The organism is Nocardia sp. NPDC102475, from assembly GCF_055584605.1.
In genome coordinates this window covers 115,344-230,686 of the sequence record NZ_JBVJLS010000003.1, presented here as the reverse complement: position 1 = coordinate 230,686, position 115,343 = coordinate 115,344, and the positions used below count along the sequence as shown (strand labels likewise).

Below are 115,343 nucleotides of genomic sequence, written 5' to 3'. Positions count from 1 at the left end.
CTGTCCGGCGCGCCGCCATGCGCAGTTCCGTTCAGTCGAGACTGTCGCAGTTTATGCCGTCGTCGCTTGTCGCGAGCGATTTGGTTTGGCAATAGGTGAAGGTCGCACCGCTGGGGCCCGCGCAATCGGCGAGCTGCAGGCTGTCGGCCCAGGATGCGGTGAGTTGTTGCAGCGCTTCATCTCCCAGTGCCGCGGAGGGCTCCTCGGCCAGTGTCATCGGCCGGTCGACGAGGTCGATGCGCAGGCGGCGGGTGAAATCGGCGGTGGCGCCGGGACGGATATCCATCAGCACCGGTCGGCCGTCGCGCTCGGTGGTCGCGCTGTCGGTCCAGTCGAGGACTCGAAGTACATCGTCGCGGCGGAAGGTCCAGGTTCCTTCGGTCACTCTGACCGTGAAATCTCGTTCCGACTCGGCCACCAGCAGCCCCTGCAACGCGGGGACGCGGTCACCCGCCGGCCCGGTACCGGGGAGGTGGATTGCGTCGGTCATAGTGAGCTCTCCGATCTGCTCGCGATTTGCCAGGACCCCCGAGCGGGAACTGGATCATATCGCGCAAGGGGTCTCGCACGGTCCGGATCGCGAGATTTCACCGCCGCTGGCAAACCAGATTTCGGCTCGGGATGCACTAGCGCCGAAAGTTTTTCGGTGTGCACCCGAATGGGCTCCGGCAATCGTCGAGCTACTTCCGAACGGTTCCGTGCGATCGATATTGCCCGGGATTGGCGGCTGTGCATCCGTTGGCGCGGATCTGCTCGCCGCGGTTCAGAGTCCGAGCAGATCCGGTTGTTCGGCGATGGCCCGCAAGCGTTCGCCGGGATCGGTGACCAGTTTGCGTGCGGTGAGATCCATGATCCTGAGAACCACCTCGACCTCTGCTGCGACAGTACCGTCGAGCTTGCGCATCTCTTGGCGGATTCGGAAGATCTTGCCGCCGGCTCCTCCGCCTCATCGGGTCTTTTGCCGGTCGTGGGTGCATCGACTGTCTCGTCGCGGACCGGCGGGTCGACTGCTTGGTTGCCCTGTGGGCGTACCCGCCGAGTTACCCATGTGCGTACGAAATCAGTTGTCGCTGCATTGCTTCACGAATCGCGCCGGTTCGCGTTGCGCTCGGCCCACCATTCGGGCGACTCGACGAACCAGTTGTCGTATTCCTCCTGCGATGCCGCCAGTTCTTCGAAGGTGGCCTCGCCCTTGACCAGCCGGTCGAGCAGGCGGAAGTAGCCGAAGCGCTCCACCGCGGGCATCAGGGCGATCAGGATCCGCGCGGAGCTGTCCGGGGCGGCGCCGAAGGCGTGCGGCATGAGCTTGGGGACGACGATCGACCCGCCCGCTCCGACAGTGACGATCTTGTCCCCGGCCAAGACCTGCAGCTCGCCGTCGGCGACGTAGAACAGCTCGTCCGACTTGGTGTGGTAGTGCGGTGCCGCGCCGTCTGCGCCCTTGTCCATATTGACCTCCAGGTGGCTGACCGCGCCGCCCGCTTCGTTCGAATCGATGAGCAGGCGCATGGTGACCGAGGGGGTCACCAGGGTCTCGGCATCCTGCGGCTGGCGGATGGCGAAGGTGCGGTCGGTGGTTGCGTTCACGATGCTCTCCGATTGTTCGGTGGTTGATAATTCGCTACCGAACTATATAGCAGCGAATAGAATCTTGTCCATGGATGAGATCGGACGGGATCCGGTGGATGCGATAGTCGAGCAGTGGCGGCGGGAGCGGCCGGACCTCGAGCTGGAGGCGATGGGCGTGATCGGGCGGCTGGGTCGGCTGCTCGTGGTCGCGCAGCGAGATATCGAGGCGGTCTTCATCGCGCACGGACTGCAGCGCGGCGAGTTCGATGTGCTTGCCGCACTGCGTCGTTCGGGCGAGCCGTTCGAATTGAACCCTTCGGTGCTGGCCGACACGCTGATGCTGTCGCGCGCCGGAATGACCGGTCGGCTCGACCGTCTGGAGTCGGCGGGGTTGGTCCGTCGCATCGCGGATGCGGCGGATCGCCGCGCCATCAGGGTGGCGCTCACCGAGACGGGTCGCACGCTGATCGACAAGGTCGTCACCGCGCATACCGAGAACGAAACCAGGATGCTGTCGGTGCTTTCGGCGAAGGATCGCCGCGACTTGGATCGGATCGCCCGGGTACTGCTCGGCAGCCTCGAGGGTGGCGCGAAATAGGGTAGTTCGCTACTCGGGTGCTGGGCCGGTCATGGGTTCACCATGTGGTGATGATCGACATCATCACCCTCCGCGGCACGGGTGAACCGCGGAATACCAATGGGACGCCCGCCGGCATGCTGCGCGATGTCACGAAACTGCTAGATCCCGGCCGTTTCACCGCCTTCGAGCCGGATTGGCCCGCCTCGGTCGGGCCGAGCCCGGATCTGTGGGGCCCTTCGCTGGATACCTCGATCCGGCTCGGTGTTGCCGCGGGCGTGCGGGCGATTCAGGACTCGCCGAATGTCTGCGGGCTGCTGAGTTATTCGCTCGGAAGTATCTGCGCGAGCAAGATTCTGGAGGGAGTGCGGTCGGGTAAGTACAAGAACACCGACGGCTCGCCCCTGGAAATCGCCTTCGCCGTCAATATCGCGAACCCGCTGCGCAAACGCGGCCACTCGGTCGGCAATCTATGTCCGGCAACGACTTACGGCCTGCACGGGGAACGCGGCGCCTGGCCGGCCCTCGATGTCAAGGAGTATGCGAATCCGGGCGATATCATCACCGCGTCGCCGGGCGACTCGCCGCTGCGGGTCATCGATGTCGGCATCTCGCCGTTCTCGTTCGTCGAAGGTGCCCGCATCGGAAATGTGGCCCCGATGATCTTCGCCGAATTGCTGCGGTTCCTGATGACCGATCCGATCGGCAATCTCGATCGCTATGCGGCCGCGGTCAACGGTGTCATCGGCTATCTGACGCCGTGGCCGGACGGTCAGCACGTTCTCTACTCCGGACACAATATGCCCGGCACGAATGTCCTGTGGACCACCCATGCCGCCGACTATCTGAATGCCAACTACTGACCCGCCCGGGCCGGTTTCCGCCGGGGATGGGGCCACCATCATTCCCACTCTCCCCGGCGGCGTCGCACCAGAGGTGGCGGCTCAATCCCCCTGTGCGGCAGCGGAGATTGGCTGCCACTCGCGCCAGAGCGCCAGGCGGGATTCGTAATCCGCGGTGGCGATGGTCAGCGGGACCTCACCGAGGAAAATGCGCAGCGGCGGCTCGGGCGCATCGACGACCGCGAGGATGGCGGCGCTGGTGGCGGCCGGATCGCCCTGGTGCACCGCCGAGCGTTGGGCGGCTCGGGCGGCCCTGGCCGCATCGTAGGCGGGGAGCGGGGTGGCATGCTGCGCCGAGGGGCCGCCCCAGTCGGTGCCGAATCCGCCCGGTTCGATCAGGGTGACGTGAATGCCGAAGGGTGCGACCTCCTGGGCGAGCGCTTGGGAGAAACCCTCCAGCGCCCACTTCGACGCGTGGTAGGCACCGAGGTTCTGGAAGGCGGAGATGCCGCCGATACTCGATACCTGAACGATGTGGCCGCTGCCCTGGGCCCGCAGGATCGGCAGTGCCGCCTGGGTGACCCACAGTGCGCCGAAGACATTGGTTTCCAATTGGGCGCGGAACTCGTCCTCGCTGAGTTCCTCGATCATGCCGAACTGACCGTAGCCGGCATTGTTGATCACGATATCGAGCCGCCCGAATCGCTCGGCGGCCTGCTGTACCGCGGCGAAATCGCCGTCCCGATCGGTGACGTCCAGGCGCAGTGGCAGGAAGCTATCCGGGTACTTCGCGACGAGATCGTCGAGTGTGCTGGTATCGCGCGCCGTGCCGGCCACTTGATCGCCGCGCTCCAATGCGGCGAGTGCCCATTCACGGCCGAACCCTCGTGAGACTCCGGTGATGAACCAAACTTTGCTCATGTGACCCACGCTAGTGACCTGGAGTGCACTCCAAGCAAGTATTCATCGCGGTCGCAGCGTAACCGGCAGCGCTGAGGGCGACAGGACGAAGTCTCGATTGGAGGCGCGCACCGTATAGTTCGGGTCGGGTGTCGGGCGCCAGCGGGCCAGCAGCGCGGCGGCGGCGAGGCCGATCTCGATCATGGCGAAATGGTCGCCGAGGCAGCGGCGACGACCGACGCCGAACGAGAGGTTGGCCTTCTTGTCGATATCGGCTGCGCGCTCGGGCGACCAGCGATCCGGGTCGAACGCTTCCGGATCGGCGTAGTAGCGCTTGTTGTGCTGAACCAGGTAGGGGGAGAACATGATTGCTGTGCCGTCCGGAACGGTGAGTCCGCCGATGGTGACGTCGCCGTCGGCGGTGCCCGCGCTGATCCACGGCCCCCAGAACCGAAGTGTCTCTGCCACAACCTGTTTCAGGTAGGGAAGTGCGCCGAGATGATCGGCGCGGACCGGGCCCGTTCCCACGACGGAATCGAGTTCGGCATACAACCGCTCGGCGATGTGCGGGCGACGCATGACCTCGTGCCAGAGCCAGCCGGTCAGCGATGCCATCGAGCCGACGCCACCGGCCAGCATGAGGATCGCTTCGTCGATGATGTGCTCATCGGACAGCGTCGCGCCGGTCTCGCTGTCGGTGTGCCGGATGAGCGCCGAGACCACATCGTTGAAATCCTCGTCGCGGCGGCGGTATTCGGCGATGACAGCACCGATGGCCGTGCGCAGGTGGCGAGCCTTGGTGCGCCAGCGCCAGTTCGAGATGAGCCGCAGTCGGCGCACCTGCGGGGGCAGCGCGGTGCGCAGAATGACCTGACTGAGCAGCCATGGGACGCTGTCCCGGATCTCGCGGCGTGCGTGATCGCTGAACTCGGCGGTGAACAGTGTCGAGGAGACCGTGTCGAGGATCAGGCCGTGCGCCTCGTCCATGAGATTCACGCGTCCGCCCGAAGGCAGTCCCGCCGACCAGGTTTCGGCGATATCGGCCGCCGACCGCGTGTATTCGGCGAGCCGGCTCTGCCGCAGCGCGGGCGAGATCATGCGCCGCCGCAGCTTGTGTTCTTCACCGTGCAGAACATTGACGGATCCGCCCGCGACATCCTCGATGGCCTCACGCAGATCGTCCCGATTGAGTTCGGCATCGCCGAGCCCGACCTCGCGGACGAGATCCGGTGTGGTGAGCAGATATCCGGTCTTCTGGCCGAACCGCAGGCGCACGATCGGGCCGAGATCGGCCAGCGAGGTGACGAAGCCCGGAGCGTCGCGCAGGGCCTGCAGACTGTGGCCGACCAGTGGCAATCGACCAGGCGCGGTCGGTACCTCCGAAAGCGATTGCGGCATGACCAGCTCCGGGCTGCGCGCGGACTCGGCCCTGGCCTGTCGATAGATTTCGAGCACGGTCCCGATGTGCTGTGACTGGCGCACCGAGTCGCCGTATTTGCTGAGAATCTGGCGCATTTCCGCGAGCGTGGCGCGATCGGCGTCGAGCTCGGCGATGGTGTCGGCGATCGCTACCGGCGACGGATCGGCGGTGCGAATGCCGCCCCCGGCAGGCACCGACTCGTCGAGATCGGGATCGCAGTAGATGATCGGCAGGCCGGCCGCCACCGCCTCCAATAGGACCATGCCCTGCGTGTCGAAACCGTTGGAGGGGAACAGCAGTGCGTCGCCTTCGGACATGGCAGCAAGGCATTCGGCCTGAGTGGCCCTGCCGTGCAAGCGGATTCGGTCCGCGAGTCGATATTCGGTGATGACGGCGGCCGCCTGGGCCTGCAGGTCACCGTCGCCGTAGACGTCGAGTGCGCAGTCGTCGAGATGCCGCACTGCCTCGATCGCGGCGAGCAGCCGCTTCTCGGCCGACAGCCGCCCACACCAGATCAGCCGCAATGGCGCGTCGATCGTGCGTTCGGCAACCGGTGTGCCGCCGAGGTTTTCGATGAGCTCGTCATCGACACCGTTGGATACCACCCGAAGCGGCCGGGTCAGACCGTGGGCAAGCAGTTGGTCGGCGAAGTGCTGGGTCGGCGCGATGACCCGATCCGCGGCCTGGGCCTGACCGACGATCGGCCACCAGGCATGGCGTGCCGCACGGCTTTCGGCGCGGTGCGGCATATGCGTATCGTGCGGTACGAACCGGCCGTGCAGGGCGCGTAGGGCCAACGCCGCCGGATATGGTGCGGGCGAGGTGTTCTCGATGAACGCGTCGTCGCGGCTCTGGGCCGTGTGGATCAGCGGAATCCGGTGTCGCCGTGCGGCTTTCATCCCGGCGATGGCGACACCGTAGGTGGTGTGGGTGTGCACGAGGTCGATCGGGCCGCGTGCGGCGAAGGCGGCGTCGATGAGTTCGGCATTGTGCTTGGTCGGCAGCACGACCGGGAATCCGTTCACCGCGAAACCGCCGGCGGCGCGCAGCGGCACCACATTCGGGAGCTGGTCGGCGCCCGGCTGCGGCGCGACGAACAGGGTGACGCGGTGACCTGCGCGTTCGAGTCCTCGGCACAGCGAAGCGACCGCGGTCTGGACCCCACCGAGGGTGGCCGGGTGGTAGTCCATGAACATCGCTATGTGCACAATGGCACTGTACTGACACATCGCCGCCGTGCGGAGCCCTCAATTCTGTGGAATATCCGGTCGGCGTCGTCAGGGGACCCGATACCGAAAGAGCCGCCGTGAAAATAGCGATTCCGCTCACCGGAACCCGCGGTGATGTCCAGCCCGTCGTGGCGCTGGGACTCGAGTTGCGCCGTCGCGGCCATGATGTGCTGCTCGGGGCGCCGCCGAATCTGGTCGAATTCGCCACGGCCACCGGACTTGCCGCCCTCGCCTGCGGACCGGATGTGCAGCAGCTCTACAGTTCGGACGCCGGGCAGCGGGCACTGGCCGCAGGAAACACCTTGCGGCTCATGCAATTGGTAGCCCGGCAGATGGCCGATTATGCCCAGCAGATGAATCGAGAAGTCATCGACGTTTGCACGGGTGCGGATCTGATCGTGGCGAGCACCGTCACCGAGGATCGAGCGAGTTCGGTTGCGGAGGCAATGGGGGTTCCACTGGTCAGCCTGCATTATTTCCCCTGCCGCAGTAATGGCGCATATCCGTTTCCGGGTGCCCTGCCGCCGCGGTGGAATCCGCCTGCGGCCGTGAATCGTGCGACATGGGCGGTGGCGGAGAATCTGCGCCGGGTGGTATTCATGCGTTATCTCAACGATCTACGCGCGACGCTCGGGCTGCCGAAATCGCGGGCGAGTACCGCGGCGGTATTGGCGCGTGCGCATGTTCCCGAGGTGCAGATCTACGATCCGGCGTTGGTTCCCGGATTGCCCGAACAATGGGATGAGCGCAGGCCGTTCACCGGATTTCTTACCCTCGATAACGCTGCCCGCGAGGCCGTCGGTGATCTGGCCGGCGACCATGCGGGCATTCTGTCGTGGATCGGGGCGGGGGAGCCACCGGTGTTCTTCGGATTCGGCAGTATGCCCATTCGGGATACGGCCGCGGTGCTGGCGATGGTTACCGAAGTGGCTGCTCGTTCGGGTGTGCGCGCATTGGTCAGTGCGGGGTGGAGTGATCTGGATATTGCCGATGCGCAGGCAGGGCCGAATGTAAAGGTTGTCGGTCCGTTCGCGCACGATCTGGTTTTTCCATATTGCGCCGCGGCGGTGCATCACGGCGGTATCGGGACGCTGTTCGAGAGTCTGCGCGCCGGATTGCCGACGCTGGTGTGCTCGGTGTCGTTCGAACAACCGATGTGGGGCGGGCAGGTCGAGCGCCTCGGGTTGGGGGCACATCTGCCGTTCACGCAACTGACCGAGGCCCGGCTGGAACAAGGCGTCGCTTCGCTGCTGACGCCCGAACGCCGGTCCCGCACAGCGGAATTCGCGAAGACACTGAGCACCGAGGACGCCGCCGCCCGCACCGCCGACATCATCGAAGCCGCCGCCAGGTGACCGACGTCTTCGCCGACACCGTCGTCATGTTCCGCCGCTGTGCCCGGCACACCCTGCGCAGCCGCGACACCCTGATCATTTCGCTGCTCATGCCGATTCTGGTGATGTTGCTGTTCACCTACGTCTTCGGCGGTGCCATCGATGTCGGCGGACCCTATCTCGACTATGTGGTGCCCGGAATCATGTTGCTGTGCACGGGTTTCGGCTCATCGATCACCGCCACCGCCGTCTCCACCGATATGACGAGGGGCAGCATCGACCGCTTCCGCACCCTGCCGATGTTCCGTCAGGCCGTGCTCGCCGGCCACGTCGCCGAGGGCGTTGTCCGTAATCTCGCGGCCATCGCGATCGCGGTCACGGTTGCGCTCGCACTCGGCTACCGTCCCCAGGCGGGACCACTCGGCTGGCTGGCGGCCCTCGCGGTAATCACCCTGTTCGTCACCGCCATCTCCTGGATCGCCGTCGCTCTTGGTCTGGTCGCCAAGAATCCCGAAGCCGCCGGCGGCCTCACCTACGCCATCATGTTCATCCCCTACATCAGCAGCGCCTTCGTCCAAACCACCACCATGCCCCACTGGCTCCGCGGCTTCGCCGACTACCAACCCGCCACCCCCATCATCGAAACCGTGCGCGGCCTCCTGAACTCCCTGGACACCGGCCACAACACGCCCCTCGCCCTCCTCTGGTGCGTCCTATTGGGCACGCTCGGATTCGCCGGCGCCGGCATCGTATTCAGTCGCTTGTCCCATCACTGACCAGCTCGTATGCGCCGCCGACGAAGATCGAGGCGACGGTGTATCGGGGAATGCGTTGCATCCCGTCGTAGGGTTCAGCGCATATTGCGGTGACCAGCGGCTAGTTCGGCCATTACCTTGTCGGCGCCGAAGAGACGCTGGACGCGGCTCGAGAGATTGGGGGCGATCAGGGCCAATGTCGCGCCGAGGCGGACCGGGAGGGGGGCCACGTCGGTTTCGGCGATGTTCCGTTCGATCGCTCGGACCACGGCTTTCGCGACGTCTTCCGGGCTTCGGGTGCCGACGCCGGGTGGTACGGCCGCACCGGATTTGACGAACATGCCCGCGTCCCTGACGAATCCGGGGTAGATCGAGGAGACACCGACACCGCGGCTTTGCAGGTCGGCGCGCAAGGCCAAGGCGAAGCCGCGCAGTCCGAATTTGGTCGCGTTGTACATCGCCGCCTTGCCGGATGCGGCCTTGCCGGACAGGGAGTTGATGAAGACCAGGTGTCCTTTGCCGCGCTCGGCCATCTGCGCACCGGCAAAGCGGGCAAGCACGATGGGGGCGCGCAGATTGACCTCCAGCGCCCGATCGATCTCGGTCAGCGAATAGTCGAGCAGGTCGCCCGAACCGGGCAGTGCGGCATTGGCGATGACGACATCGAGGTCACCGGCTTCCTCGAGCAGCTTCTCGGCACCACCCGGCGCGGCGAGGTCCGCGACCACCGCCCGCGCACCGAACCGGGTCGCGACTTGGTCGAGTGCTTCGGCTCGCCGTCCGGACAGCACTACGTTCGCACCCCGCGCGGTGACCGCGGCGGCGATCGCGACTCCGATCCCGCCCGTCGCGCCGGTGATCAGGACTCGTGCTCCGTTTAGTTCCATGTCGACGATTATTGTCGAGATTCCGCATTCCGTGACGCATCCGTGGTTGCCCGGTGTCGTCGTGACCCGGATGGTCCGCGCGGGGATGCCGCCGCTGACTCACTCCTTGCGGCGGACCGAGGCTTCTACGAGATCCAGTACGGCGGAGAGGTTTTCGTTGGTGTGGCCGGAGGCTATGCGGGCGATCAGGCCGTCCAGCACCAGATCCAGGTAGCCGAGTAGGACGTCGGTGGGGACGTCGTCGCGGAGGGCGCCCGCGGCCTTGCGGCGTTCCAGGCGGGCGAGGGTGGCGGCGGTCAGTTCGGCGGAGCGCTGGGTCCAGCTGGCGCGGAATTCCGGATCGGTGCGCAGGCGGCGCGCGATCTCCAAACGGGTTCCGAGCCAATTGAATTGCTCCGGGTGGGCGAGCATATCGCGCATGACCTGTACCAGACCCTGATTGGCCGCGACATCGGCCATGCGGTCGGCGTCTTCTTGGGCCAGCGCGAGGAACAGGGCGTCCTTGTCCCGGAAGTGGTGGAAGATCGCGCCGCGAGACAGGCCGATGGCCTCTTCCAGGCGGCGCACGGTCGCACCGTCGTACCCGTACTCGGCGAAACAGGCCCGCGCCCCGTCCAGAATCTGACTACGCCGGGCGGCGAGGTGATCATCACTGACTTTGGGCATTTCGGCGGGCTCCTCCGAGCGAAGCGGGCAATGCGATGTGAAGAGGTCCGCGCACCGCGGGTAATGCGGTGCGCGGACCTACTACAGCACAGTCGTTCAGCCGCGAATCATGTTGCGCAGCACGTACTGCAGGATGCCACCGTTGCGGTAGTAGTCGGCCTCACCGGGGGTGTCGATCCGGACCACCGCGTCGAAGGTGACGACATCACCGTTCTCCTTGGTGGCGGTGACCTTCAGGGTCTTCGGAGTCGCACCCTCGTTCAGCTTGGTGATGCCCTCGATATCGAAGGTCTCGGTGCCGTCCAGCTTCAGCGACGCGGCCGACTCACCGGCCGGGAACTGCAGCGGAATGACGCCCATACCGATGAGGTTCGAGCGGTGGATGCGCTCGAAGGACTCGGTGATGACGGCCTTCACACCCAGCAGCGAGGTGCCCTTGGCGGCCCAGTCACGCGAGGAGCCCGAACCGTACTCCTTACCGCCGAGCACGACCAGCGGAATGCCGGCGGCCTGGTAGTTCTGCGAGGCGTCGTAGATGAACGCCTGCGGGCCGCCGTCCTGGGTGAAGTCGCGGGTGTAACCGCCCGAGACATCGTCGAGCAGCTGGTTGCGCAGCCGGATGTTGGCGAAGGTGCCGCGGATCATGACCTCGTGGTTACCGCGACGCGAGCCGTAGGAGTTGTAATCCTTGCGCTCGACGCCGTTGGCTTCCAGGTACTGCGCCGCCGGGGTGCCCGGCTTGATGTTGCCCGCAGGGGAGATGTGGTCGGTGGTGACCGAGTCGCCCAACAGTGCGAGCACACGCGCGCCCTTGATATCGGTGACCGGCTCCGGCGTCTGCGGCATGCCCTCGAAGTACGGAGGCTTGCGGACGTAGGTCGACTCCTCGGCCCAGTCGAAGGTCTTGCCCTCCGGGGTCGGCAGCGAACGCCAGCGCTCGTCGCCCTTGAAGACGTCCTTGTAGTCCTCGAGGAACATATCGCGGGAGATGACCCGGTCGATGGTGTCCTGGATTTCCTGCGGCGCAGGCCAGATGTCCTTCAGGAACACGTCGTTGCCGTCGGTGTCCTTGCCGAGCGCGTCGTTCTCGAAGTCGAAGTCCATGGTGCCCGCGAGCGCGTAGGCGATGACCAGCGGCGGGGAGGCCAGGTAGTTCATCTTCACGTCGGGGGAGATGCGGCCCTCGAAGTTGCGGTTACCGGAAAGCACCGCGGTGGCGGTCAGGTCGTTGTCGTTGACCGCCTTGGAGATCTCCTCCGGCAGCGGACCGGTGTTGCCGATGCAGGTGGCACAGCCGAACGCGACCAGGTTGAAGCCCAGCTTGTCCAGGTACGGCCACAGGCCGGCCTTCTCGTAGTAGCCGTTGACGACCTGCGAACCCGGGGCCATCGAGGTCTTCACCCACGGCTTGCGGGTCAGGCCCTTGTCCACCGCGTTGCGAGCCAGCAGGGCCGCGCCCAGCATGACCGACGGGTTGGAGGTGTTGGTGCAGGAGGTGATCGAGGCGACCACGACCGCGCCGTGGTCCAGCACGAAGTCGCCGTACTCCTCGGTGGAGACCTTGACCGGCTTGGACGGGCGGCCCACCGCACCGTTCGCGGCCGACGGCAGCACCGCGTCGTCCTCGGCGAAGGAAAGCACCGCCGGATCGCTGGCCGGGAAGGACTCCTCGATGGCCTCGTCCAGGTGGGTGTGCGGGGTGGTGGCGGCCGGACCGGTCTCCGCGTCGCTGGTGTAGTTGTGGATGTCCTTGCGGAAGGCGGTCTTGCTCTCCGACAGCAGGATCCGGTCCTGCGGACGCTTCGGACCGGCGATGGACGGCACCACGGTGCTCAGGTCCAGCTCCAGGTACTCCGAGTAGGCGGGCTCCTTGTCGGCGTCGTGCCAGAGGCCCTGCTCCTTGGCGTAGGCCTCGACCAGCGCGACCTGCTCGTCGGAGCGGCCGGTCAGCTTCAGGTAGTCGACGGTCACCTCGTCGATCGGGAAGATCGCTGCGGTGGAACCGAATTCGGGGCTCATATTGCCCAGGGTGGCGCGGTTGGCCAGCGGCACCTCGGAGACGCCCTTGCCGTAGAACTCGACGAACTTGCCGACCACACCGTGCTTGCGCAGCATATCGGTGACAGTGAGCACCACGTCGGTGGCGGTCACGCCCGGGTTGATCTCACCGGTCAGCTTGAAGCCGACGACGCGCGGGATGAGCATGGAGACCGGCTGGCCCAGCATGGCCGCCTCGGCCTCGATACCGCCGACGCCCCAACCCAATACGCCGAGGCCGTTGACCATCGTGGTGTGCGAGTCGGTGCCGACGCAGGTGTCCGGGTAGGCCTGGCCGTTGCGGACCATGACGACGCGCGCCAGGTGCTCGATATTGACCTGGTGCACGATGCCGGTGCTCGGCGGGACGACCTTGAAATCGTCGAAAGCCGTTTGGCCCCAACGCAGGAACTGGTAGCGCTCGCCGTTGCGCTGGTATTCGATGTCGACGTTGCGCTCGAAGGCGTCCGCACGGCCGAATACGTCGATGATGACGGAGTGGTCGATGACCATCTCGGCGGGGGCGAGCGGGTTGACCTTGTCCGGGTCGCCGCCGAGGGTGGCGACGGCCTCGCGCATGGTGGCCAGGTCGACGATGCAGGGCACACCGGTGAAGTCCTGCATGATCACGCGGGCCGGGGTGAACTGGATCTCGGTGTTCGGCTGAGCCGACGGATCCCAGCTCGCGATGGCGCGGATGTGATCGGCGGTGATGTTGGCGCCGTCCTCGGTGCGGAGCAGATTCTCCGCGAGGACCTTCAGTGCGTAGGGGAGTTTTTCGGTACCGGGCACGGCCGAGAGACGGAAGATCTCGTAGGAGTTGCTTCCGACCTCGAGGGTGCCCTTGGCGCCGAAAGTATCGATACTTGTCGTCACGTCAGCTCCACTCGTCTGTGAGGGTGGCCGCGGGCGGGGCTGTGCCCGCGGCTGGTTTTTTCGAGCGACCTGCAGGCAGTCGCTTCGGTTACGTGTTCGGAGGGTCCCAGCGCTGGAACGTACTGGTTCCTCGCGGCTTCGAGCCTAACAGTACGCTTGTCCTGTGAAACGCGCGGGTGCCGTTGAGCGCGACGTCCGAAGGTGATCCGACACTCCGTCGCGTACTGTGCTTTCGAGTTGTTCGGAGTGACTGGTGGGCCCGCACCGGTTCACCCTGCAGTGTTGGATGCCCGTCGCCTCGCGTGCCGATGCGGCTCGACAGACCGGATGGAAGATGACCGTCTCGCACACCTCGGTGTTCACGCCTATGCGCGCCGAACTCCCCCCTGGTATCGACGACAAGACGTTGACCCAGATCAAGGAGGATGTGGTCGACAATCATGTGGCCACGCCGAAGGGTAAGGATCAGGACGCACTCGAGGCGGTCGTCGCCGATGCTCGCGCCCACGGCATCGAGCTCAGCATCGTGGTGATTCCCGGTAATCCAGGCCACGACTCCAATCTACGGGACCTGGCCACCGAGGTCGGCAAGACCGAGCACGGAACCGTGGTGGTGTTCAGCGACGACTGGGTCGGCACCTACAGCGATTCGATCAGCCGGGTGAAGCTGGAGCGGGCCGAGGACCTTTCCAAGAGCACTCAGGGGCATTCGGCGCAGGCGGCGCGGCTTTTCGTTGATCAGCTGGAGCGTCCGGAGACCTTTTCCTGGACCGCGATCACCAGTGTGTTGCTTGTCGGCACGGCGGCGGTGGTCGGCGGACTCTACTGGGTGAAGTCTCGCCGTTCTGCAGGGCGGGCTGTGTCGGTAGGGGTTTCGGGTCCCGGCGACGACAGGGATCTCACCTCGTAACGAGCATTCGCTCAGTTACTTTTCCTATCGGTCGGTTTGTTTTTGCCGGCCGAATCCTCGCGCCTGTGTGGCTATTTCTCGGCAACTACCAAATTACGCGGCTGTAGTTCTGTTGCCGGAGTTTCTTTAGTGAATGATGTGTCGTACGGTTCGAATGGTGACTGATGGGGAAAGAGTGTTCAGAGAGCTATCTGTGCACCACTGAGCGTTATGGTTCGCAGGGGGCTCGTGAGGTTAAGCCTGGTCGGGTCCTTGGGAGGTGCGATGCGCAACAACGGCGTTGCCGGTTCTCGGCGTCCGCTGTGGGTCGCTCTGGGGTTGCTGGTCACTGCCGCTGTGCTCGTCACGGCCGGACCGGTCGCTGCGGTGCCGCCCGCCCCGCCCAACCCGAGCGATAGCCAGATCGTCGACGCCGGAGCACAAGTCGACGCCAGAGTGACCGAGGTCGGCGCGCTGATCAACCAGGTCGCGGTGACGGATCAGAAGCTGCGGGAACTCGACGGCGCGATCGCCCAGAAGCGCGAAGAGGTGAACAAGGCCCTCGTCGATCTGCAGGACGCCCGCGACGCCGCCGACGCGGCCGCGGCCGCGGTGGTGCAGACCCAGCGCGAACTGAGCGACGCCGGAATCCAGGTCGACCAGGCCAGACGCAACTTCGACCAGTTCGCGGTGCAGGCGTACACCCGGCCCGCCGCGACCTCGATGGTCACCTATCTGTCCTCGGCCACCCCGGAGGTCGCCCTCAGCCGTGCCCAGGTGTTCACGCTGGTATCGAAGAATCAGCAGTCGGTGCTCGACTCGCTGCGCCGCGCCCAGATCGAACAGGGCAATAGGAATGCCAGTGCGCGCCAAGCGAAATCGGCCGCCGACGCGGCCGCCGCGGTGGCCGAGCAGAAGAAGACCGACGCCGAGAACGCCGTCGCCGCCGTGCAGGCCGAACAGGATCAGCAGGCGGCGCAGCGAGAGGGCCTACTACGCGAGCGCACGGTGGCGCAGGGTCGCCTCGACCAGGCGCGCGCGAATGTGGCCGGGCTGCAAGGGCAACGTGAGGCATATCTGTCCTGGGACGAACAGCGCAAGGCTGAGGAGGCCGCTATCCGCGCGGCCGCCGCGGCCGCCGCCGCACGTGCGGCCCAGGACCAGGCCGCCAGAGACCGCGCGGCACAGGCGGGCGCGGGTAAGCGGCCGCATATCCAGATGGAGGATTCGCCGCCGCGCCAGACCCGCCCGCGCGTCACCGGGCCGACCATGCCGCCCATCGGCGGCTCCGAGGCGATCGAAACCGTGGTCGATCGGGCCATGTCGCAGCTGGGCGTCATCTATGCCTGGGGCGGTGGCGACGAGGACGGGCCGACCCTCGGCATCCGCGACGGCGGTGTCGCCGACAGCTACGGCGATTACAACAAGGTCGGCTTCGACTGCTCGGGTCTGATGATCTACGCCTTCGCCGGTATCGGCGTCTCACTGCCGCACTACAGCGGCTATCAATACAACGCGGGCGCCAGAGTGCCCGTTGCCGAGCGCAGCCGCGGCGACATGCTGTTCTGGGGGCCGAACGGCAGCGAACATGTTGCGCTCTACCTCGGAAACGGGAAGATGGTCGAGGCGCCGCAATCCGGCGAGGTGGTACGGGTGTCTCCGGTGCGCGAGGGCGGCATCATGCCGTACGCGGTGCGGATCGTCTCGTAACCCCTAGGCTCGTCTGGTAACGCCCAGGCTGGGCCGTCCGCCGCGAACCCGACCGCGAACCTGTTGATTTGCCATTATCTCGGGTCCGGTTGCGGCATATGCGGCCATTACCTGGAATAGTTGTGGCAGCACGCACAGGACCAAAGCGAAAGCGGGGATGTTGGTGACTTCGACGGACGGTGTGAGCGGGGCAAGTTTGGCGAAAGAGGCCGCTGCTCCCGCACCCAGCACCCTGGAGCGTGACGTCCAGACCCTGGAGAAGGCGATATACGAGGTCAAGCGCGTTATCGTCGGCCAGGATCGGCTCGTCGAACGGCTGCTCGTCGGGGTGCTCGCACGCGGCCACGTACTGCTCGAGGGTGTCCCGGGTATCGCCAAAACCCTTGCGGTAGAGACCTTCGCCAAGGTGGTCGGCGGTTCGTTCTCCCGCGTCCAGTTCACCCCCGACTTGGTGCCAACCGACCTCATCGGAACCCGGATCTACCGCCAGGGCCGCGAGCAATTCGATACCGAACTCGGCCCGGTCGTCGCGAACTTCGTCCTCGCCGACGAGATCAACCGCGCGCCCGCCAAGGTGCAGTCCGCACTGCTCGAGGTGATGGCCGAGCGGCATGTGTCGATCGGCGGCAAGACCTACCCGATGCCCGATCCGTTCCTGGTCATGGCGACCCAGAACCCGATCGAGAGCGAGGGCGTGTACCCGCTGCCCGAGGCGCAGCGCGACCGCTTCCTGTTCAAGGTGGTCGTCGACTACCCGTCGGTGGAGGAAGAGCGCGAGATCATCTACCGGATGGGTGTCACTCCGCCGGAAGCCAAGCCGATCCTCGAGCCGTCCGAGCTGATCCGCTTGCAGAAGGTGGCCGCGAATACGTTCGTGCACCATGCACTGGTCGACTACGTGGTCCGGGTGATCGCGGCGACCCGCAAGCCCGGTGACTTCGGCATGCAGGATGTGGCGAGCTGGATCGCCTACGGCGCCTCGCCGCGCGCCAGCCTCGGCATCATCGCCGCGGCCCGCGCCGTCGCGCTGATTCGCGGCCGCGACTATGTGGTGCCGCAGGATGTCGTCGAGGTGATTCCGGATGTGCTGCGCCACCGTCTGGTGCTGTCCTACGACGCGCTCGCCGATGAGATCAGCCCCGACGATGTGATCAAGCGCGTGCTGCAGACCGTCGGCCTGCCGCAGGTCGCGCCGCAGGCGGTCGCGCCGCAAGGAGCCGGGGCGCAGGCCGCACCCGTTCCGGCCGCCTCGCCCGCCATGGGTCCGCACGGCGCGCAGCCGCCGATCCCGCAGCCGGCCGCCCCCCAGGACGCGGTGCCGCAGCCGCCGGTCGCGCAGATGTCTCCGGCCGCCGGCAATAACCAGCCGAAGTGACCTCGGCATCGGCTGTGCCTGATTTTCCACAAGACGGGGTTCCACCAGTGCCGATGTCCCCACATACACCACCGTCTTTCCGATCGGGCGAACTGTCCGACCCCAAGCTGACGGCGGCGCTCAGAACACTGGAACTGACCGTCCGTCGTCGACTCGACGGTGTTCTGCACGGCGATCACCTCGGTTTGATTCCGGGCCCCGGCTCGGAGCCGGGCGAGGCCAGGACCTATCAGCCGGGCGACGATGTGCGCCAGATGGATTGGTCGGTCACCGCCCGCACCACCCATCCGCATGTGCGGCAGATGATCGCGGACCGGGAACTCGAGACCTGGATGGTGGTCGATCTGTCGGCCAGCCTCGACTTCGGCACCGCGCTGTGCCAGAAGCGTGATCTGGCCGTCGCGGCTGCCGCGGCGATCACCCACCTCACCAGCGGCGGCGGTAATCGGATCGGCGCGGTCGTCGCGACCGGTGAGCAGTTGACCCGCATTCCCGCGCGCAGCGGCCGGGTGCACGCGCAGTCGATGCTGCGCGAGATCGCGACGACGCCGCACGCCCGCGACGGTGTGCGCGGCGATCTGCGCGAGGCGATCGAATCGTTGCGCCGCCCGCAGCGCAAGCGCGGACTCGCGGTGGTCATCAGCGACTTCCTCGGTGATATCAACTGGCAGCGCTCACTGCGCGCCATCTCCGCGCGCCACGATCTGCTCGCGGTGGAAGTGCTCGATCCGCGCGATCTGTCGCTGCCCGCCGTGGGTGATGTGGTGCTGCACGATCCCGAGACCGGGCGCACCCGTGAATTCAGCGTGACGCCTTCGCTGCGTGCCGATTTCGCGGCCGCCGCCGAACGCCATCGCGTTCAGGTCGAGCAGGCCCTGCGCAGTTGCGGCGCACCGGTGCTCACCCTGCAGACCGATCGGGACTGGATCTCCGACGTGGTCCGGTTCGTGTCCACCCGGCGCCACGCATTCGGCGCCCCGAGCGGACGGGCGCCGCGCCAGTGAGTATTTCGCATTTCACCGCGCTGGTCTGGCTCGGTTTCCTCGCCGTGGTCGTGCTGATCGCGTTGGGCTACATCCTCGTTCAGCGCAGCCGCCACCGGCACATGCTGCAGTTCACCAATATGGAGCTGCTGGAGAAGGTCGCCCCGTCGCGGCCGAGTCCGATGCGGCATGTGCCGATCGCGCTGATGCTGGTCGGTCTGGTGTTCCTCACCATCGCGGCCGCGGGGCCGACCGCCGTCAAGAAGGTGCCGCGCAATCGCGCGACAGTCGTTCTGGTGATGGACGTTTCGCTGTCCATGGAGGCGACCGATGTGCCGCCCTCGCGACTGAAGGTGGCGCAGAAGGCCGGTAAGGAATTCGTCGACGGGCTGCCCCCAGGTATCAATCTCGGCTTCGTCACCTTCGCGGGCACCGCATCGGTGATGGTGCCGCCGACGACGAACCGCGAGGCCGTCAAGGCGGCCATCGACAACATCAAACTCGCCGAGCGCACCGCCACCGGTGAGGGCATTCTCACCGCGCTGCAGTCGATCGACACTATCGCCACGGTGCTCGGTGGTGCGGAGACGCCGCCGCCCGCGCGCATCGTGCTGATGTCCGACGGTAAGCAGACGGTGCCCGACGACAAGGATGTCGACAACCCACGGCACGGTTTCACCGCGGCCCGCCTCGCCAAGAACAAAGGCGTTCCGGTGTCGACGATTTCGTTCGGCACGTCATGGGGCACGGTGGAGATTCCGGATCAGGACGGCAAGGGCGCCCAGCGCGTCAAGGTGCCTGTCGACGACGATGCGCTGCGCGAGATCGCCAAACTCTCCGGCGGCGATTTCTATACCGCTTCGAGCCTGACCGAGTTGACCGCGGTCTACGACACGCTCGAAGAGCAGATCGGTTACGAGATGACCAGGGGCGATGCCAGCAGGCCTTGGCTTTTGCTCGGCATGCTCGTTGTCGCTGCCGGTGTAGTTACCGGCTTGCTCTATCGTCAACGCCTGCCGTAGTCGTCGTCAATGCCTGCCGTCGCGACGCGCCCGGTTCTACATAGAGCACTATGTGTGGCCCGGGCGTGGCGCACGAACCCGAACAGATAGGTTGGTCCTCATGTCGAACATCACATCCCGGTCGGTCCTGGTGACGGGTGGCAACCGCGGTATCGGACTCGCGGTCGCGCAGCGTCTGCTTGCCGACGGGCACAAGGTGGCCGTCACGCATCGTGGGTCGGGGGTTCCGGACGGTCTGTTCGGTGTGAAATGCGATGTGACGGACAGTGATTCGGTCGATGCCGCCTTCGCCGAGGTGGAGCAGCATCAGGGGCCGGTCGAGGTGCTGGTCGCCAATGCGGGCATCACCGACGACACCCTGCTGATGCGGATGAGCGAGGAGCAGTTCACCAAGGTCATCGATGCGAACCTGACCGGTGCGTTCCGCTGCGCCAAGCGCGCGAACCGCGCCATGCTGCGGGCGCGTTGGGGTCGGATGATCTTCCTCGGCTCGGTCGTCGGCCTCGGCGGCGGGCCCGGCCAGATCAACTATGCCTCGTCGAAGGCCGGTGTCATCGGCCTGGCGCGTTCCATCACCCGTGAGCTCGGCTCGCGCTCGATCACCGCGAATGTGGTCGCGCCGGGCTTCATCGAGACCGATATGACGGCCGAACTGCCCGACGATCTGCGTGACACCGCGAAGAAGTTCATTCCGCTGCAGCGCCTGGGCCAGCCGGAAGACGTCGCCGCCGTGATCAGCTTTCTGGCCTCCGATGATTCGGCCTATGTTTCCGGCGCGGTGATCCCGGTCGACGGCGGCATGGGCATGGGCCACTGACCCAACCGACAGCCGGCATGTTCGGCGGTCGCGTAACCAGTTGAACTTCGACTACAGGAGAACCGAAAACCCATGGGCGGATTGCTCGAAGGCAAGACCATCCTGATCACCGGCATCATCACCGATTCCTCGATCGCGTTCCACGCGGCGGCGGTCGCGCAGGAGCAGGGCGCGAAGGTGATCATCACCGGCATTCCGGAGCGGCTGCGGTTGATCGATCGGATCGCCAAGCGGCTGCCGCAAGAGGTCGCCCCGGCCATCCCGCTCGATGTCACCAACGAGGACGATCTGGTCGCGCTGGCCGATAAGGTCCGTGAGCTCGCACCGGACGGCCTCGACGGTGTGCTGCACTCGATCGCCTTCGCGCCGCGCACACTGATGGGCCCGGAGGCGCGTCCGTTCCTGGACGGTCCCGGTCCGGATGCGGCCAAGGCCTTCGAGATCTCGGCGTGGAGCTACGCCTCGCTGGCCCGCGCCGTGCTGCCGGTGATGAACGAGGGCGGTTCGCTCGTCGGCATGGACTTCGATCCGCGCACCGCGATGCCGTTCTACAACTGGATGGGTGTGGCCAAGGCCGCGCTGGAGTCGGTGAACCGGTATGTGGCGCGCGAGGTCGGCACCGCCAAGCGGATTCGCTCGAATCTGATCGCCGCGGGCCCGATCAAGACCCTCGCGGCCAAGGCCATCGCGGGCACCGCGACCGACGATGCCGCCAAGCTGAACCAGCTCAACACCTACTGGGACGGCGCGTCGCCGATCGGCTGGGATGTCGACGATCCGACCGTGGTGGCGAAGTCGATCGTCACGCTGCTCTCGGACTGGCTGCCGGGCACCACCGGTTCGATCATCTACGTCGACGGTGGAGCCAGCCACAACACCTGGTTCCCGGAGAATATGTCGATCAACTGAGGTAATCCGAAGGGAGACACCGTGGTTCGGGCCGCCGACGCCCTGCTGCTGCTATCGTTCGGCGGTCCCGAGCGGCCCGAGGACGTGATGCCGTTCCTGGAGAACGTCACTCGGGGGCGGGGCGTGCCGCGCGAACGTCTCGAGGAGGTCGCGCAGCATTACCTGCACTTCGGCGGTGTTTCCCCGATCAATGCGCTCAACCGCGACATTATCGCCGCGGTGGAGCGTGAATTGGCCGGTGCCGGAATCGAATTGCCGGTGTACTTCGGTAACCGCAACTGGGATCCCATGGTCGAGGACACCGTCGCGCGCATGGCCGCCGACGGTGTGCGGTCGGCCCTGGTGTTCCCGACCTCGGCGTGGGGTGGATACTCCGGCTGCCTGCAGTACGACGAGGACATCGCAAGAGCGCGTGCGGCTTTCGGGCCGGATGCGCCGGAACTGGTGAAGTTGCGGCAGTACTTCGACCACCCGCTGTTGATCGAGGCATTCGCTGCGGCGATTCGTGCTGCGGTTGGTTCTCTTCCCGCGCAGCGCCAGGAAGGCGCTCGACTGGTGTTCACTGCGCACTCGATACCGGTATCGGCCGATATTTCCGCGGGACCGCCTGCGGATGGTGGCCGTCTGTACAGTCGTCAGGTCGCCGAGGCCGCCCGATTATGTGCCGCCGCAACGGGATTCGCCGATTATGACCTGGTGTGGCAGTCCCGCTCCGGGCCACCGCGGATCCCTTGGCTCGATCCGGATATCGTCGATCATCTCGAGGATCTGTCCGGCAAGGGTGTGGATGCCGTCGTGGTCTGCCCGGTCGGGTTCGTCTCCGATCACCTCGAGGTCATCTGGGATCTGGACAACGAAGCCAGGGAGAAGGCGGAGGAACTCGGCATGGCGTTCGCCAGGGCCGCCACCCCCGGCACCGATCCCCGCTTCGCCCAGTTGGTCGTTGAACTGATCAACGAGCACCTGACCGGCAAATCGCCACGCCGACTCGGCGACATTCCAGGCTACGGCTGCACCGTAAACGGTGCCTCGTGTGCAATCGACTGCTGCACCCCGCCGCGACGCCCCGCCACGGCAACCTAGCTTTCGAGGGGACGTCGATGGCACCAGCCCGACGCGCCGCCGGGTTGCGTCGCTGGTGCGTCAAAGCCTCGCGCGGCGGGCACCGCGCCGCCGTGGCCGCAGCTGATATAGGCGGTACCAGGCCAGCGCGAGGAAGACGGCCCCTAGCCCGGCGACGACTCCCATGTCGAGCAGCCACGTGCCCATGGTGTGTTTCCACAGCGGGTCGGCTGCGCCCGTGTGCGGTGTGAGAGTGTCGAGGTCGAGGGTGGCGGCTCCCGCTCCGAACCCCCAACGGGATGGCGATATGTAGGCCAGTTGCTCTAGGCCGAGTGTGCCGGGCAGCCGCACCAGCCCGCCGGTGAGCACAAGCTGTGCCATCGACAGCACAATAAGCAGCGGCAGTGTCTTCTCCGAGGTGTTCACCGACACCGACACCAGCAAGCCCAATGCCAGCGATGCGATCCCGAGCAGCGCCATCGCCAGGATCAGCTCCAGCTCGACAGAGGTGAAGAGCCCCTTGGACGGCATATCCACATTGATGGTGCCGACCAAGACCAACACCACCGCTTGAAGGGTGGTGATCACGCTCAGGACCAGCAGTTTCGACATCAGATAGACCCCCGCCGACAGGCCTGCCGCGCGTTCTCTGCGGTAGATCGTCTGTTCCTTGACGATCTCGCGAATCGAGTTGCCGGTGCCGACGAAGCATGCCGCGAATGCCAAAATCATGAGTTTGGTCGGGGCATCGACGTTGGATCCGGGCGGCCCGGCGAATCCCTCGCCTGACGGCACTGCGGCGATCAAACCACCGAGAAGCACGGGCATCACGCCGAGCAGCGCCAGATAGCTTCGGTCCGAGGCAATCACCGCCAGATATCGCCGGCACAAGGTACTGAGCTGGGCAAGCTTGGACTGCTGCGCAGGCGGCGGCGCCGGTGTGTGCACTTCCGCTGGGCCGACATCGTCGGTCAATCCGACCGCCACGTAGTTCTCGAAGCGTGGCGAAGTCCGGAACTCACCGGCCCAGTCGCGGTCTTCCTCGCGGTCGAATGCCTGGAACACCTCGGCCCAGCTGCGCTGTGCGAACTGCTGCAGCCCCTCCGCCGGCGGCCCATAATAGGCAAGCTGACCACCAGGCACCAGGACCAGCAGGCGGTCGCAGAAATCAAGATTGGCCACGCTGTGCGTAACGACGATGACGGTCCGCCCGTCGTGCGCGAGTTCGGACAGCATTTCCATGACCGTTTTGTCCAGGCCCGGGTCGAGGCCGGAGGTCGGTTCGTCCAGAAACAACAGGGACGGTTTGGTCAGCAACTCCACTGCGACGCTCACGCGTTTACGCTGTCCGCCGGAGAGCTTATCGATGCGGGTATCGGCGTGCCGCGCCAAACCGAGCTCGTCGAGGACCTCGTCGACTCGCTGTTCGCGCTCCTCGCGGCGCGTATCACCGGGGAAGCGCAATTCGGCCGCGTAGAGCAGCGCGCGCCGCGTCGGAAGCTGGTTGTGCAGGATGTCTTCCTGCGGGACCAGCCCGATTCGGTGCCGGAGTTCGTCGTAATCGGTGTACAGGTCGCGTCCGTCGTAGCGGACCGTCCCCTCCGTCGCGGGCCGCAACCCGGTGACCGCGCCGAGCAGCGTCGACTTGCCCGCTCCGCTGGGCCCGATGACCCCGACAAGTGAGCGCTGCGGGATCGGGAAGCTCACCCCGTCGAGGAGCACCTTGCCCTCGGGGGTCCGCACGGTGAGGCTTTGCACCGAGACCGATACGTCACCGGTGTCGACGAACTCGCGCAGCTCGTCGCCGACCAGCCGGAACGTGGTGTGCCCCATGCCGATCAAATCGGATTCGGACAGGTCCGCGGCATCGATTCGGTGGCCGTTGACGTAGGTGCCGTTGTGGCTGTCGAGGTCGACGATCCGGTATCTGCCGTCGCCGATCGTGCGCAGCTCGGCGTGATGGCGGGAGAGCATGAGGTCGTGGGCGACGATGTCGTTGTCTGCCGCGCGTCCGATCCGAAGCGTGGGCGAGGTGATCCGGACGACCGCGCTGGGTCGGGCCACCGAAGCTGGCGTTCGCGAAACTCGCCTGGACCGACCCGCGTGGAATTTCGTGACCGTTGCTTCATCCGCGAGGTCGTAGCCCGGATCGGAGACGATCATCGTGTCTACCCCGATATCGTCATCGGACTTTTGGCCGGTTTGTCCTTCTTGCCCCTCGATGGAGCAGGCCAACTGCTCGCCGTCCACGGCGTGACCGAGCTGGAACGTCTCGTCATGGTCGATCAGCATCCGCTCGACGCGGTGACCCTCGAAAAAGGTGCCGTTGAGGCTGCCCGCGTCCTCGATTTCCCAACCGTCCGCACCCCGCTCCAGCACGGCGTGCACCGAAGATGCGCGCGGATCGGTCACGATAACGTCGGATGCCGGATCGCGACCGACGTTATATGCCGTCCCAGCGCGTAGCCGATAGACGCGTTCCCGAGTCTGCACCACAAGAACTGGCGTCTCGGGGGATCCGATGGAGGACTGGTCATCCGCCATGACGTGAGTATACGACTGGTCCGCAGTCTCCCGGCAATGTTCGACTACCTCGCAATTCCGGTCGTCGGCAACCCGTCAGCACAAACATCCGATTGGCGTTGGTGTCGACAATGTATCCGGCGCTCCAGGCTGACGTCGGGACCCGCCAGACCAGTTCGGGCAGACTTCGTCGCGGTGTTGTCGATCAGAAGCTGAGGGTCGTGAGGTAGGCGTAGACGCCGGGAAACCCCGGGCGTGCGCTGCCCTTGCCCCAAGAGGTGAGGCCGATCAGTCGGCCCGCGACGAGAAGTGGATCGCCGCTGTCGTATTCGGCGGTATCGGCGTCGGGGGATCCGGCGCAGAGCATGTCGGCGGGGTCGAAGGCGGAGCCATAGGCGGCGGCGCACGTCGGGTCGGTGACGATCGGGACGGGGGCGGATCGCAGGAGCGTATTCGAGGTGTCGCTCTCGGAGGTCGCGCCCCAGCCGACGATGGTGCCGGTGTCGCCGTATGCGCGCGGATCGCCCTGTGGCGCGGCGATTTCCAGGAACGGGCCCGGTCTCGGCTCGTCGAGGATGAGGATCGCGAGATCATTGTGATGCACGGTCTCGCCCTCGAAATCGGATTCCCGGAAATCCGGGTGGATGCGAATCTCCTTGACTCCCACGGTGACTCCGGCGTGCGAGCGCAGGTCGGTGCGGCCGAAGGTGACGGTGATCGCCTGCGGCAGCAGCCGCGCCAGATCGACGCAATGCGCCGCTGTCACTACCCGATCGGGCGCGATGAGCGCACCGCCGCAGAACTGCCCGGATGGTCGGAAGACGTAAAACGGGCTGCCGACGGCGACGAGCCACGGGTAGGCGCTCGCCTCGGTGGTATTTCCACCCACGATCGCTGTGGCGGGAACGGCAGGGGCGCCGAGAGCGACGATGAATGCGGCGGTTACAGCCGCGGCAATGCGAGATATGCGAAACATGCCGCCTCCCGGATGATTCAGGCGATCGCTCGGTCCATTCAACCAGAGGATGCCGGTGTTCTCGCGCCTACGGGACCGGTGGCCGCCTTGCGCCGGTGCTTTACGAATTGCCGCGAGCCGCGGCGTGTACCGCCACCAACCGTGCTGCGCGGATCGCGTCCCACAGTGGGCGTAGGAGGTCTTCCTGCGCGCCGATGGCGGTGGCGGAAGTGGGGGAGGAGGCCGGTTCGCGTTGGGCGACAGTGAGGATGGCGGCGACGTGGTCGGCGCTGTCGAGGATTCGCCTGGCGCGCAACGGGATCGAATCCGGGTAGTCGTGGCGGGAGTAATCCGCGAGCTCGGCCTCGATGAGTTCGCGGGGGTCGGAGTCGACGGTCGCGCCCGCGGCGGTGGTGTGCAGGCGCATCAGGGCGTCGGCGGCATCGCGTACCGCTTCGCGCATCGTGTATTCCGCCTCGCCGAGCGAAATATCCGCGCCCGGCGCGGCCGGAATCGGGGTGCTGTAGACGGTCCACTGCAGCGTGTCGTCATCGGGCCACTGCGGGATCAATCCGGTGCCCTCCTCGCCCGGAACGCCGAACAACATTCCCTCGCCCGCCTCGATCGCATCAGCGGCGAAGGCCGTTCCGGTCGGCAGTCCGCGCACATCGCCGGGCACCGGAAGCACCAAGCGCAGCTGTGCACCGGGTTGTGCCATCGCCTCGCGAATCACCTTGAGTAGCGCCATGACTCCGGTGCCGGACAGGTTGTCGCGAGATGACCACGGCAGGTCGTCGCGGCCGCCGGTCAACGGATCGCCCGCGGCGATGGTGTGCCGCGGCGCCCAAGCGTACAGCGCCTCGAGGATGTCGTCGGGCGCGCTGCAACCGGCCAGCCAGGAGCCGGCCCACACCGTCAGCGTGGCACTTGGAGAGCACATAATTATCGAGCATAAAGGAGGGTTGCGACTCGGGTGCGTCCATGCCGGATACCCCGGTGAGCTGCGCGCATCGATCCGCCGTCCGGTACCGCGAGTACCACAACGGCGGGCGCGCCGCCGCCGTCGGCGTGCGGGCCGAATTCCGCGGAGTGGGACATGATTTCAGCGAATGGACCTGATATGGACGTCACTCCGGTTCGGTGACGAAGTCGATGAGCCGCTCCACCGCGCCGATCAGGGGGGATTCCAGATCGCGGAAGGATTCGACCGCGTTGTAGACCCGCCGCCACCCCTCCTGCGGCGTGCCCCAGCCGAGCCGACGGCAGATGCCGGTCTTCCAATCCTCGCCGCGCGGCACCTCCGGCCACGCCGCGATACCGACCGCCGCAGGACGCACAGCCTGCCAGACATCGACATAGGGATGCCCGGTGACCAGCACAAACTTACCGAGTCCGGTGGTCAGCTGGGTTTCCTTGGAACCGGTGACCAGATGGTCGACCAGCACACCGACCCGCCGGCCCGCTCCGGGCACGAATTCGGTCAGCCGCTCGGCCAGATTGTCCAAACCCTCGAGATGTTCGACGACCACGCCCTCGACCCGCAGATCGTGCCCCCAGACCCGCTCCACCAACGCGGCATCGTGGACGCCCTCCACCCAGATCCGGCTCGTCTTCGCGACCTGCGCGCGCAGCCCCTCGACCCGGGTCGAACCCGATGCCGACCGGGTCGGCTTCTTCGGCGCCGCGGCCTTGGGCCGGACCAGCGTGACGGGCGCACCGTCGATCAGGAATGCGGCCTCGCGCAATGCGAATAGCCGCACGGCACCGCGCGCATCCTCCAACTTGACGAATTCGCCGTCGTAAGTGCGATCGAATCCGACCACGGCACCGCAGAATCCGGTCGCCGCATCCTCCACCACGAGGTCGCGTTCGGCGAGGACCGTCGGCACGGTCCGCTTCTTCGATCGCGAATGCCCGGAGAAGATGTCGCCGCCATACATGTCACGCCCGCTCACCCGCCCGAAACTAGCACCGCCGGTTCGGGTTGCGGCGCAGGCGAGTTGGTGTGCCGGTCACAGACTATTCGCGAACAGCGCGTATTGCGCCGCCACCTTCTGCCGAACGTCGGCTTCGTTATCGCCGTTGACGTTCCCGACATAGCGCTTATAGGTGACATAGCAGCTGTGCTTGAACTGCTTATCGGTATCGCCGCGCCGATTGAGCCGCTGGCAGATCGCGCCGGGCACATCCTTGGGCGCATCGATCGGATCGTATTCGTCACCGGAACGTGCGATGAGCTCGTTGACCAGACGCGGCCCCGAGGCCTCGTCGCGCACCCGATAGACGATGGTGTCGTCCGCGATCGCCCAGGCGTCCAACCCGGTTTCGTCGATCATCCGCTGCGAGGTGGCCTGATTCGTGGCGGTGTGCACGACGATGGCCGGGCCGTACACACTGAATTCGCGCAGGTCGAGCGTGTGGTTTCGGCGGTCGCGGACGACAGCGCGGGCCAGCAGCCCATCCGGATCGACCTTCAACTCGTCGAGCTGGTCCACAGGGGTGGCCCGGAATTTGTCGACGACGGCGAGTTCGGCGTCGAAGGTGTTGCCGAGCCAGCCCAGTAGATCGCGTTCATCGGCCTTGGGCCGCTGGATGAATACCTGCAGGACGAATTCCTTATCGGCGATGAAGGATCCGATATTGGCGACATCGGGCCGCCAGTGGGTGTGGGCATTAGGATATTTGTCCAGCTCGAGCCGCTTGTTCTGATCGGGTGCGACGGCGAAATCGGCAGCTTCGAGTTCGCGTGCTGCCTGTTCGGCCTCGGTCGCGTTCGGGAAGCGCATCACCAGTTGCGAGATGATGGTGACGTCCGGGCCGGGGCCGCGCTGATCGATCTGGAACGGCTCATAGGGGCGGTCCGCACCGACCGCGCCGTAGGCGGCCAGCATTTTGTGGCGGTCGAGCACCGGTATCGACGCGCTGCCGGTGTAATAGTCGGCCGCCTCATGGCTATCGGATACGACACCGCCGAGCACACCGAAGGTCAATTTCGGATCGATACGGCTCGTCGGTACCATCGCCTCGGCCATCCGAATGCTTTCCAGGAGTGCGCCGTTGCCGTGCGCTTCCTGGTCGTAGTGGTATTTGTCGACCGGATAATCGCCGATCTCCAGCTTGCGAACATCGGGTTCGGCCGCGACCGGTATACCGGCGATGCCGCACCCGGCCAGCAGACCGGCTACCGCGATGCAGGCAGCCGAAATGACGGTGCGTGATCTCCGAAACATGCCTGATTCCTCGTCCTTCGTACGCGATGTTGTTGCGATTACGGATGCCGAGCCGGATTGGTTCAGCGGAGTGCTGCAGCGTCGGGGTTTCGATCGAAATCAATAGGCGCACAGTCGTTTCGGATTCGATGGCTCGGTAATGCGGCATGGGACGCCTCGAACGGCCCTCGGTGATCTTGGGTTTGTCGCGCCCCAGAAGTGGCTCGGACCACTACAGTGGGGCTGTGGCCGCAATCGTTTGGCTGGTCGCGGGCCTGCTGCTCGCGGCGGCGGAGATGCTCACCGGGGACCTCACGCTGCTGATGTTGGGCGTCGCCGCGCTCGGCACCGCGGGAGTCGGTGCCGTGGCCGATACCGGGCTGGTCGCCGACGCCGTGATCTTCGCGGTGCTGGCGCTGGTACTGCTGCTCGGGGTGCGGCCAGTTCTGCGGCGCCGCTTCGGAAGTCCGCCGCCGATCCCGACGAATGTCGACGCGCTGCCGGGTAAGCAGGCACTGGTGCTGGAATCGGTCGCCGAACACAGCGGCCTGGTCAAAATCGGCGGCGAAGAGTGGACCGCGCGGCCGTTCGATTCGACGGTCGAGTATCCGAAGGGAACCACGGTGTACGTCATGAAGATCGACGGCGCGACCGCCGTCGTCTGGAAGGAGCCGTAAATGGCTGTGCTCATCGTTGCCGCCGTGCTGGTGCTGTTGGTCGTGGTGGTGGTCTTCAAATCGATCGCCCTGGTGCCACAGGCGGAGGCAGCCGTCATCGAGCGACTAGGCCGATATTCGCGCACAGTCTCGGGCCAGTTGACGTTCCTGGTGCCCTTCGCCGACCGGATCCGGGCGAAGGTCGATCTGCGCGAGCGAGTGGTGTCCTTCCCGCCGCAGCCGGTGATCACCGAGGACAACCTGACCCTGCATATCGACACCGTCGTGTACTTCCAGGTGACGAGCCCGCAGGCGGCGGTGTACGAGATCAGCAACTACATCGCGGCCGTCGAGCAGCTCACCGTGACCACCCTGCGCAATGTGGTCGGCGGCATGACTCTGGAGCAGACGCTGACCTCCCGCGATCAGATCAACGGTCAGCTACGCGGGGTGCTCGACGAGGCCACCGGCCGCTGGGGGCTGCGCGTCGCGCGGGTCGAACTCAAGAGCATCGATCCGCCGCCATCGATCCAGGAGTCGATGGAGAAGCAGATGAAGGCCGACCGCGAGAAGCGCGCCATGATCCTCACCGCGGAGGGCACCCGCGAATCGCAGATCAAGACGGCCGAGGGCGCCAAGCAGGCGCAGATTCTCTCCGCCGAGGGCGCCAAACAGTCCTCGATCCTGGCGGCCGAAGGTGAACGGCAGAGCCGGATTCTGCGCGCCCAGGGTGAACGGGCCGCGTCCTACCTTCAGGCGCAGGGCCAGGCGAAGGCCATCGAAAAGGTTTTCGCCGCAATCAAATCCGGTAAGCCGACGCCGGAACTGCTTGCCTACCAATACATGCAGACCCTGCCGCTGGTCGCCCGCGGTGACGCGAACAAAGTGTGGCTGGTGCCGAGCGATTTCGGCAAAGCGCTCGAGGGCTTCGCCCAGAACTTCGCCACCAAGGGCGAGGACGGTGTATTCCGTTACGAGCCCGCTCCGGTCGACGATGTGGAGAGCAAGCCGGAGGACGACTCGGATGTCGAGGGCTGGTTCGATACGGCCCGGGATCCGGCCATCGAACAGGCGGTACGCGCTGCGGAGGCCGATGCTCGGGCATCGGTGGAGGGTATGTCGACTCCGGTGACTCGGATGCAGCCCTCCCCGCATCAACCGGTCGTGCCACCGCAGCAGGAGATCCCGCCGCAGCAGATTCCGCCGCATCAGCCGCCGTACCGCCCGGATGGACCCCAGGGACAGCCCTGGCAGCCGCCGTCGGAGTAGTCGGTGAACCATAGGCACCCCGGATCTCGTCGAGTTCCGGGGTGCTTTGTTCGATGCCTACGGCGCGAGATCGATGGTCAGCGTTGTCAATTGGAGCGCGACGGCGCAGGGGTCGGGTATTGTTGTGTGGGAATTGTTTTGGACGCGCCAGACGATGGTGCCGTTATCCGCGGCTGCGACCGCGCAGTCACCTGGATCGTGTGGATTGCGGATGTAGAAGCCGGTCGCGGTGACGGTCGCACCGAAGATCTGTTCGGTGATCGTCAGATGTTCGGTCTGGAAACCGTCGTTCTCGGCCCGCTGCCATGTCTGCTGAAGCGATTCGCGGTCGGTGTAGGTGAAAGTCACGTCGGATTCGTCGGCGCCGCGTTGCGCCTGCCAGACGCAGACCGGCGGACGGTGGCGGGTGGTGAGAGTGTCGGCTTGCGCGGCCCGGCTGATCTGCTCTTCGGTCAGCGGTGTGCAGTTCGCCAATGAGCTGGCCGCCGGGGTGGCGGTGGGATGGGCGTCCGGTGTGGCCTTATCTGAACAGCCGGTCAGCAGGCCGGTGGCCGCGAGCACGGCCAGTCCGCTACGCACACGGAATGCGGGCACAGCCGCTCCCTTCCTCGAACACCGAGCCTCGGCCACCCGTCGAGGTTACCGGCCGGTGCGCAGGCAGGGCGGGCTCGGCGCTGTGACCTCGTCAGCGCCGGCCACGGAAAATAGTTCGGCCTGGCATCGGGTGCGCTGCAATACTCACGGTCCACAAGGACAGGAGGGATTGCGCGTGGCTGATTCCGGGGTATTGCCGCTGCTCGATCGGGTTGCCGTGGCCGTAGGCGCGGCGATCGGTCGGGCTCGTCCGGACCTGGTGGGGACGGATCCGGTGGTGCGATGCTCGGAGCGTGCAGATTTCCAGTCGAATGTCGCGCTTGCGGTCGCGAAGCGGGTGGGGGTGCGGCCCGCTGATTTCGCCGCGGAGTTGGTCACGGCGTTGGATACGGACGATGGCCTGTTCGACGCGGTGACGGTTTCGGGTCCGGGATTCCTCAACATCACGGTGTCGGATAATGCTGTGTGGGAACAGGTTTCGGCTCGACTCGCTGATGATCGGTTGGGTGTACCGGATTTCGAGCGTGGGCGGCGAACGGTGGTCGACTACTCGGCGCCCAATATCGCAAAAGAAATGCATGTCGGGCATCTGCGGACAACGATCATCGGCGACTGCATCGCAAGGGTGCTGACCTTTCTCGGTGCCGCGGTGATTCGGCAGAATCACTTGGGGGACTGGGGGACTCAGTTCGGGATGCTGATCCAATATCTGGATGAGCATCCGGGGCTGCGCTGGCGGCACGATGAGCTGAGCGGCGATGTGTCGGTGGTTTCGGCATTGGATGGCTTGTACAAGGCGGCGCGGACGGAATTCGACGGTGATCCGGCGTTCGCGGAGCGGGCCAGGGCTCGGGTGGTGGCGCTGCAATCCGGCGATGCGCCCACCCTGCGGCGGTGGCGGGAGATCGTCGCCGAATCGGAGCGGGTGTTCGGTGAAATCTACGATCGGCTCGGTGTGCTGCTGACCGTCGACGACTATGTCGGCGAGTCGTTCTACAACCCGATGCTCGCCGACACCATCGCCGAGTTGGTCGACAAGGGCATCGCCGTCGAGAGCGACGGCGCCTTGGTCGTCTTCTCCGAAGAGGTCGATGGCCCTGACGGCCAACCGGTCCCGCTGATGGTGCGCAAGCGCGACGGCGGATACGGCTACGACACAACGGATTTGGCTACCATCCGATACCGGGTGCAGACGCTGCGCGCCGAGCGGCTGCTGTACGTCACCGATTCCCGTCAGGCCCTGCACTTTCGGCTCGTCTTCGAAGCCGCACGGCGGGCCGGTTGGTCGACCGATCTCATCGAGGCCGAGCACATCGCCTACGGCACCGTACTCGGCCCGGATGGGCGGCCCTTCAAAACCCGTGCGGGCGGCACGGTCAGACTGACGGACCTACTGAACGATGCCATCGCGAAGGCCAGAGCCGTTGTCGCCGAACGGAATCCGGAGCTTCCTGCCGCCGAACTCGACGCGATCGCCGAACCGACCGGGATCGGTGCGGTCAAATACGCCGACCTGTCCACCTCCCGGGTCAAGGACTACACCTTCGATCTGGACCGCATGGTCGCATTGAACGGCAACACCAGCGTCTATCTGCAATATGCGCACGCCAGAATCCGGTCCATCCTGCGCAAAGCTCGAGATAGCGCCGTACGGATCGATCCGGCAATCACACTCGAACCCGCTGAACGGGCACTGGCACTCGAACTCGACGCCTACGGCACCGTTGTCGCCGAGGTCGCCGCAACCCTCGAACCCCATCGACTGTGCGGCTACCTCTACGACCTTGCCCGCGACTTCACCGCCTTCTACGAGACATGCCCGGTCCTCGCCGCGCCGGACAAGGTGCGGGAAAACCGTCTCGCACTGTGCGATTCGACCGCACGGACGCTCGCGCACGGACTCGGCCTCCTGGGCATTGCCGCACCCGAGCGCATGTAACCGGGCTCAGTCACCCGATATCGCCGATTGCGCATGCTTGCGCACGTGATTGACGGACCGCTGCGGCGGGTTTCTAATGATTGATGGCGCAATTCGTGCGCCGAGATCAACCGATGAAGCGGGGTGCCCCGCCAATGGCGTTCGCCAGTGCATCGTGGCGAGCGCGGCCACTGGACGTACGGAAGCATTGGAGCCTGCCATGGCGACGCTGTTCAACAAGGTCGAATCTCCGCACCGCGCACCGAATCTCGAGCGACAAGCGATCTGGTTCACCATTGGTTTGTACCTGTTGATCAGCGCGGGACTACTGACGATGCACTATGCGCATCCGCAGCAACCGGTCGGTTCGTCGTCGGTGTCGCCGGCGCATTCCTCCTACGGGCAGTAGCCGATGGCCACGGTCACCCCGGCCGAGCGCTTCGATACCGAAGTACTGCAGCAGCACTGGATTCCGCTCGCGACGAGCGACACCGACGCGGCCACGGTGCTGCGCGACCGCCTCGGCGTCGACTTCGCCGCCGCGCGGAATCGGGTCTTCGAGACCGACAGCTTCATCTATCTGCCCGTCGTCCTGACCTACAAACGCGGCGATGCCATCGAACGCGACACCATCGTCTTCGCACTGGGCAGCGATTTCCTCGTCACCCTGCAACCGGATGCGCATTTCACCCCGTTCGACAAGGCCGTCGCGAAGATGCGCCGCAATCCGAGTCTCACCGGATCCTCGCACGGGGTGATGTACGCGCTGCTCTGGGCGTTGAACGAGGCATCGGAGCGAGTCATCCACTGCGCCAGCGACGCGCTGGAGGCGATGAACGACGATATCGAGATGGCCACCAAGGGCTACGACCGCCGCGGCCGCGAAATCGGCGTCGCGGATATGCGCGGCACCATGTCGCGGATGAATTCGGCCGAGGAGATCGTCTCGCGGGTGCAGGAGACCCAACTCCAATTGGCCCGCGCCGCACGACACCTCATGGCAGATACGCCGACCGGCGATCTCGAGGGTTTGATCGCCATCCTGATCGCCGATATCGATGGCGTGAAACAGCATGCGGGCTTCGAACACGACAAGGTGCGATATCTGCAGCAGTCGGTGATGACCTGGCTCGACGTGAAGCAGAACCAGATCGTCAAGGTGTTCACCATCATCACCGCGGTATTCCTGCCCCCGACCCTCATCGCGACCTTCTACGGCATGAACTTCACCTGGATGCCCGAATTGGAATGGGAGCACGGCTTTCTCGCCACCACGCTGATGACCCTGGTGGCGGCGGTGATCCCGCTGGTCTACATCAAACACAAGGGCTGGTTGCGCTGAGGCTGTGATCGCGGTCTCGGTGATGGGTGTCGGTGCCGGGGTGTGAGCAGCCACCGATACGCGCCGGATCGGTACCGAACACCGCCGCGACGGATTACCGTGCGCCCATGACGATTGCCGGAACGGCCGCCCGCCATCTGCGGCCACGGGCTTGGATCGCCCCGATCGCCGTGGTCACCCTGCTCATGTCGCTGCTGGCCACGATGTATCTGGCATACGTGGTCAATCCGACCAAGAACCTGCACGATTTCCCTGTCGCACTGGTCAATCAGGACGATGGCGATACCCTGGGCGGCAAGCCCGCAAATGTCGGCGATCAGATCACCGATGCACTCGTCGCCAGCCTGCCCACCGACAAGATCGACCTGCGGGTCGTCGGATTCGCCGAGGCGCAACGGCAACTGAGCCAGGGCAAGGTCTACGGTGCGATCGTCATCCCCAGTGACTTCACCAAGCGGCTGGCCATTCTCGGCGCGGCCGGTGTGGTGCCGGGCAAGGTCGAACAGCCGATCATCACGGTGCACACGAACCCTCGGGCGGGCAGTTTCGCCACCGGGGTCATGCAGCGCATTGCCGATCAGGCGCTGACTCGCGTCGACGAGACCGTCGGCAAACAACTCACCGACACTGTGCAGACCCAGCTGCAACCCGCCGGGGGTGGCCAGGCGCCACAGCTTGCCGGTGCGAGCCAATTGATGCTCGCCCATCCGATCCAGGTGGTCGTCGATCCGTATCGGCCGCTGCCCGAGGGCACCGGACAGGGTTTGTCCGCGTTCTTCTACACGATCATGGTGCTGCTCGCCGGATTCACCGGTGCGATGATCATTCACGCCATGACCGATTCCGCCCTCGGTTTCGCGCCCACCGAATACGGCCCGTGGTACGTGCACTATCCGGCCGCGCCGATCTCCCGCTTCCGCACCCTGCTGTTGAAATGGGCGATCCTGATTGTCACCGCACCGATCGTCTCCGCGGTATTCCTCGGTGTCGCAGCGGCATTGGATGTGCCGCTCGATCGTCCGCTCGCGCTGTTCCTGTATTGCGTGCTCGCGATCATCGCGGTCGGGGTGACCGCGCTGTCGGTGCTGGCCGCGCTCGGCACCGCGGGTCTGCTGGTCAATCTGATCCTGTTCATCGTGCTCGGCCTGCCCTCCTCGGGCGGTAGCGTGCCGATCGAAGCGACGCCGACGTATTTCGAGTGGCTGGCCACCTTCGAACCCATGCACCAGGTCTTCCTCGGGTTGCGCGCCATCCTCTACTTCAACGCCAACGGTGCCGCCGGACTCGCGCGCGGTAGCTGGATGGCGGTGCTGGGTTTGGGTATCGGCCTGGTCGTCGGTGCCGTGGTGACCCAGTATTACGACCGAAAGGGCCTGCACCGCAAACCCGCCGAGCAGCCGGCCGCAACGGAATGAGCGTTGCGGGCATGCGACTGAGTGATCGAGCCATTGGAACGCTCACGATTCGTTCCTAACGTTGTGCTCATGACCTTCGATATCGGCGTGATCCTCCCGACCTCCACCCCCGATCCGGCACATCCGATCCTCGGCGATGTGCGGGCCGCCGCCCGCCTCGCCGAACAACTCGACCTCGAATCTGTGTGGTCCACCGATCATCTCGTGGCCAGCGCGCCCATGCTGGACAGCACCGTGACGCTCGCGACCGCGGCGGCCGTCACCGACCGGATCCGGATCGGCTACAACGTCATGCTGCTCGCGCTGCGCCCGGTGGCGTGGGCGGCCAAGCAGATCAGCGCACTGCAGTACGTATCGGAGAACCGATTGCTGCTCGGTGTCGGCACCGGAAATCCGGCGCACGGCGATATCGGTTGGCGCGCGGCCGGTACGACATTCGAGAACCGCGGGCGGCGCACCGATGAGGCACTGCGGGTGCTGCCCGATCTCGTCACCGGTTCGACCGCAACGGTCAACGGTGTCGACGTGGCGCTGGCGCCCGGATCGGCGATGCCGCCGGTCCTGGTGGCGGGCAATGGGACTCGGGCGCGGCGGCGGGCGGCCGAATACGCCGACGGCTGGATCACCCTGCAGCCGGGCCTGGACCAGTTGGCCGCCGGCTTCGACGAATTGCGGGCGCTGGCCGCGGAATTCGATCGCCCGGTGCCCGCGGTGACCGTGGTCGCTCCTGCATTGCCCGCTGATCATTCAGCCGCTGTCGAATTGCTCGCCGCCCACCGTGACGCCGGCGTCGAACGCGTCATTCTCGCCCCGACCGGCCCCGAATGGCGGCGCGATTACGAGAATGCCGCGAAATTCCGTGCGGCACTGTAACTACAGCTGCGTCAACCGCAGCTTCAGCGCGTCGGTGATGATGGCTCGGGCGGCTTCGCCGTACCGGGCCTGCCGGTGCAGTGCTGCCCAGGTCTTCTCGTAATACGCGAGTTCGCGTGGCTGGGTAATGGTGAGACCCGCCGAGATGGTCTCGACCTCCGCGATGCGTTTGTCGAGCAGTACGAAACATGTTGTGGTGTAAAGGAAGTCCGCCGTCCGCGGAATGATGCCGAGTGCGAGCCGGGGCAGCGGCATCACATCGATGAGACGTTCGAGCTGACCGGCCATCACCTCGTTGTCGCCGACCGTCGTGTAGAGCGCCTGTTCGGCCAACAGGATGCTGATCCGATGAGTGCCGTGGTGCAGAATCCGTTGGCGCGCGATCCGCGCGGCCACCGCGCGATCGATATCGTCGATGCCGCCGACGAAGTCGATACATGTCTCCAGCACGGCTCTGGCATAGGGTTCGGTCTGCAACAAGCCGGGGACGACCGCGTTCTCGAAATTGCGGATGGTGGTGGCGCGCGCCTCCAACTCGATGCGGCGGCGCTGCTGCTGGGCGTGTCCGGTCGCGGCGATGCGCCGCCACTCCTGCCAGAGCGCCTCGATATTCGCCAGTGCCGCACGCAGATCCGGCAGCAGCAGTTCGGCGCCGCACAGTCGGCACCACTCGGCCAGATCGCTATCGCTCGGCGTCTGTTTACCGTGTTCGATGCGCGACACCTTGGCCGAATGCCAGCCCGCGTCGGCGGCGAGCTGCACGCCGGTCAGATGTGCGGCCTTGCGCAGTTCGCGTAAGCGTGCCCCGAAGGCTTGCCGGGACTGCTCGACACCGGTCATCCACTCCGCCCGCCGGGCATATAGTCGTGGTGCGGAATTGCTTTGTTCCACAGTGTATCTCGTACTGTCGTGCAGCGTGCGACCAGCACGGGGTCGGTGGTCACCGCGGCCCCCGCCAGATCGCCGGTCTTGGTGAAGATCGTAAAGGCGACCGTCTCGTCGAGCAGCCACCATTCGTCGTCGGTGTATTCCGCGGGATCGGCGAGATGCCTTGGCAGCCAGCGGATGTCCTCGCCGTAGCGCTGATTGCGATCGGTGAGCGCGTGCAGGAATCGCACGTAGTCGGTGAGCGGCTCCGAGACCACCCGAACGCGCCGGATCGGCACACCGCGTCCGGCGACCTCGCTGGTGAGCTCCTCCCAGGCCCGCCACGACGGCGGATAGGAATCCTCCTCGAACGGCGGCAGGCCCGCGAGCACGCGGCGCATCGGTTCGGTCTCGTCGGAGACCTGGGAGTGATCATCGGACACCTCGAGATGGAAAGCGTCGCTTCGGGTCTCGCGTATGAGATCGTTGGTTTCCTCGATGGTGAAGAAGAGCATTGCATTACCATTCCCACGGGCTCTGTCCGACCGGGACCGCGACCGCGGTTTCGTGTTCGGGAATCCGCATATGCGCCAAGGCATCCGGATCGGTGATCGGCTGTCCGGCGAGGGTGAAGGAACCGTGCCCGGAGTCGAGCAGCGGGGCGCCGATGTAGGTGCCGGGCTGCAGCCAGCCGAGCAGCATGTGCGGTATTTCGACGCGGTTCGCGTCATGGGCCACCCGGTAGCCCTGCACGAGATACAGATGTCGATCCTCATCGATCCACAGCCGGGGCGAGCCGGTGTTGTTGGTGGGTCCGCCGAGCAGTTGTATACGCATCAGAGTGGCCTCGTCTCGCGTGGGTATTGCGCTGGCTGCACACCATCGTCACCGGTCAGCGTCAAATGGGTCAACAACTTCCGCAAATCCCCGCAAAACCATGGTGCCGCGCCCGGCCGGTTTTCTACCGTTCTCGGTGGGTGCTGGCAGACAGGTTTGGTGACATGAGCGGGTCGGAAGCATGGGAGGTTGTCGGGCGGTTGGCAAGCGAAACGGGGTCACTCGGCAACGGGGTGTCGGCCAAACCGTGGGCGATCGGGTTCGTGCGGTGGGATATTTCGGGATCGATGGTGGATCACGACGTGCGGGTGACCCGCTGCTGCGCGGCTCGGATGGGTTACGGCCTGGTCCCGATGATGGTGGGGCCGCAGGGCGATCCGATCGCGCGGCTGCTCTCGGCCATCGCGCGCTGCGGTGCCCATGCGGTCATCGTGCCGAGCAGAGAGCACATCTGGGCGTCGCGGCGTGCGGTCACCGAGATCTGCGATCTGGTCGTGGTCGCGGGGGACACGGTATGGGAGCGCGGTCATCAGTGGCCGCGGTGGTTCGCGTGCTGATCCTTACCTCGCGCGTAATCGACTCCGTGATCGGCAGCGGGCAAGGTTGAGGTATCCGCCGGAGCTTTCCGGTGGGACCGAAATACCTTCCAGCAGAGGATGATTCGCTATGTCTCAGTACGAGGATGCGGTGCGGCGCTACTTCACGGCATGGAATGCCACCGACGACGAGGTGCGCGCGAAGGCGGTGGCCGCGGCTTGGCGCGAGGACGGTTTCTACACCGATCCGCTGGCCGATGTCGCCGGACACGAGCAACTGACCGCGGCCATCGGGGGCGTGCACAAGCAGTTCCCCGGCTTCGAATTCCGGCAGCTCGGTGCGGTCGACGGACACCACAGCACCGCCCGGTTCTCCTGGGAGCTGTTTTCGCCCGACGGGAACGCACCGGTCGCCGGGACGGATGTGATCACTCTCGCCGAGGACGGCCGGATCATCGGTGTGCACGGCTTCCTGGATCGCGTGCCAGGCGCGTAGTCGAACGAATCTCCACCAACCGCGTGGTTCGCGCGCACCAGCTCGGCTGGGCGATGGCCGGGCAGGTGCTGCGCGGCGGCGGGGGACGACGCTCGGCTGCTCGGGGCAGGTGCGGGCGCGGTGGCATCCTCGGACAGGTGGCGGCGACGACCAACTGGCACCCCGGCTCCGTCGCACCCGGACGCTCGCATCCGATACCGTCTGAGACGGCTCGGGCAATAGTCGTGCGCGGACGCGCTGTCCGACGCTGCCTCGGCGGCCGTTGGTGAACGTCGGATGAATCCGGTTGCGCCTGTGGCGAACACGCTGCAGCGGACGATGCGGCGGAGGATGCTGGAGAGGGCGGCCCCAGATATCGCGGGTGCGCCCGATGAGCAGGATGGTGGTCAGCGTGGACGACGAGTCGGTCCCGTTGCCGGGTCCGGAAGACGCCACACGGCAACAGGATCTGGATGATTCGGCGATGGACGCGTACTCGCGGTCGGTCATCGCCGTCGCGGCGTCGGTCACCCCGCATGTGGCGAGTGTGCGAACCCGGCGGGGGAGCGGATCCGCGGTGGTCTTCACCGATGACGGATTCCTGCTGACCAACGCGCATGTGGTCGGCTCGGCGCGCAGCGGCGATGTGGTGTTCGCGGACGGTGTGGAATCGCGCGTCGACGTCGTCGGCATCGATCCGCTCTCCGATCTCGCGGTGCTGCGCGCCCGCGCCGGTGCGCCGGGCGCGGTGGTGCTCGGCGATGCGGACAAGCTGGTGGTCGGCCAATTGGTGGTGGCGGTCGGGAGTCCGCTGGGGTTGGCGGGTTCCGTCACCGCGGGCGTGGTGAGCGCGCTGGGGCGAGCTGTCCCAGTCGCTTCCCGCCGGGCCGGTCGGGTGATCGAGGACGTGATCCAAACCGATGCCGCCCTTAATCCGGGCAATTCCGGTGGCGCACTTGCGGATTCATCGGGACGGGTGGTCGGTGTCAATACCGCGGTCGCGGGCGTCGGACTCGGCCTCGCCATCCCGATCAACGCCACCACTCGCCGCATCATCAGCACCCTGCTGAAAGACGGCCGGGTGCGCCGCGCCTACCTGGGCCTGGTCGGTGTTCCGGCTCCATTGCCCGCCTCGGTCGCCGCACGGACCGGCCAACATGCCGGTGTCCGCATCGTGGAAGTCGTCCGCGGCGGCCCCGCCGATCACGCGGGGCTGCGCCGCGGCGACCTCGTACTCAGCGTCGCCCGCTCGGAAGTGGCCGACGCCCAGGGCATCCAACGCCAACTCTTCGGCGAGGCGATCGGGGTCTCGATGCCGGTGACGGTATTGCGCAATGGCGCGATGGTCGATGTCTTCGCCATCCCGATCGAGTTGACCGTGGATTAGCTCAGGTTCTCATCGGCCCCACGGTCGGATGACGTCGTCGGCTAGATCTTCGCGGGGGTCTTGATTCCAGTTGTCGTGGTTATTGCCATTCGGCCCTGGTTCGACTGCGTGTACCGCCATCGTTCGTCACCTCCCTTCGAGCGGTCGTTGCTGTTGCGGGTTAGCCGTCCGCGCGCAACCGCAAACCGGAATCGATGCAAGGCGTGCATACGCCGCTCGGGCGTCAGTCGGTCACGGTGACCGGGGTGGTCTCGAGATCCGGCTCGTGGGTTTGCGACCAGCGCGCATCGACGATCAAACCGATGATGCCGATGGCGATGAGCGCGCCGGAGACTACGAGCATGCCGGGGTGGGTACGTCCGGTGAGCGCATCGCCGAGGATGACGGTGCCGATGGTCCCCGGAAGGATGCCGATGACGGTGGCGATCAGGTATGGCCAGAAGCGGATCGAGGAGAGGGCGCAGCAGTAGTTGATCACCGAGAACGGTGCGAAGGCGATCAGGCGCAGCGAGCCGACGGCGAGCCAGCCGCGGCGTTCGAGGCGTTCATCGATGGACCGGACCGCCGGATGGGTGAGGTGGGCGGCCACTCGATCGCGATCCAGCGCGCGGACGAGCAGAATCGCGAGTGCGGCGCTGACCGTGGTCGCCGAGGCGGCCAGGACGATGCCGAGCGCGGGGCCGAACAGGACACCCGCGCTCACCGTCAGCACGGTCCGCGGGATCGGAGCCACCGTGACCAGCGCATGGACCACGAAGAACAGCAGTGGGAAGATCGGGCCGACCGAGGTGGCCCAGTCCTGCATCTGCTGCGGTGTCGGTAGCGGGACCAGCATGGCCGCGATGAACAGCGCCGCGCCACCGACGAGCAGGGCCAGGATGCGTGGGTCGCGGATGAGCCTGAGCACCGCGCAAGGTTACCCGTTGGTAGTGGCGGCCACGGTCAACCGGCTGTGCGGCTGCCGCTAGCATCGAAGGAACGCCGATGAATGCTCGTTAACCGATGTGCTCGCTGAGCTGGGCGAATGCAACGGTTTCGGGCGCACACGAGGGTGTGCGCCGAGGAGAAGAGGAACAGCAGCTATGCCGATTGCTTCAGAGCCGGTGCCCGATTACGCCGCATGGCGCAAGGGCGTGGCGGGGGTACTGGCGAAGGCCCGCAGGGTCGATGTCGCCGAACTTCCGGAGGAGCCAGAAAAGCTGCTCGAGGAACAGACCTACGACGGTCTGACCATCGCCCCGCTGTACACCCGCGGGGATGAGCGGGCCGAACTGCCGCTGCCGGGCGAATATCCGTTCGTCCGTGGCCGCGACGCCACCAGGGACGTGCATCGCGGCTGGTATGTCAGCGCCTTCATCGGCGCGGCCGATGGCGCCGCGGCGAATCGCGAGATCCTGGCCGCACTGGAGAACGGGATCAGTGCACTGTGGCTCGGCGCGGGCGAGCGCGGTGTGCCGGTGGCCGAACTGCCCGCGGCGCTGTCGGGTCTGCTGTTCGAACTGGCGCCGCTGACACTCGCCGCCGGTGACGCGGTTTCGGCAGCGGCACAACAGGTCTTCGCGCAGCTGGACGATTACCAGGTGGCGGACCGGACCGAAATTCGAGTCGCACTGGGTGCGGCCCCACTTACCAGTCGCTTCGCCGCAACCGCCGATATCGAACTGGCGGAGGCCGTCGCCCTGGCCGGTCAGGCGGTCCAGCGTCCGGAGACCGTGCGCGCTATCACCGTGGACGGCACCGTCTTTCACGATGCGGGTGCCTCGGACGCCCAGGAGCTCGGCGCGGCGGTGGCCGCCGGCCTGGCCTACCTGCGTGCACTCGCCGAAGGCGGTCAGGACATCGTGGATGCCTTCGAGCAGTTGGAGTTCCGCTTCGCCGCGACCGACGACCAGTTCGCCACCATCGCGAAATTCCGTGCGGCCCGCCAGCTCTGGGCCCGCGTCGCGCATGTGTGCGGCGCACCCGCATTCGGTGACGCCCCGCAGCATGCGGTGACCTCCGCCGCGATGATGACCCAGCGCGACCCGTGGGTGAATATGCTGCGCACCACCCTCGCGGCCTTCGGCGCGGGAGTCGGTGGCGCGGACACGGTCACGGTGCTGCCCTTCGATTCGGCATTGCCGCCCGGCGAACTCGGCGTCTCGAAGTCGTTCGCCGACCGCATGGCTCGCAATACCCAGCTGCTGCTGCTCGAGGAGTCGCACCTCGGTCATGTGCAGGATCCGGGCGCCGGTTCCTGGTACGTCGAGGATCTCACCGCCGCACTCGCCGCCAAGGCATGGGAGTTCATGCAGGAGCTCGAGGCCGCGGGCGGCTACCTGGCCGCACTGGACTCCGGCCTGCTCGCCGATCGGATCGCCGCGACCAGGTCGGCCCGGGATGCCGATGTGGCACACCGCAAGACGGCGGTCACCGGTGTCAACGAATTCCCGAACCTGGCCGAGCAGCCGCTGTCCGAGGCCGCGCGCCGGCCCGGACAGGTGGTTCGCTACGGCGCCGCCTTCGAGGCGCTGCGCAACCGCTCCGATGCCTACCTCGCCGCCAAGGGTGCGCGACCGCGTGCGATGCTGGTGCCGCTGGGAACAGTGGCCGAGCACAATGTTCGGGTCACCTTCATCGCGAACCTGCTGGCCTCGGGCGGTATCGAGTCGATCAACCCAGGTCCGCTGGATGTGGCCGGAATCGGTACGGCGGCAACCGAATCCGGTGCCACGATCGCCGTATTATGTGGTTCGGACAAGCGTTACGCCGAGCAGGCGGGTCCGGCGGCCGAGCAGTTGCGTGCCGCCGGTATCGAGACGGTGCTGCTGGCCGGTGCGGAAAAGGCCGTCGCCGACCTCAGCGGCGCACAGCGCCCCGACGGTTATCTCGCGGCCCGCATCGATGCGGTGGCCGCACTGTCCGACCTGCTGGAGAAGGTGGGAGCCTGATGACATTGAGTCATATCGACAAGCCGGGCGAAATCGACGAGCCGGGCGGCATCGAGCACCGGATCGGCAGTTTCGCCGAGGTGCCGCTGTCCGAACGTCCGGCCGAACCCGCCGACGTCGACTCCGCACAGGTCGACGCCTATGTGCGCGCCGCCGCCGAGGCGAACAACTACACCGCCGAACAGTTGGTGTGGTCGACGCCCGAAGGTATCGACGTGCCACCGGTTTTCACCAAGGCCGACCGTGATGCCATTGCGGCCGAAGGGTATCCGCTCGACAGCGTGCCCGGTATCGCGCCGTTCCTGCGCGGTCCGTACCCGACGATGTACGTCAACCAGCCGTGGACCATTCGCCAGTACGCGGGCTTCTCCACCGCCGCGGATTCGAATGCCTTCTACCGCCGCAATCTGCAGGCGGGCCAGAAGGGTCTGTCGGTCGCCTTCGACCTGGCCACCCACCGCGGCTACGACTCCGATCACCCGCGCGTCCAGGGTGATGTCGGGATGGCCGGTGTGGCCATCGATTCCATCCTCGACATGCGTCAGCTCTTCGACCACATCCCGCTGGATCAGGTCTCGGTGTCGATGACCATGAACGGTGCGGTGCTGCCGATCCTCGCGCTCTATGTGGTCGCGGCCGAGGAACAGGGCGTCGCACCGGAACAGCTGGCCGGAACCATTCAGAACGACATTCTGAAGGAGTTCATGGTCCGCAATACCTATATCTATCCGCCCAAGCCCTCGATGCGGATCATCTCCGATATCTTCGCCTACACCAGCGCGAAGATGCCGAAGTTCAACTCGATCTCCATCTCCGGCTACCACATCCAGGAGGCCGGAGCCACGGCCGATCTGGAATTGGCCTACACCCTCGCCGACGGTGTCGAGTACATTCGCGCGGGTATCGCCGCGGGCATGGAGGTCGACAAGTTCGCGCCGCGGCTGTCGTTCTTCTGGGCCATCGGCATGAACTTCTTCATGGAGGTCGCCAAACTCCGTGCGGGACGGCTGCTCTGGAGTGAGCTGGTCGCGAAGTTCGAGCCCAAGAGCGCGAAATCGCTTTCGCTGCGGACGCATTCGCAGACGTCGGGTTGGTCGCTGACCGCGCAGGACGCCTACAACAATGTGGCGCGCACCTGCATCGAGGCGATGGCCGCGACCCAGGGTCACACCCAGTCGCTGCACACCAACGCTCTCGACGAGGCGCTGGCCCTGCCGACGGACTTCTCCGCGCGTATCGCCCGCAATACCCAGCTGCTGATTCAGCAGGAGTCCAACACCACGCGCCCGATCGACCCCTGGGGCGGTTCGTACTACGTGGAATGGCTCACCCACCAGCTGGCCAACCGCGCCCGCGCGCATATCGCCGAGGTCGAGGCGCACGGCGGTATGGCGCAGGCGATCGGCGAGGGCATCCCGAAGCTGCGCATCGAGGAGGCGGCAGCTCGCACGCAGGCCCGCATCGATACCGGTCAGCAGCCGGTGATCGGCGTGAACAAGTACCAGGTCGAAGAGGATCAGCAGGTCGAGGTCCTCAAGGTCGAGAATTCGCGGGTGCGCGCCGAACAGATCGAGAAGCTGAACCGGCTTCGCGCCGAACGCGATTCGGCCGAGGTGGAACGGGCGCTGGCCGAATTGTCCCGTGCGGCAGCCTCTTCGGAGGGTGGCATGGAGAACAACCTGCTCGCGCTGGCCATCGACGCCGCGCGCGCCAAGGCCACCGTCGGTGAGATCTCCGATGCGCTGGAAAAGGTGTACGGCCGCCACCAGGCCGAGATCCGTACGCTCTCCGGTGTATACCGCGACGAGGCCGGGAAGGTGACAAATATCAGTAAGGCGATCGAACTCGTCGAGGAATTCGCCGAGGCGGAGGGACGGCGCCCGCGCATCCTGGTCGCCAAGATGGGCCAGGACGGGCACGACCGAGGTCAGAAGGTGATCGCCACGGCCTTCGCCGACCTCGGCTTCGACGTCGATGTGGGCCCGCTGTTCCAGACCCCGGAAGAGGTGGCGCAGCAGGCGGCCGATAACGACGTGCACGTCGTCGGTGTGTCGTCGCTGGCGGCAGGCCACCTCACGCTGGTGCCCGCCCTGCGGCAGGCACTGGCCGATGTCGGGCGACCCGACATCATGGTCATCGTCGGCGGCGTCATCCCGCCCGGTGACTTCGAGGACCTGTACGCGGCGGGTGCGGCGGCGATCTTCCCGCCCGGCACCGTGATCGCCGATGCGGCGATCGATCTGCTGAAGAAGTTGGCGGGCGAACTCGGTCACGAGATCGGCGGCGGCAGCGGCGAATGACTCCAGCATCGCGCAGCGATTCGAGCCGCGGTGGTGGTCGGGCGACGGGTGCGAAGCGCGTCATCGATGTCGACGCACTCGCGCAGGCCGTCCGCTCTCAGGAGCGGGCCGCCCTTGCCCGGGCCATCACCCTGGTCGAGTCGACCAGGGCCGATCATCGGGAGCTCGCGCAGCAACTGCTGCTGCAACTGACCCCGCCGACCGATTCGGTCACCTCGAATCGTGTCGGTATCACCGGTGTTCCCGGCGTCGGCAAGTCGACGTTCATCGATGCGCTCGGTATGGATCTGATCGGCAAGGGGCATCGGGTCGCGGTGCTGGCCGTCGACCCGTCCTCCACCCGCACCGGCGGCTCCATCTTGGGTGACAAGACCCGCATGGCGCGACTGTCGTTGGAGCGCAACGCCTATATCCGGCCCTCACCGACCGCGGGCACCCTCGGCGGCGTCGCGAAGGCGACCCGCGAGACCATCGTGGTGCTCGAGGCCGCAGGCTATGACGTGATCCTGGTGGAGACCGTCGGTGTCGGCCAGTCCGAGGTGACGGTCGCCAATATGGTCGATGTGTTCTGCTTTCTGACCCTGGCCCGCACCGGAGATCAGTTGCAGGGCATCAAGAAAGGTGTCCTCGAACTCGCCGACCTGGTCGCGGTGAACAAGGCGGACGGCAAACACGAGATCGAGGCCAAGGCCGCCGCCCGTGAATTGGCCGGGGCGCTGCGCCTCATCCATCCGCACGACGCGCTCTGGCGTCCGCCGGTGCTCACCATGAGCGGTCTGGAAGGCCATGGGCTGGACAAGTTCTGGGACACGGTCCTCGAACACCGCCGGGTACTCACCGAGGCCGGTGAATTCGCCGAAAAGCGGCGCCGCCAACAGGTCGACTGGACCTGGACCATGGTTCACGACCAACTACTGCGCCGCCTCGCGGAGAACCCGAACGTCAAAGCCATTCGCGCACAAGTGGAGAAGCAGGTGCGCGACGGAACATTGACCGCCGCATTGGCCGCCGAGCAACTCCTCGACGCCTTCGACAGTTGAGGTAGCGACAGCCCCGCCGCCGCAGTGCCGCGGGGTTGTCGGCTAGTGCGTCAGACCGAATCGCCGTGGGCCTCGAGCAGGGTGCGCAGGGCGGTCGCGAGTTGCTTGCGCTGTGCGGGCGTGAGGGGTTCGAGCAGGCGGGCCTCGGTGGCGACGTGGTCGGGGAGTGCCGCATCGATGAGTTCGCGCCCCGCATCGGTGAGGGTGACGTGCACGCCCCGCCCATCGCGTTCGCTGCGTGCGCGGGTGACGAGTCCGCGTTCCTCCAAGCGGTCCAGGCGTTGGGTGACACCGCCGGAGGTGATCATGGCAGAACGCATGAGTTCGGTGGGGGTGAGGCGGTGGGGTGGATCGCTGCGCCGCAAAGTGGCGAGCACATCGAAGGAGGCGGCGTCGAGTCCGTGCGCGGCGAAGGTCTTGCGTAGCTCGGTCCCGACCACCTGGGACAGTCTGGTCAGTCTGCCGAGGACGGCCATCGGCGAGACGTCCAGGTCCGGTCGCTGAACGCGCCATTGATCGAGCACCCGTTCGACATGATCTGTCACGCCCGCAGCCTAGCAATACCTCAGCGGTGAGGTATCTCATAGCGGGAATTGCTTAACGCTAAGCTATGTTCCTTAGGGCTGAGTAATTGATCCAGATCCGGATGGAAGGCGAATCATCATGCGTATCACCGTATTCGGAGCAGCGGGCGATGTGGGCAGCCGAGTGGTGGCCGAGGCACTGGACCGTGGGCACGAAGTCACCGCGGTGGTCCGCGACCTCGCGCGGGCCGGTGCGGTACCCGCCGCGGCGATGTTGCGCACGGGTGATGCGGCGAAGCTCGACGATGTCGTATCCCTGAGCGCCGGACAGGACCTCGTGATCACCGCGACCCGTCCAGCACCCGGTCGCGAGCACGAACTGCCGGCCATCACCTCGGTGCTGTTGTCGGGCTTGGCGCGCACCGGCGTGCGTCTGCTGGTGGTCGGCGGCGCGGCCACGCTGCTCGTACCCGGTGCCGACGCGCTGACATTGCACGAAAGCCCGGATTTCCCGATCGAATTGCGTGCCATCGCCCGCGCCTGCGCCGACCAACTCGCCATCTGCCGTGCCGAAACCGCCGCCGACTGGACGTACCTGAGCCCGCCCGCCGAACTGGTGCCGGGTCGGCGAACCGGCGCCTACCGGCTCGGCACGGACGAACTGCTCACGAATGCCGACGGAGTCTCGGCGATATCCATGGCGGATCTCGCGGTAGCGCTGCTCGACGAGGCCGAGCGGCCCGCGCACCGGCGAACCAGGTTCACCGTCGCATCGGTGTGAGTGTTACGCGATGTCGAACAGCCGTACGGCATTTCGGTAGCAGACCTGCCGCAGCCAGGAATCACCCAGGTCCAGGCGCTCCAGCGCACTGATCGAATGCCCGTAGGAGTAAGGGATATTCGGAAAGTCGCTACCGAACAGAATGCGGTCACTCAGCGAGCGCAGCCTGCCGTGCTCGGCGGTCGGAAAGGGTGCGGTGGCCTCGGTGAAATCGGTCCAAACCATCGTCGTGTCCAGGTGCACACCCGGGTATTCCTCTGCCAGATCCAGGAATTCGGAGTACTCGGGTGTGCCCATATGCGCGATGATCAACTGCAGGCGCGGATAGCGGTGCAGTAGACCGGCAATGGGTTCCGGTCCGGTGTACTCGCCGGGCGCGGGTCCGGAGCCGCAGTGGATCAGCACCGGTATCCCGGCGTCCTCGATCATGCCCCACACCGGATTCAGCAACGGATCACCGGGATGGAAATCGCCGACCTGCACATGCACCTTGAACACCCGGGCACCGCGCTCGATCGCCGCCTCCACATAACTGTCTGCGTAATGTTCGGGATAGAACGTCGCAGTGTGCAGGCAGTCCGGGGTGCGTTCGGCGAAATCGGCGGTCCATTCGTTGAGCCACGCCGCCATATCCGGCTTGTGCGGATACACCAGCGAGGTGAACGCGCGAACACCGAAGCCGCGCAATGTCTTCAAACGGACCTGCTCATCGTCGCGGTAGGCGATCGGCCACTCCCGGCCGACCAGCGGACCGGCCGAATCGAAGTACGCCCACACCTTGGCCATGACCTGCTCCGGCATGAAATGCGTATGGACGTCGATGATTCCCGGCAGTTCCAGCCGGGTGCGGAAATCGGCCAGGTAGGTAGTGTCGTCGCTGTCACCGATCATCGAGCAACCTCCTGCGGGTATACCGACCGGGCGAAGTCACCGACCCTGGTGATCAATCGCTCGAAGAACACCTCGGGGTCGGTGCCGACCACGACGTCGGCGTTGGGTTCTCGGCCCCACATGCCCGCCCAGTCCGCCACCGTGGTGGCCCGGGTGATGGCGCCGACGAGTTCGACATCGACTGTGGCCGGTCGCGTTATGGCGAGCGTCGGATCCAGCGCGACGGCCGCCGCGAACGGATCGTGCATATGCGCGAGATAGCCCTGGTCGTAGAGCTTGTGGAAATCGAAATAGAACCGGACCGCATCGGTGAAGTAACGCACGATCGGATTACTCGTCGCCGACCTGGCCTCCGGCGGATCGGTCTCCGAAACCAGCTCCACGGGCAGACTCCCCGCGCGTTCGGCGAGCTGCGCCACATGCTTGGGCCGCATCTCGATGGTCTCGGTGATATCGAGCGCGCACACGATCGGCCGCCGATCGGCGGGGGCGGCGGAGAAGGCGTCGAAGACCTCCTTGGCCGCCTCCGGATCCACGTGCACATTCCACTCGTTGGTCGGCGTGGTGTTGCCCGGGTGATTGAAGGCTCCGCCCATGATCACCAGCCGCCGCAGCAGCAGCGGGAGCCGTGGTTCGAGGCGAAGGGCGAGCGCCAGATTCGTCAGCGGTCCCGTGCAGAGCCCGACGATCTCGCCGGGGGCCCCGCGCACAAGATCGACCCACATCTCGGCCGCCGACCGGGCCGACATCGGCCGAGCGGAATGCGGCAGTTCCGCATATCCGACACCCTGCGGCCCATGCGTGTCCTCGGTGGTGCGCAGCGGGATCGCGAGCGGTTCCGCGGCACCCAGCGCGACCTCGATATCGGGTGCGCGGCACACATCCAGCCAGGCGAGATTGTTCGCCGCCACCTGCGGTGCGGGCACATTGCCCGCGGTGGCGGCGATTCCCACGATCTCGGCCTCCGGGGAGGCGAGCAGGTAGAGAAGCGCGAGTGAATCATCGATCCCGGTATCGACGTCCATGACGATCTTCTGCCGCACCAGTCGAGCCTAGCGAGCGGACCCGGGCGGCTCAGTAGGTGGGCAGCACGTAGTCGTCGGTATTCGACATCATCCGCAGCATGACCGGGCGCATCACCCGCGAGGTCATCACCTTCATACTCGCGCGCGCCATCCGCGTGCCGAGGCGCGAGGTGGGCAGCATCATCTTGATGCCGCCACCGGGCAGCTCCTTGGCCTTGTCCAGAAACGGTTCGACGATCTCTTCGTAGCGGGTCAGTGCGGTCGCGAGATCATTTGGGGCGGAGGCGATTTCACCGGCCAAGACGTAGGCGCCGACGATGGCCATGGCGGTGCCCATACCGGTCATCGGGGAGCCGCAGAAGCCGGAGTCGCCGAGCAGCGTGACCCGTCCGGTCGACAGCGACGGCATATCGACGCGCGCCAGCATGTCGAAATAGAAGTCCGGGGTGGTGGTCATCGCGTCGAGTACGGCCGGAGCCTCCCATCCGGCCTCGGCCAGCATGTCGTGGATGAGCCGCTGCTGGGCGGCGACATCGCGGCGCAGCGCCGGATCGGCCTCGGTGCGCATGGTGATGATCGCCTTCGAGGTGGCCGGATCGGCATCCGGGCGAATCGCGACCGCGGCGCTGGGCACCGTATGCATCTTGAACCAGCCCGGCTCGGTTCCGGCAGGGGTCGGGATGGTGAAGAACGACATGTAGCCGCCGAGGTAGGTGACGAACTGCTCCTCCGGTCCGAAGGCCAGTTGCCGGGTCGCCGAGTGCACGCCGTCCGCGCCGACGACCAGATCGAACCGCTCGGTGCGCCCCGATGCGAAGCCGACCTCGACACCGGTGTCGTCCTGGCGCAGCGCCGCGATCCACTCGCCGTAGCGATAATCGAGTTCGCCCGCCGTGCTGGCCAGTTCGGTGAGCAGTACCTGATTCAAATCGCCTCGGGTGATCTCGATTTCAGCCACCGGGCCCTTGCCGTCGAACATCTCCGCGGGCATCCGGGCGAACTCCCGGCCGTTTTCGTCGACGTAGGCCATGCCGCCCTCGTCGAGTTGGTACTTGCGAATGCCCGGCATGAGTCCCATCCGCTCGGCGACCTCGCGGCTCGGGCCGCGCAGGTCCACGGCCTGTCCGCCCGGGCGTGGCTTCGGAGCGCGCTCGACGACGGTGGTTCGGATGCCCGCCCGCAGCAATTGCAATGCGAGTGCGTTGCCTGCGATGCCGCCGCCGCTGATGAGGATGTGGAGGGAGTTGATGCTCATGACCGGGCCAATCTCTCGAACGAATGTGTCAGACGTATGTCTAACACGAGGCTGGTACGGATGTCTAGTACAAATGTCTTAGGCGTGTGTAAGCTGAGGTCATGGGAAACCGAGAAGACCTATTGGCGGGAGCGCGTAAGGCCATCATCGAACGTGGCGTGGCGAAGACGACCGCGCGAGATATCGCGGCGGCCGCGGGTGTCAGCCTGGCCGCGATCGGCTATCACTTCGGCTCGAAGGATCGGCTGATAACCGAGGCGCTCGCGGAGGCGCTCGGCAACGATATCGGCGATCGGATGGAAGCTTTGATCCGCGCGGGCGGCGGGCAGCCGCCACTAGAGGCGTTCACGCAGATGTGGAACGCGATGCCGCAGGTCTTCGAGGACAACCGGGACGGCATGCTGGCCAGTCTGGAGAATCTGGTGCGCGTCGCGCGGACGCCGGAATCGCGGACGTTCATGGACGAAAGCCTCAACGGTGCATACGAGGACATCGGTCGAGCGGTCCGGGAATCCCGTCCTGACCTCGATGCGGACACCGCCCAGGCGATAGGTGAGCTGTACTTCGTGCTGACCCAGGGCCTGGGCATCCTGTGGACGATCAGCCAGGGCGAGAACCTGCCCGACGGTGCGCGACTGGCCAAGGCGATTGCGGCCCTGGCCGGCAAGTCCTGAGCGCGTCGAACAGCGTGCGTTCTATCGGGTATGCAGCGGCCACACCGGCCGGTCCGCGCCGTATCTCGGTGCGGGCCACGCGTAATCCGGATACTCGGCGAGCACCGGCGCGGCGGTGGTGACATTGCCGTGGGTGACCGCCGCCATCGGACTCGGCGGCGCGGCCTGCGGATGACGCGGGGTGCGTCCGGGCGCGTCGAGGAGCCAGGATGCGGTGCGCGCCAACGCGACTCGGACATCGCGGCCGATACCGTCATGTGCGCGGGCGACCAGGGCATCGATCACCCCGGCAGCGAGCAGATAGCCGGAGGCGTGGTCGAGTGCCTGCGCGGGCAGCGTGCCCGGCACGGCGGGTGCGCCCTCGACGATCGAAATACCGGCTGCGGCCTGCACGATGCTGTCGAAACCGCGCCGACGACCCCACGGGCCGGATTCGCCCCACGCCGATATCCGACCGTGTACGAGGCCGGGACGACGGGCGCCGGTGAGCCCGGCGTTTTCCAGTACGCCGGGTCGATATCCGGTGATCAGTACGTCGGCCGCGGCGAGCAGCTCGTTGATCAACGGTAGGTGCCGGTGCAGATCCAGCAGCGTGGAGCGCTTGCCTTGGCAGGTGTCGTGGTACTGCCATGAGATCTCGGGTAGGTGCGGCGGGTCGATCCGCAGCACCTCGGCGCCGAGCAGGGCCAGGGTTCTGGTCGCGACGGGTCCGGCGATCACCCGGGTCAGATCGAGCACCCGGACCCCGCGCAACGGCTGCAACGGCGATGCCCCGATCGGCAGGCCGAGTTCGCCACGGTCGATCCGGGTGTCGATCGCCACCAGCGGACCCGATGCGGCGGCCTCACCCTGTGGGCTCTCGGCCCACTCCTGCTCGCTGCGCACTTGGACCGCAATGGCGCCGTGCGCGGCCGCACGTTCCTCGATATCGCGGGCCCGGCTCATCGCCATCTGTGCGACCGCGAGATCGACGGGAGCGTCGTCGGGCAGTCCGAGCGAAGCGAGCAATCGCGAGCGATGATGCGGATAGTTGGCGTGGGTGCGGACCCAGCCGTCGAAGGTGGGAAAGAATCCCGACAGATCGGCGAATACCTTGGCGGGCGCACCGCCGACGCGCAGCAGGCGTTCACTGGAGAAGGCGGCGGTGATCCGGACCGGATCCAGTCGGTGCAGCACCGGATTCAGGTGGTGTGCGTCGCGGATTCGGTTCGCCGCCGCCGTTACCGCGGCCACCGATCCGGCGGCCAGCGCCCAAACCGGCAGCGCCGCAGCCAAACAGCTGCCCGGATCGGCGGCGGGGACGGTGCCGGAGGCCGGTACACCGATTCCGGCCTCATAGTCGCGGACCAGCTGTTCGTGCGCAATCACGAGATCGAGAGTAGTAGTTGTGCCGCAGTAGTAGGGTCGGGGCCATGACGCCGCTGCAGCGTTATATCGCCGAAGAGATAGCCACCGACCATGCCGACGGATTGCTCGGCCGCCGGGAAGCGCTGCGCCGACTAGGAATGCTCGGGGTCGGCGCCACTGCCGCGGTCGCATTGCTCGCCGCCTGCTCCAATAGTGGCGACCAGGCGAATACCGCGTCGACGGGCTCGAAACCCGCGGCGTCGTCGGCCCCGCCGGGTACCAACGGCGCGGTCTCGGCCACTGCGATCACCTTTCCCGGACCGGACGGTCGCCAGCTACAAGCCGCATGGGCGGCCGCGCCACAGCCGCGCGGCAGCGTCCTCGTCATCCATGAGAACAAGGGTCTCACCGACCATATCCGTTCGGTGACAGGACGTTTCGCGGGTGCCGGATATTCCGCACTCGCGGTCGACCTGCTGTCCGAGCTCGGCGGCACCGCCGCCTTCACCGACCCGGCGGCGGCCACCGCCGACCTCGGCAAGATCGCGCCGCAACAGTTCATCGGCGATCTGCAGGCCGGTATCGCCGAGTTGGAACGGCGGGTGCCGGAAAGGAAGATCGGCGCCACCGGATTCTGCTTCGGCGGCGGTCTGGTGTGGATGCTGCTGGCCGCGGGTACGCCGACACTCGCTGCGGCGACACCGTTTTATGGCCCCTTCCCGGAGAACGGGGATCTGTCCGGTTCGAAGGCGGCGGTACTCGGGATATACGCCGCCAAGGACGAGCGGGTGATCGCTTCGCGCCCCACCGCGGAAGCGGCCCTGGACCGGGCCGGTCTCACCCATGAGATCTACGTCGCACCGAATGCGGACCACGCCTTCTTCAACGACACCGGACCTCGCTACAACCCGACGGCCGCCGCCGAGGCGTGGCAGCGGGTCCTGGATTGGTACGGAAAGTATCTCGGGTGAAGGAGGCCGACGTGGGCAAGGCCATTGCGGCGACGGACTGGCTGCGGGTGTTGCGCGCACATCCCGCGCCGAACCATCAACTGCTGTGTTTCCCGCCGGGCGGGGGAGCGGTCACGGCTTATCGGGCACTGGCCGAACGCTTCGACAACGGCATTGCCGTCGCCGCCGTCCAGTACCCGGGTCGGCAAGACCGGCTCGGGGAGCCCACCATCGGCGATATGAACACCCTCGTCGACCGGATCGTGGACGAGGTACTGAATCAGGGCCCGGTGGAACAACTTTCGCTGTTCGGCCACAGCATGGGCGCGACCGTGGCCTTCGAAACCGCACGCCGCCTGGAACGTAAGGGGCAACCGCTCACCGCCCTGTTCGTATCCGGTCGTCCCGCACCGACTTTCGTCGAGCATGGCCGGCTGCATCTTGGCTCCGACGACGATCTGATCGGTGATCTGGAGCGCTTGGCGACCGATCCCGCGTCCATCCAGATCCTGCGCGACGAACCCAGCCTCGCCGAACTGGTCTTGCCCGCGGTGCGCAGCGACTACCAGGCCGTCGAGACCTACCGCTACCGTGAGGGCGCACCACTGTCGTGCGCTGTGTCGGCCCTGGTCAGCACCGAGGATCCGACGATGACGCTGGAGCAGGCCGAGGAATGGCGCGAACATACCACCGGTTCGTTCGACCACACGGTCTTCCCCGGCGGGCACTTCTACCTCGACGACAAGGTCTCCGAGGTCGCCGACCTCATCGTCCGCACCCTCCACGCATAGCCCACCCACGACACCACCACGCACACCGCGACCAGCCCCCGCACCAATCCCAGCGCACTCTGCGGGTAGATCACCCCGGTCAGATAATGGTCGATGAACCCGCTCGGCGGCAGCCCCGCCATCCCGGCCCGATGCCGCGCCCAATTCTCCAAATAGGTGAGCGGACAATCGAATCCGAACAGCACCGTGCTGAATCCCCACCCGAATGTGATCAGATGCAGCCAGATGGTGCGCGGCCACCGCCACGCGACGAACCCGCCGACCACCACATACGCCACGAATACGAAATGCACCGCGGCGGTGGCATCGGCCAGCAGCCGATACACCATATGCCCAGCGTAGCGCTGGATGCTTGCGGGCTCGGCCCGTTGGATCACCAGGGCGAGGGTTGGTAATCCTTGAGGAAGCAGCCGTAGAGGTCGGTACCGGTTTCGCCTTGGACGATCGGGTCGTAGACGCGGGCGGCGCCGTCCACCAGGTCCAGCGGCGCGTGGAAGCCCTCGTCGGCGAGGCGGAGTTTGGTGTAGTGCGGGCGTTCGTCGGTGATCCAGCCGGTGTCCACGGCGGTCATCAGGATGGCGTCCTGTTCGAACATTTCGCGGGCACTGGTGCGGGTCAACATATTCAGCGCGGCCTTGGCCATATTCGTATGGGGGTGGCCAGCACCCTTGTACGCACGGGAGAACTGGCCCTCCATCGCGGAGACGTTCACAACGTATTTGCGGCGGGCCCCGGCAGCGGCCATGACCGGGCGCAGCCGGGAAACCAGAATGAACGGCGCCACCGAATTGCACAGCTGGACCTCGAGCAACTCGGTCGGGTCCACCTCGGCGACGGTCTGCACCCAGCTGTTGGTGTGGGCGAGATCCGGCACCAGACCACCGGCGTCGATGGCGATACCGCGCGAAATGCGTTCCGGTGTGGCCGATCCCGCGACCAGCGCCAGCTCCGCCACATCTGCCGAGGACAGCGTCGGAGTCAGCGATGCGGTGAGTGCGGTGGGGTGCGCCTGCATGGTCTTGCCGAAGGTCACCACATCCGGCAGCGCACCCGCGGGCAGCGGACCGGATTCGGCATCGACCAGCGCGCTGTACGCGCCGGGGGAGCGGCGCACGGTCTGGGCGGCATTGTTGATCAGGATATCCAGCGGTCCCTGTGCCGCGACATCATCGGCGAGCGCGACGACCTGGGCCGGGTCCCGCAGATCGATACCGACGATGCGCAGCCGGTGCAGCCAGTCGGCGCTGTCGTCCATGGCGGCGAAGCGGCGGATCGCATCGTTCGGGAAGCGGGTGGTGATGGTGGTGTGCGCACCGTCGCGCAGTAGCCGCAGCGCGATATACATGCCGATCTTGGCGCGACCGCCGGTCAGCAGGGCGCGCCGTCCGGTGAGATCGGTACGGGCGTCTCGTTTTGCGTGGCTGTCTGCCGCGCAGTCCGGGCAGAGCTGGTGATAGAACGCATCGACCCGGGTGTAGCGTTGCTTGCAGATATAGCAGGGCCGTGGCCGGAGCAGCGTACCCGCGCTCGCGCCCGCCGCATTCGAGGTCAGCGGAATGCCCGCGGTTTCGTCATCGATCCGATTCGGCGATCCGGTCGCGGTCGCCGCGACCACCGCCCGGTCCGCCTCGGCGACCGCATCCCTGGCCACGGTTCGCCTGCGCTGCTTCAACTTCTTGAACATATGACCGACGGCGCGTTGCACCGTGACCGACGCCGGATCATCCTTGTCCAACTGCCCGGCCTGCTCCAGCACCCGCAGGCAGATCGCCAGCTCATCGGGGTCGATGGCGGTGCCGCTCGGCGCTGGTGCGGTAAACGTCGACGCGGTGTTCTCGACCATCGGAATGCGAATTTATCCTTCGTGAACTGGGAGGTTGACCCAGCCATTGTCGCATTCGAATGCGGACCGGTCGGCGCGGGGCGGTCCCGCACCGACCGTACGCCGCCTATTTGCGCAGCTTGCTCATGGTCGAGGTGGCCGTCTTCTTCAGCAGGTCGGTGACCTCGGACGCGCTGAGGATCTTGCTCGAGGACTTCGACGAACTGGACGAATACTGCGACCAGCTGATGTGGTAGGTGGTCCAGCCGTCGCGGACGGCCACCGAGACATCAGCCGTTGGATCGTCCGACTTGTGCTTACCGGTGATCACATACGCCTCGTCGCCGAGTCCGGAGATCTTGTCGACCTTCGCGTCCTTGCCGTATTCGCTCTGGGTCCAGGTCTCGTACGACGCGGTGAACTCCGGTCCCGGATTCGTCTGCTTGTGCACCTGCGCGCTGGTGTAGATGGCGGCGTAGTCGTACTTCTCGGTCGAGCCGGACGGGGTGAAGCGGACATCGCACCCCATCGTATCGACCGCCGTGTGCTTGGAACCCTCGTGCTTCGGGTAGGTATTGCCCGAGGAATCGGTCTTCGACAATGTGAAGCCGGCACTGGTGTAGGGCGAGGTGTCGGTGATATCGCAGAGATTGGCGACGTACTTGTAGCCGCGCAGATCGGCATCCTTGCTGATATCGGCCTTGCCCGCGTCGAATGCGCCGATCGCGAACATCGCCCCCGCCCATACCGCGGAGGTGACGACGACCGCGCCGAGTGCCCAAAGCCAGCCTTTGCCACCGGATTTGGGCGGCTGCTGATATCCGGGTGCCTGTTGCTGGTATCCGGGCTGTTGGAAACCCGGTGCACCCTGCGGGAATCCGAGTGCGGGCTGCTCGAATCCGGGTTGCTGGAACCCGGGCTGCGCGAATCCCGGTGCGGACTGTGGTGATCCGGCTTGTGGGAATCCAGGCGCGGCCTGCGGCGTTCCCGGCTGCGGATATCCCGGCGAGGACTGGTGGTATCCCGGTTGCTGGTATCCGGTCCCGGATTGGTATCCGGCGGGTGCGGCCCCCGGCTGATCGAACGACTGGCGCACCATCGTCGGATCGGCGGGCTGCTGCTCGGCTGGGCCTTGCGGTCCCGCCACCGGAACCGCGGGCTGCGACGGCAGCTGATACCCCGGCTGCCCGACCATCGTCGGATCCGATTGTGAATACTGCGGTCCCTGCTGCTGCGGCGGCTGTTCCTGCGCCCACCATGCGTCGTTGGGCTGGTTCTGTTGTTCCCCCGGTCCGGTCATGCGCGCAAAGTACCACCCCGTCCGATTTCCCGGCCACTCACCGCTGGTGGGATCTGGGCGGTCACTGCGGGATGCTGGCGCTCGCCGCGCGCAGATCCTCGACGAAGTTCGCGATGGCCTCGGCGACGAGCAGCGGCTCGGTCACCGGCAGCCAGTGATCGGCCGGAATCGGGCAGCGCCACAGTCGATCCACCCAACGTGCGCTGCCGTAGTAGAGGAACGGCGGCACCAGTACGTCGGTGGTGTCCACGACGAGTTGCACCGGCACCGCGGTGGTGCGTTCACGCGGCCGCAGCAGATGATGCGCCAGGTTGGCCACGGCGATCCGTGCTCCGGCGGCCAGATCCGCGCGCCAGGTCGGAGCGATCGGCGCGTACATCCGGGTGACGCCGCCGAGCTGTTCGATCAACCAGGTCCGCACCCGCGGCGGATAGGCGATCCGTCGGGCCGCGGTCTGGGCCGTTCCGACCCCGTGCCGCCAGAATTTCCGGTCGGCGATCAGCTCCAGCGCTCGGCGCGGTTGACCGGCCAATTCGCGCAGTGTCATGCCGACGTGATCGAGATTCGGACCCGCGACCGCGGTGAACGAGGCGATCCGGGTATTGGCGCGCGGATCGCAGACCGCCTCCCATACCTGCACCGCACCCCAGCCGTGTCCACAGACGTGCACCGGCCGCTTCGGACTGATCGCATCGATGAGCGCGAAGAAATCCTCGGCCAGGTGATCGAGTCGATAGTCCTGTGGCACACCGGGTTTCGCCGAGCCACCGTGCCCGCGCACGTCGTAGGCGATGACCCGGAAGCCGTCGGCGAGCAGCGTCGCCACCGCGGACCAGACCAGATGGGTATCGGACAGCCCGTGCACCAAGACGAGTGGTTCCGCGCCGCGATCGCCCCATTCGAAGACGGCCAGCTCACCATTCGCGCCGGGCACCGTGGACCGGCGGTGCGGGCGCTGAATGCCGGTCGGGTCGGGGGAGTCGAGCTGTTCGGTCATCTGCTTGCCTCGATCGATGCGCTGGGTGCCGCGTGTACCGCCGGTACGTGATCCGATACTGACAGTACGTATTACCCGAAGCAATGGATTGAAACCACGACCGGCTATGAGGTCGGTCACCCGCAAGCCACCGCACTTCCGGCCCAACTGGGCGTACCGCCGGTACATGTATGCTCCGAACCATGGCCCGTTCGGACAGATCGACCAGATCAGCGCCGCGGACGATCACCCGCGGGGAGATCGTCGACGCCGCCATTCGGGTGATCGACCGGGACGGTCCGCGGCCCAGTATGGACGACATCGCCCGCGAGGCCCGGATCACCAAACCGCGCCTGTACCGCCAGTTCGCCGATAAGGCTGATCTCTACACCGAAATCGGCGACCGGATGGCCGGTTCCGTCGCCGCCGGTGCGGGCAACGATCTGACGCTGATGCTGCAACCGCCCCGGGTCGCGCTGCGCCGCGTGCTCACCGGCTATGCCGACAGTATTCTCCAGCACCCCAACGTCTTTCGGTTCCTCGGCCAGGCGCACCTCGCCCAGCACTCAGACGGTTCGGTACTGCAATTCGATCTCGGCCGGGCGGCCGCGAGCCGCGTCGCCGGCCAAGCACGCGAGATCGCCGAATCCATTCCGATCGATGCCACCGGCATCGACTATCTGGCCCGCGCGGTCGTCGGCGTCGTCGTCGCGATCACTGATCTGTGGCTGGGCGACGCGGATCCCGGCCGTCCCGGCGGCACCGCCGAATTCGTCGACCAGGCAACCGAATTCGTCTGGGGTCTGATCGATGGATTCCTGCGCCGCCAGGGCATCTCGGCCGATCCGGATACCCCGATCTTCACCGCTCTCGCGGCCGCCAACCAGGCCCAGCGGCCGACCGGCTGATCCGCATTCCGCCCTCGTAAACCCACCTCGACCCGCCACATGCGGTCCAGCTCGGCCAGTAGCCGAGGCGCTTCCCAGCCCATATCGCCGAAGTGGTTGCGCAGCAACTGTTTCTGCTGTTCGGTGTCGCGGTAGTGGTAGTCGAGTGGCTTGGGCGGTCGAATATTCCCAGGCCAGGATCCGCCCCGCGTAGGCATCGATCACGAACGCCGTATAGACGAACGATCCCCGTCGCCAACCGGACATTAGGTGAAGTCCGCGACGAGCAGCAGGTTCGGTGCCAACACCCGGAACTGGCGATCCATCAGGTCCGGTGCACGAGACGCGGCCTGGTCCGCTTCGGTGGTGCGGATCTTCTTGCGCCGCACCACACCTCGCCAGCGGTTGGCACGCATCAGCCGCTCGATCGTGCACCGGGCCACCGGGATGCCCTGGCGTTGCAGATGCGCCCAGGTCTTCTCGGCCCCATACAGCGATTCCGGTGCCCGCCGGCCAATGGCGTCGCGTTCGTAGATCCCGGCCAGGATCTCGGTCACCGCTGTGTCCCACAGGGTTCGCTTCGACGGCGGCCGCAAGTGGTTGCGGATGTACCTCAATGTGCCCAACACTGCGAACAATGCGCTGTGCCTAGGGTTCGACGATGACCTCGCGCAGGTGAGCGACCGCCTGTTCGATGCACTGGTCGCCTGGGGTGACGAAGACGCGAACAGTCCCGCTCCTGCCGGGTCTCGTCGTTGATCCAGGCGTGGTCTATTGGTATGGCTAATTTGTTTGTGGTGCAATGGTTTTCGTTTACAGGGGGACTGCGGCGGCTTGGGCTTCGTCGCCCACCAACTGCTCTGACCTCAGGTCGGTGCCTGCAGGCTGTGCAGGACCCAATGCCCCTTTTCGTTGGTTTTCGCGTAGTAGAGGCTGGCGTCGGCGGCGTCGAGCAGGGATTCGGCGTTGGCGCCTGCGATCGGTGTGATCACCGCACCGATGCTGGCCGCTATTTTCAGTTGCTGGCCGTCGATGGTGATGGGGTCCGGAAATACCGACAACAGTTGGTCCGCGATACCTGTTATCTGGTCGGTGGTGGCTGGTGGCGGGATCAGGACGACGAATTCGTCGCCGCCGAGCCGGGAAATGAGGCAGTCGTATCCGCGCAGTTTGTCATGCAAGCGGGTGGCCACCGCGACCAGGACTTTATCGCCGGTTCCGTGGCCGAATCGGTCGTTGACATGTTTGAAGTGATCGAGATCGGCGAAACACAGTCCGGCCCGGGCGTTTTCGTCGGCGGTCGTGATGAGTTCTTCGATCCGCTCGAGTAGGTAGCGTCGGTTCGGGAGGCCGGTGAGGGGATCATGTCGGGCCTGCTTGTGAAGTTCGAGTTGGAGCCGGTGTTCTTCGGTGATGTCGGCTCCGATGGCCAGCAGGTAGTCGGGTTGTCCTTCGGTGCCTTTGACGTAGGAGATGGCGAATGACATCCAACCGACGCTGCCGTCGGCGCGCACCAGTCGACGTTCGAGTCTGACCGTGCCTTCCCCGGCGGGAACAAGGTTGTCGTAGAGCAGGGCGCGGATATCGTCGCGGTCGTCGGGATGGGCGAAGTCGTATACCGATATCCCACGCAGCGCCTCGATCGGTACGCCGATCATGTCGGCCAAGCCCCGATTGGCTTCCAACAGTGTGCCGTTGGTGTCGCCGATGGCGATCGCGACGGCCGTATTGTCGAACAGGATGCGATATCTCGCATCCTGTTCGCTGCGGTCGTCGTGCTCGGTCGAATGAGCACGAGACTGATGGCGGTGTGCCTGATGGCCTTGTCCGAGAGCAGCCAGCAAACCGGCGAGGCGCCCTCGGGCATCGGGCCGATCAGAGTAGTCGGCCAGTCGGTACAACACCTGCGCCGACACCGTGGGCACCCGCTCCTCGGCCAACTGGGCAGCCGATAGCGCCGCCCCGACTCGGGCGCCCACGGTCGCGTCGAAGGGTTCGGCCTCGAGTGCTGCGGAAAGATCGTCGATCAGGCCGGACAAGTGTTGGTATCCGAAGTCGTCGGGCATACGCATGCCGTCGGCGGCGGCAAGTGTTTGCCACCAGGTTCGAGCCAGTGCCGCACACTGGGAGTCGTCCACCACAACCCTTCGATACCTTGCGCCACTCGACACCCCGGCCGAGAGCGGTGTTGCGTTCAACCGAACGATAGACCGTGGCAATACCTTTTCGTGTGGAAATTTCCGCGTTCGTTCACGAGAGACGGTTTTCGCCGAAGATCGACGTCCCTTTATATCTGAGGGTTGTTTTCTGCCATACCCAGGTGGCTTGCACACAGCCGAGCAGGTCCTCTACATGGGCCGATACCGGTACAGCGACAGATCTGTCGGCGATCTGCGCGCACTGGCCGTCGATCCTGGCTCGGATCCTGCGGAATTCGGTCAGACGGTCGCGCACAAGTTGTGCGGCGGCGTGCACGGCGTCGGCAAGGGTGGCGCCAGGGGTGTTCAGCAGGCTGACCGGGATCAGGTTGAAATCAGCGCGGTCGTGGATGCATTCCTTTTCGAAGGAGAACATGTCGTTCATCAGCGCTCCGATCTCTACGGTCGAGCGCCGTAGCTGCCGCAGATCGGCGTCGAGTCCGACGGCGCGAATCCGATCCCACGGCAGATACTCGTCGCGGCCGAACTCGCACAGCGCGATCGCGGGATACATACCCGACACCTGCGCACGCAGGTCGATGTAGTCCGCAACGGTGATCAACTCACCGCGCGCACGAGCGTTCTGGTCCTGGATCGCCGGACGCAGATGGTCGATGGTCGAATCGAGGAACCGATTCAACCAGTCCGGGTCCGACCGAGCCGTCACCCGCTCCAAAAACTCTGCGGTCGCGGCCTCCACTGGAGTGGGATTCGTTGCAGCACAACGGGTATCGAGCAGTCGGCAGAGGTGTTCCACCGTCGCGCGGGCCTGCTGTTTTTCTACATCGGTCAGGTGGGCGAACTTCTCGCGGCCGACAGTATCGTTGAGCCAGAACAGGATCGCGTTGTAGATCCCGATAATCGTCATCCGTTCGGCGGTGACAGCATGTGGATGCAGGTACGGAGTCATGCTGTTGTAGTGCGCGCCACCGGCGTGCAACCAGATCTCGTAGCGGCGGCAGAACTGTTCCACCTGCGCACATGCCTGCTCTCCGAACCGATTCGGCGCAAAACCCGCACAGAAGTCGACGATATCGCAGTCGGGTGTACTGAACAGCTCCCGCAGCGACCACCCCCGCCCCGCGCGGACCAACGTCGCATACTCTGCCTGCATCGTGGCGAGCCGCGCCTCGATCACCGGCGTGTACTCGCCAACCACAAGACTCCCTCCCCGACCACACTGCGCCGCACCTCGACAGAGTGCCGGACCGAATCCAGCACTGGCCGCACCCGGTCATTGAATGATAAACGACCGCAAGCCAGATAGCTCCCGGTCTGCGCCCTGCGGCGGGTTTTGCCGGCGTAGAACGTTGCTTTCTTGTGGGAGTGCGGGTTTCGGACAGTCCGATGCCGGAGCCGGGACCGCCGGTTCGATACCGACCTCCGCGAACACCTCGGAGGCCACGTAGCGGTTACGGCATACCGCTAAGCGCGGTGTCGCCCTTGGCCGGAGGTATTCGATGTTGCCAGTGGGGCGAACTGAACCGTGTCGGCCAAGGGGTCGACGCGCAGGGTCGAGATGAAGTGCTCGATCGAGGTGTATCCGGCGGCGCGGATTCGTGAAAGGAGTGCTGCTGCCGGGCTAACAGATTCGGTCCGGTTCATCCTGGCCCCTCTACCAGTCGAGACACTGCATGGTTGTCGCGCAGATGGTGGCAAGCTCGATCGTCAGTACCGAGCCCGCCTATCCGGTGTCCAGCGATAGCGGTTGCGTGAGATGTACTCCGCTGCAGACGTTCCCTGCGTGCTGCAGCGGTACGAGAGTAGCGAAGAGTTAGCGACCGCGCCACGACATCACGGCGAACGCACAACACGGATGTCGCGGCAACGGCGGACTGTGCCAGATCGAGACGCAATGCATACAGGAAGCGACTTTGGCGACAATGCTGGCGTTCCACCGAGCCCTCGGCGTTCGGTGCGCGTGTGGAGGATCTGCCACACCGTGGTTTCGGGCATGGAGCCGGCCATGAGCGACTGCGATCGACTACCGGGCTCGACCACTGGTACGCCAGCGACGATGTCGCTACCGACAACGGACGCGTTCGCGAGGGCTTGTGGGACGGTCAGGACGTTCGTTCGGCGAGGGGATCCAGGCCACTGGGTATCGTCCAATGCGATTGCGGTTGCGAGCCAACGGGCTTGGGCTAGGTCAACCGGTATTGACAAACCGGGTGAAGCGCAACGGCAATAGGGGCGTATGTCATGATGCCGATTCGATCAGCAGATGCTCCAAGCGGGCCGTATCGTCGGAGTCCTGATCGACACCGACCACTGCGACGAACTCGCGATCACCGGCACGTCGCTGCAAGGGACTCCAGGAGTTGGCGAGATACCAGCTCGCCCCCGTGGTACCACGCGGGCCTAAGCCCGCGCAGAATATCCAGTATCGGTCGGGGTGCAGGTCCGGGCTCGGTCGCACCCGCGCGATGACGCCGATGCTGTGATCTCCGCTCGAGCCATACCGACTACCGTCGGTCAACTCCAACTGCTCTGAACCGGAATCGCCTTCAGCACCGCCGCCTTTGAGAGTGAAAAGCGGACGATCGACGCTGTCGAGGTACATACGTGTACAGTCGTTGCACGTCAGTCCAAAGCTGATATAGGGCCGGTCGCTGTGCGCGACGACGTCCCGGTCGCTCCGGATATCAGTCCACAGACCGGGGTGGCGCTGGAGCGCAGAAAACACGTACAGCAGTCCGCGAACTTCCTTCTCCGGTAAGGCAGCCAGCACATCCGAGCGATGATCAGCCGCAACCGCGCTGAACTTCCCGAATGCGCACCGATAGGGAGCCTCGGCCGCACCGAGTGCTGGCGCGGGCCGCAGTGGTAGCTCGAATGTCGGGTACACGAGAGTAATCCCGCTGGTGATCATCTCAGCCCCGAGAAATGCTTCGAGCTCGATGTCGGTTCCGGGAGAATCGAACTCGTGCCCGCGACCGGCGACTGGTGCGGAATCTGCCATCTGAAACAATCTCTCGATCGTCCAGCCAGGGAACATCCTGACCAGTACCCGGCAATGGTAGTTGCGCGGTAGCCCGACCATCCTGCCCGAAAGCCACTGGTAGAACTGTGTTTTTGCGGGCCCGTAACCAGGAGGGATGGGAGGATCGAGTTGCGCGGCGCACCTATCGTACGCGGCCAGGAAATCCGAATGGCTCTTGAGATGCTGCTCCGCCAGCAGCATCTTCAGAACGGTAGCCAATGGAACCCCCTTACCCCTGAAACCGCCGCCCTGGTGGCGGCGACTCGATTACAACCGCGGCTGGCACGGTCGGCGACGCTGTCCGGTGACCGCCCCGACCGTTCGAACGCCGGTGCAGCAGAGGCTGTTACCGTTCCCACCCGCCGTGGCCACGGTGAGCTGTGCCGTCCCCTCCCTGCTGGGGCGAGTGCAAAGCTGCGTGTCCGGGTCGATGTATAGCCAGGTAGCCGCGAGGCTGCCGACGAAAGCGAGCGCAGTGGCGGTCGACGGGCCGGTCCCGGTGCGGCTGGATCGTAGCGTCGGCTGCGGCAGACCTTCAGATGGTGCTGTTCAAAGCGGGTATAGGAACCTAACAGACACTGTTGCCGGATCTCTCCGAGGGGTGGCAGTGACCAGCACCGTACCGGCAGGCGCGATCGCCGTGACCTGCGTATGCGAGTCGATGGTGAAGGTGGTCGCGGCAGTACCGGATCGCCCGATCAAGGAACGGCGAAGCCGGTACCCATCACGGAACGTTCGTGTCTCCCGACGTGTTCCACAAACTCGGAGAGCGGGAGGTGATGGTAGGCATGACGCGCCTCCTTTGCCGCGATGATGATTCCCCGACTGCAACCGGATGGTTGCTTCCAGTAAGCCCTCTACGCTGTTGCAGAGCAATGAATCTCCGATCCGTTTTCGTCCGTTTTCACACTTAGACCTTGCTTCCCGTCGATGTAACCGACCGACTGCTGCAGATCCCCTCACCGGTAGAGCCGCGACCAGGTTGATTCGGTACCGGCGGTGGCGCGGACGGACCTGCACGGTGATCGCATCAGAGCGTCGCCGGTGAGTCATCGCATCAGTGACGAAAACCGTTGTGGCGCATGTCTTGAGGGTACCGATGCGGCGTTATATCCAACGGCTGCGGCGGTGCTCGCGATCACGGCGATCAGCTCAGGTCCGGCAGGGGGTTGACGACCCGACGGGGAGTCTCCAGATCTTCGACAGGCGGCAGGTATCCGATAACGAACGAAAACGAACCCCTCGGACCGGTCCATCGCCTGATTCAAGGACGTTAATGGAAGTTGCGGGCCGCCACAGCAACTCGGGCGAACGCCCCAGTTGCACTACAGGAGTTACACAGCAACAAAGGAGGCAAGCATCGTGCCTACCATCACGTCGATCTCCCCGACCTCCGGACCCACGACGGGGGGAACCAGCGTCACGATCACGGGTACGGGGTTCACTGGCCCGACTACCGTGCGATTCGGTACTACCGCAACGACTTTCACCCTGGATTCACCGACGCAGATCACGGCAATCGCCCCCGCCGGCTCAGTCGGTACCGTACAGGTCACTGTTACTACCTCGGCGGGCACCAGCAATGGTGTGCCCTACACCTATCTCGCGGTTCCCGCGTTGAGCAGCATCAGCCCCAGCCAGGGGTCCACTGCGGGCGGAACGACAGTCACGCTCACCGGGTCGGGGCTGACCGGAGTCACCGCGGTGAACTTCGGTGGCACACCGGCGACCTCGTTCACGGTCAATTCCGACACGCAGATCACCGCCGTTGCCCCAGCGGGCACCGGGTTCGTGTCTGTCACCGTCACTGGACCGGGCGGCACCAGCAACCCGCTTACCTACATCTATGTCGTCGTTCCGACGATCACCAGCATCTCCCCGACCGCCGGACCCACTGCGGGCCTGAACAACGTGACGATCACCGGCACCGGATTCACCGGCCCGTTGACCGTCCGGTTCGGCACGACCGCAACGACATTCACCGTGAACTCCGCCACCCAGATCACCGCCATTGCCCCAGCCCATGCAACCGGGACGGTGCAGGTCACGGTCACCGGCTCGGGCGGAACCAGTAACGGCGTCGCCTACACCTACGTCTGACAGCGAATGCGGCTGGGCCGCCGGTAGGCAATTGCCTACCGGCGGCCCAGTTGCATGGCGATCGAACCGAAGCCCGCCGCCATCATGGATGGTGTTGCGGGATCGAGACATCGACGGTGCGGATACCGCGTTTGGGACTGGGTTTGCCGAGTTCGAGGCTGCTACCGTCGTCTTTCCACACCTTGTTGATGCGTCCCGCGCCGGTTTCAGGGTCGACCTCGCGAACCAGCAGCGCGTCGACCTGGGCCACGCCATGGACATCAGCCCAAATTCTGCTTGTGGTCGCCACCTTTCGAGCAGCAGATGCTCGAACAGCTCCCATTCGGCGTTGTAGAAAATGTCGATCTCGGCCAGGTCGTGGCACGGCAATCGGACACCGGAGCACGGCTCGAATCGCATCGAGTGCGAGACATAAAAAGGTGATGTCTAGTAGTATTAGCTGGGTGCGGTGCAACGGGTTTCCATATATCGCAGACGCAGGAGGTCCCTACGCGTAGTTCCGGCGCGTGGACGTCTGAGCATCGTGTCTTTTGAAGGGGCAAGACAATGTCCGAAGCGGCAGCCGCCCGGGCAGGGCTCAACTTTGAGGTTGTGATTCCGAACCGAGGAATCAGCCACCTCCGCACTGCGGATCTCATTTCGATACGGACATATCGTGCATAGCTCCGCGTGTCCGGCGAGGTCTCCATAGACCTGCTGTGAGCAGGGGTTTTCTGGACCTCTGCACGCTTGCGGCGGCACATCTTCGTATCGCCGTTACGACGAAATTGTTGCACCGTTGCTCGGCAACGTCGGGGAGAGTCTGTTAGTGAAGTAAATGCGCTTCGGCCGGTGCATGACCGCAGCATTGGATGGACGTTCGCTGCGACGTCGATGAAATGCATATGTAATTGCATCGGTATGGAAAAGCGCCTACGGGAAATTCCGGACACGGACAGGTCTTTGTTGCACGCTGCACCTGTGTCTCGGAATTCGAGGAGGGGTTAGACAATGAGTTCGAATTCAGCGACGCCTGCCGACCGACATCCGGATTTGATTCCACTTTCGAGGGCGCAATACGGAATGTGGCTCGCGGACAACCTGCCCGGCGGTCCGAACGTCAATATCGCACACTACGTCGAGATCGAGGGGCCTATAGACTACGGCGCTTTCACCAAGGCGGTGAACGACGCCGGCCGTGAAACCGAGTCTCTTGTTGTCCGGGTGGTCGAATCCGGCGGTCAGCCGTACCAACTCGTCGACCGCGGCATTGTGTACGACGAGCCGTTGCTGGATCTCAGCGCCGAAGACGATCCGTACGCGGCGGCGATGGAATGGATGCGCCGTGACTACAACACCAAAGCCCTCGACCTAGCTCGGGACCGGCTGGCCGCGACGCGGCTTATCCGGCTCGGCGAAGACCGGTATCTGTGGTACGCGCGCGCCCATCATCTGGTGATCGATGGCTTCGGCGCATTCAACACCGTGAACCGAGTGGCCGAGCACTACAACGCGTTGCTCGAGGGCAGGCCGCCGGCCCGGCTGGCGGCGGCCCGGCTGGCGGACATCATCGCGGCGGAGCGCGAATATCGAATGAGCCGCCGGTTCGACACCGATAAGGCGTACTGGCTCGACAAGGTCGCCGATCTGCCGCCAGCGGCGAGTCTGTCCGGTCGTACCGCCAAGTGGAGCGAAGACGACCGTTTTGCCGGTCGGCCGTTGCCGGCGCGGTTGACCGCCATGCTCGACCGTTTCGCCGACGATCTGCACGCATCGCCCGCGCAAGTGGTGGTGGCCGCGTTCGCCGCGTTTCTCGCCCGCATGACAGACACCGACGACGTCGTCTTGTCGCTGCCGGTGACCGGACGTGTGACGATGCCCTTGCGGAACGCCGCCGCGATGTTGGCGAATATGGTGCCGATCCGATTCGCCGTGGACGCGACGACCACCGTGGACGGGCTGATTCGCACGTCGGTGTCCGAACTCGTCCTGGCAATGCGGCACCAGCTCTATCGGTTCGAGGATCTGCGCCGCGAGTCCAACGCGTTGGACGCGGCCGCGACCTCGTTCGGTCCGATCGTCAATATCTTGTTCTTCGATTCCGGGATTCGGCTCGGTTCGGCGATCGGCCGCTACCGCGCACTGACGTCCGGGGCCCTGGACGACCTGCAGCTCAATATGTACCGCTCCGGGGCAGACGCGCCGCTGCTCATCGAATTGCACGGCAACGCCAACCTCTACAGCCAGGACGAACTCGACGTGCACGCCGGTCGATTCGTCGACTTCCTGCACCGCATGCTGGACTCGCCTGTCGACACCCGCCTGGTCGACATACCGCTTGTCGATCCCGCCGAGGAGCGGCGCATGCTGGGCGAACTCGTCGGCCGCGACGGCATGGCGACCTCTGCGACGCTAGTCGATCTGCTGATGCGACAGGCCACGTCCACCCCGTCGACAGTGGCCGTCACGTCGGGTACGACCGCCCTCACCTACCGCGAGCTCGACGAGCGCTCGAACCGGTTCGCCCGCAAGCTCATCGCCCTCGGCGCTGGGCCGGAATCGCTGGTGGCCATCGCGATGCCACGCGATGCCGATCTGATCATCGTCGCTCTCGCGGTGCTGAAGTCGGGCGCCGGGTATCTGCCGCTGGACCTCGCGCACCCGCTCGATCGACTCGACTACGTGCTGAACGACGCCGATCCGATCGCTGTGGTGACGAACCGGAGCATGCGCGATCAGCTACCCAGTGATGCCGGCCCCGTGGTGCTGTTCGATGACGACCCGGGCGTGGAGACCGCTGGTCCGATCACCGATGCGGAACGCACCCGCCCGCTGCGTGGCGAAAACGTCGCCTACGTCATCTACACCTCAGGCTCGACGGGACGGCCGAAGGGCGTGCCGATCACTCATCGCGCGGTCGCCACCTACCTGACGAATGCGTGTACCGAAACCGGAGTCCGCGCCGGCGATGTGTGGACGTTGTTCCATTCGTTCGCATTCGACTATTCGGTGTGGGAGATCTTCGGTGCACTGGTCAGCGGCGGCCGGGTGGTCGTGGTGGACGGCCCTGCCACACGTTCGCCGGACGACGTCGTGCGCCTGGTGGCGCGCGAGCACGTGAGCATCCTCAGCCAGACCCCCTCGGCGTTCCATCAATTCGCCACCGCGCGACAGCGATATGCGGAGGCAGGGGAACCCGATGGTGAGGTTTGCTTGCGACTGGTCGTCCTCTCGGGCGAAGCTCTCGATCCCGCGGATTTGTCGGACTGGTACGAACATAATCCGAACCTGCCCGTGCTCGCCAACAGCTACGGCATCACCGAAACGACCGTCTTTGTCACCTATCTCCGGTTGACACCCGACATCGCCGTGCCCGGCGCACCCAGCACGATCGGCCCACCGCTGCCCGGCTTGCGCGTGTACATCCTGGACGAACGACTGCGCCCGGTGCCGCTGGGAGCCTGGGGCCAGATCTATGTCGCGGGATCGCAACTTGCCCGCGGCTACCTGGGCCGCCCTGGGTTGACCGCAGGACGCTTTGTCGCCGACCCGTTCGGCGAGCCGGGTCGGCGTCTCTATCGCAGCGGCGACGTCGCGCGACGAAACACCAAGGGCGAGTTGGAATATCACGGACGCGCCGATCAACAGGTGCAGCTGCGCGGGTTCCGGATCGAGCTGGACGAGATCCGCAGCGCGCTGGTCAGCCACAGTGCGGTCTCCACGGCGGTCGTCATCGTGCACCTGCCGGGTACCGAAGCGGCACGGCTGATCGCCTACGTCGTGCCCGTCGACGGCGCGGTCTGCGAGCCCGAGGTGCTGCGCACGCACGTAGGGTCGATGCTGCCGGAATACATGGTCCCGGTCCACATCGTCGTATTGCAGGCGTTGCCCCTGACCGTCAACGGCAAAGTCGACCTTCGGGCGTTGCCCGAGCCGACCGTCGGTTCGGCTGCGGCATATGTAGCGCCGCGCACCGCGGTCGAGGAGACCATCACCGACGTCTTCGCCGAGGTCCTCGGCACTGCGAAGGTCGGCGTGCTGGACAATTTCTTCGACCTGGGCGGCAATTCGCTCACCGCCACCAGCGCTTCCGTACGGATCGCCGAGCTGACCCGGTGCGAGGTATCGGTGCGCGAGCTGTTCGGCAAGCAGAACGCTGCCGAACTCGCCGCCCATATCGAAGCCGGTCGGCACTCCAGCCGCCCCGCGCTGCGGGCGCGGCCACGCATCGAGCCCATTCCGCTGGCGCCCGCGCAGAACCGGATCTGGTTGATCAATCAGGTCGACCTGGAGTCGGCGGCGTACAACATTCCGCTGGTGCTGCAGCTGACCGGACACCTCGACACCTCTGCGCTGCGCTCGGCGCTGACCGACGTGCTCGAACGGCACGAATCCCTGCGCACCGTGTATCCGGCCGTGAACGGTCAAGGGACGCAGATGATCTTGTCTGCCGAGCAAGTCGCTGCCGACCTCGATGCGACCCCGCAGCTCACCAGTCCCGACGATTTCGACAGCCGGATCCGCGAGCTGACCGCGACCGGGACCGACGTCCGTCGACGTCCACCGATCCGGGTCGCACTGCTCGCATCCGCCGACCAGCGCAGACATGTCTTGGTCGTCGTCCTGCACCACATCTGCTGCGATGGATCGTCACTGGTACCGCTCGCGGCCGATTTCGCCGCGGCCTACCGGGCGCGGTCGCAGGGACATGCCCCGGATTGGCTGCCACTGACCGTGCAGTACGCCGACTACAGCATCTGGCATCGCGATGTGCTCGGCGACGAAGACGATCCGGACTCGCTTGTGGCGCGCCAATTACGTTACTGGACAGCGCAATTGGCGGGTATGGCACGGCCGTTGGAACTCCCTGCCGACCGTCGGGCGCCGGCTCGCCGGTCCACGCTCGCAGATGTCGTCGACACCGAGCTCCCCGCTGAGACGTGCGCCGGGATCGAACGAGTGGCGCGCACGGCGAACGTCACGACCTTCATGGTCGTTCATGCCGCGTTGGCCGTCCTGCTCGCCCGGTTGTCGGATTCGGCGGACATCACCATCGCGACGCCGGTCGCGGGCCGGGGCGAGCGCGCGCTGGAACCGCTGATCGGCATGTTCGTCAACACGGTGCCGCTGCGCACTCAGGTGCGCGGTGGCGAATCGTTCACGGATTTCCTGACGCGAGTCAAAGATATCGATGTCGAAGCTTTCGCCCACAGCGACGTGCCGTACGAACGCGTGGTCGAAGCGGTTGATCCGATGCCGTCGGCGGCGCACGAATCGCTGTGTCAGGTATACCTCGCCTTCGAGAACATGGACCGCCCGAGCCTGAAGCTGTCCGAGCTCGCCGCTGAGATCCTGGATCCGGGACCGCAACCGGCGAAGGTCGACATCATTGTCACCGTCACCGAGAACACTAGGGCGGCAAGCGATCTCGAGCTACGGTTCAACTACGCGACTGACCTTTTCGATCGGGGGACGATCGAGGAATTCGCCGCGCGACTGAATCGTGTCCTCGAGTCGGTCGTGTCGAATCCGCAGCAGCGAGTGGGTGCTGTCGATGTGCTGTCGAGGACCGAGCGAGCTGCGTTGGTGCCCGCGTCGGGCGGCCGTGCCGAGGCGCCACGGGTGCTGGCGGAGTTGCTGACGGTGCAGGATCCGGATGCCGTGGCGATCGTGTCGGGAGAACGCACGGTGTCCTACGGGGAGTTGGATGCCTGGTCGAATCAGCTCGCTCGGTTGCTGATCGAGTGGGAGATCGGCCCGGATGATCGGGTCGCGCTGGTGATGGCGCGGTCGGTGGAACTCATGGTGGGGATGTGGGCGGTGGCGAAGGCGGGTGCGGCATTCGTCCCGGTGGATCCGCGTAATCCGGCCGAGCGAATCGCGCTCATGGTCGCCGATGTTCAGGTGGCGTTGACGGTGGAAGCAACCCAGCACCTGCTCCCGCCCGCAGTGGAGCGGTTGATACTCGACGATCCGGGCACTGAGGTCTGCATAGCGGCGCGATCCCCGGCCGCCGTGACGGAAGCGGATCGGATCCGCGCCTGCCGTGCCTCGAACGCGGCGTACGTGGTGTACACCTCGGGGTCGACGGGTGAGCCGAAGGGCGTCACTGTGACGCACGAGGGCTTGGCGAATTTCGCCGCCGAACAACGTGAACGCTATTGGATCGACAGATCTGCGCGGGTGTTGCAGGTGGCGGCTCCGGGCTTCGATGCGGTGGTGCTGGAGTTGCTGATGGCGCACCCGAACGGTGCGGCCTTGGTGGTGTCGCCGCCAGATGTTTTCGCCGGCGATCGGTTGACGGAACTGATTCGCAAGCAACAGGTTTCGCATGCATTCATCACGCCGAGCGTGCTGGCGACGATGTCGCCGACCGATATGGATTCATTACAGGTATTGGTCGCCGGTGGGGAGGCAGTGTCGGCGGAAACGGCCGCGGTGTGGAGTCCAGGCCGTCGGTTGTTCAACGGGTACGGGCCGACCGAGACCACGATGATGGTCGCGATCAGTGATCCCCTGTGCTCGGGTGCCCGCGTCACGATCGGTGGCCCGATCCGCGGTGTCGAGGCCTTGGTATTGGACGCGAATCTGCAGCCGGTACCGGTCGGGGTAACGGGACAGCTCTACATCTGCGGTATCCATCTCGCCCGCGGATACCTCGACCGACCCACGGACACCGCGTCGGCATTCGTGGCCGATCCCTTCGGTGCGGTGGGGGCACGTATGTACCGCACCGGCGACCTGGCTCGCTGGACACCCGAGCGCATCCTCGAATATGTCGGGCGCACCGACTTCCAGGTGAAGATCCGCGGCCAGCGCATCGAACTCGGCGAAATCGAAGCCGTCCTCGCTGGGCATCCAGCGGTTGCGGCCGCGGTGACGGTCAGTGTTGCGACCGAGAGCGGACCCAGGCTGGCCGCCTGTGTCACGCCGGCAACCGATAATGCCGTCGACGTCGCGGAGCTGATGTCCTACGCCGCCCGGCGCCTGCCGTTGCACATGGTGCCGGAGGCGGTGACGGTGCTGGACACACTACCGCTGACAGCGGTGGGCAAGATCGACCGTGCCGCGTTGCCGGTACCGGTTTTCGCCGCCGAGACCACCGAGTTCGTCGCGCCACGCGATGCGGTCGAGCAGATCGTCGCCGATGTGTGCGGCGCTGTTCTGGGCATCGATCGCGTCGGCGTCCTCGACAACTTCTTCGATCTCGGCGGCAACTCGCTGTCGGCGACGCGGCTGGCCGCGCGGTTGAGCGCTGTGTTCGGTGTCGAAATTCCGCTGCACACCGTGTTCGACGCACCGACCATCGCGGCATTCGCGGCGGATCTGCGGGCCATCGACGCACCCGGGCGGGAACCACTGATTCCGCAGGAACGCCCGGCGCGGATCCCGCTGTCGCCTGCCCAGGCCCGCATGTGGTTTCTCAATCAGTTCGACACCGGCTCAGCGCTTTACAACATCGCCCTCGTCGTGGACATGTCTGGTCCCTTCGACGTCGCAGCTATGCACGCGACGATCGCCGATGTGCTCGACCGGCACGAAGCTCTCCGGACTATTTACCCGGACAGTGACAGCGGACTGCATCAGCTCATCGTGCCGGTACAGGTGGCACTACCCCCGCTGGCGCCGATCGAGGTGGCGGCGGCAGACTTCGAGGCGCACATCGCTGCGGCGGCCGCAGCCGGGTTCGACGTCACACGCGAGGTTCCTTTCCGAATCACGTTACTGCGCAATGCATCCGATCAACACACCCTGGTCCTGGTCGTCCATCACATCAGCTTCGACGGATCCTCGCTTACGCCGCTGGCCGCGGACCTGATGACCGCCTACAACGCCCATATCCGGCACGAGGCGCCGCAGTGGTCGCCGTTGCCCGTGCAGTATGCGGATTATGCCCTGTGGCAACAGAAATGGCTGGGCACCGAAGACGAGCCGAACTGCCCGGCCGCCACCCAGATCGAGTATTGGCGGGCTGCACTGGCCGATCTGCCCGAAGTACTCGATCTGCCCACCGACCGTCCGCGCCCGGCGCGGCAATCGTTCCGTGGTGCGACGGTGTCGGCGACGCTGCCGGCCGACCTCGGTCGTGACCTGGTCGCCCTGGCCCGCCGCCGCAGCGTGACGGTCTTCATGGTGCTACACACGGCGTATGCCACACTGCTGGCCAGGCTTTCGGGATCCGGTGACATCGCTGTCGGCACGCCCATTGCCGGTCGCGGCGAACCGGGACTCGAGCACCTGGTCGGAATGTTCGTCAATACCTTGGTGCTGCGCACGCGCATAGAACCCGGCGCGTCCTTCCTCGACATCCTGGAACAGGTCCGGGCTATCGATCTGGCCGCCTTCGACCACGCCGACATCCCGTTCGAGCGCCTCGTCGAAGTGCTGAATCCGCCACGCACGGCGGCCCACGCGCCGTTGACACAGGTGGGTTTCTCGTTCCACAACATCGAGATTCCCACGGTGCAGTTCGAGGGCCTGACGGTGTCGGCCCGGACCGCCGATCCGAGCGTGGCCAAATATGATCTGCATCTGAATCTCGTCGACACCGCGGAGCATGCTGGTGAACCCGGCGCGATGGCAGTCGAATTCAGTTACGCCACAGATCTTTTCGACGAAGCAACGATCACTTCGATGGTCGACCGGTTCGTACTGCTGCTGCGTGCGATAGTCGCCGATCCCGCCCGCGCGGTCGGCGACATCGAGCTGCAGACCGCGCATGAGGTGCGCGAGCGAGCCGTGCGCGAAACCGGGGGGACGACGACTCCGCCGTCGCCTGCGACGATCGCGGACCTGTTCGCCGCCCAGGCCGCAGCGACGCCGGACAGCACGGCCGTGCTCGACTCCGAAGACGGCACGCGCCTGAGCTATCGAGAGTTCTCGGCACGGGTGAATTCGCTGGCGCGTTCGTTGATCGGACGCGGCGTCGGCCCCGAAACCGTTGTGGCAGTGTCGATGCGCCGCTCCATCGACCTGCTGACCACACTGTATGCGATCCACGCGGCTGGCGGGGCCTACCTACCCCTGGATCCGGATCACCCGCTCGATCGCGTGCGCACCGTCCTCGCCGCCGCGCGGGCGCGGGCGGTGCTCACCCGGCCGTTCGACGACGCGAATCTGCCCGAGAACGCCCCGGTTTGGGCGCTCACGGAACTCGACACCGAGTACCGGGATGCGTCGCCGGTGACCGACGCCGACCGGGTCGAGCCGCTACATCCCGAGAACCTGGCGTATGTCATCTATACCTCCGGTTCGACCGGAGTGCCGAAGGGTGTGGCGGTACCGCATGCGGCGGTGGTCAATCAACTCCGCTGGATGCGTGAGCACTACGGACTCGGTGACGATGTCATGCTGTTGCGGACTCCGGCCACCTTCGACCTGTCGGTCTGGGAGTTGTTCTGCCCCTTGACATGTGGTGCGAAGCTGGTTGTCGCGGGCCCAAACGGCAGCGGCGACCCGGATGCGGTGGCGCGGTTGATAGCCGAACAGCGTATAACGACAGCGAATTTCGTGCCGTCCTTGCTCTCGGTGTTCCACGAGACGGCCGACGGGCACCGGTTCCCGGACCTGCGGCGTGTGCTGTGCATCGGCGAGGCGCTGCCGGTCGAAACCGTCCGCCGTTTCCGGGATCTGAGCGACGCGCGCATCGACAACCTGTACGGGCCGACGGAGACCGCGGTCAGCGTCACCGCGTATCGCATCGACGGGTTGGACAGCCCGGCGGTGCCGATCGGGGTTCCCCAGCCGAACGTCATCGTGCACGTACTGGATTCGCGACTGCACCCCGTTCCGGTGGGGGTGACCGGTGAGCTGTATCTGGGCGGAATCCAGCTGGCCCGCGGATACCATCAACGTCGCGATCTGACGGCGGCGGCGTTCGTCGCCGACCCGCTCGACGGCGCGCACGGATCTCGCCTGTACCGCACCGGCGACCTTGTTCGCTGGGACAAGGGCGGTGCCCTGCACTATGTCGGCCGTGCCGATGATCAGGTGAAGATCCGCGGGCTGCGGATCGAATTGGGCGAAATCGAGGCAGCTCTGCTCGCGTACGTGCAGGTGACCGCCGCCGTTGCGCGAGTGTATTCCGGCCGCGACGAGCAACGCTTGGTCGCCTACGTGGTCACTCCGGAAACATTGGACACCAGACAGATTCGACACTTTCTGCTGGAGCGACTGCCTGCCTATATGGTGCCGTCCGCGATCGTTCGGATCGACGCGGTCCCGCTCACGGCGAACGGCAAGGTCGATTTTCGGGCTTTGCCGGTTCCAGATCTGAGCAACCACTCGGAATACCGGTCGCCGCGAGGGCTTGTGGAGCAGGTCGTCGCCGAGGTTTTCGCCGAGCTGCTCGGCGTGCCGACGGTCGGCGCGGACGACGACTTCTTCGACCTCGGCGGGAATTCGCTGGTCGCCACGCGCGCGCTGAGCCGGATCGGCGCCACGGTCGGCGCGACCGTACCGGTACGGATGATCTTCGAGGCCCCTACCGTCGCCGAGTTGGCCGAACGGATCGCACAGCTGCGTGGGGTGCCCGCTCTGCCCGCCCCGACGCCGAAGCCCAGACCGCAGACCTTGCCGCTGTCTACGGCGCAGGCCCGGATGTGGTTCCTCAACCAGTTCGATCCGGCCTCGCCCGGTTACGTTGTGCCGCTGGCGATTCGGCTCGATGGCCTGCTCGATACCGAGGCGCTCGCCGCGGCCGTAGGGGACGTCGTCGCCCGGCACGAGAGTTTGCGGACCATGTATCCAGCGCTCGACGGCATGCCCACACAGGTGGTGTTGGACGCGACCGATGTCGTCGGGGGCTGGGATCTGACCCCGCATCGGATCGAGGAGCGCGAGCTGGCCTCTCGGCTGGCCGCGTTCTCGAGCACCGGGTTCGATGTGTCGAAGGGCGTGCCGCTGCGGGTCGCGCTGTATCAGCTGTCGGATTCGGCCTGGGTGGTCGCGGTGGCTGTGCACCACATCAGTTGTGATGGATATTCGGTGGCACCGCTGGCCGCCGATATCGTGACCGCCTATCGGGCGCGTACCAGTGGAAACCTTCCGGATTGGGCGCCTCTCACCGTCCAATTCGCCGATTACGCCCTGTGGCAGCGCGAGGTGCTCGGCTCGCCCGACGCCCCGGACTCGCCCGTGTTCGGCGATATCGCCTACTGGCGAACCCGATTGGCGGGTATCCCCGAACTGCTCGAGTTGCCGACCGATCGGCCGCGCCCGGTCGAGCAGACCCACCACGGCGCGGTGCTACTGCTCGAGATTCCGGCCGAACTGCAGGGCCGGGTGGAGGCACTGGCCCGGCGAGCCAGAGTCACGACGTTCATGGTGGTGCACACCGCACTCGCGGTGCTGCTGTCACGGCTGTCCGGCAGCGACGACATCACGATCGGCGTACCGCACGCCGGTCGCGGACACCGTGCCCTCGACCATCTCGTCGGGATGTTCGTCAACACCTTGGTGCTGCGCACCCGTGTCACGCTCGATCAGACCTGCGCCGACCTGCTGGATGCGGTGCGCCGCAACGATATCGAGGCCTTCGACCATGCCACTGTGCCTTTCGAGCAGCTGGTGGAGGCGCTGAATCCGGCACGGTCGACGGCACACGCGCCGTTGTTCCAGGTGATGCTCGCCTACCAGAACATGGTCCGGGCGCACGTGGAACTTCCTGGCCTCACCATCGAGACCATCGACCCGGGTGACAGCGCCGCGATCTACGACCTGCTGCTCATGATGACCGAGGAGCACGGGCCCGACAACGAGCCGACCGGCATGACGCTGCGCCTGACCTACGCCACCGACCTGTTCGATGCCGACTCCGCGCAGCGTTTCGCCGATCGGTTCGTGCGTCTGCTGGACGGTCTCACGACCGACGCCGATACGCCGGTCGGCGATATAGATCTGCTCGATGCCGGCGAGCGGCAGCGGGTACTCCACCGCTGGAACGACACCGGCGACCCCGCCCCGGCGGGCCGGACCATGGTCGACGCCTTCACCGACCAGGTCGAACGTACCCCGGATGCCCCGGCGATTCGGCTTGCGGACGGGGAGGCGCTGACCTACCGGGAGTTCGCCGCACGCGTCAACCAGTTGGCCAGGTGGCTCATCTCCCGCGGTGCAGGGCCGGAAACCATTGTGGCGGTGAGTGTTCGGCGATCGATCGAGCTCGTCACGGCACTGTATGCGGTGGTCGAGGCGGGGGCTGCCTTCCTACCGATAGATCCGGACCAACCGACTGCGCGCATCTCCGGTGTGCTCGGCACGGCACGTCCACTGCTGGTGCTCACCACCTCGGCGGACGACGCCAGTCTGCCCGCCGGATTCGACTCCGTTCGCATCGATCGACTGGAGGTGGGCGAACTGTCCGGCGCCCCGATCATCGACGCGGAACGGCTCGCGCCGCTGCGCCCGGAGAACGTGGCCTACGTGCTGTTCACCTCCGGCTCTACCGGCGTTCCCAAAGGTGTGTCTCTGACGCACGCCGCGACCATGAGTCAATTGGCGTGGGCGCAGCAGCAGTGGCCGCACACCGCCTCCGATACGGTGTTGCACAAGACCCCGATTACCTTCGACATCGCCGTGTGGGAGTTGTTCTGGCCGTTGCAGGTCGGCGCGCAGATCGTGGTGGCCGAACCCGACGGGCACCGGGACCCGGCCTACCTCGCCGGTGTGATCGCGAGCCGTGACGTCAGCACAGTGCACTTCGTTCCTTCGATGCTCGAGGTCTTGCTCGAATCCGATGATGATACCGAATTGCATTCCATCCGAAGGATTTTCGTCGCCGGGGAGGCGCTGGCGCAGCACACCGTCGATGCCGCGGTGCGCGTGTTCCCCGAGGCCGAGGTGGTCAACTGGTACGGTCCGGCGGAGGCGGAGGTGGTTACGGCCGCGCGCTGCCTGCGGGGTGCGCGGACCCCGGCGACGGTCTCGATCGGTGCGCCCGTGGCGGGTATGCGGGTCTACGTGCTCGACAAGCGGCTGCGACCGGTGCCGGTCGGTGTCGTCGGCGATCTGTACGTTTCGGGTGTGCAGGTGGCGCGCGGCTATCACGCTCGCGCCGACCTCACCTGCGCCGCCTTCCTCGCGCACCCGTTCGGGGCGCCGGGGGAGCGGATGTATCGCACGGGTGACCTGGTGCGGTGGACGCGCGGGGGTGAGCTGGAATTCTTGGGCCGCAGCGATTTCCAGGTGAAGGTGCGCGGTCAGCGGGTGGAGCCGGGTGATATCGAAGCGGCGGCGTGCGCGCTGCCGGAGGTGGCTCGTGCGGTTGCCGTCGCGACCTCCGAACGCATTGTCGCCTATGTGACACTGGTGCCCGCCGCGGTGACCGATGGGCGCATGCTCCGCGAGCAGCTTTCGCACGTGCTGCCGTCGTATCTGGTGCCGGCTCGCGTCGAGATGCTCGACGCCATGCCGCTCAGCTCGAACGGCAAACTCGACCGCGCCGCCTTGCCGGCGCCTACCTTCGACGACGGCGAGGAATTCGTCGCGGCACGCACCGAACGCGAAGCGGCACTGGCCGATATCGTTGCCGCGGTCACCGGTAGCGAGCGAGTGAGCGTGGCGGCGAACCTTTTCGAAATCGGTGTGGACTCCCTGTCGGCGGTTCGGATCGCCGCGCGCGCCCAGACGGCGCTCGGTGTCGAAGTCGGCATCCGCGATATTTTCGAGGAGCCGACGATCGAGGGATTGGCGGCCCGGCTGGCGCAGCGAACGCGGTCGGCGCTGATGCCGCTCGCGCCGCGGCCGCGCCCGGCGGCGATCCCGCTGGCTATGGCGCAACGCCGGTTGTGGTTCATCAACCAGTTCGATACCGCTTCGGCGGCCTACAACATCAGTTTCACGGCCCGGTTGACCGGTGCGCTCGACGTCGAGGCGCTGCGGGCGGCGTTCGGCGATGTGGTGTCTCGGCACGAGCCGTTGCGGACGGTGTATCCCACGGTCGGCGGGGAGCCGTGTCAGGTCGTGCAGGATGTGACGAACGTGGTCGAGGGCTCGGCACTGGATCCGGAGCCGGTCGCCGATGAGACGGTGCTGGGCGAGCGGATCCGGCGGACGGTCGAGACGGGCTTCGATGTCGCGCACACGGTGCCCATGCGAGCACGGCTGTATCGCACCGGCCCCGACGCGCATGTTCTGGTGCTGGTCGTCCATCACATCGCCGCCGACGGCGCGTCGATGGCGCCGTTGGCGCGCGACATCTTCGCCGCCTACCGTGCGCGAGTGAAAGGCACAGCGCCGCAATGGAAACCGCTGACCGTCCAGTACGCCGACTATGCGCTGTGGCAGCGGGAGGTCCTCGGCGACGAGGACGATTCGTCGTCGATGATCGCGCGGCAGATCCCCTATTGGACCGAGGCTCTCGCCGACGCCCCGGAGTTGCTCGACCTGCCGACCGATCACCCTCGACCCGCGACCATGTCGATGGTGGGCGGCAGTGTCCGCTTTGGCATTCCGCAGCGGCTGCACGAGGAGGCCGTGCGGCTGGCCCGCCACGAGGGCGTCACCGTTTTCATGGTGCTGCACGCCGCGCTGGCGATCGTGCTGGCGCGCACCGCGCATACCGACGATGTGTCGGTCGGTACGCCGGTCGCGGGCCGGGGCATCCCGGCGCTGGAGGATCTCGTCGGCATGTTCGTCAACACGGTGGTGCTGCGCACGCCGGTCCGCGACGACCGTTCGTTCCAGCAACTTGTGGCCGAGGTACGCGGCATCGACCTCGAGGCTCTCGCGCATGCGGATCTGCCCTACGAGCGGTTGGTCGACGTGCTCGACCGGCCCCGGTCGACGGCGTATACGCCGCTGTATCAGGTGCTGTTCGGATTGCAGAGCGCCGCTGCGGCCCAGTTCCAGCTGTCCGACGTCGATGTCGAAGTGCTCGATCCCGGTGTCGCCCAGGCCAAGACCGACCTCATGATGTTGCTGACCGAACGCCTCGACGGCGCTCGACCCGCCGGGATCGCGGGTGAAATCGTCTATGCGACAGATCTTTTCGCGGAATCGTTTGCGACAGCGCTGGCCGACCGGTTCCTGCGCGTCCTCGACGCGGTCCTCGCCGATCCGGCTCGGTCGATAGGTGAGATCTCATTGATCGGTGTCGAAGACGCCGAACGGCTGATCCCGGCGCGCGGCGGCGCCGCACCCGCGCCGCGTCTGCTGCCCGATCTGCTGGCTTCGGCCGTGGCAACGACTCCCGAGGCGATCGCCCTGATCGACGGCACCCGCACGCTCACCTATGGCGAGCTCGACCGCCGCGCCGATCAGCTTGCGGCGCAACTGCTTTCCTGGGGAGTGGGGTCGGGGATGTGCGCAGCGCTGGTCGTACCGCGCTCGGCCGACTATCACGTCGCCATGTGGGCGATCATGAAGACCGGAGCCACATTCGTGCCCGTGGACCTGCGTTATCCGCCGGAGCGGATCGCATATCTGCTCGACGATTCCGGTGCCGAGGTCGGCGTCACGGTCGCGGAGGCGCGACCGTCCCTGCCCGACGGCGTCCGCTGGTTGGTGTATGACGACCCGCGCACGGTCACCGAGATCGCCGCACGTCCCAGCCGTGCCGTGTCGGACGCGAATCGCCTTCGCCCCCTTCATATTCAGGATGCGGCGTATGTGATCTACACGTCGGGTTCGACCGGCACGCCGAAGGGTGTGATGATCACCCACGAGGGGCTGGCGGCCTTCGCGGCCGAGCAGCGTGAGCGCTACCGGGTCGAGGCCACCTCGCGCGTGCTGCAAGCCGCGGCACCCGCATTCGACGCGGTGCTGCTCGAAGCCTTGATGGCGCATGCGGCCGGCGCGGCGCTGGTGGTGTCGCCGCCGGAAGTGCTCGGCGGCGCGGCTATGGCCGAACTGATCCGGACCCATCAGGTGACCCATGCGTTCCTGACACCGAGTGTGCTGGCGACGATGTCGCCCGCCGAGGTGGATTCGGTGCGGATGCTTGCGGTCGGCGGTGAAAAGGTGGCGCAGGATCTGATCACCGCCTGGTCGGCCGGGCGGCGGCTGCATCACATCTACGGCCCGACCGAGACGACGATCGTGATAACGATCAGCGACCCGGTGCGCCCGGGGGAGGTGCTCACCATCGGCGGACCGATCCGCGGCGCCGAGGCGATGGTGCTGGACGCGCGGCTGCGGCCGGTGCCGATCGGAGTGCCCGGCGAGCTGTACTTCTCCGGCGCCGCGCTGGCCCGCGGCTATCTGAATCGTCCTGGGACAACGGCACGTTCGTTCGTGGCGAACCCGTACGGTGCGCCGGGTTCGCGGATGTATCGCACCGGCGATATCGTCCGCTGGACCGCGCAGGGCACACTGCAGTACGTCGGGCGCCTCGATTTCCAGATCAAGATTCGCGGTCAGCGCGTCGAGCTGGGCGAGATCGACGCCTCGCTGCAAACCTATCCGTCGGTCGCGACGGCAGTCACCGTTAGTCGTCGAGGCCCCAGCGGGCACCCGGTGCTCGTCGCGTACGTCACGGCCGAACCCGCAACGGTCCTCGAACCGAGCGCGGTGCTCGATCATGTCGCTGCCGCCCTGCCTGCACACATGGTCCCGGCGACGATCACCGTGCTGGATCACCTGCCACTCACCTCGTCCGGCAAGGTGGATCGAGAAGCATTGCCGCAGCCGGTTTTCGGGACCACCGTAGACGCCGCCGTCGCGGCATCGACCGACCTGGAACGCACCATCGCCGCTGCCTTCGCCGACGTCGTGGGTGTGTCCACCGTGGGCGCGACGACCTCCTTCTTCGCGCTCGGCGGCGACTCCATCATGTCTATTCAGCTGGCTGCGCGCCTGAAAGCGGCGGGGATCGCCGTGACGGCCCGAGACATTTTCGAGCACAAGACGGTTCGCGGGCTTGCGCAGGTCGCGCAGGCCGCCGAACGGGCGACGCTCACCGAGCTGCCCGGCGCCGGCGTGGGCGAGATCCCGGGCACGCCGATCGTGTCCTGGTTCGTCGAGCGACTCGGGTCGCCTGCTCGGTTCGCGCAGTCGATGCTGGTGGGTTTGCCGCACGACGCGGGCATCGACGCGGTGGTCTCGACCGTACGGGCGATCGTCGAAAACCATGACATGCTGCGCTCGCGGCTCGATGGGCAACGCTGGGAGGTATTGCCACCGAGCGCCGCCGCCGGTTCGGTCTCCGTACGGTCCTTCGGCGCCGACGAAACTCCTGGCAGCGCCGGTTTCACCGCCGTGGTGGAAGCGGCGTCCGCCGCGGCCTACGATCGGCTCGATCCGGCGGCGGCCAGGCTGGTGCATGTCGTGTGCTTGCTGCCCGAACCCGGTGTGGACGCCGAAGGCCGGGCACTGATCGTAATTCATCACTTGGCCGTCGATGCGGTGTCGTGGCGAATCCTGGTGCCGGACTTCGTGACTGCCTGGCAGCAGATCACCCGGGGCCGGGCGGTCGAGCTAGCGGCACCGGGCACCTCCATGCGTCGGTGGGCACACGCGTTGATCGCCGCCGCACCCGAGCGCACCGGGGAAGTCGAGCTCTGGCAGCGGATCGGTGCGGCACCGGATCCGCTGCTCGGGCGGGCGCAGCTGGATTCCGCGCGCGACACCCAGGCGACTGTGCGTGAGCTGACCGTGTCGCTCCCAACCGAGGTGACCTCGGCATTGCTCGACCAAGTGCCACACGCCGTGCGCGGCAGCGTCGACGAAGTGCTTCTCGCTGCGCTCACCGTGGCACTGACTCGGTGGCGCAGGCGTCGCGGCGACGCGCACGCGGGCATGAAGGTCCTGCTGGAAGGGCACGGCCGCGAGGAGCAGATCGCCGCGGGCGCCGACATCTCCCGAACCGTGGGCTGGTTCACCAACCGCTATCCGGCTGCGCTCGATCTGAGCGGCATCGATCCAGCGGATCTGCGCGCGGTGGTGAAATCGGTCAAGGACCAGCTGCGCGCCATCCCGGACAAGGGCATCGGCTACGGCCTGCTGCGCTATCTGAACCCCGACACGGCCGACCGGCTCGCCGCGCTGCCCGAGCCGCAGATCAGTGTCAATTATCTCGGCCGGGTGGGGGTCGATCTCGCGACACTGGCGGATCTGGCGTGGGTACCCACCGGCGAACCCTTCGACCGCCGGGCCGCCTTCGATCCGGATATGCCGGCCGCGGCGACTCTCACGATCGATGTGAACATCGTCGACGCCGCGGCCGGACCGCAGCTCTCGGCCTACCTCGGCTACGCCTCGCGGCTGCTCGACCACGAAGACGTGGCCGAACTCGCCGCCGAATGGGTCGATGCCCTGACCGCGATCGCGGCCCTCGCGACCGAGGACTGGGGGCTGTCACGGGCCGATGTTCCACTCGTCGACCTCACCCAGCGAGATCTGGACGAGTTCGCCGACCGGTACGGACCGCTGAGTGAGGTGTGGCCGTTGGCGCCGCTGCAGGCGGGGCTGCTGTTCCACGCCGAGATCGCCGCGGGCGGGCTCGACGTCTACCTCGCGCAATCGGCGCTCACCTTGACCGGGGCGGTCGACGAGAACCGGCTCGAGCATGCCGCGCAGGCCCTGCTTGCCCGCCATCCCAACTTGCGGGCCGCATTCACTCGCACCGCAGAAGGCATTGCAGTGCAAGCGATTCCAACCGATGTGGCGGTGTCGTGGCGCAGCGTCACGCTGTCCGGCGACACCCCGGACCTGAACGAGGTGATCGACACGGAGCGGGCGACCGGATTCGATCCGGCCGATCCGCCACTGCTGCGGTTCCTCTTGATTGCGGTGGGACCGCACGAGTTCCGGCTGCTGCTGACCGCGCATCACCTGCTGCTCGACGGCTGGTCGTTGCCGCTGCTGTGGCGTGAGCTCATCGGGTTGTACGCCGCGGACGCACAGTCGCGGTTGCTGCCCGCGGCCGCGTCTTACCGCGACTACCTGGAATGGCTCGAGCGCCGTGACCGCACCGAAAGCGTCGAGGCGTGGCGAGACGCGTTGCGCGATGTCACCGAGCCGACACTAGTCGCCGGTGCGCACACCGAGGCGGCCGCGACGATCCCGATCGATCTGACGATCGATCTCAATCGGGATACGACAGCGGAGTTGGAGGACTTCGCCCGCGCGCACGCGGTCACCATGGCGACGATCGTCCAGTTCGCCTGGGCGGTGGTGCTGAGCAACCTGCTCGGCACCGAGACCGTGGTGTTCGGCAGCACGGTGTCCGGCCGTCCCGCCGACGTGCCCGGGGTCGAGTCGATGATCGGTCTGTTCATCAACACGATTCCGGTCGCCGCCAACATGTGCCGGGACCGGACCATCGCCGATACGCTGACCCGACTGCAGGCCGACAACACCCGGCTGCTCGACCACCACTATCTCGAACTGCCGCAGATCCTGGCGGCCGTGGACGCTGTCGCATTGTTCGACACCCTCGTCGTGTTCGAGTCCTACCCGGTCGACAGCAGTGGACTGGGTGAAACCGAGATCGAGGGGATGCGGGTGATCGCGGCGGACGGCCGCGACGCCGCGCACTATCCGATCACCGTGCAGGCCCACCACACCGATACGCTGCACGTGCGCCTGCGCTATCAGCCGGACCATATCCACGACGAGACGGCATCCGGTCTGGCCGCCCGGCTCGACGTCGTGCTGCGCGCGATCGCGACCGATCCGCACGCGCGGCTGGATTCGGTGGATCTGCTCACCGCGACCGAACGGCGGGAGTTGGTGCCCGCAACGGGCGGCCCTCCCGTGCCGCCGCAACTCGTGGCCGAGTTGCTCACTGCGGGCGTTGATGTGAATCCCGGTGCGGCAGCGCTGCTTTCGGGGCGACATACGATGTCCTATGCCGAATTGGATGCCCGGTCGAACCAGTTGGCGCGGCAGTTGATCGAGTGGGGTCTCGGCGCCGGCGATCGGGTCGCGCTGGCGCTGGGGCGCTCGGCGGAGTTCGTCGAAGGCCTGTGGGCGGTGACCAAGACGGGTGCGGCGTTCTTGCCGATCGATCCGCGCAATCCGGCCGAGCGCGTGGCACATATGGTCGCCGATGCCCGTGTGCGGGTCGCGCTCACCGTCGCGGCGTCGCGGGATCTGCTTCCCGACGCGGTGCGCCCGCTGGTCCTCGACGATCCGGACACCGCGGCCGCCATCGCGGCGAAGTCCGCAGCGACCATCGCCGATGCCGAGCGCCTGCGGACGCCACGGATCCAGGACGCGGCGTATGTGATCTACACCTCGGGGTCCACCGGAGTGCCGAAGGGCGTCGAGGTCACCCACGCGGGGCTGGCGAATTTCGCCGCGGTCATGCGTGACCGCTTCCGTGTCGACACCAGGTCGCGTGTGCTCCACGCCGCAGGTACCGGTTTCGACGTGATGTTCCTGGAAGTTCTGCTGGCGCACACCAGCGGCGCATTGCTGGTGGTCGCCGAACCGGACGCGTTCGCCGGGGATGAGTTGGCGGAACTGATTCGCACGCAACAGGTCTCGCATGCATTCATCACCCCGAGCGTGCTGGCCACCATGGCGCCGACCGGGATGGATTCGTTGCGCGTGCTGATGGCCGGCGGAGAGGCGGTGACACCGGAGTTGGTCTCGGTGTGGTCGCCGGGCAGGTGGTTGTTGAACGGATACGGACCGACCGAAACCACGATTCTGGCCGGCATCAGCGACGCGTTGCTTCCCGGTGATGTGGTGACGATCGGTGGACCTATTCGCGGTGTCGAGGCCCTCGTCCTCGATCCGTGGCTGCGGCCGGTGCCGGTCGGAGTGGTGGGCGAGTTGTACCTCGCGGGCATCCAACTGGCCCGCGGGTATCTGAACCGGCCCGGCATCACATCCGGATCCTTTGTGGCGAATCCGTTCGGCGCGCCGGGCTCGCGCATCTACCGCACCGGCGATCTGGCCCGCTGGGACACCGACCACACCGTGGAGTATCTGGGCCGCCGCGACTTTCAGGTCAAGATCCGCGGTCAACGCATCGAACTCGGCGAGATCGAAGCCGTACTGTCAGAACAGCCCGGCGTCGACCACGCGGTGGTCGTGCTGCGCACCGATATATGCGGCACCGACCGGCTCGTCGGCTATCTGGTCGGCGACGGCCGCATCGATCCGAACGTCGTCAAGGCCGTGGCCCGGCGGTACCTGCCCGCGCACATGGTGCCAGAACTGTTCATGCCGCTACCCGAACTCCCGCTCACCGCGACCGGCAAGCTCGATCGGGCGGCACTGCCCGCGCCGCGGTTCCCAGAAGAAGGGGAACCGATCGCCCCACGCACCGAGACCGAACAGCACATCGCGGATGTCTTCGGCGAGGTCCTCGGTATCGACGCGGTCGGCGCGACCGACAGTTTCTTCGACCTCGGCGGCAATTCACTGTCGGCGACGCGGGTGGTCGCGCGATTGCGCACGACACTCGGGGTGAGACTCGTTATCCGAGACCTGTTCGACGCACCGACCGTCGCCGAGCTGGCCGCGCATCTCAGCACGGCCGAGCGCCAGCTCGCGCTGCCGCTGACACCGCGCACCCGCCCGGCGCAGGTGCCGCTGTCCCCGGCCCAGCAGCGGATGTGGTTCCTCAACCAATTCGACACCTCGGTCGGCGCCTACAACATTCCGCTGGTGATCCGGCTGCGCGGCGAACTCGACCTCGATGCTTTGCGGCAGGCGTGCGCACTGGTCATCGACCGCCACGAGTCGCTACGCACCAAATTCCCGGTGATCGACGCAATGCCCGCCCAGGTCATGGTCGACGCCGCTGAGGTGGCACCGGTGCTGACCCCGATCCAGGTCGACGAACAGCAGGTACTCGAACGGGCAGCGGAGGTGGTCTCCGCGGGCTTCGATGTGACCCACGCACCGCCGGTGCGAGCCGAACTGTTCGCCCTCGACGACCGCGATCACGTGCTGGTGATCTGCGTGCACCACATCTGCGCCGACGGACAGTCGATGATGCCGCTCGCACGGGATGTGGCAGTGGCCTACGAGGCGAGTCGGCAAGGCAGGCAACCGAACTGGCCACCGCTGCCGATCCAGTACGCCGACTACGCCTTGTGGCAGCGCGAGGTGCTCGGTGACGAGCACGATCCGGATTCGCTGGTCTCCGGGCAGCTGCGATTCTGGACCGACACCCTCGCCGGACTGCCCGAACTGCTCGAACTGCCGACCGATCTGCCGCGGCCGCCGGTGGCGTCCATGCGCGCCCGCACGGTCGACTTCGAGCTGTCCGCCGAGTTGCATGCCCGCATCGAAACCCTCGCCCGCGCGGGCAACGCCACGGTGTTCATGGTTCTGCACACCGCGTTGAACGTACTGCTGGCACGGCTGGCCGGTGTAGACGATGTGGCGATCGGCACCCCGATGGCCGGTCGTGGCGATCGCGAACTCGATGATCTGATCGGCATGTTCGTCAACACGCTGGTGTTGCGGTCGCGGGTGACATCCCGCCAGTCGTTCGAGGAGTCGCTCGCCGCCACCCGCGAGACAGATCTGGCCGCGTTCGCGCACGCCGACGTGCCATTCGAGCAGGTCGTGGAGGTGTTGAATCCACGCCGGTCGACCGCGCACATGCCGCTGTATCAAGTGACTCTCGACGTCCAGGATCTCAGTGCGGCCGCGTTGGAGCTGGGGGAGCTCACCGTCGAGCCGATCGAAGCAGGTTTCGACCAGGCCCGCGCGGATCTGAACGTGAAACTCGTCGAACAGGTCGACGCCGGGGGCGCACCGAGCGGCATGGCCGGCCGATTGACCTTCGCCGCCGATCTATTCGTTGAGCAGACGATGTCTCGTTTCGCGCGCGCGTTCAGCCGAATCCTGGAACAGGGGACAGCGAATCCGGCTGTCGCCGTGGGCGATATCGACATCGTGGACCCCGGCCAGCGCCGCGAAGTGCTCGCGGTCGCCGGAGTCGACGGCGGCGCGGTCCCGGAAGTGACTCTGGCCGAGCTGTTCACCGCCCGGGTCTCGGCCCAGCCCGATGCGATCGCGGCCACCGACGGCGTATCGCAGATGAGTTATGCGGAGTTGGATCGGCGCGCCACCCGGCTGGCGGTTCAGCTCGCCGAGCACGGGGTGGGCCCGGAAACCCTGGTAGCGGTGGCATTGCCGCGTTCGGTCGATCTGGTCGTCGGGCTGCTCGCGGTGGTACGCGCGGGTGCGGGATATCTGCCGCTGGATGTGGCCAACCCGCCGCAGCGTTTGCGGTTCATCCTCGATGACGCGTGTCCGGCCGCGGTGTTGACTTCGGCCGAGCTGGCGACGGACATACCGGAATACCCGGCACCGACGGTTCTGATCGAAGAGGCCCTCGACGTGGTCTCGAACCGGCCGTTACCCGCGGCCGCGCGGCCGGACAACCTCGCCTACGTGATCTACACCTCCGGGTCGACCGGCACGCCGAAGGGAGTGGCCGTCAGCCACCGCGAAGCCGTCACCTTGTTCACCCACGCCGCCGAGCGATTCGACCTGCGCCCCGACGACGTGTGGACGCTGTTCCATTCCTACGCCTTCGATTTCGCGGTATGGGAGATGTGGGGCGCGCTGCTGAGCGGCGCCCGGGTGGTCGTCGTCGACTACACCACCTCCCGATCGCCGCAGGCGTTGGTGGAACTGGTGGCGCGCGAGCGCGTCACGGTGTTGAGCCAAACACCTTCGGCATTCTACGGATTCGTCGACGCCGAGCGTCGATATCGCGAATCCGGATGCGGCTGCGGTGATCTCGTGCTGCGGTATGTCGTCTTCGGTGGCGAGACATTGGATGCCACGCGGTTGACCGACTGGTTCGCCGCACACCAGCCCGGATCGCCGCAATTGATCAACATGTACGGGATCACCGAGACGACCGTGCACGTTACCTTCTCCGAGGTCGAGAGCGCGGGCGCCGCCGGGATCGGCTCGCCGCTACCGGGGCTGCGGGTGTATGTGCTCGACGACCGGCTGCAACCGGTGCCGATCGGTGTTCGTGGCGAAATCTATGTCGCTGGAAGGCAACTCGCGCGCGGCTACCTGCGAGCGCCCGCGTTGACGGCTGGCCGTTTCGTGGCGAATCCGTTCGATCCACACGGCGGCCGGTTGTATCGCACCGGCGACGTCGGGCGCTGGTTCGAGACCACCGATGGGGTCGAATTGACCTACCTCGGCCGGGCCGACGCGCAGGTGCAGTTGCGTGGGTACCGGATCGAACTGGGCGAGGTGGAGTCGGCGCTGCTGCGGCATCCCGCGGTGTCACGGGCCGCCGTGGCGGTGCACCGCCACGAGCGCGAAGTGGACCAGCTGATCGGCTACGTCGTGGGCGGCAACGGGCAGCGGATCGATCCGGGCCAGATCCGCGCAGCCGCAGCCGAAGTGCTGACCAGCTACATGGTGCCCTCGGTCGTCATGGTCCTGCCCGATCTGCCGTTGACCATCAACGGAAAGCTGGATCGAAAAGCATTGCCCGCTCCCGACTTCGACGCAGCGGTAGATCGGTTCGTCGCACCGCGAACTCGGACCGAGAAAGCGATCAGCGATGTGTACGCCCAAGTTTTGGGAACACCGCGTGTCGGGGTGATCGACGGATTCTTCGACCTGGGGGGCAACTCACTGCTGGCCACCATGGCGGTAATGGAGTTGCGGACTCGTGGCGTGACGATCGAATTGCCTTGGATGTTCGAGGATGCGACTCCGCAGGCCTTGGCGCGCAGGGCCGACGGCTCGGAAGGCGACTCCGGCCTGAAGGTGATGCTGGCGCTGCGCGCCAGCGGATCCGAGCCAGCGGTCTTCGCCGTGCACCCGGCGGGCGGTCTGGCGTGGTTCTACGGCGGCATCATCGAACATCTGCATCCGGATCGGCCGGTGTACGGGTTACAGGATCCGCACGTCGTGTCCGGCGAACCACGAGCGGAGTCGGTCGACGAACTCGCCGCACGCTATGTGGCCGAGATTCGCCGAGTGCAGCCTACGGGTCCGTATCACCTGCTCGGCTGGTCGTTGGGCGGACAGATCGCGCACGCTATGGCGGTACAGCTGCAGCGCGATGGTGACCGGGTCGGCATGGTGGCCCTGCTCGACTGCGCCGCCGAAGCACCGTCGCAATCGGCACCGACCGACCAGCCCGCACAGCTGATGGCCGATCTGCTCGGCGGCTGGCGAGAGCTGTTCGGTCTCGGCGACGAGCTCGAGGCGAGCAGCCACGAACAAGCCTGGAACATCATCCGCGACCAGGTGGTCGCGACCGGTCTGTTCACCGCCGAACAGACCGATCGGGTGATGGAAAGCTTCCGGACCGCGAGCGATATCTCCGTCGCGCACCGGCCACACGTCTTCGACGGCGACCTGGTGTTCTTCACCGCTGGAAAAGACCACGCCGACCACGACGGACTCGTCCACACGTGGCGGCCCTACGTCAGCGGCGAGCTACACAACGTCGTCGTCGACGCCCGCCACCTCGAGTTGAGCCATCCACATGCGCTGGCCATCGTCGGCCCTGTCCTCGAAAGGTTCATAGAACAATGCTGACCACTATGCAACAACTGCGTCTCGACGACGGCAGAATGGTGACCTGCACAAGCCCGGCCGAGGCCCGGATGCTGTGGGGTGAGACGACCGCACCGCACGGCTTCTACCGGCGCGCCGCCGCGTGCCTTTGCCCTGGAGACGTTGCCCTCGACATCGGCGCCAACATCGGACTCACCGCGATGATGTTCGCCGACATCTGCCCCGGAATTCAAGTCATCGCGGTCGAACCCGTGCCGATGACCTTTCGTTGCCTGGACCGCAATATTGCAGCGCATGTTCCGGCGGGGCTACCCCTCCAGATCGCGGTCGGCGCCACTGCGGGCACACAGCCGTTCACCTGGTATCCGCACGCATCGGCGAACTCCGGCTTCTTCGCCGATCGCGAGGCAGATGACGAAGCCACCAAGATCTATCTGCGCAACTGCGGCTTGGACGACAAGGCCATCGAGCTCATCACCACCGGCCTACACGACGGAGTACCACTGCACGTCGGGGTCACCACTGTTTCGGCGATACTGGACGAACACTGCCGCGACAGCGAGATCGGTTTGCTCAAAGTCGATGTCGAGCGTGCCGAATTGGATGTCTTGCATGGCATCGCCGAAGCGGACTGGCATCGTATCCACGCCGTCGTCGCCGAAGTCCATGATCGCGACGGCCGCCTGCGAGAAGTCGGCGAGGTGCTCGGTCGGCAGGGCATGTACGTGCAGACTCAGCAGGACCCACGTTTGATCGGAACTGAAATGCACGAGGTATTTGCCGTCAGGCCCTCGTCGACTGACTGACGCAAGGAGCAGCGCGATGAGGCATGTTGGTATCTTGGCGCACAGTATCGAAGGCGCGTCGCTCTGCTTGCGGACGCTGTCGCAGGAGGGTGCCCGCGATCTCGGAAGACACGAGCACGCCGATGTGACCCTGGATTGCATCGCGTTGGGCCGCAGCATGCCCGCGTGGGAGGCCGGTGATCACGGCGCGATTCGAAAGACCTTGGCCACCAGCGTCGATCGCCTCGCCAACGCCGGAGCCGAATTCTTCGTCTGCCCCGACAACACCGCGCATATGGCGCTGGAGTGCGACGGCGAAGACCTGGCACTGCCGGGTCTGCACATCGCCGAAATCGTCGCGGAAAAGGCGGCCGCGGAAGGTTATCGGCGGGTCGCAGTGCTGGGTACCAAGTACACGATGACCGGCCCGATCTACCCGCGCGTGTTGGCGGCCAAGAGAATCGCCGCCGAGATCCCGGACTCCGACGAGCGCCGCCTGATCGACGACATCATCTTCACCGAACTGTGCGCAGGAGTGATCACGGCCGCATCCCGGCAGCGCTACCTCGATATCATCAACCGCCTGCATGGTCTGGGCTGTGACGCCGTCGCCCTGGTCTGTACCGAGATCCCGCTGTTGGTAACGCCGGACGTATCCCCTTTACCCACACTGGATTCCACTCGACTGCTTGCTGCGGCCGCCCACCAGGTCGCCGTCGGGACGCGCCCGCTTCCGACCTGGTATGGCGGCGCCATCGACTGAAATCTTTGTTCGCCAACGATTTCGGTATGCCATGACATCCGGGCAGGTCGTTCCACGCCACCAGGCCGGGTGCTGGGGTCGGCGGGGCTGTAGCTAGGAGCGAGGCGAGGTAGTCCTCGGTGTCGTTGGTGTCCCATGGTTCGCCAAGGACTCACCTGGCCACCGGCAGCAGCGACTACACCGCCCTGCTGTGGGGACGTCGGCTTCACAGCCGACGTCGTCGGTTCTCTGTGCACTGGGGCGGGAAGGCGTTCGATTCCCCGCAATGGCCGCAGGACGTCCCCGCGTCCCCGGCTTTGTCCCTGAGACCGACGCTCGTGACGCGCACATCATCGCCGATGCGGCCCGCACTATGCCGCACACGCTGCGCCGCGTCGATGTCGGCGACGAAACTTTCACTGAGTTCGGTGTGCTCCGAGCGAGTCGGCGATGCGGCAGGCCCGTGCATATTCAGATCGAATACCGCGGCGGTGGGGCATCTCCTGTCGGGGCGGTCGGCTCGAGTTCGGGGAACAGGTGCGACGGGGTAGCCAGCGCGCTGAACAGCTACCGGTCGAACCGAACACGGATACAAACCGGACGAAAACGGACCGGGGATTCATTGCCGAAGTGCCTGCGCTGGAGGGTTACTGGATATAAGCGGTGTCACGATCCAGGCCTGTGCTGCTGCGGGACAACCCATTTCACTATCACTGGTTAGAAGGCAAGAAATGGCACCTGTTATCACCTCGCTGACACCCTCGTCCGGCCCTGCAGCGGGTTTCAACTCTGTAGTCATCACCGGCTCCGGGTTCAGCGGTGTGGGTCCGTTGGCTGTCCGGTTCGGCACGACGGCAACGACATTCACCATCGACTCCAATACCCAGATCACGGCCATCGCTCCGTCTGGAACCGGCACGGTGAACGTCACCGTCCAGGCACTGCTGGATGGCACGAGCAACTCGCTGCCCTACACCTATGTCGGGGTTCCTACCTTGACCAGCATCAGTCCGGCTTCGGGGTCGGCGGCCGGGGGGACGACGGTCGTGCTGACCGGCACGAATCTGACGGGTGCGACCGGGGTGAGTTTCGGTGGCACACCAGCGACTTCGTTCACCGTGAACTCCTCGACGCAGATCACCGCGGTGGCGCCGGCCCATTCAGTCGGGACGGTGTCGGTCAAGGTCACCACCGCGGGTGGAACCAGCAATGGTGTCTCCTTCACCTACGTCGCAGTCCCCACGCTGACTACGGTGGTGCCCAGCGCCGGGCCGGTGACCGGCGGGACCACGGTCGTGCTCACCGGCACGAACCTGACCGGAGCGACCGCGGTGAGTTTCGGTGGCACCCCGGCAACTTCGTTCACCGTCAACTCGTCGACGAAGATCACCGCCGTCGCCCCCGCCGGAGCGGCCGGGACGGTGTCGGTCACCGTCACCACAGCCGGTGGAACCAGTAACGGTGTCTCTTACACCTATGTTGCGGTGCCGACGCTGACGGCCATCGCTCCGAATGCTGGTCCGGTGGCTGGTGGGACCACGGTTGTGCTGACCGGCACGAATCTGACGGGTGCGACCGCGGTGAGTTTCGGTGGCACCCCGGCGACGTCGTTCACCGTGAACTCCTCGACGCAGATCACCGCGGTGGCGCCGGCCCATTCAGTCGGGACGGTACTGGTCACTGTCACCACCGTGGGTGGAACGAGTAACGGGGTCTCCTACACCTACGTCGCGGTTCCCACGCTGACCACCGTCGCGCCGAACGCTGGTCCGGTGACGGGTGGCACCACGGTGGTGCTCACCGGCACGAACCTGACCGGTGCGACCGCGGTGAGTTTCGGTGGCACACCAGCGACTTCGTTCACCGTCAACTCCTCGACGCAGATCACCGCGGTGACGCCGGCCCATTCAGTCGGGACGGTACTGGTCACCGTCACCACCGCGGGTGGCACCAGCAACGGCGTCTCCTACACCTACGTCGCGGTTCCCACGCTGACCACCATCGCCCCAAACGCTGGTCCGGTGGCTGGTGGGACCACGGTTGTGCTCACCGGGACGAATCTGACGGGTGCGACCGCGGTGAGTTTCGGTGGCACCCCGGCGACGTCGTTCACCGTGAACTCCTCGACGCAGATCACCGCGGTCGCCCCCGCCGGGTCGGCCGGGACGATACTGGTCACTGTCACCACCGTGGGTGGAACGAGTAACGGGGTTTCCTACACCTATGTTGCGGTGCCGACGCTGACGGCCATTGCCCCGAATGCCGGTCCCGTGGCAGGTGGGACAACGGTTGTGCTGACCGGCACGAATCTGACCGGTGCCACCGCGGTGAATTTCGGTGCCACACCAGCGACTTCGTTCACCGTGAACTCCGCCACGCAGATCACCGCGGTGACGCCGGCCCATTCAGTCGGGACGGTACTGGTCACCGTCACCACCGCGGGTGGCACCAGCAACGGCGTCTCCTACACCTACGTCGCAGTCCCCACGCTGACCACCATCGCGCCGAACGCCGGTCCAGTAGCGGGTGGGACGACCGTCGTGCTCACCGGAACAAACCTGACGGGTGCGACCGCGGTGAATTTCGGTGCCACACCAGCGACTTCGTTCACCGTCAACTCCTCGACGCAGATCACCGCCGTCGCCCCAGCAGGTGCAGCCGGGACGGTACTGGTCACGGTCACCACCGTGGGTGGCACCAGCAACGGGGTCTCCTACACCTACGTCGCAGTCCCCACCCTCACCACCATCGCCCCGAACGCCGGTCCGGTGACCGGCGGCACCACGGTTGTGCTCACCGGCACGAACCTGACCGGAGCGACTGCGGTGAGTTTCGGTGGCACACCAGCGACCTCGTTCGTCGTGAACTCCGCCACGCAGATCACCGCGGTCGCCCCCGCCGGGGCGGCCGGGACGGTGTCGGTCACGGTCACCACCGTGGGTGGAACGAGTAACGGTGTCTCCTTCACATACGTTGCGGTGCCGACACTGACCGCCATCGCGCCGAACGCTGGTCCGGTGGCAGGTGGGACGACGGTTGTGCTCACCGGCACAGGTCTCACGGGTGCGACCGGGGTGAGTTTCGGTGGCACACCGGCGACCTCGTTCACGGTGAACTCCGACACCCAGATCACAGCGGTCGCCCCCGCCGGGACGGCCGGAACGGTACTGGTCACTGTCACCACCGTGGGTGGCACCAGTAACGGGGTCTCCTACACCTACGTTGCGGTGCCGACGCTGACCACCATCGTCCCGAACACCGGTCCGGTGGCAGGTGGGACCACCGTCGTACTGACCGGCACGAATCTGACCGGTGCGACCGCGGTGAGTTTCGGTGGCACACCAGCGACTTCGTTCACCGTCAACTCGTCGACGCAGATCACCGCGGTCGCCCCCGCAGGTGCGGCCGGGACGGTACTGGTTACCGTCACGACCGTGGGTGGAACGAGTAACGGGGTCGCGTTCACCTATGTCGCGGTGCCGACACTGACCGCCATCGTCCCGAACGCCGGTCCGGTGACCGGCGGCACCACGGTCGTGCTCACCGGCACGAACCTGACCGGAGCGACCGCGGTGGATTTCGGTGGCACACCGGCGACTTCGTTCACGGTGAACTCGTCAACGCAGATCACAGCGGTCGCCCCCGCCGGGTCGGCCGGAACGGTACTGGTTACCGTCACGACCGTGGGTGGCACCAGTAACGGCGTTTCCTACACCTACGTCGCGGTGCCGACGCTGACCACCATCGCCCCGAACGCTGGTCCGGTGACGGGTGGGACGACGGTCGTGCTGACCGGAACAGCCCTGACGGGTGCGACCGCGGTGGATTTCGGTGCCACACCGGCGACCTCGTTCACGGTCAACTCGTCAACGCAGATCACGGCGGTCGCCCCAGCCGGTGCGGCCGGAACGGTGTCGGTCACTGTCACCACCGTGGGTGGCACCAGCAACGGCGTTTCCTTCACCTATGTTGCGGTGCCGACGCTGACCACCATCGCTCCGAATGCCGGTCCGGTGACTGGCGGCACCACGGTCGTGCTCACCGGAACAGGTCTGACCGGAGCCACCGCAGTGAATTTCGGTGCCACACCGGCAACCTCGTTCACCGTGAACTCCGACACCCAGATCACCGCCGTCGCCCCCGCCGGTGCGGTCGGAACGGTGTCGGTCACTGTCACCACAGCTGGTGGCACCAGTAACGGGGTCGCGTTCACCTACGTTGCGGTGCCGACGCTGACCGCGATCGTCCCGAACGCCGGTCCGGTGACGGGCGGCACCACGGTCGTGCTGACCGGAACAGGTCTGACCGGTGCGACCGCGGTGAATTTCGGTGGGACACCGGCGAGTTCGTTCACGATCGACTCCGACACGCAGATCACGGCGGTCGCCCCCGCCGGTGCGGCCGGAACGGTGTCGGTCACGGTCACCACCGCGGGTGGCACCAGTAACGGGGTCTCCTACACCTACGTCGCGGTGCCGACACTGACCGCCATCGTCCCGAACGCCGGTCCCGTGACGGGCGGCACCACGGTCGTGCTCACCGGAACAGCCCTGACCGGAGCGACCGCAGTGAATTTCGGTGGCACACCGGCGACCTCGTTCACGGTGAACTCGTCAACGCAGATCACAGCGGTCGCCCCCGCCGAGTCGGCCGGTACGGTGTCGGTCACTGTGACCACCGTGGGTGGCACCAGTAACGGGGTCGCGTTCACCTATGTTGCGGTGCCGACGCTGACGGCCATCGCCCCGAACGCTGGTCCGGTGGCAGGTGGGACGACGGTCGTGCTCACCGGCACGAATCTGACGGGTGCCACAGCGGTGAGTTTCGGTGGCACACCGGCGACTTCGTTCACGATCGACTCCGACACGCAGATCACGGCGGTCGCCCCAGCAGGTGCGGCCGGAACGGTGTCGGTCACTGTCACCACCGTGGGTGGCACCAGCAACGGCGTCTCCTTCACCTACGTTGCGGTGCCCACACTGACCACAGTGGTACCCAACGCCGGTCCGGTAGCAGGCGGGACCACCGTCGTGCTGACCGGGACGAATCTGACGGGTGCGACTGCGGTGAGTTTCGGTGGCACACCAGCGACCTCGTTCGTCGTGAACTCCGCCACGCAGATCACCGCGGTCGCTCCCGCAAGTGCGGCCGGGACGGTGTCGGTCACGGTCACCACCGTGGGTGGAACGAGTAACGGGGTCTCCTACACCTACGTTGCGGTTCCGACACTGACCGCCATCGCCCCGAACGCTGGTCCGGTGGCCGGTGGGACGACGGTTGTGCTCACCGGCACAGGTCTGACGGGTGCGACCGGGGTGAGTTTCGGGGGCACACCGGCGACCTCGTTCGTCGTGAACTCCGACACCCAGATCACCGCCGTCGCCCCCGCCGGGTCCGCCGGGACGGTGTCGGTCACGGTCACCACCGTGGGTGGAACCAGCAACGGGGTCTCCTACACCTACGCGGCGGTGCCGACGCTGACCACGGTGGTGCCCAACGTGGGTTCGGTGACCGGCGGGACCACGGTCGTGCTCACCGGCACAGCCCTCACGGGTGCGACCGCGGTGAGTTTCGGTGGCACACCGGCGACCTCGTTCACCGTGAACTCCGACACCCAGATCACCGCCGTCGCCCCAGCAGGTGCGGCCGGAACGGTGTCGGTCACCGTCACCACAGCCGGCGGAACCAGCAACGGCGTCACCTACACCTACGTCGCGGTGCCCACACTGACCACAGTGGTACCCAACGCCGGTCCGGTAGCAGGCGGGACCACGGTCACCATCACCGGGACGAATCTGACGGGTGCGACCGCGGTGAATTTCGGTGGCACACCGGCGACTTCGTTCACGATCGACTCCACCACCCAGATCACGGCCATCGTCCCTGCTGGGGCGGCCGGGACGATACTGGTCACCGTCACCACTGTGGGTGGCACCAGCAACGGGGTCTCCTACACCTACGTTGCGGTGCCCACGCTGACCACAGTGGTACCCAACGCCGGTCCGGTGGCAGGTGGGACGACGGTCGTGCTCACCGGCACAGCTCTGACCGCGGCCACTGCGGTGAGTTTCGGTGGCACACCGGCGACTTCGTTCACCGTGAACTCCTCGACGCAGATCACCGCGGTCGCCCCCGCCGGGTCGGCCGGGACGATCCTGGTCACCGTCACCACCGTGGGTGGCACCAGCAACGGGGTCGCCTACACCTACGCGGCGATTCCCACGCTGACCACAGTGGTGCCCAACGCCGGCCCGGTAACCGGCGGCACAGCGGTCGTGCTCACCGGGACGAATCTGACGGGTGCGACCACGGTGAGTTTCGGTGGTACACCAGCGACCTCGTTCAGTGTCGACTCCGCCACACAGATCACGGCCATCGTCCCTGCTGGGGCGGCCGGGACGATACTGGTCACCGTCACCACCGCAGGTGGAACGAGTAACGGGATCTCCTACACCTACGTCGCAGTCCCCACGCTGACCACCATCGCGCCGAACGCCGGTCCGGTAGCAGGTGGGACCACGGTCGTGCTGACCGGAACAGGACTGACCGGAGCGACCGCGGTGAATTTCGGTGGCACACCGGCTAGTTCGTTCAGTGTCGATTCCGACACCCAGATCACGGCGGTCACCCCTGCCGGGTCGGCCGGGACGGTACTGGTCACCGTCACTACCGCGGGAGGAACCGTCGACGGCGTCTCCTTCACCTACGCGGCGGTGCCGACCCTGAGCGCGGTCAGTCCGGCTTCGGGTACGGCGGCCGGCGGGAACACGGTCACCATCACCGGGACGAATCTGACGGGTGCGACCGCGGTGAGTTTCGGTGGCACACCGGCAACCTCGTTCAGTGTCGACTCCGACACCCAGATCACCGCGATCGTCCCCTCCGGCACCGTCGGGACGATACTGGTCACCGTCACCACCCCGGGAGGAACCAGCAACGGGGTCTCCTACACCTACCTCTGACGGTGGGTGTGGCTGGGCCGTCGGCGGGCAATTGCCTGCCGACGGCCCAATCGCGTTGGCGCGGAGCTCCAGTCCGGATTCCACTGGCACGTGCTCGACAAGGGCATCAACCACGTCTACATCAAGCCCCGCACCCCGCGACTGAACGGGGAAGGTAGAGCGCTCGCATCGCATCGATGCCGAGGAGTTCTACCGGCCCTGCCCATCGGTCAGGGCTGGTTGGGCCCGTTGAGTCTCGTCACCGAGGCGGGCACAGGCCCGCTTATTTGGGATCGATTCTCAGCCCTTGTGGTTCGACGATTCATGGTCGACGGCCACGAGCGAACTGAAGTTGGGGTCATACGGATCTGGTCGAAGACCGGTCGCATGAACCAGGTGCGGGTCAACCGGCTGATCCGCATTCTCGCCTGGTGAACCCGCCGCGACCTGCCGCGTGCTCACTTTGTTGACATTGTGCCAATAGTGCGCCAACCTGATGACGAGACGCGGGTGCGGTGGCCCGCGCGACGAGCAAAGGATTCTGCGATGGCACGCGCGGCATGGAGTGACGACGAGGTCGAGGCGGTCCGGGAACTGGCGCGCAACTTCTTCGAAAAGGAAGTCGTCCCGCACGAGGAGAAGTTCGTCGCGCAGGGACATCCCGACCGCGCCCTGTACAACCGGGCCGGCGAACTCGGCCTGCTGTGCACCGCGACTCCGACCGAATACGGCGGCGGTGGCGGCACTTTCGCGCACGAGGCCGCCATTATCGAGGAACAGGCTTTCGCGGGTGACGGCTCGATGGGCATGGCCGTGCACACCTCGATCATCGCGCCCTATATCCAGCACTTCGGCACCGAAGACCTCAAGCGGCGGGTGCTGCCCAAGGCCGCGACCGGTGAGATGGTGCTCTCCATCGGCATGACCGAACCGGGCACCGGCTCGGATCTGCAGAACATCAAGACCCGCGCGGTCCGCGAAGGCGACGAATACGTCATCACCGGCTCGAAGATCTTCATCACCAATGGCTGGCTCTGCGACGGCATCATCATCGCCGCCAAGACCGATCCGACCAAGGGCGCGGCGGGCGTTTCGCTGATCTTCGCCGAGGTGGGTGACGACACCCCGGGCTTCAAGCGCGGCCGCATCCTGAACAAGATCGGCGGCAAGGCCCAGGACACCGCGGAGCTGTTCTTCGACGGACTGCGCGTGCCCGCCTCGAATCTGCTCGGCGAGGCCGAGGGCCAGGGCTTCTATCAGATGATGCAACTGCTGGCCCAGGAGCGGCTGGTCACGGGCATTATCGCGGTCGCCATGATGGAGAAGGCGGTGCAGCTGACCGTCGACTACACCAAGGGGCGCGAGGCCTTCGGTAAGCCGCTGTTCGCGATGCAGAACACCAAATTCGAGATGGCCGAATGCGCGACCATCGCCAAGGTGAGCCGGATCTTCCTCGACGACTGCATCGGCAAACATCTGCGCGGCGAACTCGATATTCCCACGGCTGCGATGTCGAAGTACTGGCTGACCGACCAACTCGGTATTGTGGTCGATCGCTGCCTGCAACTGTTCGGCGGCTACGGCTACATGACGGAGTATCCGATTTCCCAGCTCTACACCGGTGCCCGCGTACTGCGCATCCTCGCGGGCAGCAACGAGGTTATGAAGGATCTCATTGCCAGGTCACTCTGAGGTCGCCGCTAGCGATCGCTTGCGGGTCGCTCGAAGCGACACCGAGGCGCAGCCGCGCAGGCGCAGGCTGGAACCGGACGAGCGACGCGCACAGATCCTGGAGTGCGCAATCGACATGTTCGGCGAGCGGCCCTACGCGGCGGTCTCCACCGCGGAACTCGCACAGCGGGCCGGTGTCGCGCGCGGGCTGATCAACCATTACTTCGGCAATAAGCGCGACCTGTATCTCGCGGTCGTGCGCCGGATGGTCACCCTGCCGCGCCTCGACGATATGGTCGCGCCGACCGGCACCGATCGCGAACGCGTCGACGCGAGTGTGCACTGGCTGCTGGATGTCATCTCCGAACACGGCAGCACCTGGGTCAAGGTGACCAGTCACGAGGGCGTCGGTGATGATCCCGAGGTGCAGCAGATCCTGGATCAGGCCGATGACGCGGCCGCCGAGCGGATGCTGCTGATGGTCGGGCGCGCGGAGTCGGCGCACAGTGCGCAACTGCGCGCCATGGTGCGCGCATTCGGTGGGTTGGTGAAAGTCGCGGGCCGAGAATGGATCACCCGCGGCGCCCTCACCCGCGAGCAGGTGCACGCGCTGCTGTCCGACATGCTGATGACACTGGTGACCGAAACCATGCCGAAGGTGGATCCCGGGCGCTGACCTTGTGGCGCGGGCTATTTCGGCAATTCCGAAGGTCTTTCACCCGCCGCGATCCTGCGCTCGGTGGCGCTGTAGCGGACGCGCCGCACATGCCCTGGGGCGTGCCCGTTGCGGCCGTACTTCCGCTCGATCACTTCCTCGCGGCGATGCTCGACCAGCAGTGCGCCGATTCCGGAGATCCACAATGCGGCGGTCACTGTCGCACCGATCTGGGTCCAGCCGATGAAGCCGTAACCAGCCGCGGTCAGTGTGCACGCCATGGCGACGATGCCGAGCGCGCACAGAATGATGCCAGGCACGTTGTAGTCGTCACCGAGTAGATCGCCCGCGTGGGAATGCCATGGCCGACCTTGTTGTCCTTTCGAACCGGATTCACCGCGCATACATCCCTCCTCTGCTGACGTCACCGCATGGGGCGGTCCCGAGACCAGCATGTACCTCGACGGCGCGCGGTGCGAGTGGTGTTTGCCGGTTTGTTACTCCAGTGCTCGAACCGCATCGTGCCGAATCCGGTCGCCCCGGTGCCGAGTAGAGGCCGAGTTGACATGGCGGCGTTCGCGGTTACGGTTTGATGACGATTGATCGGCCGTTTCGGATGATGTTGCGGCCTTCGGCCCCTATCCTTTGTCGGTATCGGGGCGGGTCCGGGCAGTTCGTGGTTCCTGCGCGGTTTGGTGGTGTGGAAGAGGGACCTGAATGGCACGGACTGATAACCGTGAGCGCTGGCCGGAGGCACAGCCGGAGGAGTACGAGGCGGAGACCGGAGCGATCGGCCGGTGGCCGGATCCGGATCCCAACGACCGCTGGCCGGAGGCCGAGCCGCCGGCCCGGCGCCCTACCCGGGCCGGTCGCCTGCGGGTCGAGGTTCCGCCCATCGTCAACCCGTATGCGATCGTCGCGTTGGTGGCCGCGCTGCTCGGTCTCTTTCCGGTCGCGATCGTCTTCGGGTTCATCGCCTTCAGCCATCCGCGCGGCAAGACGATGGCGGTGTGCGCTCTGCTGCTCGGTGTGATCGAGGTGGTCGGTATCGCCGGATATGTCGTGCTGTCCGGCAGCAATTTCTCCGACGCGCTGGCCGGGGTGAGCCGGACCCCGGTCGTATCGAGTGTCGCGCTGCCCTCCACCATCGCCCAGACCGCCATCCCGCAGCCCTCGGTGGCTCCGACGGTCGTCGCACCTCCGGTCACCTCGGCCGCGGCGCCGACGAGCCAGGTGGCCCCGAAGAAGGGCACGGTGTGCACCGAGCCGGGCCGCATCGGCACGGGGACCGACGGCAACACACTGCTGTGCCTGGCCAGCGGCGGTGTCTACCAGTGGAACGGTCCATACACCGTCGGCGGCACCGTTGCGGAGCCGGGGACCAAATGCGACGGTTCGACGAAGAGTGCCCGCACCGCGGACGGGCGCGCAGTGACGTGTGAGAGCAAGGTGTGGGTGCTCTGGACCGAATAGCCTCCCAGTAACTAGCCTTCTGTTTCCGGCTTCTTGGCCCGGCTCGGCTGTACCCGGGGCGGCTCGTTCGGCATCTTGGGATATTGCGGCGGCCACGGTGCGTCCATGAGCCCGGATGCCATATCCCGCTCCGACATTTTCAGCAGCGGCTCGATGGATTGGGCCGGTCGGTCCGCCCACGGGTCACCGGATTCGGCCAGCCGCGCGGGGACGCTGGCAATGGTCAGTTCCTCGGGGACAACGGTGTCCAGATCGGACCAGGCGATCGGCGTGGAGACCTGCGCGCCGACCTTCGGTCGCACACACCACGCGCCGAAAACCGTTTTGTGCGGTGCGTTTTGGTTGAAGTCGACGAAGACGCGGTTACCGCGCTCCTCCTTCCACCACTGTGCGGTGATCTCGTCCGGATGCCGCCGCTCCAGTTCGCGAGCCAGCGCGACCGCGGCCGCACGCACCTGATAGCCGTCCCATTTCGGTTCCAGTGCAACGTAAATATGCAATCCACGCGAGCCTGAGGTCTTGATGCGGGAGTCGATGCCGAGTTCGGTGAACAGCTCACGGGTGAGTACGGCGGCGTGTTTGAGATCGTCGAAGGTGATGCCCGGCGAGGGATCCAGGTCGATGCGCAGCTCATCGGCGATATTTAGATCGGCGACGTGATTGGGCCAGACGTGGAAGCCGAGGCAGCCCTGGTTCACCGCCCACAGAATGTGCGCGAGATCGTGGGCGACCAGCGCATCGCTGGTGGTGCCGTTGGGCGTGGCGACCTCCACGGTGTGCAGCCAATCCGGCGCGGATTTCGGCACCCGCTTCTGGAACCACGACTTACCGGACGCCCCATCGGGATAACGTTCCAGCAGCAGCGGCCGATCGCGCACCACCTGCAGGAACGGTTCGGCCACCGCCTGGTAGTACCGCACCAGATCGAGTTTCGTCTCACCGCGTTTGGTGAAGTAGACCTTGTTCGGATTGCTGATGGCGACGGTTGTGCCGTCCACCTCGATATCGACCGACTCGGTCATCATTGCCCCTGGGCTTCGGTGAAGATGGCGCTCAATTCGGCCGGTGCGACCTCGTCGAGTTGGGCGTAGGTACACGATTCCGGTGTTCGATCGGATCGGAAACGCACCAGCCTGCCGCCGTGCCGCAATCGGCCGGACTGCACATGTTCGTAGCGGACCTCGGCGACCAACTCCGGACGCAGCGCCTCCCAGGACAGATCCTTGCCGCCGGTCCATCGGCTCACCCCGCCCGGCATCTTGCCATCGGCCTTCGCCTGCGCCGCGGCATCGGCCCATTCCCGCCACGGATGATTCGCCAATGCGTTCTCCCGCAACGGTTTCAGCTCATCCACCAGCGACTTGCGTTTGGCCGCGGTGAAACTGCTCGCGACTCCGACGTGATGCATATTGCCCTCGTCGTCGAAGAGTCCGAGCAGCAGCGAACCGACGCCCTCGCCATCCTTGTGCCAGCGGAAACCGGCCACCACGCAGTCCGCGGTGCGCTCGTGTTTGATCTTGAGCATCACCCGCTTGTCCTGCAGATACGCCAGTTCGTTGGACTTGACCATGACGCCGTCGAAACCCGCACCCTCGAAGCGGGTGAACCAGTCCTCGGCGACGGCGGGATCCTGGGTGATCGGAGTCAGGTGCACGCGGGCGAGTTCGGTATCGAGAATGGTCTCCAGCAGCCGTCGGCGTTCGGCGAACGGCTCACCGGTCAGATCCTTGTCGCCGAGAGCGAGTAGATCGAAGGCTACGAAGCTGGCCGGTGTTTCCTTGGCCAACTTGTTGACCCGCGAGGCCGCCGGATGCAACCGGTTCTGCAGGGTGTCGAAATCGAGTCCCTCATCGGTGACCACCACGATTTCACCGTCCACCACGCATTTATCCGGCAGCGCCGCCTTCAGCAGTTCGGCGACCTCGGGAAAATAGCGGGTGAGTGGGCGGTCGTTGCGGGAACCGAGTTCCACTTCGTCGCCGTCGCGGAACACCACGCAGCGAAAGCCGTCCCATTTCGGTTCGAAACTCAGGCCAGGCTCGTGCGGCACCGACGGGGCCGTTTTCGCCAGCATCGGCCTGACAGGCGGCATGACCGGTAGGTCCACACGATCCTCCTCGGGGTTCGCTCCTCACCTGTGCCGACGTCGCGGGCGACGCGGATTCATCGGTGCGGGCTCGAACTCGATCGTAAATCGCAGGTCCGACAAGCTTGTGAACTTCGCGTTGCGCGCTATTCCAGCCAGCCGTGCTGATCGGCGAAGGCGGTGAGGCGGTCGCGGATGGTGAGGATCTCACCGGCGGTGAGGGCGGGGCTTGCGTCCAGCAGTAGCTCGGTGATCAGGCGTTTGTGTTCGGTGACGGTCAGTTGGCCGGAGCCGGATCTGTCTTTTTTGTGCCGAGGAGCGGGTGGTAGTGGTTGACCGCCGACCAGGGCGAGGTTGACCGCCTTCGGACCACGATCACCCTCGGTCACATCGAATTCGAACACCCGCCCCTGGCGCAGTTCATCTTCGTCCAGTCCGATGTCGTTCACATGAACGAACACATCCGGGCCACCATCGTCGGGCCGAATGAACCCGAATCCCCGCGAACTGTCGAACGACACCAATTTCCCGATGGACACCAACACCCGCTCCTCGCGCCGTCGCTACTCGGCCACTTTAGCCCGCATTATCCCCGTCGTTGGATGAAAGCGCCTTTTGTAACGAGTTGAATACAGTGAGGCCCTGACCGACCATTCCGTTGACCAATTCGCCGACACCGTCGGGTCCGTTGAGCACCGTCAGGTTGGCGTTCGCCAGGCCGTTGGAGGCCTGCTTGACGATTTCCGGCAGCTGCTCGATCAGCAACTGGTCCAAGGCGATCCGGTTGTTCGAGGCCGCCGCTTCGGCCTGGATCCGGGTCCGATCGGCCTCGGCCTCGGCGAGGATGCGCACCCGTTCCGCTTCGGCCTGAGCGGGTTTCACGACTTCGGCCTGCAACTGCTGCTCACGCAACTCGGCCTCTTTGCGTGCCTGTTCGGCCTGCGCGGTGAGCACCTCCTGCATCGCCTTGGCCTCGGCCAGCGGACCGGCCTGTGCCGCTTCGGCATTGGCCTTATCGATATCCTGCTGATACTGCGCTTGGAGAATGGCGGTCTCACGCTGATATTCGGCTCGGCGGCGCAGCGATTCCTGTTCGGCCTCGGCGGCCCGCTGCGCGGCCTGTGACTGCGCGATCTGCGCATCGCGCTGCACGGCCGCGTTGTGCGGTGCGGCCAATGCGGTGATGTACCCCAGATTGCCGTCATCGATGGATTGGATTTGGAACGAATCCACCCACAGGCCGATATTGCTCATCTCCACCTTGGAGGCCACCAGCACCTCGTCGGCCAGCCGCTGGCGTTCGCGGATGATCTCCTCGACCGTCATCGAGCCGACGATCGAGCGCAGGTGTCCGGAGAAGATGCGTCCGGTCAGCACCGACATCTCCCGCTCCTGTTCGGACAGAAAGCGTTGGGCCGCATTGACGATCGACTGGGTGTCGTTGGCGACCTTGAACGCGATCACCGCGCGCACCTCGAGCTGGATGGCCTGCTTGGTGACGCAGCGTTCCTTGATCTCGGCCTCGAACATGGCCAGCGACAGATAGCTCACCTTGCGGAAGAACGGCATCACCCATTTGCCGCGCCCGATGACGACGCCGAAGGGCGCGTTGTCCTTGCTCGTACCGCCGCTGACCAGCATCGCCTCGTCAGGATCTGGAACGTGATAACCCAGCACTGTGCCTCCCTGGCAGTTCATAACTTCGGTCGCGGTGTCAGATGTCGTCGACCGGGACGGGTCCCAGCGGAATCCACGGCACCACATCGACGATGCGGCCCGGTTGTACCGCGATGATCAGGACGGTTTCGCCGGCCGAGATCGGCTCGGCCGCCCGCGCGATATATATCTCCGTGCCCCCGCGAATCGCAACCAATACTTCGCCGAGCATTCCGGGGCCCCGGATCGGCGAGGTGAGCGTACCCGTCAAACCCTGCACGGGGTCGGTCATCGCGGTGAACTCCTCGCACTCGGTGCCAGAGTTGTCAGGGTACGCGCGATTCGGAATAGCTCCGGTTACGAGAGGGACTCGGCGATGATGTGCCCGACCGATTTCTTGGTGAGATAGTGCGCGGCATCGTGCGGACTGGAGCCGTTGTCGAGTTCAGGATGGGTCGTCGGCACCACATCGCGTCCCGGCGCGGGCGGGAAATAGGGCGCCAGATCCAGATGCGCCGCGACGATATCGTCGCGATCGGCCAGATTCTCCCAGCGGGTGAGCGCGGCGGGCACCGTCGGCGGCTGCGGGCGCAGCAGCGGATAGATGATGGACTGCAGCGCCAGCGGTGAACCCAGGGTGACCAGCGCAGCGGGCTGATCGGTCCGATGTAGTGCCTCATAGGCGACCACTGAGCCGAGCGAATGTCCGATGACGAGCCGGGTCTCCGGACCGATCAGGTCGAGCACCTGCTGCTGCGCATAGGCACGCACCGCATCCTCGGCGAGATATCTGCTGACCTGGGCCAGTGACCGGTTGACGAATTTGCCCGCCATCCCGAAACCGAAGGGCGCGAACCACTTCAGCTTGGTCAGCGCATTCGCCGCAGGTCTGGCCTTCCGGCCGAAGCCCTGTGCGCCCTCGGTGCCGAGCGCGGAATTGTCCAGGTAGCGTTGCGCTTCCAGTCGATCGCGTTGATCCGCCGCCTGCCCGGCCGCCGTTGCCAGCCACGCCTCGGCGATCTGCTGGGTGAGTTCGGCATCCTCGGTACCGACCGGTCCGCCGCCGCCTTGCGCGCCGGGATCGAGAAAGGCATTGCCGTAGAACGCCATTCGCACCTCGAGCACGCCCGGGCGCTGGCCGCGCCACAGCTGATCCGCGAGTTCGCCGTAGCCGGCGGTGCGGACACCGGCGGCCAGCGCCGGAAGCCATTGCGCTTCCAGCAGATCCGCACCGTATTGCTCCTGTGCGATCCCGTGCACCAACACGATCGCTGCCATCAGCCGCCCCCGTTGTCACTTGCCCCGATGTGTGTTCGGGTACCTTCCTACCACGCACGGCTGATCCTTTCGAGCGACCTGCAAGCAGTTGCTACGGCCGATGTCGGGGTGTCGAGGTCGTCGGGGAGTCGACGGTGGGAATGGTGGTGCTGATATGGGAGGCAGGCTCGCCCTGGTGGTCGGGTCCGAGTGTGCGGCACTGGGAGAATTGGGGTTCACCGGTGAATTGGCCACGGGTCTGTACGGGACATTGACCGGTTCCGGCGGCTGGCGGGCGGCGACGGAGGCGCCTGGTCCGGTACTGAATCCGACAGTGGCACAGCTGGTTACGGCGGTGGACGAGGCATTCGACGCGGCCGCGCGGGAGCAGGCGACGCTGCTTATCGGATTCGTCGGCCATGGCACCGCGACCAGCGCGGAGGATTTCTTTCTGCTCGGACATGATTCGCCCGCGGTGCCGAATTCGCATACGGCCTTCCATCTGACACAGGAGATTCGGGAGCGGTTGAACCGATCGTCGCTGGACGGGCTGGTCGTCCTGGTCGACGCGTGTGAGACCGAACAGGGCGTACTCGGCGCGGCCCGTCGCTGGACCGACCTGCTGTCGCGGGCGGCGGGCCGGATGGAGTTGCTGGTCGCCGCCGGTGACGGGCCGGCGTATGCCGGATGCTTCACCCGAACGCTGCTGTCCACCTTCGCGGCCGGACTGCCCGCGCGCGGGGAGAATCTGCTGCCGTCGGATCTGGTCGATCCGATCGCCGCGGCCTGCACCCGGCAGCAGCCGGAACATCTGTCGTTCACCTCGGGCACGGTATCGGCGGCCGAGGGCGGTGATCCCGGCCTGTGGCTGGTGCCGAATATCGCTCGGCACCGCGATGCCGTAACCGGCCGTCCGGCAGCGGGTTTCGTCGATCAACTCACCCGCAGACTGCTACTGACCCCGGCGGTGCGCGAGACGCTCGACGATATCGTCGGATCCGGCAGTTACCGGTTGCGCGGGGTGATCGGACCGCCCGGCGTCGGCAAATCGACACTGCTGGCCATGCTCATCCGGCCGAGCCTGGTCGACACTCTGCCGGTCGCACCCGAATACATCACGGCCGCAGTATTTTTGACGGTCAGCAGTTCCATCGAGGCGGTCGCCGCCGAGTTGTCCGCGCAGTTGAGCACTCGACTGCCCGGCTTCCGCGCTGCGGTCGCGGCGGCGCGGAGCCTGGCCCGGCACAGTGTCACCGCACCCGATGTTTTCGATGTCGAGGTGCGACAACCGCTGGCGGACCTGGGTGGATGGGGTCGACGGGTCACCATCGTCGTGGACGGACTGAACGAACCGGAACAGGGCACCCAGCGACTGCTGGTGGCCGCGGTCGCCGAGTTGACCCGGCGACCGGAGCTCGCGCACGTCCGGGTGATCGTGGGCATCCGGAAGGGGCTCGGCTTCGAGAACGATCCGGAACTGCGGCATATGCATCGGATCGTCGTCGCCGAGCCGGTGGCCGAGGATATCGCCGCGATTGTCGAATCGGCCGGATATGAGCGCGCCGCCATCGATGAGCAGGAATGGGTCGGCTGGATCGATGCGCGGTTGGCCGAAACACCAACGGCGCGTGCGGATTCCCCTGCCGCGGCGGCGGGCTGGCTGTTGGCCGGATTGCTGGCCGAGGTCGCCAACGAGGTCACCGATCGGGTGGTTGCCGAGGGTATCGGCGTCGACGGTCTGGTGGCGTTGCGAGTCGGCGCGGCGATCCGGGCCGCGGCGGGCGATGGACCGGATATCGCACCGAATGTCGCCGATGCCTGGGGGATCGGCGCGGTGCTCGGTGTGCTCGTCGCGGCGGGCGTCGGTCCGGTGCTGCCGCTGGAACTGCTGGATGCGGCGATGCGTGAACTCGGAGCCGAGGTGAGCATTGCCGGAATACGCGATCTCACAGTGGGTTTGGGTGTGCTGGTCACGCGCAGCCGCCCCGGCACGGCCGATGAATCGCTCGGTATCGCGCACGCCGCCCTGCTGCCTGGACTGGCCGATGAATGCGACCGGCTCGGCGTGCACAGCGAGGATGCGCACCGCGCGGTGATAGCGGCCATCGAGGCGGGCACCACCGAGCGCGTGGCCGACTATGCCCGTGGTGCGGCGGTGCGCCACTACCTGGCCTACGGCGCCGCGGCGGCCGCATTCGGCTATCTCGAATCGCTGGAAACCACACGCGTGGTGGACAATCGGGATCTCTGGGTGGCCTGGCTGCCGAGCTTCACCGCTGCCATGGGGCCGGATCATCGCGTCACGCTGCTGGTGCGCAACCATCTCGCGAACTGCCGTGGCCGCAGCGGCGAATTCGCCGCCGCCGTCACCGAATTGGAAGAGCTGGCCCGCGATCAGACGCGGGTACTGGGCGTGGATGATCTCGATACCGTCACCACGCGCTACGACATCGCGGATTGGCGCGGTCATATGGGCCAGCTCGAGCGGACGGTAGCGGACTTCGAACGGCTCGTCATCGATCACGTCCGCATCCTCGGCACCGACCATCCGTGGACGCTGCGCGCACGAAACAGCCTGGCCTACTGGCGCAGTGAACGCGGCAGCCTGCGCCGCGCTGTCATCGAATTCGAACAGCTGATCGCCGATCAGCAGCGCATCCTCGGTCCCGTCGACCCGCAAACCCTGCGCACCCGACTGCATCTCGCGCGTTCCCGCGCCATGGCGGGCGAGTTGGCGCGCGCCTTCACCGAATTCGAACTGCTGCTCGTCGACCAGGCCCGCATCCTCGGCCCGGATGACGCCCAGACCCTGCGCACCCGCATCAGCATGGCGCGCTGGCGGCGGGAGAGCGGCGAAACGACCAGGGCCATTACCGAATACGCCGCACTGCTGACGGATCAGTTGCGCGTTCTCGGGCCGGATCATCCCGATACCCTGCACACCCGCAATTGCCTCGCGGGCTGCTATGGCGAGGCGGGTGATATCGGTGCCGCCATTACCGAATTCGAGCCGCTGCTCGCCGATCAGATACGGGTCCTCGGACCCGACCATCCGCACACTCTGCTCACCCGCAGCAACCTGGAATACTGGCGCGCCCGATCCGACGGGTAGCAGGGACATGTCGGGGGTTAGTGTTCTTGCGGGCCAGCGGCTGGCCCAGTCGTAAGGAGTGCGACGATGGCCGAAATGCGGGCGCAATTCGGTGTTCTCGGGCCGGTACAGCTGTCGATCGATGGCGTCGCGCAGCCGGTCGGCGGGCCGAAACAGCGTGCGGTGCTGGCGTATCTGGTGGTCAATGCCAATCATCCGGTCTCGGTGGACGCGCTGGCGCAAGCGGTGTGGGAGGAGCATCCGCCCTCGGATGTGCGGGTGAGCCTGCACGCCATCACCTCGAACCTGCGCAAACCGCTGCGGGCCGCCGGGCTCGACGCACGTGGCGTACTTGCCCAGGTCGGGACCGGCTACCGCATTGCGGTGGCCGATGGCGCAAGTGATGTGCAGCGCTTCCGCGCACGCAAGGAGGCGGGCCTGCGGGAGCTGGCGGCGGGTCGCTTCACGGCGGCCGCCGAAGCGCTGTCGAGTGCACTGGAGCAGTGGCGGGGCCCGGTGCTGTCGGATCTGCGCGGGCTCGGATTCGCCGACGCCTACGCCGCCGCGCTCGACGATGAACGGGTCGGTGTGATCGAGGCGCGGGCCTCAGCCGATATCGCGCGCGGGCGCGCGGACGCTGTTGCGGCCGAACTCGCCTTGCTCGTTGGGTCGCATCCGTTGCGAGAACCATTGTGGGAGAAGTTGATCACCGCGCTATATCTGAGCGGGCGGCAATCCGACGCACTCGGCGCGGTCCGGCAGCTTCGGACCACACTGGACGACGAACTCGGCATCGACCCGGGCACGGCGATCCAGGAGTTGGAGGCGCGGATCCTGCGCCAGGATCCGCTCACCGCCCGGGCGGTCGCCGATGTGACGATGACCCGGGCGACCACCATTGTCGAGCAGGCTGCGGCCGGGGCGCGGGCCGAATTGCGCGATCGGCGGGGCGAGGTTTATCCGATCACCGGATCGGTGACCCGCATCGGGCGGCTGCCCGATAACGACATCGTGCTCGAACACGGCAAGGTCAGCCGTCAGCACGCGGTGATCGTGGACAACGGACTGAACTTCGTGATCAAGGACCTGTGGTCGTCCAACGGGGTGTATCTCGACGGTGCGCGCATCATCGACAGCGTGACGCTCACCGACGGCGCGGTGATCCGCATCGGCGAATTCGAATTCGTCTTCACACTGATCTGAGCTGCGCGGCCGGACGGTGGTGATCGGGTCGGAATCGGTGTCTTAGTTGTCGTACAACTCGGCATATAGGAGCGCAGCAGGGTCATGCCCGAGCTCCGTCAGCGGTGTCGTCGACCGAGATATGCCAGCCGACGCTGGTCACCGACGGCTCCAGACCGAGCCGGCTCACCGCCGATTCCATCTGCCGGTCGTCGCGCTGATCGCCGGTGAGCTCGGCGCGTACCTCGACGCGGCCGGCGATATCGGTATTCGCACTGGTCACCGAGAGCAGTCGAAAGTCGGTGCGGATCAACGCCTGAACCAGCAGTGCCCGCACGTCGAATCGCGCTGCGCCGGAGCCGAATGCGGACCGAATCAGGACTGGTAGAGCGAACGGTAGGCGGCGAGCGTGGCCACGCAGTGGTCGATCACCTGCTCGCGGGTGGCGCGCAGCGATCCGTTCAACCACGCCGAGAACATGCCCGCGTTACCGCTGGCCATGGTGAGCGCGGCCAGTCTGCGCCGCACCGGATCGTCGATATGAGCGAACAGGTGGTCCTGCAGGACCTTGGTAAAGACCGGCATGACCGCGATGGTGGTCTGGCCGAGACCGGTACTCGAGTATGGTTCGACCAGGAACAGCCGGGACTTGCGCGGATCGGCGAGCACCTTGTCGACCAGGATCTCCGACAGCACGCGGTCGCGGGAGGGATCGGCGGCGGCGAATGCCGTCATCGGCTCCAGGAATTCATCGGCGACCTGCCGGTAGAGCACATCCAGCAGTTCGTCGCGGCTGGCGAAGCTCTCATAGAAGTACCGGTCGGTGAGATTGGCGCGTCGGCATACCGCGCGCATGGTGACACCGCCCGCGCCCGATTCTCCGATCAGGTCGAGCGCGGCCTCGAGCAGCGCGGAGCGGCGTG

At 66.0% G+C, this 115,343-nt stretch carries 82 protein-coding genes and 3 pseudogenes (2 of these 85 cut by a window edge); 43 read left to right on the top strand and 42 right to left on the bottom strand.

All coding sequences use genetic code 11. The annotated features are described in order from the left end of the window. The 4 genes from ACZ60G_RS06725 to ACZ60G_RS06710 all read right to left on the bottom strand — a co-directional run. On the bottom strand, window positions 1-19 hold the 5' portion of the coding sequence (locus ACZ60G_RS06725; protein ID WP_465807904.1) for an MvdC/MvdD family ATP grasp protein. It extends 944 nt beyond the left edge of the window; the window shows 19 of its 963 coding nt (coding positions 1-19); the start codon lies at window positions 17-19; its stop codon lies off the left edge, out of view. A 12-nt stretch (window positions 20-31) separates the two neighbouring features. Beyond that, window positions 32-490, bottom strand: coding sequence for a hypothetical protein (locus tag ACZ60G_RS06720; RefSeq protein WP_465807903.1), 459 nt, complete (start codon window positions 488-490; stop codon window positions 32-34). 273 nt (window positions 491-763) lie between these two features. Then, window positions 764-904 (bottom strand): hypothetical protein, encoded by a 141-nt coding sequence (locus ACZ60G_RS06715; protein WP_465807901.1) that lies wholly within the window; start codon window positions 902-904, stop codon window positions 764-766. 176 nt (window positions 905-1,080) lie between these two features. Further along, complete coding sequence (locus ACZ60G_RS06710; RefSeq protein WP_465808381.1) at window positions 1,081-1,509, bottom strand: cupin domain-containing protein; 429 nt, start codon at window positions 1,507-1,509, stop codon at window positions 1,081-1,083. A 148-nt stretch (window positions 1,510-1,657) separates the two neighbouring features. On the opposite strand from ACZ60G_RS06710, the gene ACZ60G_RS06705 reads away from it, so the two are divergent. Both ACZ60G_RS06705 and ACZ60G_RS06700 read left to right on the top strand, forming a co-directional pair. After that, window positions 1,658-2,167 (top strand): MarR family winged helix-turn-helix transcriptional regulator, encoded by a 510-nt coding sequence (locus ACZ60G_RS06705; protein ID WP_465807899.1) that lies wholly within the window; start codon window positions 1,658-1,660, stop codon window positions 2,165-2,167. Window positions 2,168-2,217: 50 nt separating this feature from the next. Then, window positions 2,218-3,009 (top strand): hypothetical protein, encoded by a 792-nt coding sequence (locus tag ACZ60G_RS06700; RefSeq protein WP_465807897.1) that lies wholly within the window; start codon window positions 2,218-2,220, stop codon window positions 3,007-3,009. A gap of 81 nt (window positions 3,010-3,090) precedes the next feature. On the opposite strand, the gene ACZ60G_RS06695 is transcribed toward ACZ60G_RS06700, so the two are convergent. Continuing rightward, window positions 3,091-3,909, bottom strand: coding sequence for an SDR family oxidoreductase (locus tag ACZ60G_RS06695; RefSeq protein WP_465807895.1), 819 nt, complete (start codon window positions 3,907-3,909; stop codon window positions 3,091-3,093). Window positions 3,910-3,951: 42 nt separating this feature from the next. Next, window positions 3,952-6,516 carry a cytochrome P450 gene (locus tag ACZ60G_RS06690; protein ID WP_465807893.1) on the bottom strand — a complete coding sequence of 855 codons (2,565 nt, stop codon included), beginning with the start codon at window positions 6,514-6,516 and terminating at the stop codon, window positions 3,952-3,954. 98 nt (window positions 6,517-6,614) lie between these two features. Here ACZ60G_RS06690 and ACZ60G_RS06685 point away from each other — a divergent pair, with 98 nt between their 5' ends. Both ACZ60G_RS06685 and ACZ60G_RS06680 read left to right on the top strand, forming a co-directional pair. Beyond that, a complete protein-coding gene (locus ACZ60G_RS06685; RefSeq protein ID WP_465807891.1) occupies window positions 6,615-7,892 on the top strand; it encodes a glycosyltransferase in 1,278 nt (425 codons plus the stop codon). A gap of 26 nt (window positions 7,893-7,918) precedes the next feature. After that, window positions 7,919-8,647 (top strand): ABC transporter permease, encoded by a 729-nt coding sequence (locus tag ACZ60G_RS06680; RefSeq protein ID WP_465808379.1) that lies wholly within the window; start codon window positions 7,919-7,921, stop codon window positions 8,645-8,647. A 74-nt stretch (window positions 8,648-8,721) separates the two neighbouring features. On the opposite strand, the gene ACZ60G_RS06675 is transcribed toward ACZ60G_RS06680, so the two are convergent. From ACZ60G_RS06675 to ACZ60G_RS06665, 3 genes are all read right to left on the bottom strand, one after another. After that, window positions 8,722-9,513, bottom strand: a complete 792-nt coding sequence (locus tag ACZ60G_RS06675; protein ID WP_465807889.1) for an SDR family NAD(P)-dependent oxidoreductase — start codon at window positions 9,511-9,513, stop codon at window positions 8,722-8,724. Window positions 9,514-9,612: 99 nt separating this feature from the next. Further along, window positions 9,613-10,179 carry a TetR/AcrR family transcriptional regulator gene (locus ACZ60G_RS06670; protein ID WP_040691943.1) on the bottom strand — a complete coding sequence of 189 codons (567 nt, stop codon included), beginning with the start codon at window positions 10,177-10,179 and terminating at the stop codon, window positions 9,613-9,615. 96 nt (window positions 10,180-10,275) lie between these two features. Beyond that, window positions 10,276-13,080: an aconitate hydratase gene (locus ACZ60G_RS06665; RefSeq protein WP_465808377.1), complete on the bottom strand. Its 2,805-nt coding sequence runs from the start codon at window positions 13,078-13,080 to the stop codon at window positions 10,276-10,278. Between the two features lie 346 nt (window positions 13,081-13,426). Between ACZ60G_RS06665 and ACZ60G_RS06660 the strand changes: the two genes are divergently transcribed. The 8 genes from ACZ60G_RS06660 to ACZ60G_RS06625 all read left to right on the top strand — a co-directional run bounded on the left by ACZ60G_RS06660 (window position 13,427) and on the right by ACZ60G_RS06625 (window position 21,880). Further along, window positions 13,427-14,002, top strand: a complete 576-nt coding sequence (locus ACZ60G_RS06660; protein ID WP_465807887.1) for an Rv1476 family membrane protein — start codon at window positions 13,427-13,429, stop codon at window positions 14,000-14,002. 264 nt (window positions 14,003-14,266) lie between these two features. Next, the gene (locus tag ACZ60G_RS06655; protein ID WP_465807885.1) at window positions 14,267-15,691 is read left to right on the top strand and encodes an NlpC/P60 family protein; all 1,425 of its coding nucleotides are present in this window, start codon (window positions 14,267-14,269) and stop codon (window positions 15,689-15,691) included. Window positions 15,692-15,848: 157 nt separating this feature from the next. Continuing rightward, complete coding sequence (locus ACZ60G_RS06650) at window positions 15,849-17,066, top strand: AAA family ATPase (protein ID WP_465807883.1); 1,218 nt, start codon at window positions 15,849-15,851, stop codon at window positions 17,064-17,066. 53 nt (window positions 17,067-17,119) lie between these two features. Then, window positions 17,120-18,070 carry a DUF58 domain-containing protein gene (locus ACZ60G_RS06645; RefSeq protein ID WP_465807882.1) on the top strand — a complete coding sequence of 317 codons (951 nt, stop codon included), beginning with the start codon at window positions 17,120-17,122 and terminating at the stop codon, window positions 18,068-18,070. Next, on the top strand, window positions 18,067-19,071 hold the full coding sequence (locus tag ACZ60G_RS06640) for a VWA domain-containing protein (protein ID WP_357472199.1): 1,005 nt from the start codon (window positions 18,067-18,069) through the stop codon (window positions 19,069-19,071). The genes ACZ60G_RS06645 and ACZ60G_RS06640 overlap by 4 nt, the downstream gene beginning before the upstream one ends. A 100-nt stretch (window positions 19,072-19,171) precedes the next feature. Next, window positions 19,172-19,888: a 3-oxoacyl-ACP reductase FabG1 gene (gene fabG1 / locus ACZ60G_RS06635; RefSeq protein WP_433526614.1), complete on the top strand. Its 717-nt coding sequence runs from the start codon at window positions 19,172-19,174 to the stop codon at window positions 19,886-19,888. A 72-nt stretch (window positions 19,889-19,960) separates the two neighbouring features. Beyond that, window positions 19,961-20,797 carry an NADH-dependent enoyl-ACP reductase InhA gene (gene inhA / locus ACZ60G_RS06630; protein ID WP_465807881.1) on the top strand — a complete coding sequence of 279 codons (837 nt, stop codon included), beginning with the start codon at window positions 19,961-19,963 and terminating at the stop codon, window positions 20,795-20,797. Window positions 20,798-20,818: 21 nt separating this feature from the next. Further along, on the top strand, window positions 20,819-21,880 hold the full coding sequence (locus ACZ60G_RS06625) for a ferrochelatase (protein WP_465807880.1): 1,062 nt from the start codon (window positions 20,819-20,821) through the stop codon (window positions 21,878-21,880). Between the two features lie 60 nt (window positions 21,881-21,940). Here ACZ60G_RS06625 and ACZ60G_RS06620 read toward each other — a convergent pair whose 3' ends face one another. The 3 genes from ACZ60G_RS06620 to ACZ60G_RS06610 all read right to left on the bottom strand — a co-directional run bounded on the left by ACZ60G_RS06620 (window position 21,941) and on the right by ACZ60G_RS06610 (window position 26,277). Beyond that, window positions 21,941-24,403 (bottom strand): FHA domain-containing protein, encoded by a 2,463-nt coding sequence (locus ACZ60G_RS06620; RefSeq protein WP_465807878.1) that lies wholly within the window; start codon window positions 24,401-24,403, stop codon window positions 21,941-21,943. A gap of 184 nt (window positions 24,404-24,587) precedes the next feature. Further along, window positions 24,588-25,358, bottom strand: a complete 771-nt coding sequence (locus ACZ60G_RS06615) for a S1 family peptidase (RefSeq protein WP_465807876.1) — start codon at window positions 25,356-25,358, stop codon at window positions 24,588-24,590. A gap of 100 nt (window positions 25,359-25,458) precedes the next feature. Then, window positions 25,459-26,277, bottom strand: coding sequence for a hypothetical protein (locus ACZ60G_RS06610; protein ID WP_465807874.1), 819 nt, complete (start codon window positions 26,275-26,277; stop codon window positions 25,459-25,461). Between the two features lie 41 nt (window positions 26,278-26,318). On the opposite strand from ACZ60G_RS06610, the gene ACZ60G_RS06605 reads away from it, so the two are divergent. Then, complete coding sequence (locus ACZ60G_RS06605) at window positions 26,319-26,456, top strand: hypothetical protein (protein WP_465807873.1); 138 nt, start codon at window positions 26,319-26,321, stop codon at window positions 26,454-26,456. An 8-nt stretch (window positions 26,457-26,464) separates the two neighbouring features. Here the strand turns inward: ACZ60G_RS06605 and ACZ60G_RS06600 are convergent, their stop codons facing one another. Together ACZ60G_RS06600 and ACZ60G_RS06595 are read right to left on the bottom strand one after the other, a co-directional pair. Further along, window positions 26,465-27,292, bottom strand: coding sequence for a DUF3097 domain-containing protein (locus ACZ60G_RS06600; protein WP_465807872.1), 828 nt, complete (start codon window positions 27,290-27,292; stop codon window positions 26,465-26,467). Window positions 27,293-27,349: 57 nt separating this feature from the next. Next, window positions 27,350-28,567 carry a DUF7373 family lipoprotein gene (locus ACZ60G_RS06595; RefSeq protein ID WP_465807870.1) on the bottom strand — a complete coding sequence of 406 codons (1,218 nt, stop codon included), beginning with the start codon at window positions 28,565-28,567 and terminating at the stop codon, window positions 27,350-27,352. A 224-nt stretch (window positions 28,568-28,791) separates the two neighbouring features. Here ACZ60G_RS06595 and ACZ60G_RS06590 point away from each other — a divergent pair, with 224 nt between their 5' ends. Then, window positions 28,792-29,223 (top strand): NfeD family protein, encoded by a 432-nt coding sequence (locus tag ACZ60G_RS06590; protein WP_465807868.1) that lies wholly within the window; start codon window positions 28,792-28,794, stop codon window positions 29,221-29,223. Then, window positions 29,224-30,471 carry an SPFH domain-containing protein gene (locus tag ACZ60G_RS06585; RefSeq protein ID WP_465807866.1) on the top strand — a complete coding sequence of 416 codons (1,248 nt, stop codon included), beginning with the start codon at window positions 29,224-29,226 and terminating at the stop codon, window positions 30,469-30,471. 57 nt (window positions 30,472-30,528) lie between these two features. Here ACZ60G_RS06585 and ACZ60G_RS06580 read toward each other — a convergent pair whose 3' ends face one another. Next, window positions 30,529-31,065, bottom strand: a complete 537-nt coding sequence (locus ACZ60G_RS06580) for a DUF3558 family protein (protein WP_465807864.1) — start codon at window positions 31,063-31,065, stop codon at window positions 30,529-30,531. A 175-nt stretch (window positions 31,066-31,240) separates the two neighbouring features. Between ACZ60G_RS06580 and argS the strand changes: the two genes are divergently transcribed. The 5 genes from argS (at window position 31,241) to ACZ60G_RS06555 (ending at window position 36,613) form a co-directional block, all read left to right on the top strand. After that, entirely contained in the window at window positions 31,241-33,004 is a 1,764-nt protein-coding gene (argS, locus tag ACZ60G_RS06575; RefSeq protein WP_465807862.1) for an arginine--tRNA ligase, read from the top strand. A 199-nt stretch (window positions 33,005-33,203) separates the two neighbouring features. Further along, complete coding sequence (locus tag ACZ60G_RS06570; protein ID WP_063040332.1) at window positions 33,204-33,392, top strand: hypothetical protein; 189 nt, start codon at window positions 33,204-33,206, stop codon at window positions 33,390-33,392. Between the two features lie 3 nt (window positions 33,393-33,395). Further along, complete coding sequence (locus ACZ60G_RS06565; protein WP_465807860.1) at window positions 33,396-34,325, top strand: CorA family divalent cation transporter; 930 nt, start codon at window positions 33,396-33,398, stop codon at window positions 34,323-34,325. Between the two features lie 107 nt (window positions 34,326-34,432). Beyond that, on the top strand, window positions 34,433-35,740 hold the full coding sequence (locus ACZ60G_RS06560; protein ID WP_465807859.1) for a YhgE/Pip domain-containing protein: 1,308 nt from the start codon (window positions 34,433-34,435) through the stop codon (window positions 35,738-35,740). Window positions 35,741-35,809: 69 nt separating this feature from the next. Continuing rightward, the gene (locus ACZ60G_RS06555; RefSeq protein WP_465807857.1) at window positions 35,810-36,613 is read left to right on the top strand and encodes an LLM class flavin-dependent oxidoreductase; all 804 of its coding nucleotides are present in this window, start codon (window positions 35,810-35,812) and stop codon (window positions 36,611-36,613) included. Here the strand turns inward: ACZ60G_RS06555 and ACZ60G_RS06550 are convergent, their stop codons facing one another. The 3 genes from ACZ60G_RS06550 to ACZ60G_RS06540 are packed head-to-tail and all read right to left on the bottom strand — an operon-like array spanning window position 36,614 to window position 38,317. Then, complete coding sequence (locus ACZ60G_RS06550) at window positions 36,614-37,453, bottom strand: helix-turn-helix domain-containing protein (RefSeq protein WP_327099808.1); 840 nt, start codon at window positions 37,451-37,453, stop codon at window positions 36,614-36,616. Further along, window positions 37,450-37,995, bottom strand: coding sequence for a DUF6879 family protein (locus ACZ60G_RS06545; RefSeq protein WP_465807855.1), 546 nt, complete (start codon window positions 37,993-37,995; stop codon window positions 37,450-37,452). The genes ACZ60G_RS06550 and ACZ60G_RS06545 overlap by 4 nt, the downstream gene beginning before the upstream one ends. 4 nt (window positions 37,996-37,999) lie before the next feature. Then, the gene (locus ACZ60G_RS06540; protein WP_040691888.1) at window positions 38,000-38,317 is read right to left on the bottom strand and encodes a hypothetical protein; all 318 of its coding nucleotides are present in this window, start codon (window positions 38,315-38,317) and stop codon (window positions 38,000-38,002) included. 164 nt (window positions 38,318-38,481) lie between these two features. Here ACZ60G_RS06540 and ACZ60G_RS06535 point away from each other — a divergent pair, with 164 nt between their 5' ends. The 3 genes from ACZ60G_RS06535 to ACZ60G_RS06525 all read left to right on the top strand — a co-directional run bounded on the left by ACZ60G_RS06535 (window position 38,482) and on the right by ACZ60G_RS06525 (window position 40,715). After that, window positions 38,482-38,874, top strand: coding sequence for a hypothetical protein (locus tag ACZ60G_RS06535; RefSeq protein ID WP_465807853.1), 393 nt, complete (start codon window positions 38,482-38,484; stop codon window positions 38,872-38,874). A 109-nt stretch (window positions 38,875-38,983) separates the two neighbouring features. Beyond that, window positions 38,984-39,349, top strand: a complete 366-nt coding sequence (locus ACZ60G_RS06530; RefSeq protein ID WP_465807851.1) for a nuclear transport factor 2 family protein — start codon at window positions 38,984-38,986, stop codon at window positions 39,347-39,349. A gap of 463 nt (window positions 39,350-39,812) precedes the next feature. Then, on the top strand, window positions 39,813-40,715 hold the full coding sequence (locus tag ACZ60G_RS06525) for a S1C family serine protease (protein ID WP_465808375.1): 903 nt from the start codon (window positions 39,813-39,815) through the stop codon (window positions 40,713-40,715). Window positions 40,716-40,938: 223 nt separating this feature from the next. Here ACZ60G_RS06525 and ACZ60G_RS06520 read toward each other — a convergent pair whose 3' ends face one another. Next, window positions 40,939-41,622, bottom strand: a complete 684-nt coding sequence (locus ACZ60G_RS06520; RefSeq protein WP_465807849.1) for a TVP38/TMEM64 family protein — start codon at window positions 41,620-41,622, stop codon at window positions 40,939-40,941. Window positions 41,623-41,797: 175 nt separating this feature from the next. Between ACZ60G_RS06520 and ACZ60G_RS06515 the strand changes: the two genes are divergently transcribed. Genes ACZ60G_RS06515 through meaB form a run of 3 tightly spaced genes read left to right on the top strand, consistent with a single transcriptional unit; the run spans window position 41,798 to window position 46,985 of the window. Beyond that, window positions 41,798-43,645, top strand: coding sequence for a methylmalonyl-CoA mutase family protein (locus tag ACZ60G_RS06515; RefSeq protein ID WP_465807848.1), 1,848 nt, complete (start codon window positions 41,798-41,800; stop codon window positions 43,643-43,645). After that, window positions 43,645-45,945 carry a methylmalonyl-CoA mutase gene (gene scpA / locus ACZ60G_RS06510; RefSeq protein WP_465807847.1) on the top strand — a complete coding sequence of 767 codons (2,301 nt, stop codon included), beginning with the start codon at window positions 43,645-43,647 and terminating at the stop codon, window positions 45,943-45,945. The genes ACZ60G_RS06515 and scpA overlap by 1 nt, the downstream gene beginning before the upstream one ends. Beyond that, entirely contained in the window at window positions 45,942-46,985 is a 1,044-nt protein-coding gene (gene meaB / locus ACZ60G_RS06505) for a methylmalonyl Co-A mutase-associated GTPase MeaB (protein ID WP_465807846.1), read from the top strand. The genes scpA and meaB overlap by 4 nt, the downstream gene beginning before the upstream one ends. A gap of 50 nt (window positions 46,986-47,035) precedes the next feature. On the opposite strand, the gene ACZ60G_RS06500 is transcribed toward meaB, so the two are convergent. Then, window positions 47,036-47,530 carry a MarR family winged helix-turn-helix transcriptional regulator gene (locus ACZ60G_RS06500; protein ID WP_397044937.1) on the bottom strand — a complete coding sequence of 165 codons (495 nt, stop codon included), beginning with the start codon at window positions 47,528-47,530 and terminating at the stop codon, window positions 47,036-47,038. 118 nt (window positions 47,531-47,648) lie between these two features. On the opposite strand from ACZ60G_RS06500, the gene ACZ60G_RS06495 reads away from it, so the two are divergent. Then, window positions 47,649-48,290, top strand: a complete 642-nt coding sequence (locus ACZ60G_RS06495; RefSeq protein WP_465807845.1) for an NAD(P)-dependent oxidoreductase — start codon at window positions 47,649-47,651, stop codon at window positions 48,288-48,290. Between the two features lie 3 nt (window positions 48,291-48,293). On the opposite strand, the gene ACZ60G_RS06490 is transcribed toward ACZ60G_RS06495, so the two are convergent. From ACZ60G_RS06490 to ACZ60G_RS06480, 3 genes are read right to left on the bottom strand one after another with little or no spacing between them, the layout of a single operon-like run. Next, window positions 48,294-49,181, bottom strand: coding sequence for an amidohydrolase family protein (locus tag ACZ60G_RS06490; RefSeq protein WP_465807843.1), 888 nt, complete (start codon window positions 49,179-49,181; stop codon window positions 48,294-48,296). Further along, window positions 49,178-50,206: a nucleoside hydrolase gene (locus ACZ60G_RS06485; RefSeq protein WP_465808373.1), complete on the bottom strand. Its 1,029-nt coding sequence runs from the start codon at window positions 50,204-50,206 to the stop codon at window positions 49,178-49,180. The genes ACZ60G_RS06490 and ACZ60G_RS06485 overlap by 4 nt, the downstream gene beginning before the upstream one ends. Before the next feature lie 49 nt (window positions 50,207-50,255). Next, window positions 50,256-51,461 carry an FAD-dependent monooxygenase gene (locus ACZ60G_RS06480; RefSeq protein WP_465807841.1) on the bottom strand — a complete coding sequence of 402 codons (1,206 nt, stop codon included), beginning with the start codon at window positions 51,459-51,461 and terminating at the stop codon, window positions 50,256-50,258. 101 nt (window positions 51,462-51,562) lie between these two features. Here ACZ60G_RS06480 and ACZ60G_RS06475 point away from each other — a divergent pair, with 101 nt between their 5' ends. Then, window positions 51,563-52,135, top strand: coding sequence for a TetR family transcriptional regulator (locus ACZ60G_RS06475; RefSeq protein WP_465807839.1), 573 nt, complete (start codon window positions 51,563-51,565; stop codon window positions 52,133-52,135). Window positions 52,136-52,156: 21 nt separating this feature from the next. On the opposite strand, the gene ACZ60G_RS06470 is transcribed toward ACZ60G_RS06475, so the two are convergent. Further along, the gene (locus ACZ60G_RS06470; protein ID WP_465807837.1) at window positions 52,157-53,503 is read right to left on the bottom strand and encodes a CoA transferase; all 1,347 of its coding nucleotides are present in this window, start codon (window positions 53,501-53,503) and stop codon (window positions 52,157-52,159) included. 44 nt (window positions 53,504-53,547) lie between these two features. Between ACZ60G_RS06470 and ACZ60G_RS06465 the strand changes: the two genes are divergently transcribed. Together ACZ60G_RS06465 and ACZ60G_RS06460 are read left to right on the top strand one after the other, a co-directional pair. After that, window positions 53,548-54,453, top strand: coding sequence for a dienelactone hydrolase family protein (locus ACZ60G_RS06465; protein WP_465807835.1), 906 nt, complete (start codon window positions 53,548-53,550; stop codon window positions 54,451-54,453). An 11-nt stretch (window positions 54,454-54,464) separates the two neighbouring features. Further along, window positions 54,465-55,223, top strand: coding sequence for a thioesterase II family protein (locus ACZ60G_RS06460; protein WP_465807834.1), 759 nt, complete (start codon window positions 54,465-54,467; stop codon window positions 55,221-55,223). On the opposite strand, the gene ACZ60G_RS06455 is transcribed toward ACZ60G_RS06460, so the two are convergent. The 4 genes from ACZ60G_RS06455 to ACZ60G_RS06440 form a co-directional block, all read right to left on the bottom strand. Continuing rightward, window positions 55,163-55,552, bottom strand: a complete 390-nt coding sequence (locus ACZ60G_RS06455) for a DUF2784 domain-containing protein (RefSeq protein WP_465808371.1) — start codon at window positions 55,550-55,552, stop codon at window positions 55,163-55,165. The two genes, ACZ60G_RS06460 and ACZ60G_RS06455, sit on opposite strands and share 61 nt — an antisense overlap. Window positions 55,553-55,596: 44 nt before the next feature. Continuing rightward, window positions 55,597-57,066 (bottom strand): SDR family NAD(P)-dependent oxidoreductase, encoded by a 1,470-nt coding sequence (locus ACZ60G_RS06450; protein ID WP_465807832.1) that lies wholly within the window; start codon window positions 57,064-57,066, stop codon window positions 55,597-55,599. A 106-nt stretch (window positions 57,067-57,172) separates the two neighbouring features. Continuing rightward, on the bottom strand, window positions 57,173-58,345 hold the full coding sequence (locus ACZ60G_RS06445; RefSeq protein WP_465807830.1) for a hypothetical protein: 1,173 nt from the start codon (window positions 58,343-58,345) through the stop codon (window positions 57,173-57,175). 61 nt (window positions 58,346-58,406) lie between these two features. Continuing rightward, window positions 58,407-59,342 carry an alpha/beta fold hydrolase gene (locus tag ACZ60G_RS06440; protein ID WP_465807828.1) on the bottom strand — a complete coding sequence of 312 codons (936 nt, stop codon included), beginning with the start codon at window positions 59,340-59,342 and terminating at the stop codon, window positions 58,407-58,409. A gap of 182 nt (window positions 59,343-59,524) precedes the next feature. Here ACZ60G_RS06440 and ACZ60G_RS06435 point away from each other — a divergent pair, with 182 nt between their 5' ends. After that, window positions 59,525-60,229 (top strand): TetR/AcrR family transcriptional regulator, encoded by a 705-nt coding sequence (locus ACZ60G_RS06435; RefSeq protein WP_465807826.1) that lies wholly within the window; start codon window positions 59,525-59,527, stop codon window positions 60,227-60,229. A 159-nt stretch (window positions 60,230-60,388) separates the two neighbouring features. Here ACZ60G_RS06435 and ACZ60G_RS06430 read toward each other — a convergent pair. Continuing rightward, window positions 60,389-60,795: pseudogene (locus ACZ60G_RS06430) on the bottom strand (IS3 family transposase); the annotation flags it as partial. 1 nt (window position 60,796) lies between these two features. Between ACZ60G_RS06430 and ACZ60G_RS06425 the strand changes: the two are divergent. Then, a pseudogene (locus tag ACZ60G_RS06425) lies at window positions 60,797-60,934 on the top strand (LLM class F420-dependent oxidoreductase); the annotation flags it as partial. 140 nt (window positions 60,935-61,074) lie between these two features. Here the strand turns inward: ACZ60G_RS06425 and ACZ60G_RS06420 are convergent. The 3 genes from ACZ60G_RS06420 to ACZ60G_RS06410 all read right to left on the bottom strand — a co-directional run bounded on the left by ACZ60G_RS06420 (window position 61,075) and on the right by ACZ60G_RS06410 (window position 65,590). Continuing rightward, window positions 61,075-62,346 (bottom strand): diguanylate cyclase domain-containing protein, encoded by a 1,272-nt coding sequence (locus ACZ60G_RS06420; RefSeq protein ID WP_465807825.1) that lies wholly within the window; start codon window positions 62,344-62,346, stop codon window positions 61,075-61,077. Between the two features lie 112 nt (window positions 62,347-62,458). Continuing rightward, the gene (locus ACZ60G_RS06415; RefSeq protein WP_465807823.1) at window positions 62,459-63,565 is read right to left on the bottom strand and encodes a terpene synthase family protein; all 1,107 of its coding nucleotides are present in this window, start codon (window positions 63,563-63,565) and stop codon (window positions 62,459-62,461) included. Window positions 63,566-64,606: 1,041 nt separating this feature from the next. Then, entirely contained in the window at window positions 64,607-65,590 is a 984-nt protein-coding gene (locus tag ACZ60G_RS06410) for a hypothetical protein (RefSeq protein WP_465807821.1), read from the bottom strand. A 1,161-nt stretch (window positions 65,591-66,751) separates the two neighbouring features. On the opposite strand from ACZ60G_RS06410, the gene ACZ60G_RS06405 reads away from it, so the two are divergent. Beyond that, on the top strand, window positions 66,752-67,489 hold the full coding sequence (locus ACZ60G_RS06405; protein ID WP_465807819.1) for an IPT/TIG domain-containing protein: 738 nt from the start codon (window positions 66,752-66,754) through the stop codon (window positions 67,487-67,489). 82 nt (window positions 67,490-67,571) lie between these two features. Here ACZ60G_RS06405 and ACZ60G_RS06400 read toward each other — a convergent pair whose 3' ends face one another. Beyond that, complete coding sequence (locus ACZ60G_RS06400; protein WP_465807818.1) at window positions 67,572-67,739, bottom strand: hypothetical protein; 168 nt, start codon at window positions 67,737-67,739, stop codon at window positions 67,572-67,574. 740 nt (window positions 67,740-68,479) lie between these two features. Between ACZ60G_RS06400 and ACZ60G_RS06395 the strand changes: the two genes are divergently transcribed. The 7 genes and pseudogenes from ACZ60G_RS06395 (at window position 68,480) to ACZ60G_RS06365 (ending at window position 103,696) form a co-directional block, all read left to right on the top strand. Beyond that, complete coding sequence (locus ACZ60G_RS06395; protein WP_465807816.1) at window positions 68,480-92,902, top strand: non-ribosomal peptide synthetase; 24,423 nt, start codon at window positions 68,480-68,482, stop codon at window positions 92,900-92,902. Continuing rightward, window positions 92,896-93,687, top strand: a complete 792-nt coding sequence (locus ACZ60G_RS06390) for an FkbM family methyltransferase (protein WP_465807814.1) — start codon at window positions 92,896-92,898, stop codon at window positions 93,685-93,687. The genes ACZ60G_RS06395 and ACZ60G_RS06390 overlap by 7 nt, the downstream gene beginning before the upstream one ends. 16 nt (window positions 93,688-93,703) lie before the next feature. Then, entirely contained in the window at window positions 93,704-94,429 is a 726-nt protein-coding gene (locus ACZ60G_RS06385; RefSeq protein WP_465807812.1) for an aspartate/glutamate racemase family protein, read from the top strand. Window positions 94,430-94,733: 304 nt separating this feature from the next. Further along, window positions 94,734-94,844 (top strand): annotated as a pseudogene (locus ACZ60G_RS06380) (IS110 family transposase); the annotation flags it as partial. Between the two features lie 295 nt (window positions 94,845-95,139). Further along, the gene (locus tag ACZ60G_RS06375; protein WP_465807810.1) at window positions 95,140-101,370 is read left to right on the top strand and encodes an IPT/TIG domain-containing protein; all 6,231 of its coding nucleotides are present in this window, start codon (window positions 95,140-95,142) and stop codon (window positions 101,368-101,370) included. A gap of 525 nt (window positions 101,371-101,895) precedes the next feature. Continuing rightward, on the top strand, window positions 101,896-103,041 hold the full coding sequence (locus ACZ60G_RS06370) for an acyl-CoA dehydrogenase family protein (RefSeq protein WP_465807808.1): 1,146 nt from the start codon (window positions 101,896-101,898) through the stop codon (window positions 103,039-103,041). Further along, window positions 103,025-103,696 carry a TetR/AcrR family transcriptional regulator gene (locus ACZ60G_RS06365; RefSeq protein WP_465807806.1) on the top strand — a complete coding sequence of 224 codons (672 nt, stop codon included), beginning with the start codon at window positions 103,025-103,027 and terminating at the stop codon, window positions 103,694-103,696. Before ACZ60G_RS06370 ends, ACZ60G_RS06365 begins: the two co-directional genes overlap by 17 nt. A 14-nt stretch (window positions 103,697-103,710) precedes the next feature. Here ACZ60G_RS06365 and ACZ60G_RS06360 read toward each other — a convergent pair whose 3' ends face one another. Further along, entirely contained in the window at window positions 103,711-104,079 is a 369-nt protein-coding gene (locus tag ACZ60G_RS06360) for a hypothetical protein (protein WP_465807804.1), read from the bottom strand. 313 nt (window positions 104,080-104,392) lie between these two features. Here ACZ60G_RS06360 and ACZ60G_RS06355 point away from each other — a divergent pair, with 313 nt between their 5' ends. After that, the gene (locus ACZ60G_RS06355) at window positions 104,393-105,148 is read left to right on the top strand and encodes a DUF4190 domain-containing protein (RefSeq protein ID WP_465807802.1); all 756 of its coding nucleotides are present in this window, start codon (window positions 104,393-104,395) and stop codon (window positions 105,146-105,148) included. An 11-nt stretch (window positions 105,149-105,159) separates the two neighbouring features. Here ACZ60G_RS06355 and ligD read toward each other — a convergent pair whose 3' ends face one another. From ligD to ACZ60G_RS06325, 6 genes are all read right to left on the bottom strand, one after another. After that, entirely contained in the window at window positions 105,160-106,170 is a 1,011-nt protein-coding gene (gene ligD / locus ACZ60G_RS06350) for a non-homologous end-joining DNA ligase (protein ID WP_465807800.1), read from the bottom strand. Then, window positions 106,170-107,255 (bottom strand): ATP-dependent DNA ligase, encoded by a 1,086-nt coding sequence (locus ACZ60G_RS06345; RefSeq protein ID WP_465807798.1) that lies wholly within the window; start codon window positions 107,253-107,255, stop codon window positions 106,170-106,172. Before ACZ60G_RS06345 ends, ligD begins: the two co-directional genes overlap by 1 nt. A gap of 125 nt (window positions 107,256-107,380) precedes the next feature. Continuing rightward, entirely contained in the window at window positions 107,381-107,773 is a 393-nt protein-coding gene (locus ACZ60G_RS06340) for a cold-shock protein (protein ID WP_465807796.1), read from the bottom strand. A 37-nt stretch (window positions 107,774-107,810) separates the two neighbouring features. After that, window positions 107,811-108,911: an SPFH domain-containing protein gene (locus ACZ60G_RS06335; protein ID WP_040690060.1), complete on the bottom strand. Its 1,101-nt coding sequence runs from the start codon at window positions 108,909-108,911 to the stop codon at window positions 107,811-107,813. 37 nt (window positions 108,912-108,948) lie between these two features. Then, a complete protein-coding gene (locus ACZ60G_RS06330) occupies window positions 108,949-109,182 on the bottom strand; it encodes a hypothetical protein (protein ID WP_465807794.1) in 234 nt (77 codons plus the stop codon). Between the two features lie 65 nt (window positions 109,183-109,247). Beyond that, entirely contained in the window at window positions 109,248-110,168 is a 921-nt protein-coding gene (locus ACZ60G_RS06325) for a hypothetical protein (RefSeq protein WP_465807792.1), read from the bottom strand. A gap of 154 nt (window positions 110,169-110,322) precedes the next feature. On the opposite strand from ACZ60G_RS06325, the gene ACZ60G_RS06320 reads away from it, so the two are divergent. Both ACZ60G_RS06320 and ACZ60G_RS06315 read left to right on the top strand, forming a co-directional pair. Next, complete coding sequence (locus tag ACZ60G_RS06320) at window positions 110,323-113,259, top strand: ATP-binding protein (protein WP_465807790.1); 2,937 nt, start codon at window positions 110,323-110,325, stop codon at window positions 113,257-113,259. 66 nt (window positions 113,260-113,325) lie between these two features. Next, window positions 113,326-114,441, top strand: a complete 1,116-nt coding sequence (locus tag ACZ60G_RS06315; RefSeq protein WP_465807788.1) for a BTAD domain-containing putative transcriptional regulator — start codon at window positions 113,326-113,328, stop codon at window positions 114,439-114,441. An 82-nt stretch (window positions 114,442-114,523) separates the two neighbouring features. Here ACZ60G_RS06315 and ACZ60G_RS06310 read toward each other — a convergent pair whose 3' ends face one another. Continuing rightward, window positions 114,524-114,757 carry a hypothetical protein gene (locus ACZ60G_RS06310; RefSeq protein WP_465807786.1) on the bottom strand — a complete coding sequence of 78 codons (234 nt, stop codon included), beginning with the start codon at window positions 114,755-114,757 and terminating at the stop codon, window positions 114,524-114,526. A 38-nt stretch (window positions 114,758-114,795) separates the two neighbouring features. Continuing rightward, window positions 114,796-115,343: the 3' portion of a TetR/AcrR family transcriptional regulator gene (locus ACZ60G_RS06305; RefSeq protein ID WP_051181995.1), read on the bottom strand. It continues 79 nt past the right edge of the window; the window shows 548 of its 627 coding nt (coding positions 80-627); the start codon falls outside the window, past its right edge; its stop codon occupies window positions 114,796-114,798.

Coding starts and splice junctions, on each gene's coding strand:
- ACZ60G_RS06720 (WP_465807903.1), bottom strand. CDS start 490: ATGACCGACGCAATCCACCTCCCCGGTACCGGGCCGGCGGGTGACCGC.
- ACZ60G_RS06715 (WP_465807901.1), bottom strand. CDS start 904: ATGCGCAAGCTCGACGGTACTGTCGCAGCAGAGGTCGAGGTGGTTCTC.
- ACZ60G_RS06710 (WP_465808381.1), bottom strand. CDS start 1,509: ATGCGCCTGCTCATCGATTCGAACGAAGCGGGCGGCGCGGTCAGCCAC.
- ACZ60G_RS06705 (WP_465807899.1), top strand. CDS start 1,658: ATGGATGAGATCGGACGGGATCCGGTGGATGCGATAGTCGAGCAGTGG.
- ACZ60G_RS06700 (WP_465807897.1), top strand. CDS start 2,218: ATGATCGACATCATCACCCTCCGCGGCACGGGTGAACCGCGGAATACC.
- ACZ60G_RS06695 (WP_465807895.1), bottom strand. CDS start 3,909: ATGAGCAAAGTTTGGTTCATCACCGGAGTCTCACGAGGGTTCGGCCGT.
- ACZ60G_RS06680 (WP_465808379.1), top strand. CDS start 7,919: ATGTTCCGCCGCTGTGCCCGGCACACCCTGCGCAGCCGCGACACCCTG.
- ACZ60G_RS06675 (WP_465807889.1), bottom strand. CDS start 9,513: ATGGAACTAAACGGAGCACGAGTCCTGATCACCGGCGCGACGGGCGGG.
- ACZ60G_RS06670 (WP_040691943.1), bottom strand. CDS start 10,179: ATGCCCAAAGTCAGTGATGATCACCTCGCCGCCCGGCGTAGTCAGATT.
- ACZ60G_RS06660 (WP_465807887.1), top strand. CDS start 13,427: ATGACCGTCTCGCACACCTCGGTGTTCACGCCTATGCGCGCCGAACTC.
- ACZ60G_RS06655 (WP_465807885.1), top strand. CDS start 14,267: ATGCGCAACAACGGCGTTGCCGGTTCTCGGCGTCCGCTGTGGGTCGCT.
- ACZ60G_RS06650 (WP_465807883.1), top strand. CDS start 15,849: ATGTTGGTGACTTCGACGGACGGTGTGAGCGGGGCAAGTTTGGCGAAA.
- ACZ60G_RS06645 (WP_465807882.1), top strand. CDS start 17,120: ATGTCCCCACATACACCACCGTCTTTCCGATCGGGCGAACTGTCCGAC.
- fabG1 (WP_433526614.1), top strand. CDS start 19,172: ATGTCGAACATCACATCCCGGTCGGTCCTGGTGACGGGTGGCAACCGC.
- inhA (WP_465807881.1), top strand. CDS start 19,961: ATGGGCGGATTGCTCGAAGGCAAGACCATCCTGATCACCGGCATCATC.
- ACZ60G_RS06620 (WP_465807878.1), bottom strand. CDS start 24,403: ATGGCGGATGACCAGTCCTCCATCGGATCCCCCGAGACGCCAGTTCTT.
- ACZ60G_RS06615 (WP_465807876.1), bottom strand. CDS start 25,358: ATGTTTCGCATATCTCGCATTGCCGCGGCTGTAACCGCCGCATTCATC.
- ACZ60G_RS06610 (WP_465807874.1), bottom strand. CDS start 26,277: ATGTGCTCTCCAAGTGCCACGCTGACGGTGTGGGCCGGCTCCTGGCTG.
- ACZ60G_RS06605 (WP_465807873.1), top strand. CDS start 26,319: ATGCCGGATACCCCGGTGAGCTGCGCGCATCGATCCGCCGTCCGGTAC.
- ACZ60G_RS06595 (WP_465807870.1), bottom strand. CDS start 28,567: ATGTTTCGGAGATCACGCACCGTCATTTCGGCTGCCTGCATCGCGGTA.
- ACZ60G_RS06585 (WP_465807866.1), top strand. CDS start 29,224: ATGGCTGTGCTCATCGTTGCCGCCGTGCTGGTGCTGTTGGTCGTGGTG.
- ACZ60G_RS06570 (WP_063040332.1), top strand. CDS start 33,204: ATGGCGACGCTGTTCAACAAGGTCGAATCTCCGCACCGCGCACCGAAT.
- ACZ60G_RS06565 (WP_465807860.1), top strand. CDS start 33,396: ATGGCCACGGTCACCCCGGCCGAGCGCTTCGATACCGAAGTACTGCAG.
- ACZ60G_RS06560 (WP_465807859.1), top strand. CDS start 34,433: ATGACGATTGCCGGAACGGCCGCCCGCCATCTGCGGCCACGGGCTTGG.
- ACZ60G_RS06555 (WP_465807857.1), top strand. CDS start 35,810: ATGACCTTCGATATCGGCGTGATCCTCCCGACCTCCACCCCCGATCCG.
- ACZ60G_RS06550 (WP_327099808.1), bottom strand. CDS start 37,453: ATGACCGGTGTCGAGCAGTCCCGGCAAGCCTTCGGGGCACGCTTACGC.
- ACZ60G_RS06545 (WP_465807855.1), bottom strand. CDS start 37,995: ATGCTCTTCTTCACCATCGAGGAAACCAACGATCTCATACGCGAGACC.
- ACZ60G_RS06540 (WP_040691888.1), bottom strand. CDS start 38,317: ATGCGTATACAACTGCTCGGCGGACCCACCAACAACACCGGCTCGCCC.
- ACZ60G_RS06535 (WP_465807853.1), top strand. CDS start 38,482: ATGAGCGGGTCGGAAGCATGGGAGGTTGTCGGGCGGTTGGCAAGCGAA.
- ACZ60G_RS06530 (WP_465807851.1), top strand. CDS start 38,984: ATGTCTCAGTACGAGGATGCGGTGCGGCGCTACTTCACGGCATGGAAT.
- ACZ60G_RS06525 (WP_465808375.1), top strand. CDS start 39,813: ATGGACGCGTACTCGCGGTCGGTCATCGCCGTCGCGGCGTCGGTCACC.
- ACZ60G_RS06515 (WP_465807848.1), top strand. CDS start 41,798: ATGCCGATTGCTTCAGAGCCGGTGCCCGATTACGCCGCATGGCGCAAG.
- scpA (WP_465807847.1), top strand. CDS start 43,645: ATGACATTGAGTCATATCGACAAGCCGGGCGAAATCGACGAGCCGGGC.
- meaB (WP_465807846.1), top strand. CDS start 45,942: ATGACTCCAGCATCGCGCAGCGATTCGAGCCGCGGTGGTGGTCGGGCG.
- ACZ60G_RS06495 (WP_465807845.1), top strand. CDS start 47,649: ATGCGTATCACCGTATTCGGAGCAGCGGGCGATGTGGGCAGCCGAGTG.
- ACZ60G_RS06490 (WP_465807843.1), bottom strand. CDS start 49,181: ATGATCGGTGACAGCGACGACACTACCTACCTGGCCGATTTCCGCACC.
- ACZ60G_RS06485 (WP_465808373.1), bottom strand. CDS start 50,206: ATGGACGTCGATACCGGGATCGATGATTCACTCGCGCTTCTCTACCTG.
- ACZ60G_RS06480 (WP_465807841.1), bottom strand. CDS start 51,461: ATGAGCATCAACTCCCTCCACATCCTCATCAGCGGCGGCGGCATCGCA.
- ACZ60G_RS06475 (WP_465807839.1), top strand. CDS start 51,563: ATGGGAAACCGAGAAGACCTATTGGCGGGAGCGCGTAAGGCCATCATC.
- ACZ60G_RS06465 (WP_465807835.1), top strand. CDS start 53,548: ATGACGCCGCTGCAGCGTTATATCGCCGAAGAGATAGCCACCGACCAT.
- ACZ60G_RS06455 (WP_465808371.1), bottom strand. CDS start 55,552: ATGGTGTATCGGCTGCTGGCCGATGCCACCGCCGCGGTGCATTTCGTA.
- ACZ60G_RS06450 (WP_465807832.1), bottom strand. CDS start 57,066: ATGGTCGAGAACACCGCGTCGACGTTTACCGCACCAGCGCCGAGCGGC.
- ACZ60G_RS06445 (WP_465807830.1), bottom strand. CDS start 58,345: ATGACCGGACCGGGGGAACAACAGAACCAGCCCAACGACGCATGGTGG.
- ACZ60G_RS06440 (WP_465807828.1), bottom strand. CDS start 59,342: ATGACCGAACAGCTCGACTCCCCCGACCCGACCGGCATTCAGCGCCCG.
- ACZ60G_RS06435 (WP_465807826.1), top strand. CDS start 59,525: ATGGCCCGTTCGGACAGATCGACCAGATCAGCGCCGCGGACGATCACC.
- ACZ60G_RS06410 (WP_465807821.1), bottom strand. CDS start 65,590: ATGCTGCTGGCGGAGCAGCATCTCAAGAGCCATTCGGATTTCCTGGCC.
- ACZ60G_RS06395 (WP_465807816.1), top strand. CDS start 68,480: ATGAGTTCGAATTCAGCGACGCCTGCCGACCGACATCCGGATTTGATT.
- ACZ60G_RS06390 (WP_465807814.1), top strand. CDS start 92,896: ATGCTGACCACTATGCAACAACTGCGTCTCGACGACGGCAGAATGGTG.
- ACZ60G_RS06385 (WP_465807812.1), top strand. CDS start 93,704: ATGAGGCATGTTGGTATCTTGGCGCACAGTATCGAAGGCGCGTCGCTC.
- ACZ60G_RS06375 (WP_465807810.1), top strand. CDS start 95,140: ATGGCACCTGTTATCACCTCGCTGACACCCTCGTCCGGCCCTGCAGCG.
- ACZ60G_RS06370 (WP_465807808.1), top strand. CDS start 101,896: ATGGCACGCGCGGCATGGAGTGACGACGAGGTCGAGGCGGTCCGGGAA.
- ACZ60G_RS06360 (WP_465807804.1), bottom strand. CDS start 104,079: ATGCGCGGTGAATCCGGTTCGAAAGGACAACAAGGTCGGCCATGGCAT.
- ACZ60G_RS06355 (WP_465807802.1), top strand. CDS start 104,393: ATGGCACGGACTGATAACCGTGAGCGCTGGCCGGAGGCACAGCCGGAG.
- ligD (WP_465807800.1), bottom strand. CDS start 106,170: ATGACCGAGTCGGTCGATATCGAGGTGGACGGCACAACCGTCGCCATC.
- ACZ60G_RS06330 (WP_465807794.1), bottom strand. CDS start 109,182: ATGACCGACCCCGTGCAGGGTTTGACGGGTACGCTCACCTCGCCGATC.
- ACZ60G_RS06325 (WP_465807792.1), bottom strand. CDS start 110,168: ATGGCAGCGATCGTGTTGGTGCACGGGATCGCACAGGAGCAATACGGT.
- ACZ60G_RS06320 (WP_465807790.1), top strand. CDS start 110,323: ATGGGAGGCAGGCTCGCCCTGGTGGTCGGGTCCGAGTGTGCGGCACTG.
- ACZ60G_RS06315 (WP_465807788.1), top strand. CDS start 113,326: ATGGCCGAAATGCGGGCGCAATTCGGTGTTCTCGGGCCGGTACAGCTG.